We start from the raw sequence: 115343 nt of genomic DNA, 5'->3' as shown, positions 1-115343 counted from the left end.
AACCGGGGAGAGTTCGCACTGGTTAGGCAGTGGATACCCTTCACCCACACCATCACCCAACCCCTTTTTCTCACCATCGGCATAGGGATCTCGATAGACCCTAAAACCAAAGCGGAACTGGGTACTACGGAAACCAGGAACCTGCTTGAGCCGGTGAATAATTTCCTGAATCACACCACGCCGCTGAGGGGTCCCTCTAACCGCATCAATGACCGCTTCCATACTGGCTGTTGCATCCAGTAAGAAGAAAATATCCACATTTTTTTTACTGGCCAAAGATTTCATTTCAGGCAGGATCTGCTGGGCCAAACCCGCATTAATGGCCACCCGGCCATCACCAAGCGGACGACCAACCAACCCGGGGCGCGCCAAAGCCACCTTATAGAAACGACGCTTGTCTCCCGAAGCTGAAACTTTATCAGGCGCAACATGCCGCCCTTTGCCATCCACCAAGTCCAAAACCGGGACACGCACAGGCGATTTAAACCAGTCATTGCCCCCTTCTACCGGAGAGCAGTTGATCGGATTACGCGCAACAGCATCGGACAAGGCTTCATAAGAGCAGATCGTCCCTTTACCCACACCATCGGGTGAACGCAGATCTTCACGGGGCCTTAAACCAAAGGCATTGTTCCAGATAAAGCCATCCGCACGACGCACCCAACCCAGCAGCTTGTCATCATCTTCTAAACGAAAGCGATCACCCAGCAGCACGGCATCATCACGCTGGTCAAAAACAAAGTACATATGAAAACGGGAGGCACCCTCACGGCAGTTGCCTTTACCACCGACACAGCGTTTCAGGTCTGGTCCCTGATAAACCGTCACCGTTGGGGGCTCTTTTTCTTCATCCCTGGCGGTGGTGCCGGTACGGATAAAGAACTTCATCTCCAGACCGGAGACCCCTTTGACAGGCATGTTATGACAGAGCAGATCATTGCGTTTGACCCAACCCAATGCCTCTGGTCTCTCCCCATAGGCAAAGGTTCGGATCTTTAAACGGCCATCAGCTTCGGCAACGACCTCGGCCTGCTGATTAAAGGCCAATCGACCTTTGATCTTTTTGCCCGTATCCGCCCCATAAATAGGCGTATCATGGCGTATGCCACGCACCAGCCCAGCCCAACGCAGGCTATCCTTATGGTAGTAGGGACTAAAGTCGTAGTTGGCACAGTTGCCAGAGCTGCGGACATCAGCCTGGGCGGTATGCGCCAGGCCCAGTGTCATCATCAGCACAGCAAACAGCAGATGGGTCGTCGTGTATGTCAGGGTACCGCGTTTCACGGATCATCCTCCGTCGAAAAAGATTCGACTTGTTCGATTATCTTTTTGGTCATGCACCTATGGGCACATAAGGCAGGCAGTTTATACGAAAAGCCAGCGCGGCAAAAGCCTTGGATGCGTCTAGATGAAGAAAGAGGGGGAAATCATGAGATGAGGTATACCGCGAAGGGCATGACCCCTAGGTGGGGCATGGTTTGTATAGGCCTGTTCAGGCGCACCAATTCAGGGCTCAATAATGAGGCGAAAGCCAGCTACCGACAGAGAAGCAGGCATACAGACCGTCCCCCCCATATGCTGTACACCGGTCCAATCATCCTGCCCCAACAGATGATAACCCATGGCACAACTGCTGCCTGACCATTCGCGCACGCCGCGCAACAGACTTTCTAAACGCAGTTCATCTTCCGCCGGATTATTCACCTGGGCCAAGGCATTAAATCGGTCCATCACAGCCGCAGCCCACTCTTCGCGCGTTGGTAAGCGTACGCGACAACCGCTTTGATCGGCCATCCACTGAGCATAAGCGGCTGCCGTATCATGGGCCACCCCTCGAACCGGCTGGTTCTCACCCCGGGCATACACACCGCCCACTTTGGCTTTGGGATCGGTACGGTTCCACAACAGACCAATTTGATCTAACTTGGACTGACGGGCGGCACGATCTTTCATCTTCTGAACATAATCAACATAGCGCTTAAACTGTTGAATACTCACCTCAAGCGGCATCATCCATACTTCAGATTCCAAATTGACTGAATCCAAGCTTTGCGCTTTAAGAACACGCACAGCCTCATGACTGGACTCCACACCCGTAATCCGATGGGCGCCAGAGGGAATAACCATCATGGTCTTACGCTTGAACTTCCACTCAGGAGTACCACAATGGGAGACAGGACCCTTTTGGATCACCACCGCTTTGGCTTGAGGACGCCCTTGACGATTGTCAGCAGAAGGAGAAGGAGAAGGTAGCTGGGCTTGTTCGGTGGTTTTTGGACCATCTTGGCGTAGCAGGGTTAACCCGGCGGCCATGGCGACGATAAACAGTATGGAGCCAACCATTAGGCGCATACCACCCCAACGGCTCTCTTTTGCGGGGGCCTCTTTTTGAATGCGACGGGCCATCGCAGGGCGCACGCCACCCTGCCCTACACGATGCTTAAGTAGGGGATGTGTCCGACTGAGCCCTTGGTTGGGTTGATCTTTCACCGACGCCTCACGCTTTACCCACGCCCCCACTCTGACATAGAGTGAAAGCCAATAGACAAATCTCTTTAGAGAGAGGTATGGAACACCATCACGCCTGGATGGTCAACATATAACGCGACAAACCCCATGGGTTTGGCCTGTTTTTATCGTATTCCTTAGGAGCTACCCCATGCTGGCTGTCATTTCCCCGGCAAAAAAGTTGGATGAATCCCCTTGTCAGAGCTCATTACCCTACACACTGCCGGACGCTCTGACCCATACTCAGTCCTTAATCGACACACTGAGCCCCTACAGTGAGCATGAGCTGGCTGAGCTGATGAAGCTCAGCGACAAACTTGCCGTGCTAAACGTTGGTCGCTATCAAGCCTTTAATCTACCATTTACCCCAGCGAACGCCAAACAGGCCGCCATGATGTTTCAAGGGGATACCTATGTCGGTTTACAAGCGCAGAGCATGAACCAACAGGATATCTCTTTTGCTCAGGAACATTTACGCATTCTCTCTGGTCTTTATGGCACACTCCGCCCTATGGATTTAATTCAACCCTATCGGTTAGAGATGGGTACCCGTTTAAAAAATGAACGGGGTAAGGATCTATATGCATTTTGGGGGGAGCTCCCGACCCAAGCCATCAATCAGGCAACGGCGGGACATGCAGATCGAACATTGATCAACTTAGCCTCCAATGAATACTTTAAAGCGGTCAAGACCAAGCAACTGGCCGGCCCGATCATCACCCCTGTTTTTAAAGAGATTAAAAATGGCCAAGCCAAAGTCATTGGTCTCATGGCCAAACGGGCCCGTGGCATGATGGCCCGCTACCTGATTGACCAACGTTTGGAAAGCCCAGAACCTTTGAAGTCATTTACAGCAGGCGGTTATGCCTACCAAGCTGGGCTGTCTACCGACAGCGACTGGATTTTCACCCGCCAAGCTGCCTGAGAGTAAATTGATTCCAATATCTTTTCATGGGGATAAAGTCATTTCTAAAACCTTTTTTAGACAGGTCAAAAAATCTGCTTGACTAGCCGTCATGATTTCGCCATATTTGGGGGCCTCCTCAGGGAGGAAAGAGACCAATCGGGGCGTGGCGCAGCCTGGTAGCGCACTAGCATGGGGTGCTAGGGGTCGGAAGTTCGAATCTTCTCGCCCCGACCAGTTTCTTCATAAAAACCGCTGAAAGCTTGCTTTCAGCGGTTTTTTTGTGCCTGCCGCCCCAGCAATACCTAAAGAGTTACTCTTTCCTACAAAAATTCATAAAATATATTTTGCACTGCAACAAAATCAGCTATCCTGCCACTCACGTGGGGTTAGTTCTCCATACTGTTTTTTCCGCCTTATCGCACAAAGAATATATAGACTGTTATTTTTTATGATCAAACAAAACCTTTCTTTCAGCGCTCGTACGATGGCTGACTAAAGCCCCCCCTTAATCGGGCTAGATACACTTCACCCCTCTCATCCCAATCGATGGGAAACAGAGTTGAGTCAGATGACGTCCACTTCACCACAATCCTCTCAAAGATCTCCCATCTCTCAACCAAGTGCAGAGAGATTATGCTTTGCCCGAACCTTGGGCTTAGCCTTTATCAGCTTACTCCTGCTTTTGACGGCCATGCCATCCAAAAGCATGGGCGCACCGTCTGATCTGGACCCCATTACGTTTCAATTACGCTGGAAGCATCAATTTCAATTTGCAGGCTACTATGCTGCGGTTCAGCAAGGTTATTACCGGGATGCTGGCTTGGATGTAAGGATCAAAGAAGGTGCACCAGGGCGTACACCGGTGGAGGAGGTCTTGGCGGGCCGCGCCCAATATGGCGAAGCCAACAGCGAGCTGCTCTACCACCGTTTAATTGGCAAACCCCTGATCGCCTTAGCCGCCATATATCAACATTCACCCTCGGTTTTACTGGTAAGAAAAGACTCTAACATTCAATCCCCACAAGATTTGGCTGGAAAAAAAATCATGCTGGTTGGGGGAAGTGATGATGTCGACCTACTGGCCATGCTCTATGCCGAACGCGTCGATACGTCAAAGGTCATCATTCTGCCAAGCAGTTATGAGATCCAAGATCTTGCCCTGGGTAAAACAGACGCTTTCAATGCCTACCTGAGCAACGAACTATTTTCCATGCAGCAGCAGGGGATTGCCACCGTTGCGCTCAACCCAAGAACTTATGGTATCGATTTTTATAGCGACATCCTTTTCACCACTGAAGAGGAGCTGGCTCATAACCCAGAACGGGTCAAAAAGTTCCGTGAGGCTACACTGAAAGGGTGGGCATACGCCCTTGAGCATGTTGAAGAGATCATCGAACTGATTATCCAGCAATATGGTAGCGAAAAAAGCCCCGCGCACTTACGTTTCGAGGCCAATGCCATTCAAAGCCTTATTCTCCCCAAACTGGTCAAACTGGGGCATATGAACCCTGGCCGCTGGCAACATATGGCTGAACAGTTTGTTCAACAGAATATGGTCACCTCCACCAAACACTTAGAAGGGTTTATCTACGACCCGAGTCAAGCGCAATCCCGCTGGATTAAAACGGCCAAGCATCTATTTCTGGCTGCAACCATTCTGTTCATGCTGATCTTGATTTGGGTGTGGCAACTACGCCGGGTTGTCGCCAAACGTACGCATTTATTGCAAGAGGCCGAACAAGCGTTACGGGCCAGTAATCGAGAACTGGAAGCCCGTGTGGCTGAACGCACCCACTCGTTAAGTGAATCCGAAGCCAAGTTCCGCAACTTAAGCGAAGAGGCCTTGGTTGGGGTTTATTTAATTCAAGGAGGGGTTTTTAAGTATGCCAATCCACACTTCTGCACCCTGTTCGGCTATCAACAAGACGAAGTTATTGGCAAGCTTGGCCCCACGGATTTAACAGCTCCTGAAGATAAAGAGAGATCCAAACACTACATCCAACAGCGGCTCTCTGGACAGGCCGACCGGATACGCTATCGCATGATGGGCCTACGTAAAGATGGAGAAACCATCACCCTCGACATCTTTGGTGTACGCACCCTAGAGGCCGGTCAGCCAGCCATTCTTGGCACCTTGCTTGATATTACAGATGCGGTTAATTCCGAAAAGCAGCTGCAGCATGCCAAAACACAGGCAGAGCTTGCCAATGCGGCCAAGAGTGAGTTTTTGGCCACCATTAGCCATGAAATTCGCACCCCTTTAAACGGCATTATTGGCATGCTCCACATCATTAAAAACAGTGAGGATAGCCGGCCTTTTGCCAAAGAGCTGAGCATGGTTGAACACTCGGCGGATATTTTACTTAAACTGCTTAATAATGTTTTGGACTTCTCACGCATTGAGTCCCGTCAACTGGATTTGGAATTGGCACCGTTCTCCCCCAGCAATCTTATTCATAATCTACTGGAGATGTTCACCCCCCTTGCCACGCAACAGCAGCTGGCCTTGAGCGGCACCATTGATACCAAAATACCCGAACAGGTACTGGGGGATGCTACACGCTACAGCCAGATCTTAATCAATTTTCTTGGCAATGCGCTTAAGTTTACCCAAGAGGGGCAAATTACGATCAACCTCTATGCCGAGCCGATCCCTGACAATAAACGGTTACTCATTTGTGAAGTGACAGATACAGGCCCAGGCATAGAGAGCCATGAACTAGAGCGGCTACTACAGCCTTTTGAACAGTTGGACAATACCATTAGCCGTGCCCACGGCGGGTCAGGTCTCGGACTGGCCATTAGCAAAGGGCTTATTGAAGCTATGGGTGGCAAGCTGGACATTGAGACCCAAAAAGGTCAAGGCAGCTGCTTTCGCTTTAGCATACCCACCGAGATCTACCATGCTCCCCATAAAGCGGAGATTCCCACCCCACACGGCCCTGATCACTCAACCCCCATCACTATCCTGCTTGCAGAAGATGATGAAGTAAACCAGATGGTTTCCCTCTCTATTCTTGAGCAGATGGGCCACCAGGTCACCGTGGCCACCAATGGCTATGAGGTCATGCGTCTTTATGATGAAGCAACGTGGGACTTAATTCTTATGGATTTTCGCATGCCTCAGATGGATGGCATCACCGCGACACAAAACTTACGCCAGCAAGGGCACCAAACCCCCATTATTGGGTTAACGGCTGATACCGTGAAAGAGACCCTTGAACGGGCCAAGCAAGCCGGTATGGATGCCGTTTTAACCAAACCCATCCATACCGATGAACTGGCTAGAATCATTCAGCAGTTCAAACCTTAATACACTTCATATCAATAGGTTACCCAACAAACGGCAAACAACCCCCACCCCCCAAGGGATGAACGGCGGTCTGGCTGCTGCCCCTGGAGTTTACCCAACCACGCCACCTGCCCTTGGGCAACTTCTTCTTCATCACCCACCATTTCAAGATCAAAATCCTGTTTGTAGGCATGCCCTGCCTCACGCCCAGCGCCACGGGCCATCGCCATGGCCTCTTCCGCTGTTTCAGCAAAGCCATCACAGATCAGAGCTTCACCTTTAACCGATGCATTGACAGGTAGTTTCATGCTTACCACTCCTCACCACGCTTTTTGCGTAGACGGTTTATCCGTTTTTTAATCTCCGGGGTGCGCCCGGTTCGCTGTTGAAGCCGTTGAGCCCAGATCCAGGCTTGTGCCAGATCTTTATCCTGATGCTCATGATACTTGGCCAGATCCTCCATCGCGGGCACATGCCCTTTGCGTGCGGCCATGTTCCAAACAATGACAGCCTGCGTCCAACGACCGGCACGACGATAGAGCCAACCCAGACGTTGCAAGCCATCTCCATCCAACTGTTTGATTTGGGACTCCAGGATCTCTATGGCACGAGGTTCATCGTCGGCCTCAATCCACGCTTTGGCCACAGCATGGGGGTATGCCCCATGCGCGCAGGTTGCAAAACCTTCCGCAAGCAGTATCGGCAACAAGGTCAGGCTAAGCAGATCATCCTGATTGTGCTTCAATACGCCAGCCAAGCGCTCGCCCCGCTTGCCTCTAAGCCACGCTTGCCAAGCCAACGGTGCTTCAGAGCCTGGAAGATCATCTTCACGAAACAACCCAAGCAGATGCTGCTCCCCTCGCTGCAGACGACAATCTGGCAGCACCCCTCCAAATATACGCCTAAAGGGATGTAACAAATCAAGGTGGGATAGATGGGAAAGTGAATCCACCATGCCATGTAGCTTAAAACGGGTTAAAAGCAGGGGGACATCAAAGCTTTTACCATTAAAACTGACCAGCTGCGTCACACCCTCCAACGCTTGATGGAATTGCTGCAACATCTCGGCCTCACCGGCATAGCCACTCAACAACCACTGTCGCCCATGCAGTGTGCCATTCCACAACCGTAACAAACCTATTTGAAAGGCCGTGGTGCCGGTTCCACCAGCCAGCCCTGTGGTCTCTGTATCTATCCAGGCACAGGTTTCTGGATTATCCAGGCCACCACCAACAATGGGAGGAATCACCGACATCAAGCGCTGGAGAGGATAACGACCATGGCATTGATCCAGCGGTGTGTGCCAACGAATGAGGATCAGCCCTGGCGCCACCAGCTCCCCCCCTAAGAAATCTGCCAATGCCTGCTCATCTTCCAGGGCAACACCATCGCCTGTCTGTTGTGGTGCAATGGGCCGTAGACGCCGTAGCTGCCGTGCCATGTCAGGGTTCTGTGCAGGTGGCACAGGGTCTATTTTGACCCCCTCCTGACCCTTGAGCTTGCGCAGCTTATCCTTAAGCCCAGCCATTCCAAACTCCCATGGGGTTAAATCAAGGAAACATAGCCCACACCAACCACCTGCTTTATGCGACCTACTCCGTGCCACATCCATATTCTGTGCTGGAGCTTAGCTCTGCTGAGCAGGATCCACAAGGCTAGCCAGCATAGCGGAACAATGACCCACAACAGGATCTGTTCATTAAAATCGATTCTTCTACGTTGAAAGGTTTGGCAGCTAACCTCAAGGCAAGCGCACAGCTTTTGTGCCATCCACTGCCTTAAACAACCACCGATCCGGTCAGACAAGAACGGGCAACATGCATGACAACAGAGCGATCATACCTCAACATTGCCAGCTTCCGGCCCCAAGTCAAGCAAGGTCATCTCCCTGAATCGTAAAGGCCGTTGGATCCGTAGGCTCAAGGTTTGACCCTAAAGCCTTCTAAGCCAAACAGGCGCTTGCCCCTGGACACGCCTAACAACCCTGAGATGTAGACTCTTCTACGAACCCTACACATACCTGAGCTTAAGAGACGCTTACAACATACGGGTCTGGCTCAATCATTCCAGGTCCGCATGACCGAACCCACACTTACCGCCTTTATCAAGGCAGTGGCGGCCTGCCCTATGAGAGGTGTGGTCTGGAGGGGGGTTGTGGCAACGCCATCGATAGATACCGAACACGCTTAGCGACGAACCAACAGATAAAGGGCGTTGATTGATGACAGCGGCTAAGGTCGTGACAAGGCTGCCTTGGACCCCATGGTACGGTTTTTCGGTATCTACCCCCTAACAGCCCACTGCACAGCGGCTGTTTTCTCAGTAAGCGTAGAGTAAGGGTGCGACAACCGGCTTTACCTCCATCCATTGATGCCTTTTAATGGGGCCTACATACTATGTTGCGTGGAGAACACCCCACTTTCAACACTGGTCGCAAGCATGTTTTAAAACGGCCTGTAGCCTCTGCGAACCATACAGACCTGGGCTAATGAGCCCTCTTATTTTAAGGACCATGGGGAAGACGGCATCACGCCCTGACTGGCAGGGTTCCTGACCTAACCTTAATAGACACCTAGGCAACTGGCTCTATGGGCTTTTTTTCTAAGCATGAGGCAGGCTATTATTTCTAGGAGCTGGGTGGCAGCTCCGACAAAGACCCCTCTATCGGGAAGGCAGCATATTTCTTATGGCTATTCCGCACCAAGCCTCACTTTGGAGACGACGTCCCAGACGCCTACTGATCATTGCGGTGATAGCTTTACTGTTTATCCCCCTTCCCTTTTCTAAACGCCTACCCGCAACCCTACAGATATCTCAACCACAAGAGATAGTTACCCCCTTTGCGGCACAGATAGAGAATATCCATATCAAGCAGGGGATGTGGGTGGAAAAAGGTTCTGTGATGGTGACACTGAGCCGGTCAGATACTCACCATGAAAAAGAGACCTTGGCTGATCGTATTTCAACCTTGGAAACCCTGTTGGTAGAACAGAGGAGAGATGAAGAGGAATACGCGCCCTTACATGTTGTTCGTAAGCAGCTACAAAGCGCCAGGATGGCGCTGCAATCATTACAACAACGTCAGCAACAACACAGAGTAAAAGCCCCACACAGCGGCCAGTTACTTAAGATCCACCCTTTGGCCAGACCCGGCGCACAGGTGGCTCAACAGTTGCCCCTCTTCACCTTGGGTAATGAACATCAGGGGGTGATTGAGACTTGGGGAACGGAAGATCAACTTGATGGATTAAAAGCTGGGCAGCAAGCCCGCTTTCAGGCTGACATCCAAGCGTTTGAACCCATTGTGGTTACGATCATAGGGCCAGCCCCCATAGCCGTTGTGACTGCGCCTTCCTCTCAGCACCTGGCTCAAACAGAGGCCGCCATACAAACCCAACCCACCACAGACAACGACCCTTCCCACACTCGCATGAGGGTAGAGATACAAACAGACGTGCCGGCCATGCGTATGCATGGCCATTTATGGGTCGATACGCAGGCTCAATCCCTGGCAACCACTCTTACCCAGAAGTTGCACAACCTCACGCCGTAAAAGGCTGCCACATTTTAAGGGGTCGATTAGACGTGGTAGAGCTCTGCAGCGGGCATAAACAGTGTAGGATTGATGCGAACAACAGAAGGGGTCTCTGTACCCACAATGCGTTGTGCTGCAGATTCTGGGTTTTTAGAGAGATCCAGCGTGTAGGGGTTCAACTGCTCATCCCCTTTGGCCACAACCCGAACCACCGGGCGCAATAAGTCAGCACGGCTATTACGGATCACGACACCCATCCGGGTATCGGCCATACGAACAATAGAGCCAATGGGGTAGATCCCTACCGAGCGGATAAAGATTTCCACCATTTTACTGTCTAACCGCTTGCTCTCTTTTCCCTCTTTCAAGAGATGCCGCAGCACCTCCTTACCTTCACGGGCTTTGCGGTATATTCGGTTAGAGGTCATGGCATCAAACATGTCGCAGATCGCTCCCATGCGCCCTACTTGTGAGATCTCATCCCCTTTGAGTTTTTTGGGGTAGCCTGAGCCATCCAGCCGTTCATGGTGTTCAGCGGCCAACTTGCGGCTTAGATCCGAGACCTCCATCACCTCCATCATCTCTAACGTCGCATCCACATGGTTACGAATGACCTTACAATCAGACTCTGAGAGCTTCTCTTTTTTATTCATGACCGCGGGAGAAATTTGGGATTTACCCAGATCATGCAGCAGCCCCCCCAGACCAATCGCATTGACGCTCTCCTCATCCACCCCCATGCCACGTGCCATGGCCATAAGGTAGATCGAGACATTAACCGAATGATCAAAGCCTTCATGATCGTGCTGACGTAACAGAGAGAGACCAATTAAAGCATCGGGGTCTTCTGCCAAGGAACCACTCATGCGGGTTACAGCGAGGTCAAGTTGCTCAACCTCCAAAGGCTCGCCATCACTGGCCCTCTGAAACTGCTGAGCAATTTCGTGCTCAGTCGCGGACATCAATTCCAGTGCCTGGGCTGTCTCATCGACCCACTGCTGCTCTTGCATCTCTCTGGGATCAACCGAACCATCCCCCTCACCCAACGCATCAAGCTGGGAGGCAAGGAAAGCCATTTCGGCATCTTTATCCATCTGGTACTGAGACATGAAACTGGAACCCCTCTACAGAGCTCCATGGGCAGGAGCCTGCTCTTATGTAATACAGTGTGTCAAAGATAAGGGACAAACCCCATGAAAATCCACCCTTTTTTTACACACTCAAAAGATGCCCCATACACAAAAAAGCCGCTCCGGTTTTGCCGGAACGGCTTGCTAACTTCAATGTTCACCACTATTTAGTGGGTCATTTTTTCAGTTTGAATCACCTTATGAAAGAGCAGATTGGTTAAGCGCTGTTTATTAATCACAAAATTGGCATTGGGGTGTCGGTCCTCATACACCTCCTGATTGCGCTGGGCAATATCCTCAGCCTCATCCACACTGCCTTCGATAAACTGCTTACGGTACTGTTCGATCCCCTGACGGGTCGCTTCATCCAGAACCCCAGTCGGTTCTATGTTCGAACCCGCCGTACCCAGCTGCTCTTTTAGATTACTCTGAAACTGCTTAAGCAACACCCCATCAAAGCGTGGACTAAACTCAAAAGGGGACAACGCGCCGGGTACTATCGGCTCTGTAATCTCCAGACGCTGCTCATACCGGCCCAGCTCTGAACGCCCCAGCTTGCCTGTTACCCGTTCGCCATACAGATCTTGCAACTGACAAATGGCGTTCCAACTTTTAGATCCCATTAAGCCATCAATCCGAACATCCTGCCCCAGCCCTGGTGCTTTATCCGCAATACGCTGCAAGCGACGAATATCCTGCACCAACCAGCCTTTGGTGTAATATCCACCTGAACGGCGCAGATAGTTACCCTTATTACGGGTTAGGCATGAATCAAGATCATCCCTCACACTCGGAGTGGTCTGGCGCGTAGCTTTGGCCACCACAGGTGTACGACCTGTGCGAAGATGCTGAACCTCCGCACGGGGAATGATAATCTTCAAAATTTGGGGGGTACCCTTGTTATCCACAACGGTGACGTTGGTGGTATGGGGGCGATCCACGGCGATTCTCAACATCATCCACCCCTTATTTTCAGCTAAGGGGTCCATGCGTTCAACCACAACCAAACCATCGTTGTCAGAAACCGCCAAGTAGGGCGCGCGCCCACCACTGATCAATACTTTTTTAGAGACCAACTCCAGCGCATTAGGCTCTAGCTCCAACACCACCTGGGGGGGCATTAAACGCAGCACATGACCATTTTCAATATCCAAGGAACAGTCGGCAAACAGGGCTGAAGAGGTATCAAAGCTAATGGTTCCAAACTGCAGCTCCTGCTGGGCTGCAATCATACGATCAAAAGCACCATCGACCTGAACAACCGCCTGGTTCACCCGCTCCAATGCCGCCATATCGCCGCGCACTTCCGGAGTTTTTAACCCTCGTGCCCGTAACTCACCTAAAGCCAACAGCGTTTTGGCCATGGCATTACGGGTCTCCATTAAGCTCAGCACCGTACCATCGGCTTTCCAAACGTTGCCAAAGGGATTGCGCAGGCCACTCATGGCATCCCGCCCATTGGTGGTTACAAAACCACCCTGCAAATGCCCGCGCAGCTCATTTAAATAGCGGGTTTGGTCGGGCTCCAGACGGCTCAACTCCTGGTTGATGGCCATCTGCACATGAAAGGTCTTTGTGACCAAGATTTTTGCGTAGGATTCAATACCATCAACAGTGGCTTCCAGATCCCGGTTACGTTCCTGCTGATCGGATATCCAGAGGTTACCACTGGATTTAATCGCCTGAATAAGCCCTTGAACTGAGCTTTGCACCCCTGCCAACTGACGGACTTCATCCTGCCAGAAGTGCGCATTTTTCTGGTTCTCAGGGACGGGAACCCCGCTCTGGAGTTGGCTGATCATACGGGCCATGTCACTGGATTGTGCGGCATTAATATCCCGCAACTCCCACAGAGCACGCCGGAAAGATTGGCGAGCCTCACGGGCATCACGCACAGCCGACATGGCGTTTTGCACCCGGCTGGTGGAGAGACCGGATTTATCCACAGCCTCAACCAAACACCCCAACGCCTCCACACCACGGGTATAGATACCCCGACGCTGGTTATCCACTACCGCCTGATTGATGGTATAGAGTGTACCACCGGCCAGACCTAAGCCCTTTAGCACATCATCATCACTATCAAACAGCACGGCACCAACGGCACCAGCCGCCAGTCCGGTTAAGGCCAGACGCACCTCTTCCTGATCCTTAGCTTGACCTCGGATAGCGGTGTCATAACGGAGCTGCAGTAACCGGGCAAACTCCTGCGCCTCACCAATGGTGACACCACGGGTTTGGGGCAGACCACCATATTCAGTCACATCTGCGCCGTGCTCACCTTGACGTTGAACGTCAGGACGACTGCTGCTGACATCCTGAAAGGCATCCAAGGAGGCACAGGCAGGCAGCATCAACCCTGTAACAAGCAGGGGAACAAGTCGGAGCGACGCCGATAGACGGGGGAATTTCATTGTGTCTCCAATAACTTACCGTTCGACAGTGGGTTCTTAGCCCAACCCTAACAGTATGAAAATTTCTCTCAAAAAATCAAGCATTTCTTGGGCCACATTGTAAATCGTTACAAAAGTGCCAGGGATATTCCGCCCCAAACGACGCCCTTATTACCTCTGCAAATCCTGCATAACAGCGGATAAAGCCTGTTGAAATCGTTGCCATTGCGCCTCTTCACCAGGCAGACCAAAGCGAAGAGCTGAAGGGGACTCAAAGCCGCGTACAAGAATCCCCTTCTGTGCCAAGCGATACCCGATCTGCTTCGCTTGAAAGTGACGAACATACTGGAACAGCCCGGTTCCACCGGTGGGTGTCAGACCAGCATCTGTCAAGCCTGTCATCAATCGGTGGCTTAATTTAGGCAGCTCCTGGCGGGTCCTCTGCTGCCAGTTTTCATCCTTTAAGGCACCGGTCGCAACCCAGCGGGCAGGGTGAGAGAGTGTCCAGGGTCCTAACCACTCTGCCATGCGGGATAGCCATGGGGCAGGTCCCATACAAAAGCCCACACGCGCCCCAGCCAAACCAAAAAATTTGCCTAAAGAGCGCAACACAACCAAGCCAGGCACACCCACCTGATCCAACAGGGAAGCTTCAGGGGTCGCATCCATAAAAGCCTCATCCACCACCAAAAGTCCGTCATGGGAGGACAGCTGTTGAAGCCAAGCCATTAACTGCTGTTTTGAGTAGTATGTTCCCGTGGGATTATTGGGATTGACCACCACCAGCACATTAAGCTCTGGCAGCAGAGCAGATACCTGATCCCCTTTCACCTCTACAACCTGATGACCCGCTTGACGCCACGCATGGGCATGCTCAGCATAGGTAGGGGTAAGGATACCAACCTTACCCACACCACACAGGCGTGGCACTGTTTGGATCGCCGCCTGGGAACCCGCAATAGGTAGGATATGCGCAGTACCGTAGTAGTGCTGGGCCGCCGATAGCAGGCCATCTTCTTCTTCCGGCAGGCGGTTCCAGCAGCTGTCCGGCATAGACCGGGCCGGGCGCCAACCCTGGGGATGAATGCCCGTGGAGAGGTCCAACCACTGCGTCAGTGGAATATCAAATTCAGCGGCAGCTTGATAGAGACGGCCACCATGGTGCAGTGCATTCATGTGTTACCGTGCCTTGCTCATGACAGAAAGCTGTTTCATCATGGCGCTTTGTTCACCTTGGGAAAGATCACAACTCATGGCCCACACCCTTATGATCCAAGGCACCACATCGGATGCCGGTAAAAGCTTAATGGTCACCGCACTGTGCCGTTTGCTCTCTCGCCAAGGGTTATCTGTGGCCCCGTTTAAGCCACAAAATATGGCTTTGAACAGTGCGGTCACCATTGATGGTGGTGAGATTGGTCGAGCTCAAGCATTACAAGCCAGAGCCTGCGGTCTGGAACCCCATACCGATTTTAATCCGATTTTACTGAAACCCAACTCCGATGTTGGTTCTCAGGTCATTATTCAAGGTCGGGCTGTGGGTAATATGAAGGCCGTGGAGTACCACCGTTTCAAACCCCAAGCCATGCAGTATGTGCTCCAGGCCCATCAACGACTCAGCCAAAACTATGATGTCATCATCGTTGAAGGGGCAGGATCGCCAGCAGAGATAAACCTACGATCCAACGACATCACCAACATGGGCTTTGCTGAAGCCGTGGACTGCCCAGTCCTATTGGTGGGGGATATTGACCGAGGTGGTGTCTTTGCGCAACTGGTTGGCACCATGAATCTGCTTTCCAAAAGCGAACAGCAGCGTATTCAAGGTTTCCTCATCAATAAATTCCGTGGAGACCCTGCACTACTAACCCCAGGGTTGGATCAGTTACTGGAGATAACCGGCAAGCCCACCCTGGGTGTCATACCCTACGTTCAAGGGCTACATCTTGAGGCTGAGGACTCCTTTTTTGCGGTGCCCCAGATCAACCAACAGGCCAAGCTCTCGGTGGTTGTCCCGCGTCTTCCACGCATCAGCAACCATACAGACTTGGACCCTCTACTCAGCCACCCGGATGTCGCACTGCATCTGATTGAAGCCAACCAACCCATCCCCCCCTGCGATCTTATTCTATTGCCAGGCAGTAAAAGTGTGCGGGCAGACTTAACCTGGATGCAAAACCATGGTTGGGTTGCATGCATCACCCGCCATCTACGCTATGGCGGCCGTGTTTTGGGGATTTGTGGTGGTTTTCAAATGTTGGGAGAGCAAATCCACGATCCAGAGGGCATTGAAGGTAGCCCCAACTCGATGCAGGGGCTGGGGCTACTCTCCATGGAAACCACCATCACCGCCAACAAACAGCTTTCTCGCCATACAGGCCAGCTCATGATGGGTGGATGTGTGGAGGGGTACCAGATCCATATGGGCCAGAGTCTAGGCCCTGCGTTGGCACGCCCTGCCCTAACGTTAGAAACCGGGTGCCCCGACGGAGCCTGTTCGGAAGATGGCCAAGTGATGGGCAGCTACCTACACGGTTTGCTGGACCACCCCCAAGCGTTAGCCGCCCTTTTAAAATGGGCGGCGCCCCAACATACACTGCAGCACCAGGATATTCGTCAACACCGAGAAGAGAGCATTAACCGTCTGGCTGATGCCTTTGAAAGCCATGTGCAGATGGATACCCTAAAACCTTTGCTACCCGCTTTTTAAGGACCCGTAACCCGCAAGGCATGCTGTGCTGTAACCTGAACACGTAGCAGAATATCGCCATACTGGTCGGTCAAAAACAGGGTTTTACCCGATCCACTACGGCTTAACCAAATGCCTTTGATCGATTTAATAGGCAAACAAACACTGGTACCCGGCCCCACCAGCTGGACCTCTTTTTTGGACACCGCCCAGGTGGCATCCTGCAAGGTAATGGTGCCCTCAGCATCGCCGGCCACCCAACGAATACGCACCTGCTTCATGGTGATCAACAAGGCAGGCAAAGCCTTGCGTTTAATCACTTCCACAGAGCGCCCATCAATGGGGTTGTTACCGGCATCCGATAGCGCTTTTAAAACCTCCCCCATGGGTACATCAAACAGCTCTGAGACCTGTTGCATGGAGTGATCAGGATTTTTCCGTAGATGATCCCGCATAATCTCATGCCAGCCATCTAACCCCATGCTCAGGGAGTGACCCGCCTTTTCACCTTTTTTAACCTCTCTGGTGAAGTCCACATATTTACCGGCATACCCCCGAGGGGTGATCATTAGCCCCTCTTTTACAAAGGTATCGCTATTGCCGATAAGCACCGTTGAGAGCATACCAATGTCAGCCTCAGCCATCTTTTTAAGGGTCGTCATCTCCACACTCTGGCGGGGACGATAGGCTGACTTCACAATTGCGACAGGGGTTTTACCGCTCCGGTGACGTAGCAGGATCTCCTGCGCGGCTACAATCTGCTCGGTCCGTCGTCCACTCTTAGGGTTATAGAGTGCCACCACAAAATCAGAGCAACCTGCGGCATCCAAACGCTTAGCAATAACCGGCCATGGGGTTAAGAGATCAGAAAGAGAAATGCTGCAAAAATCATGGCTCAAGGGCGCCCCTACCAAAGAGGCACAGGCACTTAGTGCTGTACACCCCGGCACCACCTCCACCTTAATTTCACTATCTGGCGTCCAACCGGTTTTTAACAGAACTTCATAGGTGGGACCAGCCATACCGTAGATCCCCACATCCCCTGAGGAGATCAAGGCAACGGCCTTACCTTTTCCAGCATGAGCTATCGCCTCTTCGCACCGATCAATCTCTTCTGCCATGCCTTTTTTCACCACCTCCTGGTGGGTCAATAAAGGCTCCACTAGACGGATATAGGTGGAGTAGCCAATCACCACATCCGAGGCAGCAATAGCCTCTTGGGCACGGGTGGTCATATGGGCTTCAGATCCAGGCCCAAGCCCTACTAGAAAGATCTTACCGACACTCATGACATTATCCTCACCACAGAAACCGTAGCATTCTTACCATCGGTTCCCCGATATTTTAGTTTTTCCACCAGCAGAGCTTCCCAGCCTGGGCTACCTCCACTAAGTAGTGCAGCCGCTTCAGCAACAGCGGGTGTACCCATATATTTAAGCACCACATCAGAGGGGTTCGGCACAGAGACCGCCGCTAACGCCTCTGCACCGTGCAGATCCAAAGGCCACCCCTGTTGCTCGGCCAGGGCCAGCAGCGCCACTTCATCTTTTTTGGCCTCAATGGTTGCAAGGCGCTGGACATCTTTCCGGTTACAGCCAGCCTCTTGCAACGCCAGCGTCACGGCTGTTTCCAGCGTCTCAAGCGGGGTGTTACGATCACACCCCATGCCCAGCACCAGCTTCATCAGGAATCCTCAGGGACCCGATAGACAATCAGTTTGCCTTTCAGACTCTCCAGGAAGGATTGTGAAATGGGGCGATTGGTCACCCACAAAATCCCTGCAAAGGCCTCCACAGGAACCTCTTCAAAACGTTCAAAGAGCTGAATATTTTTTGGTAGCGGTTTATCCTCTGGCCACCAGTTTTTACTCCCGGCCTCCTGCACAAAAGCAATGGCCTCTTCATTCACCATATGGGCAGCGACACGGGTGAGGTTATCTTTAAGGGCTTCAACCTTCCAACCCATCTCACGGCCAAGAATATCGACAGGAATGGTCTTACGCACATCTGAAGCGGTGGTAATAACCGGCTCGGCCCCCAGCAACTGCGCCACCAACCGGGCATGATCGTTCGCCCCACCCACATGACCAGCCAGAATAGGGATAACAAACCGAGCGGCATCATCGACACAGACCACGCCGGGATCTTCCTCTTTACTCTTTAAGTGTGGCGCGATCAGCCGCACAACACCACCAATGGAGACAAAGAAGACCAGCTGTTCAAAAGCCTCCATTAATCCACCAATTTGGGGCTTAACAGCACCACGGATAATCTCCTTGGCACCAGAATAGTCGGCCACATGATCTTCAAACTTTTCAGAAACAAACAAGGTGGTATTGTCCATCAGACCTGCCAGTTTAATGGCATGACCAACACTGTGTTTGGTAATGGCAATAAGGGCGGTCTTGGGTTTGACGCTATTATTTTCAATCATTTTTTTCGACATCCCCGTGTAAGAGTGGGTTTGACCCGGTTCGGGTTGTGCACAAGCATCAAAGAGAGGTAAGAGACCTTACGGTCTTTCAGTTCGCTCACATCATGAACCAGCCACTCTTGCTCGCTGCCTGCTTTTTCTACAAAGCGTGCATGCTCCATAATGCCCTTCTGCTCAAGCATAGCCAACACCTGATCCAAGACAGGGTTCACTTTAAGTAGGGCAATGGTATCAAACTGCTCCAAAAGCTTCTCCAGCACGGCCACCCCATAAGCTGCGGGTACAATGGCCACGGTGTCATCCTGATCACAGATAACATCCTGTAAACGGGCTGCCGCAGCGTTGTAGGAGGTCACCCCAGGTATCACCTCTGACTGAACCCCTTCATCCAACCCCTGCACAGCACGGCGTATATGGTTAAAGGTGGAGTAGGTGGAAGCATCCCCCTCCACCAAAAAGATGACATCCTCACCCCCATTAAGCAGCTCCAAGACCTGCTTACCTGCCACAGCCCAGCTTTTAGCCAGGATCTCTGGATCTTTGGTCATGGGAAAGACCAGGGCTGTCTTATTCTCAGGTATGCTCAAACCACTGCGAACAACAATATCCAGGGCATAACTCTCCGCCCCAGTTTTTTTAATGGGGTAGGTCCAGTGGGCACCACTTTGCAGGGCAGCCCAAGCACCACGGGTAATCCAATCGGGATCACCAGGGCCTAAAGAAACGCCGATCAAACGGCCTTGGGTTTTACGCATGATTAGGTTCCATGTTTGGCGGTAACAATCCAGATCGGGTTTTCCGCACCAAAACGGTGCATATCCAAAATAGGCTTACTGCGAGAAACCTGCATCTGCAGGGCATCCCATACCATACCGAGCTGTTTTAAAGTGGTGGTGGCCGTAGCCAGATTTTCCAGGGTGACAAAGTTCATAACCAGCCGCCCATCGGGATGAAGCCGCTGGGCAACCTGCTCAATCAACTGGGACAAATGACCACCAGAGCCCCCAATGACCACCGCATCAGGGTCTGGCCATGTTGAGAGCCCATCCGGCGCTTTACCACAAAAAGCAGCATAGTTCAGGCAACCCAAAGCTTGGCGGTTTTTTTCTATCAACGCCATATCCGGTGCATTTTTCTCCATGGCATAAACATGTCCATGGGGGGCCAGACGTGCAGCCTCTAAACCAATCGAGCCAGAGCCAGCCCCAATATCCCACACAATACTGTCTGGTCGGATCGCCATTTGAGCCAAGGTAACCGCACGCACCTCTTTTTTAGTAATCAGCCCTTTTTCCGGCTTACGTTGGGCATATTGATCATCTTCAAAACCAAAAAGAGGGCGCCGATCTTGCCCACGGTTTTGCACAATCACCACATTAGGCTGTTCAAAGTGACCCTCTACCACCTGCTGCGGTGTGAGACCATGATCGATCTGCTCATCATCCAACAGTAGTTTTTGGCAGACATGCAAGGTGACCTGCCCGTCCAAGCCAGCAGCAATAAGCGTTTGCGCCAGACGCGCGGGATCATTCTCAGGACTGGTAAACACCCCTAACAACGCTTCGCGCTGCACGGTCTGAACCACCGATGTTAAGGGGTGTTCCGCACCCATTCCAGGCCGCCAGGGTCCGCAGTCTGCGGTGTGGGCTGAGAGAATTGTAGCCTGCTGCCAAGGCAGCCCCAAACGCGCAAAAGCCCACTGCAACACGGAGGTGTTGGGATGGATCTGACACGCATCCAGCCCAAGTTTTTTAACCAGATAACTGCCAATACCGTGGCAAAGTGGATCCCCCGTCGCCAGCACGACGACACACTCTTCAGCCTCTAAACCAATTTGAATCCACTGGGGGACCTTGCTCAGGTTCCCCGTCAAATCCATACGCTGAGCATCTTCAGGCAGATAATCTTCAAACAGGGCAAAGGTTCGGGGCACACCGATCACCAAGTCCGCCTTTTTCATAACCTTCAGGGCCTGGCCATGCACCCCATCTGGACCATTGTCCAGCACCCCCATAATATGACAGGGCTCAGCCATGGTGACCTCCAGAAGCCTCAGTAATAGGGTTGCCCTCAAAATCACAAACCAGGATACGCAGGGTGAACTGACCTTCGTAACGTTGGGTTAGTGTCTGGACTACACGCTGAGCCAAGTTGTCATAAAAAGGCTGCGTCAGACCCAGTTTTGCCATGTGATCACTGGCAAAGCGTGCGGTTTCCGCCCCTCGTATCTCTTCACATATGGCCTCAGGCGCGCCGACCTCAGCGGCAATTAGGGCAACCAACCCCATATTCACCACACTTTTACCCGCATGAGTGTTCTCTTCCCCCTGGGCCATCTTGACCAATTTGCCCACCATACCACCAATGATCACCTGTTTAATGCCAGCACGCACACAAGCGTTGAGCGCAGGTTTGAGAAAATCCCCCATCTGCACAAAACAGGCATCCTGTAGGTCTGGCAGTTGCTGCTGGGTAAAGCGCTCGGTTCGCCCGCCCGTGGTTAACACCATGGTGGTTAGACCTTGGGTGGCGGCCACCTCAATATGCTGTTCTACGCTGGCACGAAAGGCCGAGGTCGAGTAGGCGTAAACGATGCCACTGGTCCCCAAAATGGAGATCCCATCCACAATACCCAAACGGGCATTTAGGGTACGTTTGGCCATCTCTTCCCCACCGGGAACAGAGATAACCACCTCAATACCACTGTGTTGGAGATAAGTGGCGGCCACAGCCCGAACATTGTGTTCAATATTAGCGCGGGGAACAGGGTTAATCGCTGGCGCCCCAACCTCTAAGCCAAGCCCCAGTTTGGTTACCCGCCCGACCCCTTGTCCACCGACCAAAACCACCTGTCCAGGTTGGTCAGGCAGTGGACGAAGATCCGCGGTCATCGCCCCACGGTGGGTAACATCCGGGTCATCACCGGCATCTTTAATAATCACCGCATGGGCAACCATACCCAGACGCTCCGGCTCATCCTGCAGAGCTTGCCCCACACACCCTTCAGCCACATCAAAGGTGACCATCTGGTCATTGGGTAGCTGACACTCAACCTGCTCAGGGACCACACCACGGACCAGACCAATGGCAGCAGCCCGTGCAGCTGCTGCAGCACAGGCCCCAGTGGTAAACCCGGTACGGTTGCCCTTTTTGCGTTTAATCTTGGCCATTAGCTCTGGGTGCAGAGGCTGAACAGGGCGTGGATGGCTGCAACCACCATGGTCGAACCCCCTTTACGCCCATGGGTCAACATCCATGGCACCTCTTGCAGCTGCTCAAGTTCCGCTTTGGATTCCGCCGCGGAGACAAAGCCCACAGGCATACCAATGATTAAAGCAGGTTTGGCTTCACCCTCCTGCACCTGACGGATGACCTCCAAAAGTGCCGTTGGAGCATTGCCGACCCCAACAATGGCCCCATCCATCAGCCCCACATCCCGTGCCTTGCGCATGGCTTGAATGGCTCGGGTCGTATCTTCCTCTTTGGCCTTGCTCGTGACATCCCCATCATTGATAAATTGATGGGCGGTGATGCCAAAGTGACCCAAACGTGCTTTGGATAGCCCCACCCGGATCATCTCGACATCAGAGATAATCGGTGCCCCTGCTTTCACAGCTTCGATGCCTGCCTGCATGGCGGTATCGTGAAACCGTGCCAGGCCGTTAAATTCAAAATCAGCCGTGGCGTGGATCATACGGCGGACCACTTGCCATTGATCCTCAGCATAGCTGTGGCTGCCAGCTTCGGCATCCACAATGGCAAAAGAGCTATGCTCAATCTGGCGACCAGCGCGGGTATCTTGTTCGGTAACAGGTGTTGGTGCGTTCATATCAACTCTTGTTCTCCTGGACTTAAAAGCCCATTGACAGCAACCTAAAAAAGCTCACGTCAGGGGTCGGTTTGAGCGCCCCCCTTTATCCGTGCGGCAAACGTGCCAGCCCAAGGATATATGCCGGCCAATTGTTGAGTACCACTACTCGTGATGATGATGGTGACCGTGCCCATGCTCCTGGGCAAATTCACGGTATTTACACCCATCACACTCCATTAATTGTTGCTGGCTAATACCGGCCAGTGCGGCACCAACCTTGGCATCCAGAAGATCATAGATCTCCTCTTCAAAACCAAAATATCCGCTTAACGAAAAGGCGATGGTGGGGTACTGTTTTTCCAGTCTAGCTACCTGGTTTTTGATGCGCTCCATCAACGTGCCCGTAAACAGATAGTAAGGTACAACCACAATCTGGGTCATACCCAACTTCACATGGCGCTGCACCATCTCTTCCAAGCGCGGGTAGGTGATGCCGGTAAAGGCGATATCCACCAGATCATGCGGGGTCGCTTCCCATAACCAACGGGCCATCTTGGCGACCTCACCATTGGCACCAATATCCGACGATCCACGGGCCAACAAGACCACACCTGTGGTCCGGGGGTCGGGTAGATGCATCGCCAACATACCATGGTGGAGTTGACGTTTAACCGCCTTAAAGACCTCCTCAACCGAGCCCAGATGACTGGTATAGAGAAACGTAACCTCTGGATGCCGTGCCCGAGCCTCTTCCAACTGAGCAGGAATCTCCATTTTGACATGGCCTGCGGCATTAATTACCAACGGCACCACCACCACCCGCTGAGCACCCTGAGCGGCTCGGTCTAGTCCTTCTTTGAGCAACACATCGGCAAACTCAATAAAGCAGAGCTGAATGTTCCAGTCGGGGTGGCGCTTTTGCCACTGTTCCGCGAACCTCTCCACTTCACGGTTGCCCTTAATATTGCGGGAGCCGTGGCCCACCAGCAGAATGGTATCACTCATGAAATTGGCTTTCCTTGATCGTTGCCATCCACCCCTTTTCTGAACTTATGGGTGTAGCTGGCATCGTAGAGTTTAGATTTTTTCAACCCCTGCTTATGACGTGCTTCCAGGGCTGGGCTGGCAACAATCATCGCTTGGCTTTTAATACCAGCTTGCTTGCATTTACTGGCCATATCCTCCCCCAGCGTGCCACGTACAATCTGCTCTTCCCCCGGCCAACTGGCTTTGTGCACAATCAGCATCGGCGCATCATCCGACCACCCAGCTTCCTTTAAAGCCTGCTGCACGGGCACCACCAGGGTAATGGAAAGGAAGATACAGAGCGTTGAACCATGCCTGGCCAGATCGGCCAACTTTTCCCCATCTGGCATCGGTGTACGCCCCTCCATCCGGGTGAGCATGACCGTCTGGGTTACTTCAGGCAGCGTCAGGCTCTCCACCGCAGCGGCTGCTGAGGCAAAAGCGGAAGAGACACCGGGTACCACTTTAGACGCCACACCTGCGGCATCCAAGGGCTGCACCATCTCCACTAACGAGCCATAAAGGGAAGGATCACCCGTTTGTAATCGCACAACGGTTTTCCCTGGTCCGGCATGCTGAACAAGCCAATGGGTAATTTCCTCTAAGTTCATACCCTTAGAGTCTGCCACCTGACACTCAGGCTTACACCACTGCAATGCAGCCTGGGAGACCAGCGAGCCTGCATAAAGGATGGCATCAGCCTGTTCAACCAAGCCACGCCCTTTAACGGTAATCAGATCAGGATCACCAGGTCCTGCCCCAACAAACCAAACCAACCCAGAGGATGCATTCAAAGTTTCTTTTCCCATGATGGTTTAAACCTCCAAATCCGGCCGCAACAGTTGAGCTGCAGCTTGGGGGTTGGAGGGTAGATAAAGATGTAGATAACTGGCCGTCACTGAGCCCATACGGTAGACAAACTCACCTTTACGGGTTTTACGCTGGGGAACCCCCTGACAAAGAGGCTCCAGATCCATCTCCAATGCCGAGTGATGGAAGGTGTGCCCCCGTAGATTACCCTCAGGCAGTGTCACCTGCTGCATCCCCAGATTTACCCGCCCCTCTTGCATCCGTGCCCGACCGGGCAGAGCCCCAACCAACTTGCCTTTTTGACCTGTGTGATGGGTCAACTCTTCTAGCAAATAGAGCATACCACCACACTCAGCCAGCACCGGCTTATGTTCACCGACATGCGCACTTATGGCCACATGCATGGATCTATTCTCAGCAAGCGGCTCTAAACAGAGCTCAGGGTACCCCCCTGGCAGATAGAGAGCATCACACACAGGGAGCGTGTCATCGGACATAGGGGAGAAGAACAACAGCTCTGCCCCGAGCTGCTTGAGCAGATCCAAGTTGGCTTGATAAACAAAGCGGAAAGCACGGTCCCAAGCAATGGCAATACGCCAGCCCGACAACCATGTAGGTAACGCATCACGATGCGCAGCAGGTTCAAAAGCTACCGCAGGAGGAAGCGCCCCTAAAGCATGCCCTTCCAAACTCTTGGCCATACCCTCTAACCGCGCATCCAGATCGGCCACCTCTTCAGCCTGCACCAACCCTAAATGGCGACTGGGCAGCCCCCCCTCCTTCCAACGTGGCAGCGCACCTAAATAGGGCACGTCTGAGGGAATAGATTCTGCCACCATGGCTTCATGGGTACTACTGGCGATACGGTTGGCCACGATACCATGCAGGGGCAAAGCGGGATCATAGCGGCTTAACCCCAGGGCCAAGGCACCAAAGGTCTGTGCCATGGAGGCGGCTGAGAGCATCACCACCACCGGGACCTTAAAGGTTTTGGCCAGATCCGCTGGCGCCGGGTTGCCGTCAAACAATCCCATCGCCCCTTCAATAAGGATCAAATCTACCTCTGCGGCGGCACGGTAGAGCAGTGCTTTAACATGCTCCACATCCCCCATCCATAAATCCAGCTGATAGACCGGTTCGCCACTGGCCTGTTGGTGAATTTGCGGATCAAGAAAATCAGGACCAATTTTGAAAATACGTACCCGCCTACCCTGCTTTTGGTGGTAGCGCGCCAGTGCGGCTGTGGTGGCCGTTTTACCATCACCTGAGCTTCCACCAGCAATTAACAGCGCCGGGCAATGATGAAGGGTGGGCTCAAGCGGCATATAGCCGCCCCTCATTCAACACCACCCCACGGTTGGTTACTTGATCCAAAAAGCGGCGATCATGGGAAATCACCACCATCGCTTGGGGCAGACGGTTCAACATCTCTACCAGACGTGCTTCTGCCGTTTCATCCAAGGCATTGGTGGGTTCATCAAGCAGCAGCACATCAGGGTTCATGGCCAAGACCGTGCCCAGGGCGACCATACGCTTTTCACCACCAGAAAGATGATGGGTCACACGATCACCGTAGCTGGACATCTCCAACTGCGCCAACACATCTGCGACAATAGCTTCACTCTCCTGCGCACTTTTACCCAAATTTAAGGGACCAAAAGCGATATCCTCGGCAACCGTTGGAGAGAACAACTGATCATCGGCATCTTGAAACAGCAGTCCGGTACGTGCACGAACAGGCATAAACTCCGCTTCATTGCGCCTGGGCTGTCCGTAGGCTTGCACCTGACCTTTTTGGGGTAAAATCAAGCCCATCATCAGCTGAAACAGGGTGGTTTTGCCGCTACCATTCCCCCCCATCAAGGCAACCTGTTCCCCGCTAGAGAGCGTAAAGTCCGCCCCTGCCAGAACAGGGTGTTCAGCACGGTATTGATAGTGCAGGTCCTGTAGCTCGAACAGGGTATGACTCATAACCACTCAAACCCCACCAACAGAATAAGCACCCCAACAAAGCTGGCGCCAAACAGCACATCCCGATTTTTCATCTGCATGGGACTAAGCATATAAAAGCGTCCGGTGAAACCACGACATTTCATCGCAGCATGGATCCGCTCCGAGCGCTCCAAAGAGCGTACCAACAACATGCCGAACAGATAACCGAAGCTTCGCCATGTATGCCAATTGCTGCGGGGTTGAAAGCCTCGACACTTCATGGCGGTACGTAGGCGCCCATACTCCAGACGCAGGACTTCCAAATAGCGTGCGGTAAACAACAAGATCAGGACCAGTTTTTCAGGCACACCCAATCGGTGTAGAGCATGGCCCAGCTGGTGGGGCTCTTGGGTACCGACCAAGGCCAATAGAACTAGAATAACGCCAACGGCCTTCAGCCCAATTTCAATGGCTTGAAAAAGACCATCCCACGTTGCGGTCAATGGCCCCCAGCGAAACCACACCTCACCAGGTGCCGTAAATGGCAACATAATCAGCAGAAAAATGATAAAAAGATCGACACCTACGGTACGTTTTAAGGTGAGTTTTAACGGCAGCCGTGCCGCAAAAATGAGTGCGACACCCAGCCCCACACCCATAACAAGGGTCGAAAATTGGTGAGAGGAGACCAGCACAAAAGCAAACAGTACGGCACATGAAATACGTACTCGAGCATCAATACCATGCAGCCAGGAAGCATTTTTTAAGGCCGCCAGCCGGCTGTCTCCAACAGGTCCCAGGGCGTGACTCACGCTTTAGGCTCCTTACGACGGCTGCTCAACCACAAGGCTAAACCCACCAACCCCATGATATAGCCCAAGCCACCCAGGGCATCCTGCAGGCGTACTTTATTTTCATAGGCCAGCAGCTGCTTACGCAGGGGTTTAACCTGCTTGGCCACGGCTGTTTCAATCAGACGTTCCAACTGCTGCTGACCCACACCAGATATCAGCTCTTCATTATGGTGATGCGCATGAGGATCAGGCTGGGGTAGCTGAGTCGGCTGGATGATAACGGGGGAAGTGGCGGGGTTACCGGTTAACTGATCGGCCGGTAAAATTAACTTAACAATATGCCCGGCACCGGCATCCACATAAAAATGATGATCCATGACTTGCTTGGCTTGATAGGTAAAGATTCCCTCTTCGTTGGTCTGGGTTTTCCCCAGCACCTGGCCCTGATCATTTAAGATGGTAACCGTTGTACCCTGGACCATATCCCCACTGCTGAACCCCACCTCACCTTCAACGGCCATACCTTCCGCATAGACATCGGCCACCATATTATGTGCCCAGGCGGGGGTGTAGATAAAGCCCAAGCACATGAAGAGGAACAGACTGGTTTTAATCCAGTTTTTATGGGTAGAAACCTTGGCCACCCCTTCTGTAGATGGACGCAGTTTTAAATGGAACAGTTCTGGTTTTACCCGGCGTATCAACACCACCGCAGCGCCGGTCAACACCCCCTCCAATACCATGATGGGAAGATGCGCCCAAAAAACGGCTTTGGCGGTAATCGCAAAAGCGTTACCGCTTAAAAATAGAGAGAGTGCGACCATGAGCGTGGTGAATAAAATGGAGAGTGCGCCACCGGTTACGCCCCAGTAGAAGGCCTGTTTTTGACTCTGCACTGCGGCCAGTTGAGGACGTAGCGCTGCAGCCACCAGTACGGCAGGGAGGGCAATATTAACCACATTCACCCCCAGCACAATCAAACCACCAAAGCCAAAAAAGGCGGCTTGCAGGAGCAGACCAACCAATAAAGCAGGAAAAGCAGCCCACCCCAGCACCAAGCCCACCAAACCGTTAAGGATAAGGTGCACACTGGAAGGTCCAATGGGAACATGAATTAAAGACGCCAGGAAAAAAGCGGCACTAAGCAACCCAACCTGGGGGATATGGTCGGCATCCATCTTTTTTAAGCCCAAAGCGGTGCCACCTATGGCGACAACCCCACCCAAAGCCAAGATCGATGGAGCCAAAGCACCATCAACAATATGCATAACCCTACCCGCCTATTTCAGTTCTGATGCATAGATCCACAACACGGCATCCTGACTTAGTTCTTTTTTTTGGTACTGCTTGTCTGGCCCAACCCCCAATGCGGCAAACCCCCAGTGACCCGCACGGGGGATACCAAAGGTAAAGACGCCGTTGGCATCAGTTATCGCCACCAATGTGGCAGGGGGCGAGGTAATGCGGCTGGGGCCAAACCCATTACGCTGTAAGTCTGGCTGACCATTTATCCACTCCACTTCAACTTCGGCCCCAGCAACAGGCTGCCCCTGGCTCTGTACCATACCACTGAAGGTACTGCCCACAATGATATTGGTCGGCTTATTCAGCGGCACAATTTCGGTCTTCAGCCCCAATGGTTTTTCCCAGCCAGAGGGTATACCACCCTTATTAACAAAGGATTTGGTCCACTGCTGAATATAGATATCCTCACTCTTTTCATAATAGGGTGCCGGTACTAAAACAAACGGATAGTCCCCATTACGCTTGATCTTTACCTCAGCGGCATAGGCCCCATTATGGTTATCTGGTCCAGCCCAGGTGATGGGTCGCACACGATCCAGCAGATCAATCTGTTTACCCTTGTGCCGATAGTAAAACTGTTCGGGTTTGCCCATGCTCATGACATGGCCATTAGCCATGGGGTGCGCAAATACCAGCCGCATAGGCAGGCTTGCCACACGGCTTAGATTGACCTGTGGTGTATAGAGCAGCTGAAAATGGGCTTGCGCCCTTTCACTATAGAGCATGACTGCCGCAAACAGGAAAAAGAACCAACCAAGATTGGATAAAAACCGCATAACACCCATCCTTTAACGCGAAAAGGGGCAAAACTAGATAGGCTTAAACGATTTGGAAAAGGGGGGATGAGACAGAATACGTATAAAAGGACGTGTCATCACCGCTCCAAAGACGCGAGAGCCTGGACATACTGACCCTCTGTCTTGAGAGCCGTCCCCGGCAGGTCTTCGGACTTGAGAGCTTGGCGTTAATCGTCACCATTAACAACCAGCCTACCGTTGCGACTTCCCTTACTTCTTCAAGTAAAGTGTCTGGAGCCAAGGTCTAAGCCAAAGACCAGCCTCCCTGCAACCTTCGTTCTCTCTTACCGCTGCGCGACAGTCCTGGAGTTACACCAGGTTCCCTGTTACCACACCACCTACAGTGGTGTACCGGAGCAGACTATATATGGCATGCCACCCCTAAAAAAGCAAGCGGGCCTTTGTAAACACAAAGGCCCGCCTATTAACCACAAATTAATGCCGTTATTCCATCAAGTTCACTCCATCACCTCAAAAGCAACGGCCATGGCATCTCCAGGACCAACCTTCTGCCCCAGTCCAATAACCCCTTTACCAATGAGCTGGTGTTCATCCCGATGAACATGGAACACTTCACCCTGCTCCGTAATGACATATGTGCCATTGGTGCTTTGGTCAATGACCACAAAACGGTCCCTTTTAAACTCCAAACGACAGTGCAGCCGTGACGCCATATTATCCAAAACCCGCAGATCACTCTGTTTACCACGACCAAGGGTTAAGTTGGCATTACTGGGGCCCATTTCAATATTGGAGGCCCCATTACTGACCATCATTTTTTCAATCTTTGGCTCGGAGGCCATCGCCGAAGGCATACCACCCATGACCGTCAGGTCATCCTCCTCCCCCCAAGTAATCTCAAAAATTTCTAGCGGCTTAGCCTTACCTTTAACTGTCGTTGTGATAACCGGGCGACTATCCTCAGCAATATCAGGATCCAACAAGCCTAAGGTCTCACCAGTGGTGATAATTTGATCGGCTTTAGCTTGAGCAGCCATCCGCGCGGCAGTATTCACAGCGTCACCAAACACATCCACCCGCTGCCGTTCCATTTCACGGATAACTTCCCCAAAATGAAAACCAACCCGGATCTGCAGTGGGGTACCCAGTGCTTCGGCATTATTGGTGACATCCTCCTGCATTTGAATGGCCGCCTCAGCCGCTTCATCTGCACTGTTAAAGGTACACATCACCTCATCACCAATGGTCTTAACCACCTTGCCTTGGTGGACCTCAGTAATGGCTGTTAGTAATTCAATACAGCGAGATGTTACTTCCCGAGCCTTAGCATCCCCAAACAGTTCATAAAGTTTGGTACTGCCGGCAATATCGGCAAACATAATCGCCAAACGTGTCTTTTCTCTCATGGTTTCATACCTTGTGATGAAACAATCTTAATCTTCGGGCACAATGGCTAGGATTACCGTGACGTTATCCTTACCACCAGCCTGCTTTGCTAAATCGATCAGGACTTGCGCCTGTTCGTCCAGGTTTTCCGCATCAGTCTGCGCCATAATCATCGCCATAGCCGGTTCGGAAACCATACCGTGCAAGCCATCTGAGCAGATTAGCAGCACATCTCCAGGCCGAGGTTCAAACAGGGTAATATCTGGAGCCACCGACGCTGTCGGCCCCATTGCCTGGGTTAAGATGTTTTTGGAAGGGGCTTTGCCTTTGGAACCAAAAGCTTTCCACTGCTCATACATGGAGTGATCACGGGTCAGAGATTTCAACCCATCATCCCGGTAGAGATAAAGGCGGCTATCCCCTACATGGAATATAATAGCATTCTCACTGCTATCCGGCACCCACATCCCTACGACGGTTGCCCCCATACCTGTACCTTCATTGTAGCCACGCTCACGGTTCAATCGGTTTACCCGACTGTTGGCATAATTGACCGCTTCACGCATACAAAAGGCATTGGGGTCCGCCAGCTCATCCAGGGTTGGGCTGTCCTCATCATCCTCAACATCTGTAGATTTGTTGACACCAATGGGTTGGGTAGGATCCCCTCGATCATGAAGAAACTCATCCAATGAGTTAACCACCAGTTCACTGGCGACCTCGCCGGCATCGTGTCCCCCCATGCCATCGGATACCACCATCAATCCCAAACTAGGCTCAACCCTTAGATTATCTTCATTGAGTGTACGCACACATCCCACATCTGAGAGTCCGACACACAATATGTCTGGTCCGATCTGTTGCATTTTACCTGCTTTTCGTCCAGAGGAGTGGTCTATCACCTTCACCACTCAACGATTCCCCAAAAATTGGGAGCATTTGTTCTAAGCCAGTATAAAGAATTTTTTGTCTGTTTCCAGTAACCAGTGCTCTTAACGCAACAAAAAGTGACCAAAAAACTTTTTCAATCCTAACGTGATCTCTACACCGTTGTCACAAAGATTGTAATAAGTTGGCGACTTTTGGTAGAATCTCACACCCCAATGTACCCGTGTCATCCGTTGTCAGGCTGCCCTCAGACAGCCCTGTCTTGCGGATAACCCCAACCCAACCAGATAAGGGAAAGTAATGGCCCACCTGCCTTTCCGCCCACGCCGACTGCGTAAAACACCCGGCATCCGCGCCATGGTGCGTGAGAACCATTTGCAGCCAGCCGATCTTATTTATCCCATTTTTGTGGTTCCTGGACAAAATGTACGCAAGCCTGTGGTCTCCATGCCAGGTGTTGATCAAGTATCGGTGGATAACACCGTCAAACTTTGCCAACAAGCCTATGAGCTGGGGATTGGTGGGGTCATTCTATTTGGTATTCCCGATCATAAAGATGCGGCAGGCAGTGATAGCTTTGATGAACATGGCATTCTTCAACAGGCTATCCGTGCGGTTAAAGAGGCCGTCCCCGAGCTCTATTTGATCGCGGATCTATGCATGTGTGAATATACCGACCATGCCCACTGCGGTATTTTGGTTGATGGTGATGTGGACAATGACCGCACCTTGGGGGTACTCCAGCGTATTGCCGTGACCTACGCCGATGCTGGGATCGATATGGTCGCCCCATCGGGTATGATGGATGGTATGGTCAGCCATATTCGGGAAGGGCTGGATGCAAAGGGCTATACCGATATTCCCATTATGTCCTACGCCATTAAGTATGCCTCCGCCTTTTACGGACCGTTCCGGGATGCGGCGGAAAACACCCCAAGTTCAGGTGATCGTCGCGGCTACCAAATGGATCCAGCCAACCGTATGGAAGCCTTAAAAGAGGCGGAACAGGATGTCGCCGAAGGTGCGGATATCCTGATGGTCAAACCCGGCCTGCCCTATATGGATATTGTACGGGACCTGCGTAACCACACTAACCGTCCAACGGCTGTCTATAATGTGAGTGGCGAGTACGCCATGATCAAGGCGGCTGCAGCCAATGGCTGGGTTGATGAGCAAGGTACGGTACTAGAGATGTTGCTGGGCTTTAAACGGGCTGGCGCTGACCTTATTTTAACTTACCACGCGCTGGATGCTGCGGCGTGGATGAAAGAGTGACCCCATAACCCCCTAAATGGGACACCCCAAGGGAACCCGGTCTTCTGGCCGGGTTCCAACGTTTAAGGGGCTTCTCCCTCCCTACGATCAAACATGAGTAACCACGATGAGTAAATCCCGCGCGCTTGGCCTTCTTTCTGGCGGATTAGACAGTATACTGGCCACCAAACTGCTCATGGAGCAGGATATTGAAGTCCACTGTGTGAACTTCTACACCGGCTTTTGTGTTCAGGCCCATACCGGCTCGATCCGCACCAAAGAGGGGGATCCCCCCCCCAAGCACGATGCGTTGGCAGCGGCCCAGATCTTAGGGGTCAAACTGCATATTGTCGATATTTCTGAAGAGTATGTGGAGATTGTTACCAACCCCAAATTTGGCTATGGCAAGAACCTGAACCCCTGCATGGACTGTAAGATCTTTATGATCAAAAAAGCCTGGGAGCTTAAAGATAAGCTTGGCTTTGATTTTATCTTCACAGGTGAGGTTGTCGGCCAACGCCCCATGAGCCAGCGCAAAGACACCATGCCCGTTGTACCCCGTGAAGCGGGTGTAGAAGGATGGCTGGTACGTCCATTATCTGCCAAGCGCCTGCCAGAAACCGAGCCCGAAAAACTGGGCTTGGTCGACCGGGAACAGTTACTGGATTTTCATGGTCGCACCCGGAAACCACAAATGGCCCTGGCCAAAAAGTTTGACCTTACCGAGTATCCCTCCCCTGCTGGTGGCTGCTGCTTCCTAACCGACGAGAACTACTCCAACCGATTGCAGGACCTTTGGAACACCCGTGGTGAGAAGAAATACAGTATGGATGACATCATCCTGCTAAAAGCAGGCCGTCATTTGCGCCTCTCACCCACCTGTAAAATGGTCATTGGACGGGAACAGGCTGAGAACAACTTTTTGCAAGGCTTCCGCATGGGCCGCATTTTGATCCGGGCCAAAGGCATTCCTGGACCGGTCTCCCTACTAGAAGGCACCGTAAGCGACAGTGAAATTACCACCGCTTGCCGGGTCGCCGCCCGTTTTGGCAAGGGTAAAAACCGTGAGTCCGTTGAGATGATCGTTGAACAGAACGGTCAGGAGAGCATTCGCACAGTCGCCCCTATGCCCCCTGAAGATATTCCACAAGAGTGGTATATTGCCTAAAGAGTAAGGGTCCACACTCTACGCTGTGGACCCCTCTTTTTGGCAGCGACCTCATCTTGGGCCATACGTGATACAGGTTCCTACTCAACTTGCAGGCTTTTTTCTGCTAGAATCACACTTTACTTAAACGAACGTCGGCCCTTTCTCTACACAGATCAGAGCTTTTTGCGGTGTAAAGAGCGGGCGCTAAGACAAGGCCCTGGCCTGTCCTTTTGTTCGTATAAGGCATGACCTTGGAACCTCCTGCCTGTACTGGCATCCAAATAAGGCCATGCTTACCACATCACTATTCAAGGCCCCGGTTATGATGAGTCAAACTGCCCTGCAAAGTCTTCAACCCGAATCTACGGTTGATGCACGCAATCTGCTTTGCCCCATGCCTATTCTTAAAGCAGAAGCGGGTATTATGGATCTAAAACGGGGGGAGATTATGGCAATCCGTGCCACAGACCGGGGTATTGAAAAAGATCTACCCGCCTGGAGTGATGTCAACGGCCATCAATTCCTGGGTTTTATCGATGCACCTGGTGAAAAAATTGGTCTGGTACGCAAAGGTTAATTTCCTCTTCCCATATTAAAAAGTCTATTTTCCCATGCATATGCACAGCCCCTCTCCACACGGTCTTGAAGACACCCGCCACCGTGAAGCCGACCGATGTCTGCTCGTTGGTGTCGTCGTCAATCTACTTCTCTCCATCGCCAAAGTTATCGCTGGTATTTTAGGTCACTCTGCCGCCCTGGTCGCTGATGGTATCCACAGTGCCTCTGATCTGGTCTCAGATGGGGTTGTCTGGCTGGGTATGCGTATTGCCCGCCAGGATCCTGATGAGGAACACCCCTATGGTCATGGCCGTTTTGAGACACTGGCAACCCTCTTTATAGCGCTGGCTTTAGGAGCCGTTGCCGCAGGCATTGTGGCCGATGCCGTAGATCGTATTCACTGGGGGGATAGCAGTGGCGACCCCCTGCCCGTACCAGCCACCATTGCACTGGTCGCGGTGGTTATCTCCATTGCGGCCAAAGAGGGTCTCTTTCACTACACCCTAAAGGTGGGAGAAAAGCTTAACTTACGGGCCCTGATTGCCAATGCTTGGCACCACCGGAGTGATGCCGTCTCCTCCATCGCGGCCATGGTGGGTATTTTGGGGGCACAGATGGGCTGGCCAGTCATGGATCCCATTGCTGCCGTGGTGGTTGCGGCCATTCTCTTTAAAGTCTCCTATAGCTTTTTAGTCGAAGTTTTTAAAGAGATCACCGATGCCTCTTCTGCCGTGGATAAAGAGATTCAGCAGCAGATCAATCAGGTCATTGCCAACCATCCTGATGTCCGTTCCGCTCACCTGTTCAAAGCACGACGTGTGGGATCGGATGTTCGGGTGGATATTCATGTGGTGGTCAATGCAACCTTATCGGTCTCTGAAGGACACCAGATTGCCGAACAGATCCGTGTACGCCTGCTCAAAGAGGTAGATGCCGTCAAGGATGCGCTGGTGCATATTGACCCTGAGGATGATACCCAGGCAGAGATGCCCATCACCTACCCCAATCGGGATGAGGTACGCCATTGGGTAGAACCCATGGTGGCCAAACATGCCGCCTTTGCTGGGGTGGCTGGGGTTATGCTGCACTATACAGTGGATGGGATGATTTTGGATCTGGATCTTGAGCCAACCCCCCATCACGACATGGTGGATTTTAACCACGCCACCGATCAATTAAGTGCCGCTATCTTGGGTAATCCGGAGGGACAGATCATGGAGGTACGCTTTCACCTAGCCCTAAGCCAATACCGTGGTACAGACAACGGCTAATCCCATGAAAATTTGGTGTGCTATTTCAGGCCATGGCATGGGGCATGTGGGACAGGTCGCCCCCCTATTACGTGCGCTCGCCCACCTAAGCCCCACCCCCTTAAAGCTTCATATCCACTGTCAGGTCAGCCGCGCACGTTTAGCGCGTAAGCTGCATGGTCTAGTCTGGCAGCATGATGCCCGAGCAACAGATATTGGGTTGGTACAACACGACCCCATGGTACCCGATCTGCCAGCAACAGCCGCCATACTCAACCATAGCTGTACGCAGTGGGAGCCGCAGCTGGCTCAAGAGAGCACCCGCATTCAAGCCTTTCAACCTGACCTGATCCTGGCCGACATCCCCCCATTAACTCTGGCAGCAGGTAAGCGCCTGGGCATACCAACTGTGGCCCTATCCTCGTTAAGTTGGGATGCCATCTATCCAGACTATTTTGCGGATCACCCCAATCTATCCGAATGGTTGAACCGTTTGTATGGTGCCTATGCTGGGGCTGACCTGGCTCTATTACCCATCCCCCACATGGGCAAACGCCGCTTCCCCCATACCTTGGAAATTCCACCCATTTGGGAGCGGGGCACACCAAGAGAGCTGGCCTTAAGGCAGCGTTTGGGTATTGATCCAGGGGACCGGCGACCGGTTGTTCTGGTCAGCCTGGGTGGCATTCAATCTCAGGGCTTTCCCATACAGCCCCTGCTGCATGCCGATCACCTACATATTTTGGCTGACGTGCCAACCCTACCCTCCGCGCCCCATATACATGGGCTTAATCCTCTTAGACATTGGCCTTTTGCAGATATCATGGCCTCTGTTGATGGTGTGGTTGGCAAACCGGGCTATAACATGGCGGTGGAGAGCGTGGCCTATGCCCTGCCCTTTTTCTACAGTGCCCGCGGCCATTTTGCGGATGAACCGCCCATTCAGGATTGGCTACAGCAGTTTGGCCGTACACACGCCTATCCCTGGACAGCACTCCAGAATGGCGCATGGCTACAGGATTGGTCCCCCCTATATCACCAACCAAAGCCTGCCAAACCAGCCATGAATGGAGCTGAAGTTGGCGCGAGGGCGCTTTTATCCCGTTTTGGCACACAACGGTTATAAGCTCCCAAGCCCTACAAGCCAAAAAAAGGGCTGCTCCATCACACCCCCTCTCATCATTGGCACAGCAGGATCGGCTCTTCAGCCAACTCTCCATGCCCCACTTCCACACCACTTGGCACAGAATCTTTGGTAGCGCCTTTGGACGCCTCTTCAGACGCCATCCCCATCACCAAGGGAGTGCTCGATTTCACCCCCTTGGATCATTGCCACATCCANCCCCCTTGGGTCATTGCCACATCCAGCGACCATAAGCCAAAAAAAAGGGGATGCTCAATGGCATCCCCTTTAATCCTTGCTCCGTCAGGATCGGCTCTTCAGCCACCCCTTCATTCACCACTTCTACACCACTCGGCACGGGACTTTTGGCAGGCCCTTTGGACGCCTCTTCAGACGCCATCCCCATCATCAAGGGAGTGCTCTCGATTTCACCCCCTTGGATCATTGCCACATCCAGCAACCATAGGCCAAAAAAAAGGGGATGCTCAATGGCATCCCCTTTAATCCTTGGTCTGTCAGGATCGGCTATTATTCAGCCACCTCTTCATTCACCACTTCTACACCACGGGGCACGGGGCCTTTGGCAGGTCCTTTGGACTCCTCTTCAGACTCCATCCCCATCACATAGTTAACCACACGGTTCCGACCGGTGCGCTTGGCTTGGTATAGGGCAACATCCGCCAGCTTTGCCACCTCCCAGAAATCATCACCATCTTCTGGGAAGCTGGACAGACCAACCGATACCGTATTGGAGAGCACATGCCCACCAACCGGTGTACGCATGGCTTCAACAGCCGCACGGATCTTCTCGGCCACCACGTCACCAGCCCCGTCTTTATCCTCAGAGTTCTCCGTAATGAGGACCATAAACTCCTCGCCCCCATAACGGATAACCATATCGGAGGCACGCACTTGAGCGGTCGCGACCTTACCAAAGCCAATCAAGACTGCATCACCAGCATCATGACCATAAGTATCGTTCACACCTTTAAAGTGATCCAGATCCAACATCATGATACGAATGGAGTTCCCCTGACGCTTGGCGGTCGCCAACATGGTATCCAGATACTCCTCCAGGAAGCGACGGTTATGCAGACCGGTCATGGCATCCCGCAAGGCTGAATCCCGCAAGGTATCGAGCAAACGCTTAGCCTGAATAACCGGGGCCGCTTCACGCAGATAGACCTGAATAAAGGGGAGTTGATGACGGAAGAACTGCGCATGGCTACGCTCAACCACCAACTGGACCACCACACTGATGGTGCCAGAGTGAAGGATGGGAATACACATATGGGTCCAATCCCCATCCACCTCTTTGCTTGGGGAGAACATATTACATAAGCCCGGTGTATCCACCGCATCCACAACCCGGCCACCTGCACTACGGCGGGCACGGCATGCCTCTGCTTGGGCTAAGATCTGTAGATCACACCACCGGCATCCCGCTTTTAACTCACCATCCACCACCATGGTTTCAAGCTGATCTTTTTCAGTGAGCACCTCATAAATGCTATAGCGCTGGATCAAAAACTCATCGCGCAGCACATTACCGATGTGCTGATAAACCTCAATCGGGGTGCGATCCTCTTCAATGGTCTGTTTAAAGTGGGCAACATTAACCAGCGTATCCACCATATGCGTGGTGGTATCGAGAATATTCTTATGCCCTGTAGACTCATACTGAATCACCCGTGCGACATCACGGGTAAGATCCCCCAGGCTCTCCTGAAGGTGCATCATCATATCGTTTAGATCTTTGGCAATGGTGCCAATTTCATCTTCCCGCTCACTCTTAAGCTCAATACGGGCTGTGAAGTCGCCACCCTTGGCTTGGGAGACCACATTGCTCACCCCCTCTGCCGTGGTAACAATGGCACGGATCTGCCCACGCACCAGCAAAATGGTCACCCCAGCAAACAGCCCTAATGCCATGATCATGGCACTTACGGTGATCAAAGCTTGTGTCTTTTGGCTACCCAAAGAGATGGAGATGGTAACAGCCCCCAACACCGCCCCCGGCTTAACATCGTGGCAGGCCAAGCAGTTGGGGTTGCTCTCCTGGGTTGCGATATAAGGGATGGTCATACGAAAGACCGGCTCTTCCCCCTCTTCATTCAGATAGGTCTGTGCCTTACCGTGGCTGAGCACATCTTTCTCAATTTTATCCAGATCCCGTTCCTGGGTTAGTCCGTCACCAAACTGTTTAACAACAGGCTGGCCGCGCACCACCCGCGCATCACGAAGACCTTCAACAGCTGAGAGCCGCTGCAACATGCGCTCACGTTCTGTGATCACACCGTTAACCATAGCCTCGGTTAAGCTCACGCGAACGATCTCAGCTGCCGTTCGAGCATGCTCTTCAGCATTGGATAGCGAAAATTGACGGAAGGCATACAGACTAATAATCAGCAGCACAACTAAGAGAGCTGAAGAGAGTGCAATCGTAAATACTGTGGTTTTAGTGGTTAACTTCATAAAAATCCCCCGCCATACGGTGCCGCCATAGCACCGATGGACCCATCCATCTTTCAAAGATGTGTGAAATGATCGAGCTTGCGACTCAGATACAGGTACGCCCCCAGACCTGGGTTTTGCAGTAACAGCCCAATAAAAAATGGCTGCTTCAGCTCGCTTTTAGCTAGCCTGTCATTATGACAGGCTAGCCTGTTAGAACAAATCCTTTTTTTACCCCGATCAGTAAAATCTCATTTTGTTTCAAAAAAAAGGGGACGCTCGCCCCCATGACGGTGGCCTTCATCATTACTTAGAGACAGGTAAAGATGCTATTCGCCATTCCGTCGCAGATGATCTTGCGCCTGATCCCACAGCGTAATAAGCCGCTGGGCATCTTCTGCATGCAGTCGTTCGACCAGATAGCCATCAACCACACATATCTCTTCACCTTTGGCGGAAGCTTTACGCCACCCTTCCAGCACACGCCTGGCCCGTTGGATCTCTACTTGATCGGGCAAGAAAGCACGGTTAGCAGGCTGAACTTGGCTGGGGTGAACCAAGGTTTTTCCATCAAACCCCAGGCGCACCCCTTCTTGACATTGGGCGACAAAGCCCTCTTCGCCCTGGATATCAACATACACACCATCCAGGATCGCCACACCTGCAGCACGTGCGGCCAACACGCAGTGCTGTAGCGCGTAGGACATACCATCTCGCCCATCTGGGCCGGTACGCACGTGCAGTGCTTTGGCTAAGTCAGAGGTACCCATAATTAAACAGTTTACGCGGGGAGATTGGGCTATGGTTAGAGCATTGATCACCCCCAAGGGGGACTCCACCATAGGCCAGATACTCATGGGGCGTTTAATCTCATTCTTCTGCTCCCACTCCATCAGAAAATCCACCAAAATTTGCAGCTCATCTCGGTGGTTCACCTTTGGTACGGCGATGGCATCCGGCTGCCCGCCCAAGGTCGCTTCCAGATCTTCCCGCCACATGCTGGTGGCCATGGCATTAATGCGTACCACCGTTAAGGGGCTGCTTGCACGCTCCTCAGCCAAGGCCTCTCGGATAAAGCGCCGTGCCTCCCCTTTCATCTCCGGGGCGACGGAGTCCTCCAGATCAAAAATCAGAGCATCGGCACCAAGATCCGCAGATTTGGCCAACGCACGAGGGTTGGAACCTGGAACATAAAGAGTAGAGCGAAGCAGAACGGGGGCCGCATGTTTCATGGAGAACCTGTCATTTCTAATGAGCCTTCCCCACGCCGCTTAATAGAACGGAGGGAGAAACGCAGAGATAAATGCCTATAGACTCCCTATTCGGCTGCAAACAGGTTAGAATCAAGCCATTTTCGACTTTGACCCCAAAGGATTCCAGCGTATGCCACGCCGCCCATCCGGCAACAAACGACTCTCCGACCAGCAAAAACGGCGTATTGAGGCCATTCGTGAACGACGCATGGCACGTAAACAGGCTAAAAATGCAGAGGCTGCTGCTCAGCATGAAGAACAGGGGTTAGGGGAACCGAGGGAAGGCTTGGTGGTTGCCCACTACGGGCTTAACGTCGCAGTTGCCAGTCGAGATCTACCAGAGTACCGCTGCGCGGTGCGTGAGACCCTACCGGAAAATCCTGTCTGTGGGGATCGCGTGATGTGGCGTGCGGGCCAAAATGAGCAAGGGGTGATTGAAGCAATTCAACCACGCCACAATGTTCTACGCCGTCCGGGTCCTTACAATCGTCTGCAAACCCTGGCAGCCAACCTGGATCGTTTACTGGTCACAACATCGGCCATACAGTTCAACCCCTTCTTGGTTGACCGTTATCTGGTTGCCGCTTCAGCCGCCAACATAGAGCCCATTATTATTCTTAATAAAATGGACCTGATTGGTGAAGATGAGGCTCTGGATGATCTGGCTGAACTGCTGGCTCCCTACCAAGAGATGGCGTATGAAATTGTGCCTGTCTCTGCCACCAGTGGCCAGGGTATGGGAGAGCTGGATGATATTCTCTCTTCAGGCTTATCCGCCTTTGTTGGTCAATCTGGTGTGGGTAAATCATCTTTAGCCGCCCACTGGATTGAAGACGAATCTCTACGCATTGGAGAGGTCAATGCCCACACAGGCAAAGGGCGCCACACCACAACAGTGGCCCACCTTTATATGCTAGAGAGTGGCATGGGGGGTATTATTGACTCACCCGGCGTACGGGCCTTTGGGCTGCATGGCCTACAAGCGGATGAGGTTATCTTACATTTTCGGGATCTTGCGCCCTTGGCTCAACAGTGTCATTTCAACGACTGCAAACATGAACAAGAGCCTGGATGTGCGGTATTGGAAGCGGTGGAAAATGAGATTGCCGATGCCATCCGTTTAGAGAGCTATCACCGTATTTTGGATGGCATGCTCGAAGAGAGTGATTAAGTAAAACAGTGTGCTCAGCAAAAGCTCAGCCCGCACTCTCTTCGGCAAACTGATGGAGGGTCTCGCAGGCTGGGCGGTAGATGCCTCTTACCACCACATCCCCTTTAACATCCAAGCGGGCAATACCAATCGCGCGGAAGCCTTTACCATCCATACTACCCATACTGACCCCAACCCGAAGGGCATATGAGCCCGGTTTTAGGCGCAGATCACGCCAAGCCAGTTTAAAATGGTGCAGGCCGGGTTCCAACTGGTCAAAGTGGAAATTCTCCCAAATGACATTCAGGGCATCCACATTTTCCATCACCACGTTCACCGTGGCTTTATCAACAGGCTGACGCACCTTAAGGGTCAGGTTCAGGATAGCATCCTCCCCCTGACCAATCAGCAGCCCGCCATCTTCTTCCCCTTCAAAAGCAGCATCCTCTAACGAGATCCCGATGTAATCAAACATCGCCCGTCCACCGGATACATTCTTGTGGATACGCTTTTGAATAACCTCTTCATAAACCGCGACCCCCTCTTCTGTGGGTCCAACATAGAGCGCTTCACCCTGATCCAGCACCAGCACCCGATCACACATACGGCGAATACGGTTCATGTTGTGGGAAACAAACAAGGTACATTTGCCGCGCCCACGTAGCTCTTCAAGATAGCGCAGGCATTTGTTATGAAAGCTCAGATCCCCCACGGCCATCACTTCATCCATGAGCAGGATATCGGCATCCACATTAACCCCAACGCCAAATCCTAAACGCACCATCATACCGCTGGAGTACATGCGGACAGGACGATCCAACCAGAAATCCAGTTCACAAAAATCTTCAATCGCCGCCATGCGGGACTGGATTTGTGCCGGTGTTAAGCCCAGCACGGCTCCCAACAGATGAATATTCTCGCGCCCTGTCAACTCCATATGAACACCGGCATTCAGCTCAATCATCGGGAAGATTGAACCCGCCACGGAGACATTACCATAGGTCGGTGGTGTGACACCGGAGAGCACTTTAAGCAGCGTGGACTTACCCGAACCATTACGCCCGATGATGCCGAAGGTTTCCCCTTCATGCACCTCAAAATTAATGTCTTTCAAAGCCCAAGGGTAGCGTTGATCCACCATCTCTGCATCGGGGCCATGGCGCATTTTATGCCATGCCCGGCGCATATTGGGAATTAGGGGCAAACCGTAGCGCTTCGTGAGCGCCTCTACCTTAACAACCGCGTCGTCAGCCATAATTACAACACATCGGCAAAGTATTGAGAGACACTACGGAAGAGTGGCCAGGCGATAAGCCAAATGCCAGCCGTCACAGCAGCAGAAAGCCCCAGCAAGGAAAGATCTGGAGACTGGTTATAGATCAACACAGAACGGAAACCATCAATCAACCCCACCATGGGGTTAAACTCATAGACCAAACGCCACCGTTCAGGCACCGCGCTCGAGGCATACATGACCGGGGTAACCAACAACCAAAACTGCATTAAAAAGGGGATGGCAAAAATAATATCCCGTTTAAAAGTACCAATCGCAGCCAACCCTAAGCCCAGGCCCAAGGCCAATAGGCTGGTCATTAAGACCAACACCGGCAACCATAACAAATGGATGGTAAAGGGGATCTCATACCAGATCAGCATTCCAAAAAGAATGGTCGAAGCGATCAGCAGATCCACCATAGAGGTGACCACAGAGGCGATAGGAAAAATCTCTCTGGGGACAGCTATTTTTTTAAGAATGGCCCCATTGCTATAAACACTGGGCGCACTGCGAGAAAGGGCATTGGAGAAGAAGGTCCAGGGCACCAACGCACTAAACGTAAACAGGGCATAGGGCACCCCATCACTGGGAATGGCCAAAACACCTTTTAAAAAGGAAAAGACCACCATATAGGCCAAAGGCTGTAAAAAGGCCCAAGCAGGCCCCAGCAAAGAGCGCCGATACTGCCCTTTAAACTCACGCACCACAAGCGCAAGGGTCAGACTCCAGATATGGCTTTGACGTTGTGTTTTGGTTGAGTCCAGCCGTCGATACTGCCCCGCAGCACGTTCCATCCATGCCATCCCATGGTTACTTGTGGAGACTTGATAGTCTAAGCTCGACAGCAGACATAAAGCCTGACATGCCTAGGGAGGCAAAGTACCATGTTGCCGGAAACAAGCACAACCAACCTTCCATGGCTCAGATGGGTTTATCGCCCTTTATCCTTGGTTAAGCTCAATGGGAATGGTACGTCCAGACTGGGTCGCCGGACCATTGGGGTCACGGTGACAATATTTATAACACTTAACACAACCCGGATCGGGTAACTGCCCCTCAATGACCCGCTTACGATACTCAACCACAATATCGTTGTTCCAGAAGTCAATCAGGTTATCGTACTCAAAGATATCACCCAGGGTCCAAAGCTTACCCAAAACCACCGCATTGCACTGACTGGGAATAACATTACCCCGCCAACGATCTTTCTCCAGATGTTTGCTGGGAATAACCTGAAAGCGGTTCCAAAAATTCATGCAGCTCTCTTCACCGGGGGTACTCATGCGATCCCACGGCTTAGGCACGGTGACCTCAATACCCAGCTCATCACCCAACGCTTTCAGACGTTGCAGGGCTTCGGTAATATGGTCGTCACCTTCTAGGTAGATGTTATTTTCAGCGGTAAAGTCGTTGAAGTTGTGGGGGACCAGGTTCACCACCTCTTGGTTGAACTTAATACCACGACCGTGGAGCTCACGCAGAAGATCTTCCAACCCCTCCCAGCAACTACGGGTCAAAATATTATGGACCCGGAAAGAGATGTCACTCTCTTTACAGATGCGCTCCATGCAGTCCAGCAGATAGTCAAAGTCTGACCCTACTTTAATGGCGTTGTGCTGATTGCGTGGAAAAATATCGGTGGTGATATACTCGACATACTGTTTACGGTCGAGAATTTCATCCACAAATTTTTTGCGGTCAAACAGCTTGGGCACAAAATCGGTCTGGATGCTGACACTGCCATACAGCTCAATAATGTAATCGAGCATGGGTAGGATATCTTTATGTAAAAAAGGCTCCCCAGCCGCCGCCACATGAACATGGGGCACACCGGCCTCTTTACACATATCAACGATACGTTTGAAGTCGTCCCACTCCATATCGTAGTTCATTTTATATTGATGGCTTGCCACCTCATCCTCACCACAGTCGGGACTGTGGGAGACACAAAACTGGCATTTAAAGGTGCATTTACCATTAATTCCCAACGTCACAAACTTGGGGGGGTAGTCCACAATCGCCACTTTGCCATCATAAAGATCATGCAGATCTGCAACTTTTTGGCGGTGCCGCACCAGTTTTTGTCGCTCCAGATATTTTGAGACAGCTGAAAGCTTGTCCTCACTGGCCATGACAGTTGTTACAAATTTATGCGCCTCATAATAGGCGTGACGCAGTGATTGCATTGCGGTTTCCATTTCAAAGTACGGTTTTTTTAACCGGGTCAAAGAACCTCTAACTGCCCTGAAGTTCTAGCGACCCTACAAACCATGGAGATGGTTCAAGGGGCAGCTTTTTCACATTTTATGCCTAAAGCCAACCGTTCAGAAGAAGCCTATGCACAAACGAATCCATTGTACACATCCTCTCTTCTTTAGGGTACTAAGGTAGTCTTGTATATGACCCCCACCAGCACCAAAAAGTTGCGCAAATCCCATCATCCACCGTGAGCAGACACCGCACAGCTGAAGAGAGACCCGCCCCCATCTGCTGGCAGAACTCTGCCTAAGCCCCCTAAAGAGCTGTTTGCACAACGTGTGGCTAAAACGATCGACAACCGCTATAATAGTCCGGTTTTTGTCTTGTTGGAATAGAACCCTCATAGATTGGGTTTAAACTTCTGGAGTGCTCCATGCGCATTATTCCCGCCATTGATCTGAAAGATGGTCAGTGTGTTCGTCTCTTCAAAGGAGACATGGATAAAGATACTGTCTACTCGGACAACCCTGGCCAGACCGCCAAGCAGTGGGCTGATCAAGGCGCTGAGCGGATGCATGTGGTGGATTTAAATGGTGCCTTTGCCGGAGAACCGGTCAATGCCGATGCCATTGCTGCCATCCGCCAGTCCATTGATATCCCCATGCAGCTTGGGGGAGGCATTCGTAATCTGGAGACCATCCAGAAGCTGTTTAATCTGGGGGTCAATTTTGCCATTTTAGGGTCTGTTGCTGCCCGCGATCCTGACCTTGTTTTCCGTGCCTGTGAAAAATTTCCAGGGCAGATCTCGGTAGGGATTGATGCCCGCGACGGAAAAGTGGCCGTCGAAGGCTGGGCTGAGACCACCGATCTTGAGGCCGTAGATCTGGCCAAAAAGTTTGAAGATGCCGGTGTGGCTGAAATTATCTTCACCGACATTGCCCGAGATGGCACCCTAACCGGGCCCAATGTCCCAGCAACCCGCAACATGGCAGAATCGGCCTCCATTCCGGTTATTGCCTCAGGCGGTGTTTCGGCCATTAAGGATATCCAAGACCTGCTGGAGAACGCAGGCCCCTACCCCAACGGCAACCGTATTTCTGGTGTCATTACAGGTAAAGCGATCTACGATGGCCGCCTTGATCTGGCCTCTGCCATTGCACTGAGCCGTAACTGGGGAGCCTAAGACCATGATGACCAAACGCATCATTCCTTGCTTGGACGTCAAAGAAGGCCGAGTGGTCAAAGGTGTGCAGTTTGAAGGACTGGTTGATGCAGGTGATCCTGTTGAAGCCGCCAAGCGGTATGATGAAGAGGGGGCCGATGAGCTCACCTTTTTGGACATTACAGCGACCCATGAAAACCGGGGGATTATGGAAGATGTGGTACGCCGTACCGCTGAACAGGTCTTTATCCCCCTAACCGTTGGTGGCGGCATGCGTACCAACGACGATATTCGCCGTATGTTGGTGGCGGGCGCGGACAAATGCTCCATCAACTCAGCCGCGGTCAACCGTCCTGAGTTTGTTCGTGAAGCCGCTGAGCAGTTTGGTTCACAGTGCGTCGTTGTGGCCATTGATGCCAAGTGTGTTGAGCACGACGCCAGTGGCACTCCCGTACGCTGGGAGATCTTTACCCACGGTGGACGCAAACCAACGGGCATTGATGCCCTAGAGTGGGCGGACCGGATGGAATCTTACGGAAGCGGAGAAATTCTGCTGACCTCCATGGATAAAGATGGCACCAAAAGCGGCTATGCTTTGGAGTTAACCCGGGCCATTTCCGACGCGGTGTCCATACCGGTCATCGCTTCAGGTGGCGTAGGGGAACCCAAACACCTTCTTGAGGGTTTGCGTGAAGGGGGGGCGGATGCAGTCTTAGCCGCTTCCATTTTCCATTTCCGGGAATACACCATCCCCCAAGTAAAGCAGTATCTGCGGGAACAACATGTGGCTGTACGCCTCTAAAATCATCTATTCAGCAACTTTTACCCATTCATGGGATTTTTTTGATGGAAAATCTACCCGATCTGGCTACGCTGACATATAACGATCAGGGACTCATCCCCGCCATTGCCCAACAGCATGACACGGGTGAGGTGTTGATGATGGCCTGGATGAACGAAATCTCCCTTAAGGAAACCCTTGAAACGGGTGTCGCCTGTTACTGGTCACGTAGCCGTGGCAAGTTCTGGCGTAAGGGGGAAAGTTCTGGGCAGGTGCAGACGGTCAAATCCGTACGCCTGGATTGTGATAAGGACACCATTCTATTATTGGTGGATCAAAAAGGGGTGGCATGCCATACAGGACGCCACAACTGCTTCTATTTAGAGGCCCAAGAGGGTGAATGGGTGACCATCACCGACCCTGAGATTGACCCTGAGGAGCTGTACGGAAAATGAACGATCTAAGCCCCCCCGCAGCAGCAACAGATATGTTGGAGCAGGTCTATCAGGTTATCCAACAACGTAAAGCGGCTTCGGACCCTCAATCTTCCTATGTTGCCAAACTTTTTCATAAGGGTGATGACGCCATTCTGAAGAAGGTTGGGGAAGAGGCCACTGAGCTGGTCTTAGCGATTAAAGGTCGAGCGGACCGGGGTGAGGTAGCCCATGAGGCCGCGGATCTCATCTTCCATATGCTGGTTGGACTGGCCATTATGGATATTGAGCCGAAAGAGGTCATGTCGGTTCTTGAAGATCGCTTTGGTAAGACCGGCCTAACCCGCAATCAAGCCCCTGCGGTTGAGTTGGAGCCGAGCCGTCGCCAATTTGAACGACGGGAGCATGCCAAGACCATTCACATGGTCTTCACCACAGGCTTGACCTTGGGCGGCATAACCAAGGATATCAGTTTAGACGGCATGCAAATGACCGTTGACCACAAAGAAAAAGTTAAACTGCTGGGGGAAAAAGGGTTCTTTGAACTCTCGGTTCAGAACAAAGCCACTCACAATGCCAATAATTTACTGGTTGGCTTAGAGATCCCCACCACATTGGATAATAACCCCCTCATGGCCACGGGTGGGCAGTCGATCCGCACCTACCGTTTTGAGTTTGAGGTTGTTCGGGTCACAGAAGATGGTATTGGCCTGCGCATCATTGGGGATAAAGGCATGTTCAGCTTTGCGTTAGCCAACGAAGTGTTTAACGATATTATGTAAGGGTTGGATAATTGGCCCCCTGCCCAAACAGGGGGCCTACTTCACCCCCCCCCCCCCCGCCTACCGACCTATCTAGACACTATCCCAGCAAGCCATAGAGACAACACACCCAGCCTTAAACCCTGAATAGACGCGCCACAAACAGGACAAACCGTTTGCTATCTCTCATTCAGGCGCTATCTTAGTTCTGGTCTGTATTTATACTGTATTTGCACTGCCAGGAGCCCTGACATGTCCGCTGATTGCCTTTTCTGTAAAATCATAGCTGGTGATATCCCCTGCACCAAAGTCTACGAAGATGAGCTTGTATTGGCTTTTAGAGATATCAACCCACAAGCTCCAGAACATGTCCTGGTTATTCCCAAAGCACACATTGCAACCCTGGATGATGTGCAAGAAGATCAACGTGACATCATGGGTCACCTTTTGGAACGTACCGCACATATTGCCCGGGAGATTGGTGTGGCGGAAAAGGGGTATCGAACCTTGATTAATACCCGCAGCCATGGTGGTCAAGAGGTCTACCATATTCACGTGCATATACTCGGCGGCAAACCCATGGGACCCATGGTCTGCAACAAATAAGTACAGCCCCAGAAAGCGCCATGTTTTACTCGCTTCTTTTCAATGGGTTAGCGATTATGTCCAATTTTTGGCATTTTTCAGTTGACCAAAGGGTGTGACCTTTCTATATTTGTGGGCCTCGACGCTATGCGCTCGTAGCTCAGCTGGATAGAGTACCTGGCTACGAACCAGGTGGTCGGAGGTTCGAATCCTTCCGAGCGCGCCATTTAGTCGATTCAAAAGCCTGAGAGATTTTTATCTCTCAGGCTTTTTTTATATCCTGCGCTCTACCCAGCCTGTTGCCCCCTAGACAATCATGACCCCCCACCCACTGACACGTCTCACACAGACCGGCAGATCATGGATCCATGGCTGCTCTAACCTAGTTTACCGCCAGCTTCCACACCCCGAAACAAAAGAGGAGGCCAGATAGGCCCCCTCTTGCTTAAACATCTCCGCAAAGACCGTGGGGTCAGCGTATCCCTTTTTGCTGGAAGAAGGCTTTATACGCCATATCTTCATGGATAATATGCTTGATCAACCACTCTTCCAAATAGGCGATGACCTCTTTACTGAGGTTGATATTGGCCCCTTTTGCCAGCTCCTCACGCTTTTTCGTGACATACTGCTTAAAGGTCTCATGACTTCTGATATGGGCAACCCTGTCTGGGTAGCCATACTGCTCAAACAGACGCTCTTCACGCTGGAAGTGTACCACCCCATAGTTAATGAGCCCTTCCACCAACTCATCCATGATCTGGCTGCTGGAGCCGGTTACCATGGCTGCATGAAGCTGGTTAATCAACTCCACCAAGCGTTTATGGTCCCCATCAATGGACTCAAAACCGGTTTCATAACTACTTTTCCAGCGGATTTTTGGTTCCACCGAATTGGCATCGGTCTCACTGCCCATATAGAGCTGATTTAGTTGCTCAAACAGTGTATTGCGTAGCTCTTGGTAGAACCGCATAGCATCTTCAATACCTTGCTCTTCACCGTTAGGAATCAATTGAATAATATCCTGCCCGGTTTTGTGCAACTGCTCAGCAGTGGTCTCCATTTTAAGAAAGAGAGGAAGTGTCTGCATCTCTTGCGGTGCATCTTTGCGCAACTGTTCGAGCACAGGCTGGCTGGCACCACTGGCCAGATCACCGACCTCAACCACATCCCGCAAAGCCGCAGCCTGATTAACCCGCCCCATAACATGAAGTATGGCCTCTTTAATACCCCGCACATCAAAGGGCTCAGGCCCAACATCCATACGCGACTGCGCAGCATACAGCGCCTCACTGATGCCTGCAGCCACCTCACTAAGCGCATTAAACTGCTGCACAGATCCACGCATGGCACTAACCACATGCATGGATTCCACAACCCGCTCTTTAACGATATTAGAAGCATCGGCTGTGGTTTGAGCCGCATTTTGGATAGAGTGCGTTGAAGTTGTGGCACTTTGTGCCTGCTGCTCCATGGCATGGGTTGCCTGGGCGATACCTTCTGTGGTCATAGCAATCTGTTGTGTACCACTGGCGGCTTCCGCAGCTGCACGGGCCACATCACCTGCAGCCGCACTTAACTCCTGGGCATTTCGTGCAACCTCTCCAGCAACATGGGAAACCTGCTGGGTTGCCTTGGCAATATCATTGGCAGCATGCCCTTGCTCGTCGACCGCTTGGTTGATATCACTGTTGGCTGTGGCAATACGGTCCACCACTTCTTGAATATTTTTTGTGCTACTCTCCGCTTTATCGGTGAGGGTACGCATGGTATCAATTTGGTGCCAAATGGTCTCTGTTGCATCAGCCGTTTGACTGGCCAGCTCCTTCACCTCATTGGCCACCACCGCAAAACCTTTACCCGCATCACCCGCACCTGCAGCTTCAATAGATGCATTCAAGGCCAGCATGTTGGTCTGCTCAGCAATGGAGTTAATCACCTCCACCACCTTAGAAATCTCACGGGCTGAACCGGCCAGCTGCCCCATAACCTCAGCAGAATCCTGAGCAAGTATGTTCCCCTGTTCAGACTCCATCGCAGCAGCCTGACAGCGCTGGCGTACATCTTTTAAAGAAGATTGAAGTTCAGACACCGCCTTGGAAACATGGTCAACCGAACCATGAACCTGGGTCATCTGGTTGTTCACATCTTCCACATTGGCCAACATCTCTTCCGCTGCACCAGCCATGGTGTTTACATTGCTATTGGCCTCTTCTACACCATTGGTGATGGTATCGACACCACCACTTACTTCTTGGATTGCGGTAAACAGCGTATCCAAGTTGCTCACTGTCTCGGATACATAAGCCTGAATTCCATCAATCTCACCACTTAGGCTGCGATTTTTTTCATCCACCTGTTCCGTGGTGCTGTTTAAATCTTTATTGTTTTCACCCAACCCCGCACGCAAACCAAGAATTTCACCCACAAAGGAGTTGATATTGGCCGCTTGCAGATTGATCATGCGGATATTTTCACATAACGTATTGGCCAGCCTGTTCACGCTAACAGCCATCTGCCCAATTTCATCACGCCGATCATCCATACGACAACGAATGACAAGATCCCCTTCAGACATCTGCTTAAGGGTCCCCATAATTTTTACCACCGGTACCGTGATCGTTCGGGAAATCAGGAACCCTAAGATCAAGACCAGCAGAACAGCCACCGTGGAGACCATACCTACACCATATTTAAACTCGGTCACCTCATCAGCCACAAAGGTGAGCAGTTCATTGGTCTCTTTACGCTGATCATTCAAAAATGGTTCGAGCTTACCTTGTAAAATCTCAATCTGCTCATCAAATCCGCCCATCATCTGGTTACCTACTGGCGGCCCCCCATCGATATAACCTTGGGCCATCGTTTTTCCGGCGATATACCATGCTTTAAAAGAGGTACGCAGCTTTTTAACTTCTGCCACTTTTGCGGACTGCTTACGCGCTTGAAAGAATTTTTCAAACGTTGTGAGATGCTTCAAAACGCTTTGATAGTAATTTTCAGCCTCGCCAAAACCATCATCAAACCCTTCGGCCCCACGGGTTGCCGAAATATCGGTCAGCCACTGCTGTACCTGGACAATCTCCAGTTCCAACTGGCCGGCCAACAGCGCCATACGCACACTGGTATTTTGGGCATAGCGGGCTTTATCCGCAACATCAGAGCTAACCACAAAGCTCCAAATCCCCACACCGATCATCAAAACCACCGGCACCATAAAGCCGATGGTAATTTTCAACGAAACTTTTAAATGCTTCATCTTTATTCCCAGCCCCTAAATGTATGACAGGCAAATCTACTGTTTTGGGCTTAATGCCCTCAGGGAAGCATGAACGCCCCCCTGTACACTCTCCCTCATTTAACCCATATCAACAAGCATGGGTTGTTCCAAAAGTGGCACTTTGTCAACATTTGCAGGATTTTGAGGGAACTTTTCACAAGAAGCAGGAATACCGATCAAATTACGCCTAAAATTTAAGCACTTTATCCATAAAACCCAAACCAAATTAGATGAGTTCCAGATCCATGATTAACCGTTGCAGGTCACGGGCACATTCTAATTTTTGGTCATAGGCCAGCTCGGTATCTTGCAAGGTATGCAACCCCTGCTGCACGGTTAGGTAGTCTTTTAAAAACTGGCTTTCCTCTGCATCCGGCTGGGGCATCGCCTGGATCTCTGCATGTCGCTCGGCGAGCTCGGCAAAACTGGCTTGCAGTCCATTGAAAATACGTTGATGAAAATCATCGGCCTCACGACCTGCGGGGCAGGCATCAAAGGCATCATGTTTGGTCGTCATAATCGTTTTTTGTCCTTATTGATCAGGTTCATCCCACCATCTTTTGAAAGAGCACACCCATGCCTGTTGACCTGCTCTCAGGGCAGAGATCAGGGGTTATTCCCCCCAGTGGCGCCACCCTGCACGATACCGATCCAGTACAACAGGCCGATCCAGGGTTGAGATCGTCAAACCACCAGGATCGGCCACATCTGCACCAAACAAAAAAAGGCCGGGTAGCATTTCTTGCCGGATGTGACGTAAACCTACTGGCAAAACAAACCGATGCGTTTTCAACTCAGCTCGGCTGGCCATCACAAAGCCCCAATCACCAAACGAGGGCACCAACAGATGATAGGCCCGTGCTTGAGCAAAGAGATCTGCCACCGTGTTCCGGGTGGTCCAAAACGCTTGGCGGGCATGGAAAGGGCTGGTGGCCTGGGTAACAAACACACCATCTGGTGCCAGGTTACCACGCACTAACCGATAGAATTCACGGCTATAAAGACGGGCTGTTTCGGTATTATTAGGGTCTGGCAAATCGGCCACAATCAGATCATACAGCGCACCTTTTGCCTGTAAAAAACTCATGGCATCCCCCACCACCACTTTCACACGGGGGTCTTTGGTCAAACTTTGCTGGTTGAGCTGTTGAATATAGGGATTATGAGCCGCCAGCTGCAAAACCCGATCATCCAGATCAACCAAGGTGATGCGGTCAATAAAATCATACCGCAACAGTTCCCGTACGGCCAAACCGTCCCCGCCCCCTAAGACTAACACCTTCAAAGGCTGCTTGGGCTGAGCAGAACGGGCATAGGCCATGGGCAGGTGGATCAACGCCTCATGGTAGCGAAATTCGTCAATACTGGAAAATTGCAGCGCGCCGTTGAGGTAAAGGCGGAGATCATCCCGATTTTTGGTCAGAACAACCTCTTGATACTTGGTGCGCTCAGTATGGATAATCCGGTCACTATAGACACTCTGGTTCCACTGTTCGAGCAGCAGATGGGCAAACCCCAACCCTGCGACAATACTCAGTGTAATCGCCCAAGCGGCGAGGTGGTACCCCCTGGTTTGCAAGCCGTGTACGCGGGTTTTAAACCGCCACAGCAGCAGCACCGCAATGGACATATTAACCAGCCCAAAGAAGAGCCCACTACGAAAAATACCAAAGAGAGGCAGCAACAAAAGAGGAAAGGCAACCGTCGCAACCAGTGCCCCCAGATAATCCAGTGACAGCACATGGGCAATGCTGACCCGTAACGAATCATACCCTTCTAAAATCCGAGTTAAGAGGGGGACCTCCAGGCCAATAAGAAAACCCACGATCAAGGTCAATAGCACATAAACAGGTAAAAATAAGAGCGGCTGGGTAAAGGCTAAATAGAGCAGAGGCACACAGAAGCCCCCTACCAGACCCAGCAGAATCTCTGCAACAATCAATTTTTTTAGAAGATCACGACGAATATATTTAGAGAGGTAGGCACCAGCCCCCATAGAGGCCATATAGAGCCCGATGGTCAGCGAGAAATAGCGGATGCTATCCCCCAAAAAATAGACCACGGTTGTGGCAATAAGCAGCTCATAGATAATCGAGCAAAGACCTGCCGTAAACACAGCATAGATCAGGGTTGCCACATCCAGGGAGTGGCCTTGCTTGGTCTCAGGCACAGTGGTCTTTTCCATCACGCAATCGCATCCAAAGTGGGGCACCCCCATCACCCTACAGCCACTGTAGTCAGATCAGCTCTGTCTATGTGAGAGAGGTGGCAGGGCTTAGTATGACCGACATGGGGCAGATGGTGCCTATACCACCACCGATGGGGAACCCTGAACCACCCCAGGGCGTTATAAGCACCGTATTAAGGGCACTGACTTAAGATTGAAACCAAGCCTTGTCGATTGATTCAATAGATCCATGCACCCATGACACCACGGTAGAACAGCCACAAACCTTGCAGGCCCATTGCATCTGTTCATCAATAGCCCACACCTTGAGCAAACAGAAGGAGGCACGCCCCCCAGTCCGCCGCTTAAGGGTTATTTACCACCCCGTAAGCCACGGCCACTGGTACGTGCGCCATTAATACTCCCTGTACGCACATTGCCCCCACTACCCCAGCTGGTGCCTGTCCCCCGATGACCAAAGATGGAACCCCCAACACCAGAATAGTGGCGATAATGGCCGCCATAACCACTGTAACCATAGCCACGACTTGCCGAAGGTAGAAGCACCGCCCAGACCACCAAAACAACAGCACCCAAAGCCAACATTGCTTTTAAGGTAGGATCCATCTTAATGTGCCTCCTCTTTGGCTTTGGCATCGGCAATCCAGCTCAGCGCCACACCCAATATAACCAGCACAAGCACACCCATATTAAACCCGCGATCCCCACCCCGTAGTTGACGGATGGTAATCTCCAAAGAGGCATCACGAACAAAGCTGGGGTCCGCTCTGGTTTGTCCATTACGGTTTCCAACCCCTTTTAAACGCAGATAGTACCGACCTGGTTTGGGTATAACCAAGCGTTGCTCCACCACATCCTGCTTCTCCTCCCAGAGCCCTTCATCATCCACGCCGGTGGCATGGTAAACTTCCCCGCCAAATCCCGTCATAACCGGCCCGGTGGGTGAGGAAAGCAGTTCTGAGGTAATGGAGACCCAACTCTCAGATTTTAAGGGAGGGCGGATGGCAATTTCGATAATCTGGTTATCTTTGGTGGTTTCAATAGGCCCAAAGGCTTTATTAATGGGCCACTGTGTCTGCTTAACCAGCTCTTGCCCACCACTCATATAGATCGCTGTGATCAGATAGAAAAAGGCCAACCCCACACAGAGCATAGCCAGCTTGCCAAAATCGATGCCCTCTTGGCTGGTTGTCTGTCTCATAGCAACACCGATAACAGCAGAGCAAACCCTACTGTCCCACTCATTTCAACCCACCCAGCGGCCATATTTTTATCCTGAGCAATCTCATCATTCAGATCATGCCCTGGTAGTAAAAGATGATCGACCACAAAACGTACCATCATCAGCAGCACCATACCGACAATTGAGATCTCTACAAACTGGATCAAATGATCCCACCAACCAAAAAACTGACCACTAATGCCTTTGCCGATCAAGATCCCCAAGGATGCAATGGCACCGGCAAAAGCAATGCCTGCAGCCACATTACCCTGTTCAATGTGTTGTTGAAGGGGATAAGGGGTTACCCAGTCATAGAGGCGTGAAAAGAGGATAAGCACCCCTTGCCCAAGGATGAAAAAGAGCGCCGCCGTCCCCGGCCCACCCCCTTCACCATGTAGAGCACCGCCGACAATCAAGCCCGTGGCGATATACAGACCAAAGCGGACTGACGCCATGGCCATATTGCACTGCTCAACAATGGCCGTCAGATTGTTAAACTGATTGAGCAACAGATGATCCAAAATCCACCGCGCCAAGTTCAAGAACAGCAGACCCAACAGGCTGTACCCCCCCACAACCATGAGATCATGAAAAAGATCTCCACTGGAAGGCCCCAACAGAGCCCCCATAAAGGTCAAGGTACTGGCCAACATATAGCCGCTAAGAGATAGACCAATGGCCGGGTTATCCTTAACCGCCAGCATCTCTGTCAGGTTGTACGGGGTAAAGCGGTCATTTAAAAAACGTGCCACCACCATCACCACCACATAGAGCCCTAAAAAAGCCACAAGGGTGATCAAATCCTGCTGAAAGAGAGCACCGTTGCTCATAGCTGATCACTCCCCTCCAAGGCATAGACGGTATATTGGGAAGCTTTTAAAATTTGGTAGATATGGCACTCAATATTGCCACTCTCACCCCACTGCTCCACGGTTATTCCACTCTGCCGGTCGGCAGAGTGGAACTCCCAGTACTCAAAATCCTCACCATTAGGGGGCAGACGATCACCATGGCGGAAAAAGGTGGCTTGCCCGGTCTCAACAAAGGTGAAGGGTTGGGATTCAAAAGTCACCGAACCCTGCTTAGCCTGTTTAATCGCCTGTAGCCCAGCTTCATCCACATCTAAACAGGATAAAGGCTCCTTGCGCAGGGTGAGCGCCACCTCCAACTCATCATCCTCGTCCACACTGATCCAGAGCTTGCGGCTGCCGACATCCCCCTCAAGCTCAAACCATTGATAGCCATCTTGATCATAGGTGTGACGTCCAAGAATGGTGGCATCCAGATCTTCCAGGTCAGGCCCGACCCCACGCAGAGAGATCACACCACCGGCTTGCACATTTTGAATAACCAAAGGCTTTTGAGGGCTTTTCACAGCTTTTTTCCGTTTGGTGTGTTGGATAAAGATGTAAAAACCGGCACCGGCGACCAGTATCAGTAACATCAAATGGTTGCTGTCCATATACCCTCTCCTGCCCTGATGGGAAAATACTTAATCTTTGGATGCCATGCGCGCTTTAAGCGCCGCAAGAGCGTCAGATTGACCACGGTCGGCACTACCGGCCAGGGCCTTATCAATTTCATCATCCACAGATTTGGGGGCGGAAGCGATGTCACCATATGCTTCTGCAAGTGACTCCTGCTCCTGCACCTTGTCGCGCATCCGCTCCAACATGGCAATGGTCCCTTTACCATCCACACTGGCCAGCTCAGCATTGAGCTTACGGGTGGCACTGCTAACCTGGGCACGGGCTTTTAGGGTACGCAGCTCATTTTCCCATTTGCCAATCTGGCTACGAATCTGCTGAACATTGCGCTCTAACTGAGCCGCCATTTTTTCCAAGTTCTCCAGGTCCGCTTTTAACGCCGTGGCCTGATTGTTGGCATCCTGATAACGGCTTAGGGATTCAGCAGCCAGCCGGTCTGCTTCGGCCGCATCCAGCTCACCATTTTGCCCTTTTTGGACCAACAGCATGGCCTTACGCTCATAGTTGGCAGCGGTCTCCTGATAATTGGTCAGATCCCGGCGCAGACGAATAACCTGAGCCTTGACCTTGGCCAGAGCTTCCATATTTTTCGTCTGATCTTCTTTCAGCTCACGAATACCCTGTTCCGCCATTTTGGCTGGATCTTCCAGCTTATCCACGGCCGAATGTGCCTCCGATTTACCCCAGGTAAAGAGGCGTTGAAACAATCCACTCATGTTCTTTTTCCTTTAAATGGGTTATGCGGCACTACCGTTGGCAAACTGGATCAACTCTTCAGCATAACTGGCCAGCCCTAAACCCAAGGCATTGACGGAAGCCTCAAGCTCATTCAGGTCCAGGTTCGCCAACTGCAACGTATCGCGAAACAGTACCCACTTGGCTTGTTCATCCAAAACAAATGCGCCGTGTACCAGCTCTCGGTTCATCTGTAATAGGCGTTTATAAAAGGTGCCATCATCCCCAGACACCTCCAAGATCACCTGTTCAATGACCAACAGATCATCCTCACAATCGACCAACATGTTGGCGATGCCTCGTTCAACATCACTAATGCGGAAGAGGGTCGCTACGGTATCTTCATGATCAATGTTGACTTCCAAATCATCCAGGTAGCCACGCACGGTCTCAAAATGGTTTTGCTCTGACATGGGGGTTTTCCTCTATTAGGGGTCCAAGTCTGTTCATTAAAGCTTAAACGTCAGGCGATCTGTTTTTCCTGCGCAGGTAGTGCACCGATCAGGCGTGTATTTTCATTAAAGCGCACCTCGCCTTGGGGCTTGAGTAACTGCGCCATAACCTGCCAGGCCTGATACGGGTCCATTTGGGGGTTGCACAGCAGCACATCCACCATGGCCAATGTATGCTCTGGCCATGTTGAGATTAGAATATGAGACTCCGCCAAAAACAGAACCGCCGTCACACCATGGGGTACATAGCGTAACTGGGCCTCGCCTACCCGTTGGGCCCCTACCGCATCGGCCGCATCGGTCATGCTCTGGATGAGCGCTTCGGCATCATCTAACGGCCCTTGGCAACCGTAGGCATCCACAATCAACTGTTGAATTTTCACGGGCATCCATAGCTTGGGTGTTATTAGTGCCACCGATTGTGGCAAGCCCCAGCAACAACTTCAAGCGTCGAATTGAGCTGTCATGTGAACGTTACGGTTGGTAACCCTGGCCCACTCACGTAGACTCATAGTTTGTACTCACTTATCACGGTTGGAAAAAAACATGGCAAAGGTCTACACCACACTCCTGCTCAGCACCCTCCTCCTGCTCAGTGGCTGTGCACCCAAGGTACAAACCCAGTTTCTGGTCGCCCCAGAGCACCCACGGGTTTATCAACACCAAAACATTGCCTTGCTGGACTATACAGGCCGTGGTGGACAAACCGTCACGCAAGAGCTGGAACAGACCCTAAGCCAGATAAAAATAAGGGGCATCCCCTATTTTGAGCTACGCCGCACTCAAAAAAAACGTCCCAGACGGCTCTCTACACAGAGCGCCATTCATGTAGGGCGACACATGGGGGTGGATGCCATTCATTTTGGGCAGGTTACAGATTTTTCCTGGCAGGATCGCCCATATAGGATGAACCGGGAACGCTGGTGTAAACGGCCCTACCACGGTCGAAAACGTACCAAAGACCAATACCAAGCCTGCTTATATGGACAAAACAAGCCCACGAACAAGCCTTTCAAACCCCATGAAGTTGTGGATGAAATTGAGGTTATTGAAGAGGACATAACCCCAGGCAGGAAGAAGAAGGTCAAACAGCGCCGTATACGAAAAATCACCACACGACGTCCGCGCCATAAGGTCACAACCCCTGTTATCTGCCGTAAACGTGATGCCCAGGTAGAGATCCATGCCAAGGTTGCCGAGGTACATACCGAAGCGCTGATCTACAGTCAAAGCCACCGCGCCAGCCGTTCTGTTCAGCGCTGCCCAGGTGACCGCAACTCACAATTAACCGCTGGCCATCTACTACTACAACAAGCTTTGCGCCAAACCTTAAAGGCCTACCGCCAGGATATCGCCCCCTATCTGCGCGCTGTCTCCATACCTTTAATGGAAGAGGGAAAAGGCTTAACCCCCCGTGGTTTAAAAATCTTAAAGCAGGGGGTTGAATTTGCCAACAATCAGCGACTGGATACAGCGTGTAAACTCTGGCGGGACAGCCTAGCGCAAGAACCCGCCCCCAACGCTTCACTGCTCTATAATATTGGGGTTTGTCACGAAGTGGAGGGCGATCTGGAGCAAGCTCAAACCTTCTATCAACAGGCTGAAATCTGGCTTGGCAAACCCCATACAGCGATCTCCAAGGGCATCAAGCGGGTCACTGGAGGGTTGCAACGTATGTAATTTGGTTACACAACGCTACCAAATTGCAGTTGCTGCAAATCTGGTGATCTCCTACTCTGATTAAATCCGTTCAATCATTTGAGGGGCAGCCTGTATGGAGCGTATCTTAACTTTTTTAAAAGCCCTCTCATTTTGGCGGTTTATTGCCCTATTCACCACGCTGGCCATTCTTATATCTGAGATATTGATGGTTGCACAAAGCTATTGGCTGTATGGGGAAATACGCACAGATCTTATGATTGTTGGTTTCATCACCCCAGCTATTGATGCTTTTTTAGTTTTTTTTATTGCAGCCATTATTCTTGAACAACTCAAAAAACAGGAAGTTCGGCAAAAAGAGACCGAACGCTACCTGCGGGCGACCCTGAACAACTTTCCCTTTTTTGTCTGGCTTAAAGATGATCAAAGCCGCTTTCTCACGGTGAACCAATTTCTTGCTCATGCCTATGAGCGCAGTGACCCCACAGAGATTGAAGGGCTGAGCGACTTTGACCTCTCCCCCAAAGAGATGGCCCAGCAGTATCAAGCAGATGATCAGGAAGTCATGGCACAAGGGACACAAAAAATCGTTGAAGAACAGGTGATGCAACAAGGGAAATTACGCTGGGTAGAAACCTTTAAATCCCCTGTTTATGACAGCCAAGGCAACATCACAGGAACCGTTGGCTTCGCCCGTGATATCTCAGATCGCAAAGTGGCCGAAGACGCCCTTCGCCGTAGTGAGCGAGACCACCAAACCATCTTTGAATCCGTTAATGCCATGGTTTGGTATATTGATGATAATCATCAAGTCAGACGTATCAACCAGCGTGCTGCAGATTTGTGTGATACCGTGCCTGAAGAGGCCATTGGTAAAACCGTTTTTGAGCTCTTCCCTTCAGATGTTGCCCGGCAATACCATAATGATAATGTGGAAATTATGACCACAGGTGAGCCCAAACTTGGGCTCATTAAGCCCGGTCAGTATTACGATGGTGGACCTGGCTGGTTCCGTACCGACAAAGTCCCCTACTTTGATGAACAAGGTCGCTTGGCCGGTATTACCATCATGGTAACCGACGTCACCGAGATCAAACGAACCGAACAAGCACTGCGGGAGGCTAAAACCCAAGCCGATCAGGCCAGCCAAGCCAAAAGTGACTTCTTAGCGACCATGAGTCATGAGATCCGAACCCCGATGAATGCCATTTTAGGGGCATCTGAAATACTGGCTGAAGGTATATTAAGTACGGAACAAAAGCGTACCCTGCACATGCTGAATACCGCAGGGGAGAGCCTCTTACAGATCATTAGTGATATTTTGGATATTTCCAAGATTGAAGCGGGCCGTATGGAGTTGGAGTCTATCTCCTTTTACCCCTACAAGATGATCCACGACCTTTATGGCATGATGCATTTAAGAGCGGCAGAAAAAGGGTTACAGCTGCTCACCCACGTCGACGCTTCAGTCCCACGGAAATTGCTGGGAGACCCCTCCCGTTTACGACAGATCTTGCTCAATTTCACCAGTAACGCCATTAAATTCACCCATGAGGGCTCCGTGGCCATTCTCATGCGCTGCCAACAACGCCACCATCATCAGCTCACATTAATCGTCACCGTTGTTGATACCGGCATTGGTATTCCACTTAGCAAACAAAATCATATTTTTGAAGCCTTTAACCAAGCAGACACCTCCATGACCCGTCAATATGGCGGGAGTGGACTGGGGCTGGCTATTTGCCAGAAGCTGGCCAAGCTTATGGAAGGCTCCATCACACTACATAGCCAGGAAGAGCACGGCAGCTCCTTTACCATTGCGGTGCCCATGCACCCAGCCCCCCACGCCCTGAGCAACCAAGAAAAGATACTCCAGGATAAGACGGTGCTTATCCACCATGATCATCCGATCCGCCATGGCTATTTTGAGAACATTGTCACCCAAATGGGGGCTGTGGCGCACTCTCACGATAACCAAATGAGTGTGGACCAAGCCTTAAGCCATCGCCAAAAAAACCATGGGCAGTGTCCAGATCTTCTGCTTATCCACCATGATGATGTCAGCTTTGATGCTTTAATGAACAGCTTGGTCCGTATCCGCGAAGCTCACCCTTCGCAAAAGCTCCCAATCCTGATCTGTGGCGATATCCCTGAACGCTCCCTGGTATCCGACTTACAAGCCATGGAGGTTGATCTTCTTCTCACCCCCTATAATCATGATCAGTTAGAAGAGAACATTCAGCTTACCTTGGAACGCCGCTTACCACCGGTCACCCAAGATATTCCGGAACATCAAACCCCCTTAAAGCTGTTGGTGGTAGATGATAGTCCGGATAACCTTGCGCTCATACAGGCTTTTTTAAAACCCTATCCTTATCAACTCGTTCTAGCTCATGATGGTGCCCAAGCACTACAACGGGTCACGGAGGCTAGTGAGCCTTACAACTTGGTCCTTATGGATGTTCAAATGCCCATTATGGATGGCTACACCGCCACCCGTAAAATTCGTCAGTGGGAAGTTCTGGAAAAAAGAGCCCCCACCCCCATCATTGCCTTAACGGCACATGCACTGTCCGACCATCAAAAAATGTCTCAACAAGCAGGGTGTGATGATCACATCACCAAACCCATTAAAAAACGGGGACTGCTCAAGGCAATCAAGCAACATCACAACCCGACCCCACAAAGACCAACCTTTGATTTACGCCTGTAGGACAATACGATAGCGCGCTTTACCGGCCTTAAGGTGGGCAATGGCCTCATTGACCTGGGCCATGGGAAAAATCTCGACCTGGGGTGCCAGTTTATGGTGTGCAGCAAAGCTCAACATTTTGGCAATGGTGGAGGGACTACCCACAGGAGAGGCCGACACAGAGCGTTGCCCCATAAGCATGGGAAATAGATTGAGTTGCAGAGGCTCCAGCACCGCCCCCAATAGATGTAGGCGACCTTTGGGTTTGAGCGTGCCGATATAGGCATTCCAGTCCAACGACACATTGACGGTGGAGAGGATGAGATCAAAACGTCCCGCAGCTTCTGCCAAGGCCTCACCATCTCGGGAGTTAAGGGTCTGGTGCGCCCCGAGTTCAAGCGCTTCTTCACGCTTGGCATCTGATGAGGTAAAAGCGGTGACCTCACACCCCCAAGCATTGAGAAACTGCACAGCCATATGCCCCAACCCCCCAATACCGATGACAGCAACCCGGTCTGTGGGTTTAACATCATACTGCACCAACGGGTTAAACACCGTCACCCCACCGCAAAACAGCGGTCCCGCCACAGACATATCCAAACCTTCTGGCAAAGGCACCACACTGGTGGCCTGAGCCCGGACCCGATCCGCAAATCCCCCATGGTGCGCCACGATGGTGCCTTGCGCCTCACCACATAAATTGTGATCACCCGATACACAGGGGCTACAGTGCTGACAATATCCCGCATGCCAGCCCAACCCAACCTTCTGCCCCAGCTTTAAATGCTTAACATGATCACCGATGGCGGAAATCTCCCCAACCACCTCATGCCCAGGCACCAAAGGATATTGGCTAATTCCCCAGTCATTATCGAGCATACTGACATCACTGTGGCAGATACCACAGTAACGCACTGCAATCTCCACCTCATGGGCACCCAGCTGACCAGGATCATAGTCAAAGGGTACAAGTGCTTGTTTGGCTTCCATAGCTGCGTAGGCACGAATCATCATGAAAACTCCTTGTATTGAGCTAAAGATAAGAACGCCACCTTACGGTAACGCAGATCTAATGAAAATGCCCATTTCTGCCTAACATTTGCCTAATTCTACCCCTAAACAGGATTCCACATGACCCACCCCCCACTGACGACGATAATTCTGCTTTACCAGGGGGAGTACTTTATATGGATATTTTTAAGAGACTTCTACACCAGTACGGCTCAGAGGCCTACCCATCCGATCAAGAACCTAAACCGTGCTTTGTGCAGGCAGATCTACCGGGTGTACGTTTTTTTTATACCACCGAGACGGTCGAGCGCACGCCGCTCATCTATGAATCTGCCATTATCATTATTGGCCAAGGTTATAAAATGGGGTATGTCAGGGATGAGCGCTTCCGCTATAACCCGGACAACACCTGATTCTCAGCGTTCCCATACCTTTTGAAGGTGCAACCAGTGCAACAACACAGAGCCCGACATTCGGACTGTTCATTGATCTGGATATCCTTGCTCTTGGAGTTGGCCGCGGTCATCAACCAACACCGCGCCCCAGCCAGCACCCATGAAAAAGCCCTACCCCGTGGTTTTGAGCCTGTCCCCATGGCAGAAGCAATGGCACAAAGTGTTGAGCGTCTGTTACAGGTGTTGATCCACCCGATGGAACGTGATGTTTTAGGGCCCGGTTTGATCCGTGAGATACACTTTCACGCCTTGCTTGGAAACCATGGTAACAGCCTGCTGGCATTGACCCAGAGCCACGCCCCTTTTGCCCAGGTTGCCAAGGCACTTGAGCTCATCCATCAAAGCTATGCTGAGAATATATCAGTCGAACGACTGGCCAAAGAAGCGGGTATGAGTGTTTCCGCTTTTCACCGTGCCTTTAAACACGTTACGGCGCACCCACCGTTACAGTATTTAAGGCGTATTCGTTTAAACAACGCAAAAAACTTGATGGCCCAACACGGTATGCGGGTAAGCCATGCAGCCACAGAGGTGGGGTATGAAAGGGTGTTTCAATTTAGCCGAGAGTTTAAACGCCACTTCAACCGCCCCCCTACCCGTGCAGCCGAGATCGGGTATGCCAAGCGCTCCTCTTAATGGGAACAGTGCACGTTAATAGCGAGGGATATACAATCGATCATGACAGGAGGATAGAGAACCATCCATGACTGTGCATCGTACCAAGGGAGAGGTAGGATGATCGGGGGTCACCACTACCTAGCCCTCATAAGACGCAGGTGCCCTTTGCGCCTTAGCTTTTAGGATCTATACGGGCGTTTATACACGGACACAACACCCTAGCCCCTAAACCATGCCTGCCCGCACCCCTAAGCACGGCAAGCACTACTCAACCCCTTTGATCTGCTTTAATACCATCACAATATCTGTGGGCTCCATACGCTGTTTATAGTCCGCGTTGACAAAAGCCCCACGTATAACCCCCTGCTGATCCAGAATAAAAGTACCGGGCATGGGCAGTTCAAAACTATCATCCCCATTACTTGCCGGCAGATCCAAGCCCAGGCGCAGGTAGATGGGCCTCAAGGCCTCCTCCACCGCGAAAACCAAACCATATTTTCGCGCAATGACGTTACCCACATCACTTAACACAGGGTAGCTTAGGCCATCTTTCTCCACGGTACTTAAAGAGGCATCAGGAAGTTGGGGGCTAATGGCCACCAAGTTGGCGTCATAATCCTCAAACCAAGGCATGGCTATCTGTAGGGCTTTGAGCTCCAAATTACAGTAGGGGCACCACCCTCCACGGTAAAAATTCAGAATAAGCGGTCCCTGTTTGAGCAGGTAGGCAAGCTCGACCATCTTACCTTTTACATCAGGCAAGACAAATTCAGGTGCAACCTCTCCAACTTTTAAACAGTTCTGGTCCAAGCCTGATTGCACCAAAGCTTGGGTACTTTCATCAAACTGCACCGCTTCTGTCGGTAACTTGGCCAATGTCTGTTCATGAATGGCGTTCAACTGCGCTTGCATGGTCATTTGATCCCCTCCCAGTTACAACATATACACCCTTGCCCTATCATGTCTTTGAGAAGTTATAGGCAACAGACGTTCCCATTTTCCCCAAAAAAGCTGAGCAAAAAATAGAGAACACCCAACAACCCACCGCTCTAAAAACCTATATGGCACAGATTTAAGGGGGAAGTATGATGAGGGGTCGTGATAGCAGGACGTAAAGAAAAGAGTGAGAGAGAGATAAGCTGATAACAAGGAAGAGACTTAGACCCGTCTAACCATAAGGTGAGAGGAACGATCATGATCCACCCAAAGAGATCCCCCCCTTTATTTGGATGAGATGGCACGGTTAGCCGCCTCTAAAATATCTAATGTTCCCCGTAGTTGCGCCTCTTCCATATCACGGGTGATAAAGACCATACGGCTACGATGATCCTCCGATGGCCATGTTGGAAGTTGGACGGGGTTGTGGAAGATATGCTGCACACCATGGATCACCATAGGCCCCTCAAACCCCACCACATTCACCATGCCCTTAATACGCAAAAAATCGGGACCTTTTAACATCAGCAGCAGTTCCAACCACTGCTCCAATGCCTGAGCATGCACCGGTTCATCCAGCGTAATACAGATCGCGCGGATCTGTTCATTATGCCGATTAACATCGTGATGATGATGGTGGTGGTCATCCTCTTCTATATGATAGGCCTCTGCCTGTAACCAAGCCTGTACCTGGCTCCCCCGACTATCGGGATGGTAGGGCCCAATGGCCCACAACTGCTCTGGGTCATACTCCCCATGGGTAACCACAATCTGAGGTGCCGCCGGATTAAACTGGCGTAAGTGGTGCTGTAACGCCTGCAAGGTATCAGCATCAGCCAGGTCGGTTTTACTGATTAACAACCGATCGGCAACAGCTACCTGTTTACGCGACTCCTCCTGCTGATCCAATGTGTTCGAACCATTTACCGCATCCACTACGGTGAGCACCCCTTCCAGATGATACTGACGAACAATCACCTCATCGGTCATCAAAGTGTGCAAAATGGGGGCAGGATCTGCCAACCCGGTGGTCTCGATCACCACCCGTTTAAACCAGGGTTTACCCTCCCGGGCGAAACGCCATTGGGCATCACGCAGTGTTTTAACCAGATCACCCCGGATTGAGCAGCACAAACACCCACTGCTCAGCTCCACGGCCACCTCTTCCAAGGACTCCGCAACCAGATCATGGTCTATACCGATCTGGCCAAACTCATTGATCAAAACCAAAGTCTCTTTCATCTGTGGTTGTTTGATCAAATGATTTAACAGGGTGGTTTTGCCACTGCCCAGAAACCCTGTAAGAATCGATACAGGCAAGGTTTTTTTATGCGACACGACGCCCTCCCCGGTGTTTCCACCCCCCTAACAGCAAGGAGATCAAGAACAGACAGAGCGCGGCCACCACCACTGAGGGACCCGAAGGGGTATCCCATTGAAGGGAAGACCACAACCCACCACTCACCGCCAAGGCCCCCACCAACACCGCTCCCAGCGCCATCTGTTCGGGTGAACGGCTGATATTACGTGCAGCCGCAGCTGGAATAATCAACAGTGCCGTAATGAGCAGAATACCCACAATTTTCATGGCCACCGCAATCACCACAGCAATCAGCAGCATAAAGATTAAGCGAATCTGCACCACGGGCACCCCTTCTGCCCGTGCCAAACCTTCATGCAGCGTCATGGCCAAGAGCGGGTTCCATATACGCCAAAGCACCAAAAGCACCATGGTTCCCCCCCCATAAATCCACCCCACATCTGCCCAGGATACCGATAAAATATCACCAAACAGGTACGCGATAAGATCAACCCGCACACCCGACATAAAACTAACCCCAACCATACCCAACGACAGAGCGCTGTGGGATAGAATACCCAATAGGGCATCCCCAGAGAGCCATGGGTTACGCTGTAGAAGTAGTAAGATCAAAGCAATGGCCACACAGACCAAAACCACACCCAAAGTAAGATTTAATTCAACCAGCAGCCCCAAGGCGATGCCCAGCAAGGCACCATGGGCCATGGTATCGCCAAAATAGGCCATGCGTCGCCACACCACAAAACAGCCCAAAGGGCCACTAACCAACGCGACACCCAAACCAGCCACCCAAGCCAACAGCACAAAGTCCATCAACATGAGTTGGCCTCCGTTTTGGATGGTTGAGGGTCATGAATGTGGTGGGTACAGCTGTTATGATGGTGCTGATACAGGGCCAGTGTCTCCATAGCCTGATCCCCAAACAGCCGGGCAAACTCAGGGTGATTACTCACATGAGCGGGGGTTCCGGTACAACAGATATGGCGGTTTAGGCAGACCACACGATCGGTATCCCGCATTACCATATGCAGGTCGTGAGAAACCAGCAAGACCCCACAACCATGTCGATCCCGCAGCTGCGCAATCAACTGGTACAGGGCCACTTCTCCGGCATAATCCACCCCCTGTACAGGCTCATCCAACACCAACAGTTGAGGGGCCCGCAGCATCGCCCTTGCCAGCAGAACCCGTTGGAACTCTCCCCCGGACAAACCATGTAAGTCCGCTTCCATACGGTGGGCTACGCCGGTCTCTTTAAGCACCGCCACCATAGCGGTTTCATCCTGCACCCCAGTTAGCTGCAACATCCGGCGTACTGTCATGGGTAAAATGGGATCAATGGGCATTCTCTGTGGGACATAACCAACTTTTAAACCTGCTTTCCGGCTTACCTGCCCCCCATCGGGCACCTCCACCCCCAACAGCAACTTAAGCAGGGTGCTTTTACCCGCACCATTTGGCCCGACAATGGTGACCACCTCCCCTGCGCCGATGGAAAGATTGACATGATCCAGAACCAAGTTGCCACCACGGCGGGCACAGAGCTCTGTCGCCGTCAAAAGGACATCCCCCACCTCAGTTAGGCTTGCTGCTGACATGTGCGACACTCCCCCTCAACTTCCACAATCGTACTGACTGTCTTAAAGCCAATTTCCTGCGCTAATTGAGGAATTAATGTCACCATTTGCGGTGAATTGGTCTCTGCAACAACACCACAACTACGGCAGATCCAGACCTGTACAGCCTGATCATGATGATCACCATGCTGGTAGCAAACAAAATAGGCATTACGAGATTCAATTCGGTGAACCAATGCCATACTCATCAGGAATTCCAAAGTTCGGTAGACCGTAATTGGGGCTGGCTTGCGGGTACCACCCACCACCATCTCTTCCAAGATCTCATAGGCTGTCATCGCCCGGTGACTGGCCGCTAAGATGGTAAGGACCTCTTTGCGTAACACGGTTAAACGGGCATGGTTCTGAGTACAGACCATTTCAGCACGGGCCACAACATCGTTCAGACAGGCGCCATGGTCATGGTCACATGTGGGAAAAGGAGAGGACATACATAAACTCCAGCGGTACCGGCAATAGAACTTAGTCGAGAATCATTCTTACTTGACCGCAGCATTATACCACGCTAACCTCCTTAAGAAAATGTTATACTATTACATTTCAGGATGTGACCATGCCTCAATCTTCTGCCCTACTCTTTCGTACATTCTTTGCCTTGATCAGTGTACTGGCCTTTGCCACCACAAGCTGGGCGGCACCACGGGTCGTGGTCAGTATTAAACCCATTCATAGTTTGGTCAGCCAGATTATGAATGGGGTCGGCCAACCCAGCTTATTGCTGGATGGTGCGGGTTCCCCCCACAGCTATGCTTTACGCCCTTCCCAAGCCATGCAGCTACGACGAGCTGATCTGGTATTTTGGATGGGAGAAGATTTAGAGACCTTTTTAATCAAGCCTTTGGCCACGCTGGGACAGCATGCCAAGCAGGTCTCCCTTGCCCAAACCGAGGGCATAAAGCGCTTAAAAAACCGTCCACCAAATAACTGGTCAGAGCAGAATGAGACCGAAGATCATAAGGCGCATGAGGATCATGATGATCATGACGACCATAAGGCGCATGAGGCACACCATGACCATGGCCAGTGGGATGTACATATATGGCTGGATCCTTTACAGAGCATCATTCTGGTCAAGTCTATGGCCAAACACTTAAGCCACATCGATCCCGATCATAAGACGGCCTATGAACAGAACACCCAGAAATTGATTAAAGATCTCATACAACTGGATCAACAGTTGGCCGCACAGCTCAAGCCTATACAAAAACGGCCCTACATCGTTTTTCACGATGCTTATCACTATTTTGAGGACCGTTATGGTCTCTCATCTACTGGGGCTTTAACCTTAAACCCTGAACAAAAACCAAGCGCCAAACGCGTCATGCAGATCCGCCAAACCATACAGAGCACAGGGGCTATCTGCCTTTTTTCTGAACCCCAATTTGAACCGGCCATGATCAACGCCTTGGTGCGCCATAGCGATATTCAAACCGCAGAACTGGACCCACTGGGCAGTCAAATTCCAGCAGGCCCCACCGCCTACCATACGCTGCTCACCACCATGGCCAATCGTTTGAATCACTGTTTAAGCAGACCTTAATGCATCAATCATCGTTGCCAATTGGTTACAGGTTTTACAATGCAACAGGCAACCATTAGAACATTCTAATTGTCTAATAGTTAAACAACACGCTAAGGGGAGTATGTGTAATCTGACAAATGAAGGAGTTGGCCATGTTAACGATGATGTTGGAAATATTCTTTTATATCGTACCCATGCTCGGCATGCTCTATCTATCTCGCTGGTTGTGGAACCGGCTGGTACACCATATAGAAGCGCTACCGCCTACACACCACCTACATGGGTAAAATTATACCATCCAAAACGGTTAAAGAGCCGACCTGGATCGACAGATGTTCAAAAGATAAAAAGAGCAGGTCGCTCAGCACCTGTTCTTTTTACCCTGGTGTCCACACCAGGGGTTTTATGCATGGTTCATGGATGAACCTTACCAAACAAAAAAACCCCGGCATGAGAGCCGGGGTTTTTTTTATGCGATGAGGCGTCCAATTAAGCGCTGAGGAGACTCATAAGGCTATCCTCATCTTCCTCATCATTCCCAATCAACTGAGAGAGCAGGTCCATATTGTTGGTGCCAGCCATCATGTTGTTAGGGGGAGGTGGTGGTGGAGGCATATTGGCCATGCCCTCTTCCAACTCACTGCTGGTAATTAGGCCATCACCATCGCTGTCCACTTCACTGAACATATCTGAAAGAGGACCGCGTGCTTCATCGCTACTAATGGACTCATCACCATCTTCATCCATATCCGCCATCAGTTGCTCAACAGATGGGCCGCGCATACCACCACCGTGCATGCCACCCATACCGCCCTGCATGCCACCCATCTGGCCCTGCATTTGCGCCTGAAAGCTCTCCATGGCACTGGTTAACTCATCCGCAGTTAACTGGCCATCACTGTCGCTGTCGGCATCACTAAAATGATCTGCCATGGGACCCTTGGCCTCTTCAACACCAATGGTCCCGTTACCGTCCTGGTCCAGCTTACTAATAATATCTTCTGCTTTGGGAGGTCCTCCCATCTGATCCATACGGCCCATACCACCCCCACGGCTCATACCGTTGGATTGGCCCATTTGGCTCATCATTGGATTCATTCCACTCATTGAAAACATGATTTTCACCTCTTCGATGAACGATTTCCCATCAGGAAATCTAAAATAATGACAGTGTTTACTGTCCAAAAATGAAAAGGCGTGAAGGTGAGTTGTCCATCGGGGTGGGATGGAAGCGTTTATACCATTTCACCGATCATGCCAATTCATATTTTCTTTATTTTCTTGCACTTACACACATCTCACATACGATCCGGCAATTTCTACCGTGTGGCCAGCTAGGCAACAATTTCCGGTAGGAAAGGACCAGAAAAGAAAAGAGGATGCCGTTCGGTAAAAAACGACACCCTCCCATGAAAAAGCTCATGCAATCGGCATTAGCCATTCTTCAATGGCCGTCAGCGCGAACGCTCCCACCCCTGGGACACCCATCGCCACACTTTTTCATGCACCATATGCTTTACTGCATCCCACTAGGAAAAGTTTAGGTCAAAAAAAGGGATCTCTTTAGAAAGCGACCCCTCTTTCGTCACTTTTTAGCCCAAGCAGCATGCCATCAACCCAGCCTGACACCACACATTCCACCCTTGGTAAAACAGCACCACACTTTTTTCATACCCAAACGGTACTGAGGATGCGTTTCCAAAAGGCGTAATGTGAAGATTAAGGTACTCTTGGTCCATGTAAAGGTGGGCAGGATAAGTGTAAAGATATGTCAGGAGCCTTTGCACAGCGTTGCAAATAGAAAAGAATGGTGCATCGATCCCATACCCACAGGAAACGTTACCATGAGCCGCATTCTCCTTATCGACGATGATAAAAAACTCTGTTCTATGCTGGCAGAATACCTTCACGATGAAGGGTTTGAGTGCCACATGGCCCATGACGGACCCAGTGCTCTGGAAAAAGCAATGACAGGCGCCTACGCCGCCCTGGTGCTGGATGTCATGCTGCCGGGTCTTAACGGGTTTGATGTTCTCCGTCAGTTACGCCCCCACAGCCACGTACCGGTTATTATGCTTACGGCTCGGGGGGATGAGACCGACAGCATCATCGGCTTAGAGATTGGTGCGGATGACTATTTGGCCAAGCCCTGCAGCCCCAGAGTTTTAGTCGCTCGGCTACGCGCCCTACTGCGCCGTTCCCATGGCAGCATTGAACCCCTCCTTGCGACCCAAACTCAGGGGGATCTTACCCTTAACCCCCAAGCTCGCCGGGTTAGCTTGGCGGGGCAGCCTGTTGAACTAACCTCTGCTGAGTTCAATATTTTACAACAGCTTTTACACCAAGCGGGTCAAGTGGTCGATAAGGATCAGCTCTCGCTACAGGGGTTGGGACGTAAACATATGGCCTATGATCGCAGTGTGGATATGCACATCAGCTCCCTGCGTAAAAAGCTGGGCAACCATGCAGATGGCACCCAACGCATCCATACCGTTCGAGGGGCTGGCTATCTCTACGCCAAAGCTGAAGGTATACACTGACGTGCGTATTTTCCTTAAACTCTTTATTGGCTTTTGGTTAACCCTGCTCTTAATGGGCGGCATGACCGCTTGGTTGGCTTTTCAGATCCGGGGGGATGTTGAAAATCGCTTTCATGATCAAATGGATCAACTGGCCAAAGCCCGCATGGAATTAGGACACACATTGGCGTTCCAAGGGGTTGAGGCTTTTAAAGATGAACTAGAACAGCACCCTATGAATCCATGGATCTATGCTATAACCTCCCATAAACAGGATATATTGGAGCGCGATATCCCGCATTTTGTACAGCGCTTTATTCTCCATCGCTGGAAGCCCGAACAAGCCTATAAGCGCTATGATGCGACCAAGATACAAGCACAAACCCCGGCTCTGGAACGTATTCGCCTGCAAGAACACCCCATACCCCCACCCATCATCTGGTATATCCTCAGCCCTAAGCAACAGGTATATGGCTTAATCGTCTCACCTAGGCGACCGCACATCTCCCACATTTTAAAGGAGAACCGTTGGGTTCTGTTTGGCATAGCTCTGTATAGCTTGATCGCGGTCCTACTGCTCACCCTGCACTTTACCGGCCCTATCCGACGCTTGAAGATGGCAGCCGTTAAACTGGCAGAAGGGGATCTACAAGCCAGGTGCCACCCGCCTGGGCTGCGTATTCCTGATGAGCTAAGCCTATTGGTTGATCACTTCAACCATATGGCTGAACGTCTAGAAGCACTGTTTGATGGGCAAAAACGCCTTATGATCGATATCTCTCATGAACTACGCTCGCCATTGGCCCGTATGGGAGTAGCTCTGGAGCTGGCCAGCCGGAGACCCCATGATGAAAAAAATCTGACCATTGTAACGCGGGAAATGGAGCGGCTGGATCGTTTAATCCATGAGATCCTAACTTTGTCACGCCCCCAAGCCGGTACACCCATGGCGTTAGAGGGGTTGGTAGACCTGCACGGCTTACTCACCAGCATTGGCCAGGATGTCACTTTAGAAGGCACCCCCACGGGGCGCCGCGTGACCCTGACCAGCCCCGGTGAGCTCTTGGTCAAAGCCAACCCAGAGGCCCTGCACTCAGCGGTAGAAAATGTCATGCGCAATGCTCTGCGACATACACCGGAAGGGCATACCGTGGAACTGACACTGCGCCAGCACGATCAAAAGGCCGTGATCACCATTAGGGATTTTGGCAAAGGGGTCTCTGAAGAGGCTTTGCAGAAAATTTTCAAACCATTCTTTCGTATGAGTGAAGCCCGAGAGCGGGAGAGTGGTGGCTATGGTTTAGGGTTGGCCATTGCCCAACGTATTATGGGTGAACACCAGGGTACCATCGCCGCCCATAACCATGAACAAGGCGGGCTTGTTGTTACCCTGACCCTACCCTTATCACCAACTGCGTAAAGCGCCATAAATTACTAAACTGGAGTCCAATCCATGCCTAACCAGCCCCCTTCAATATGGCGCAAACTACGCATCTTACCACCGATTGTATTGGGGGTTCTTATCATGATCTGGGTGGTTAAAGGCAAACAGCCCCCCAGCCAGATCGAACGCCAAGAGCCAATAACCAGTGTGCGGATAATCGAAGTCCCCCGCCTAACACTGACCCCAACAGCCGAGGGTTATGGACCTGCCGAGCCCGCCCGAGTATGGCGTGCAATCCCGCAAGTCTCCGGGCGGGTCGTCTATCTACATGATCGGCTCAAGGATGGGGAAATTCTACCCAAAGAGACCCTACTGGTTCGCATTGACCCAGTTGATTATGAACTGGCTCTTGCCCAAGCCAATGCGGAACTGTCTGAACTTTCCGTACAGGAGCGCAACACCCGAGCCTCTTTGGTCATTGAACAACGCAACTTGGCGCTGACTAAAAAAGATCTGGCCCGTAAACGCACCTTGCTGGCCCAAAAGACCATCTCTCAGAATAGTTTAGACGATGCAGAGCGGGCCACCCTAAGCGTACAAGGCTCGGTTCAAAATTTACAAAACTCCCTGGCCCTGATCCCTACCCAACGTAAACTCTTGGCCGCCAAAGCGGACCAAGCCAAACGTAACCTGGCCCATACTGAGATACGCGCCCCCTATACCCTTAGAGTATCCAGTCTGGCGGTGGAGAAAGATCAAACCATCAGTAGTGGCCAAACCCTTTTTGAAGGGGATGGTGTCGAACGGGTTGAAATTGAGGCTCAGGTTGCCATGTCAAACCTACGCCGTCTGTTTATAGGGCGAAAGGATATTCAAGGGCAAGATATCCCTCTAGGACATAAAGACTTACCAACACTCACAGGGTTAAAACCTGTGGTACGTTTGGATATGGGCAACCATACCGCCCAATGGGATGCCCGTTTTGTACGCTTTAGTGATGGTGTCGACCCACAGACCCGAACCATGGGGGTGGTGGTGGCTGTGGACGCACCCTATAAAAAAATCATTCCTGGCTACCGCCCGCCTTTATCCAAAGGCATGTTTTTACAAGTCGTTGTAGAGGGCAAACCCCAAACAGACCGGTTGGTTATTCCCCGTTCGGCGCTACGTGGAAACGTTGTTCATGTGCTCGACCAAGACCACCGCCTACGTATACAACCTGTTAAGGTGCTCTTTCATCAAGGTGAGCGCACCATTATTGGTCAAGGCCTTGAAGCGGGGGATCGGGTTGTGGTTTCTGACCTGGTGCCCGCCGTTGCAGGTATGGCTTTAAAACCGGTGATGGATGTTAAGCTTAATCAACAACTGCACGCTGGAGAGCAACCATGATCGCTTGGTTTGCCCGCCACCCCACAGCTGCAAACCTACTGATGGCTGTCTTTATCATTCTGGGTTTGGTCACACTACCCGGCCTACAGCGCGAGACCTTTCCTGAAATTAAGAATGATAAAGTTGAAGTCAAAGTGGTCTACCCAGGGGCGACTGCCGATGAGGTTGAGGATGCCATCTGCCGTCGCTTAGAGGATGGGTTGGAAGGCATAACCGACCTGGATGAGCTGCGTTGTGACGCCCGAGAAGGTGTGGGTACCGCTACCGTGCTTATGCGAGAAGGCGCCAATATGATGCGCTTTTTGGATGATATTAATGCCAATGTAGATGCCATTGATGATTTTCCAGACTCTGCCGAGCTCCCTGTAGTACAAGAACTTGCCCGCACCGAACAGGTCATTTCTATTGCCGTGACCGGGCCGCAGGAGCCCGTTGCACTCAAAGCCTACGCCGAGCAATTGAAAGACCGTATTCAGTCATTGGAACATGTTGCGGAGGTGAGTATTGATGGATTTTCCGACCATCACATCCGTATTGAAATTCCCCCTTGGCGTCTCCGTCAATATGGGCTGTCTGCCGCTGATGTGGCTCAGGCGATTCAACGTCGCAGTGTAGGCAGTCCGGTTGGCCGCCTGGAAGGTGGGCAGGAGGATTTTCTACTACGCCTAGACGACCAACACAAAGGGGTGGCCGCTTTTGAAAAACTGGTGGTGATCTCCGGCCAAAGCGGGGCTGCCATTCGCTTGGGAGAAATTGCCACCATTACCGACCGTTTTGACCAGAATGAAGAGAAAATTCTCTTTGACGGTAAACGAGCTGCCGTACTGAACATCTCCAAAACCCGTGCCCAAGACACCCTGCAAGTTCGGGCAACCATTGCCAACTTTGTTCAAACAGAGCCCTTACCGGCTGGTATTACCCTTACTTTGAGCCAAGATCGTGCCTCGGTGGTGCAGGACCGTCTGGATATGCTGGTTCGCAATGGTTTTCAGGGCTTGGTTTTGGTTTTTTTGGTGCTGTGGCTCTTTTTCAGTTTTCGCTACAGTTTTTGGGTCACCATGGGCCTACCCATCTCATTTCTCGGTGCTTTTTTTCTGCTACCCCTGGTTGGGGTCACGGTGAATATGATCTCCATGGTCGGACTACTCATTGGTGTTGGCCTATTAATGGATGATGCCATTGTGATTGCAGAGAACATTGCAGCCCGCATGAACCGTGGCGACCAACCCATGCAAGCCGCTGTAGAAGGGGTTAAACAGGTACTGCCCGGTATTCTCTCCTCTTTCATGACCACACTGCTGGTCTTTGGCTCATTGGTTTTTATTACCGGGGAGATGGGTCAGATCCTACGTATCATGCCTTTGGTCTTGATTTTGGTGATCTCAGTGAGTCTGCTGGAGGCTTTTTGGGTATTACCCAACCATTTGGGCCACGCCCTAAGCCATATGTCGACACGGAAGCCCAGCCGCTTTCGCCGTTGGTTTGAACAATCCTTTGACCAGCTACGGGACCGCTGGTTTGGTCCATGGCTGGACCGTGCGGTCGAAGAGCGCTATCTAACGGTTGGCCTTGTCTTCATGCTATTGATTATCGCTGTGGCCATGCCTGCGGGTGGTTTGCTGAAATTTGTACCCTTTCCCGATCTGGATGGTGATGTGGTTGAGGCACGTATTCTTTTACCTCAAGGCACCCCCCTGGCCCGAACCGAGCAGATTGTTGAACAGTTGCAACAGGCTGCACTAAAAATCAACCAACGTTTCAAGCCAGAACAGCCGCAGAAACAAGATCTCATTCAGCACATCTCCGTCATTTTTGGGCAAAATCCCGATGCCTATGAAAGTGGCCCCCACGTTGCCCGTATCATTACCGACCTGTTAGGCGCCGAGATCCGTGGCACAGCACTGGATGATTTTACCACCGCTTGGCGGCAAGCTGTGGGAGAGATACCCGATGTCATTGCCCTTAAATTTACCGAACCCACCATCGGGCCGGGGGGACGGGCCATCGATATGCGCCTCATTGGGGCGGACCTAGACCGTTTAAAGTTGGCGTCCAACGAACTCCAGCAGTGGTTGGGTCGCTACGTAGGGGTGGTAGACCTGAGTGATGATCTGCGCCCCGGTAAAAGAGAGTACCGCCTGCATTTAAAACCCAGTGCTGGGGTGCTTGGTGTAGAGGCCCAAACGGTAGCAGAGCAACTGCGTGGTGCCTTCCAAGGCATTACCGTGGACGAATTTCCTGTGGGGGCTGAATCCTATGAGGTGGATCTCCGGCTGACCGCAAGTGACCGCACCAGCCCAGCGGATTTGGATAACTTTACCCTGGTCGGTCAAAATGGTGCCTTAATCCCCTTATCTGTGGTTGCCGATCTGCAACCGGTCCGAGGTTGGGCTAGAATTCACCGGGTAGATGGCCAGCGCGCCATTACCATTCAGGGCGATGTTGACCGCAGCTTGGCCAATGCTCAGGAAATTATGGGCTTGGCCAAGAGCCAATTCATACCTGATTTATTGGCGCGTTATCCCGATATTTCCTTCGACCCCCAAGGCCAGGGTAAAGAGTCGGCCAAAACCGGCAAATCCATTATGCGCAATGTACTGCTGGGCATGATCGGTGTCTATATGCTTCTGGCGCTACAGTTCCGGGGTTACTTGGCACCATTAACAGTTATGCTGGTTATTCCCACCGCATTTATTGGTGTCATCGTTGGGCACATGTTGATGGGGCTGGATTTAACCATGCCCAGCATTGTGGGTATGGCCTCCTTATTTGGGGTGGTGGTAAATGACTCGATCTTGTTGGTCGTCTTTATTCGTGAACAGCGAGAAGCCGGTGTTCCTACCCTAGTTGCCGCCAAACAGGCGGGACGGGCCAGGTTCCGCCCTATTCTTCTCACCTCCATCACCACTGTGGCGGGTCTTATGCCGCTGTTGATGGAAAAGAGCCTTCAAGCTCAGATTTTAATCCCCTTAGCCACCAGTTTGGCCTTTGGTCTGGCGGTTGCCACGGTGGCCGCTCTGTTTGTGGTACCTGCTGTTTACTGTATCTTGGACGATTATGGAAAACTGGATAAGCTGCATGGGGAGAGACCAGAAGCACCCTAACGTTATAAACCATACAAGCCAGTGCCATACGACATGATAGGGCTCTGGTTTATTTAAGGCGCAACACATCCATGATCTATGTCGCACTTTTTATCATCGGCTACCTTGTCTACTGGGCAGGGCAACTCATTTTTACACTCTATACCTGCGCTGCGCTTGCTCTGGTCATCTATTTATGGTGGAAAGCCAAACAGCATCGAGATCGGGATTTGGGCAAAAAAACAGCCTAAAAACCACCCTCCAGCTATAAGGGGGAAGAGGATTGACATGCCCGACCACCCCACCAAAAAAATGGGGAGCCTTTTAGAGTTAACCGATTAATCATGATTGGCTAGAAACCCTTTATAACTAAAAGCCCCCAACAGACAATCCTGCTTTTCTAGGTTTTTGGGATTTGCTGGTGTAAACTGACCTGCGGAATGTCAAAAAGTCAGATAATCCATCACCCATATCGGGTGGACGTTGGGGAGTGCACCACATGGTTCAATGCTACACACGTATCATCCCCCTTGGCCTACTCCTCACCTGGCTGACCCTCTTGGGCCTACCCGCACCAAGTTTGGCCCAACCCCTGCTGGCAGGCCAATCCATTCGTGTCTGTAACGATGGCGCCGAGTGGCCCCCCTTTGCCTATTTTAAGAAGGATATGAATGGGGAAAAAAGCAAAGAGAGTGCAGGCTACTCGGTTGATTATCTTAATACCATGGTCACCCCTAAACATCTAAACTTCACCATGGACTTAATCCCCTGGGCACGCTGCCAAAAGTGGGTTACCCAGGGTAAGCGCTACCATATGTTAATGGATGCCTCCATTAACCCCGAGCGTGCCGCCAACTATCGGATCACCCAACCTTATTACCAAATTCATGGGTTGATTTTTTACTCACAGAAACGCTTTCCAAACCATCCTGAAATTCATACCCCCAAAGATCTGCTCGCCTTTAAGGTTTGCGGCCAACACGGCTACAACTACACCCCATTTGGCATTGAGAACAGCCATGTGGATATGGCCACTAAAACCTTCGCGCAACTCCGCCGTCGATTGCAGGCGGGCCGGTGTGACATTTTGCTTGGTTTTTATGAAATTTTACGCGGGTTGGGACAACTGGATCCTAAACAGTTAGAACAAGCCAATCTGGCCTGGAAGCGCCCCCACTGGGTTAAACCGACAGGGTTCCATATGATGGTCAGCCGTAACCTACCGTATTCAGAAGAACTATATGGGGTGTTAGAACAGGCCATTACACAGATGAAGCGTACTGGGCAGCAGCAAGAACTGCTGGATCGGTATCTGCAAAGCCCAACCCTACCATGAACACGCTATGGCGACATAGACGCCCCCGGTTAGGGGTCAAACTCCTGCTGGGTATTCTGTTGCTGAGTGGCATGCTCACCCTGCTGATCTCGGGGTTACAACTCTATCTAGAGTATGATCGTGATCTACAGGCGTATGAAGAGCAATTGAGTATGATCCAGGAAAGCCGCCTACCTGGCCTTATCCACAGTCTCTGGGTGGTAGATGATGATCAGCTTAAACTCCAGGCAGAGGGCATACTTGGACTGCCAGGTGTTATAGCTGTGGTGGTGGAGAATGAAGAGAAACAGTCTCTCATTTTTGGCCAACCTAAAACTGATAACACCGCACTGATTCGGCACTTTGCCCTAACCACCCAGTTCCAAGGGGAGTCGGTGGCCGTCGGCACACTACACATCACCATGGATCTGGCGCGTATTAACCAAGATATGGTTGAACGTCTTATTCTTGTTTTGGGCACCCAAGCGGTTAAAACCTTTTTAACCTCCCTTTTTATTCTGTTATTGGTCAGCTGGCTGATCACCAACCGTCTGGCCAAACTGGTTCAATATACCAGCGACATACACCCCGATGATCATGTCACGAATCTGGAGACCCCTGTATCCATTGCGCGTAGTCCGGGTGATCGTTGGCCTGATGAACTCGATGAGTTGATTGAAGGCATTAATCTTAACCGGGCCGAGCTACACCGGTACATACAGGATGCACGGCACCATCGCTCGGAGCTGGAAGCACGGGTAGCCGAACGCACCCGCCGCCTGGAAGAGGTGAATCAATCCATGGAGGAGGAGGTCCTGGAGCATCAACAGACGGCGGCTTCACTTTCCATTCAACAGGAGAGTTTAACCGCGACGATGGAGTCCATTGAGGAGGGTATCTTGGTCGTGGACGATCAACGTCATGTTTTACATGCCAATGCCCGTTTTCAAGCCATGTGGCGTATTCCTGACGATGTGATGGCCAGTGGTTACAGCCCGACCCTACTACAAGCGGTGGCATCACAATTGACCAACCCTGATCTTTTTTTAAATCAGGTCGAGGATCTTTATGCCTCGGATCGGCTGGATAATGATCTACTCATTTTTAAGGATGGACGCTATTTTCAACGTAGTAGCCGTCCACTGGTGGTTCATCATCAAATAAAAGGTCGGGTCTGGAGCTTTTTGGATATCACTCAACAAAAACAAGCGGAGCAAACCCTGCGGCAAGCCAAAGAACAGGCGGAAGCATCCAACCATGCAAAGAGTGCCTTTTTGGCCACCATGAGCCATGAACTACGCACCCCGATGAATGTGGTGTTGGGGATGGGGGAGTTACTGCATGAGTCAGGCTTAAATGGGGAGCAGAAGAAATTTCTTAACCGCCAACTGCGGGCTGGCAATAGTCTATTGGATCTGATCGATGATATTTTGGATTTGTCTCGAATTGAAGCAGGCCAACTGACGTTAGAACCCTACCCGCTTAATCTGCCCCGTTTTTTACAGGACCTCTATGAACTGTTTGAGCAAAGCGCCCATGACAAAGGGTTAACCTTAAACTTTCCAGACCAAACGCAGCTACCTGAGCAGTGGATTACCGATCCCATACGGCTTCGGCAGATCTTAATTAACCTGCTGGGCAATGCCATTAAATTTACCGGCAAAGGTCATGTCACGCTACAGCTTCATCACCATAAAGAGACCTCTCTGTACTTTGCCGTGGTGGATAGTGGTGTGGGCATACCCGAAGATCGTCAGCAGGTTATCTTTGATAAGTTTACCCAGGCGGATGTCAGCATTACCCGTAAGCATGGCGGTTCTGGCTTGGGGTTAACCATATCCACACAGCTGGTGGATATGTTGGGGGGTACCTTAAGCGTACAAAGCCAACCCGATGAAGGGAGTACATTCTGGTTTGAACTGCCCTTACACCATCTGGATACAACCTATGCTCAGCAGCATCAGGCACGGACCTTAACCGTTGGTAAAGCCCGCCCTGGCCATATTCTACTTGCTGAGGATTCCGAAGATAACCAAGTGTTGCTCAAAGCTTTTTTAAAGGGGAGCCCCTATACCATTGACGTGGCCAATAACGGGGCTGAAGCGGTCACATATTTCCAAGAAAAGCGCTACGACTTGGTCTTAATGGATATACAAATGCCCGTTATGGATGGGTTAAGTGCCACACGGGCCATCCGAAATTGGGAGCATCAGCAACAACGACAACCCATACCCATATTGGCACTAAGCGCCCATGCTCTTAAGGGAGAGACGGAACGCAGTCTGGAAGCTGGCTGTCACCAACACCTGACCAAGCCCATCAAAAAGCAGGCCCTACTCCAAGCCCTGCAAGAGGCGCTATCTGAGCCATCCTAAAACAAGGGTCGAGCCCTCTCTATTGGCTGGCGTCCCAATGATACTTCAGTTCCAACATAATACTTCGACTAGGCATGGGATAATCATCGGCAATCACACCATCGCTGGGTTCATAGTAGCGATGGTTAAATACATTGCGGATCAACAAGCCAAAATCCAAAGCTTTCATAATCTTGACACGTTTTAATGCCAAGTTGACCAAGAGTGTATCTTTCATCTCTGGGCGGCTGTCATCCGTATCTCTGGCCCGATCACCAATCCAATGCAGTTCGGTATAGAGCTTCCAATGGGTTTTAAAATCCCATGTCGCCCCAACAAACCCCTGCATACCAGGTGCTGCCGCAATGCGTGCCCCACTCTGTGCATCTTCCGAGTGCTGCCAAGCATAGTTCGCGGTTAGTTGAAAATCTTCCCGCAGCTGCCAACGGCCCTCCCACTCCAGGCCATGTCCATTCTGATCTCGCGCATTTTGATAGGTCTTGGTCGTCGCACCACTATCCTGTACATGCTCAATCAAATCCTTAGCCCGATACCCGTAGAGGTTCAAATCCATACTCAACGCAGGCGTAGGTTGATAGTTAAAGGCCAGCTCCAAGGTACGAATGGTCTCTGGCTCCACCGAAGGATTACCAATGGAGACCGGATTGTTCATGGTATAGAGCTCATTAAGGGAAGGCGCCCGGAAGGCATGCGCATAAAGCAGTTTGGAGGTTAGATCTGGCCGGGTTTTCCAGACCAAGGCGGTTCGTGGATTAAGTGTTGCCCCGACATCGGAGATATAATCCAAGCGCAAACCACTGGTCAGGGACCAATCGTTGGTAAAGGCCCACTCATCCTGAACAGAGCCATGCCACACCTTGCGTATGACATCCGGCAGATAAACACTGTTGCTATTGGCTGCTGTCAGGGTGCCATCGATGGGAGAAACCGTACCGTCGATAATACCAGGACCAAAGTTCTGCGTAGCAAAATGGTTGGAGTCCTGATACTCCAACCCTGCCGCCAGCCGAACCCGGTGGTTATCAAAGCCCTTATAAACACCCACGGTTTCAAAGCTACTAACCCGCTGCTTTGTCACAGGGTTGCCGATATAGCCATCGGTAAAGGTAACCAAACCGGTTGGGGCTGTACCCCCAACATTACCATCGGTACCAATGGCGAGGATGGTACCGGCTGGAAAAAGAATCCAGGGCTTGGCCTCACCACGAAAATATTGAAAATCCAAATGGGCCGTGAGATCCCAATCATCCCACAGATCGCTGTTCTGGTAGGTTAAGTTAGCCCGCAACAGTTTTTGGTTCCAACTGCCTTCAGGATCCAACGCTTTGGCCACACCTTGGCCCGTCCCGACATCATAGTTTTTCCAATGCCACAGCTTGAGTTCCCAATTCTCCTTTTGCAAGGTCAGGTGCATGTTAGCAAGGTGATAGCGGGTGTTCAGAGAACCTGGTGCTAAAGAGGCATTGCTACCATTGATACCGTCCAGGGTTGTTTGCAGATCACTGCTGATGGTACGGTCCCGGTCCCCAGCGGTCTCATGCCACTCCATGGTCAATGCGGTGGCAAACCCTGCCAGTTTACCGCCGGTCTGTAACCAGGCTTCACGGGTTTTGAACGAGCCAAGGCGCATACCATACTGTGTGCCCTTAACATCCTCCGGACTTTTGGTGATAATATTGATCACACCCGCAAAAGCGTCGGCCCCATACACCGCAGAACCCGGCCCACGGATCACCTCAATACGTGAGATCATCGTAATAGGCAGTTTAAATTGCCGGGGTCGGGCATCGTTACTGGTGTTGTGAACTTTACGCCCATCCACCAACATTAAGACTTGCGGGTTCTGATCGGTATGGATACCCCGGAAAGAGTAAAGGGGGCTAAGCAGTACGTCTGAGGGGGCAACATGCAGACCTGGAATACGTTCGAGCACTTCATCCAGATGGGTCGCCCCCATAGCCTGGATCTCTTCGGCAGTAATAATACTGGTTACAGCGGGGGATTCGGCCAACGCCGTCGGCAGACCTGTGGCAATGGTCACAATGGCCACATCCGCCAGTTCGGAGAGGGAGAGTGCAAAAGGATCAAACTCCTCCTGGGCTGGTGATGCCAACAGTACAGAGGAGTATCCCATAAATAGGACAGCTGCCGTACTCCGTATGATGGTGCGCCTCACCATGAAAGCCCTCTCCCATAGATTACAACACGCTAGGTAGACTCCACTATACCACACAAATCATTGGTGAAAATCAATTTTTTTCAGAACGCACAAGCAGTTAACTAACATCAATTAATACGGATATATGGCATACCTTATTCCTTACACTGTTCGGTAACAACTTGCATTAATGTGGCCTTACGTATGGGTTTGGTAATATGGGCATCACACCCTGCCAATAACGACTGTTGTTCATCTCCACGCATGGCATGCGCTGTGAGCGCCACAATGGGAGTTGCCTCACACCCTTGCTGCTGCTCCCAATGACGAATCTGTTCCGTGGCCTGCAAACCGTCCATGACGGGCATTTGAATATCCATTAAGACCAGATCAAACGATGCCTGCTTAAATGCTTCAAAAGCCGCATGCCCATCCTCCACAAGGGTTATCTGATGCGCACTGCCCTTAAAGTATGCCTTGATAAGCAGACGGTTATCTTCCGCATCTTCAGCGATTAAGATGGATCGACCGGGCAGAGGATTTGTTTTTGGCGCCACCACTTCCGTGATTTTCCGGGTATGTTCAGGCTCCAGTTGAGGCCCTGCTGGGGGTGTTTGAAGCGGAATCTCAAACCAAAACTGACTCCCCACCCCCGGCGTGGATTGCACACCGATGCGCCCCGCCATGCTCTGCACCAACTGCTGGCTAATGGCTAGACCCAGACCACTCCCTCCATATTGGCGGGTAATCGAGCTGTCCACCTGGAAAAAGGGGTTGAAAATCTGACTCTGCTGCTCTTCTGCAATACCAATTCCACTATCTTGCACGTCAAAACGCAGGGTTGAGCCGGCCTGGTTCTTAACAGATAAAGCAACCGTCCCCCCCGCCTCGGTAAACTTAATGGCATTACCGAGCAAGTTCAGTAAGATCTGGCGTAACCGCTTTGAATCACAACAAATGGTTTTGGGCAGGGGGGGATCCAACATAGAGGTTATAGCGACCTCTTTAGCCCCAGCCCCATGCGCTTGGACCTCCAGAGATTCATCAACCAACTGCTGAAGCACAACCCCCTGACTATCTAGGGTAATACGACCCGCTTCAATGGTGCGCATATCCAGAATATCGCTAATCAGAGCCAGCAAACCTTGGCCAGATCGAATCAGAATATTCAGCCACTCCTGCTGCTTGGGGTTAAGCGTACTCTGTGCCAGCATTTCGCCCATTCCCAAAACCGCATTAAGGGGTGTGCGCATCTCATGGCTCATCACGGCTAAAAATTGGCTTTTGGCCTCATTGGCTGCATCTGCCGCCTCTTTAGCCGCCAATAATTTCTCTTCAGCCTGTTTACGCTGGGTGATATCCCGGATCATGACGGAGAAATAGCGACGCTGCTCCTGCAACCATGTGGCCAGAGAGAGCGCCATGGGGAAAACCACCCCCATTTTTGTCACCCCTTGCATCTCAACCACATGGTCCAACAAGGCACCTTGGGCTGTGTTAATGGCATCCGCCAGCGCCTTGGCATGCCCCTGCTGATCCGCTGCAAGCAGTTGCTCAATAGGCTGCCCCACAACATCCTGAGCCCGATAATGAAACAGATTTTGAGCCGCTCGGTTCCAAAATGTGATCAACCCCTGATCATCGGTCGTGATAATGGCATCCTGGGCTGCTTCAGCTAGAGAGGTAAACTGCTGCTGTCTGGCTTGCACCTGCTCCTTCTGACGGATGGTCTGCATGACCTCACAACTGTAGGAGGCCAACAATAATCCAACCTCCATATCCTGTGAGATAAATGGGGCATCTATTTTGTCATGCAGTGCGACCAGACCAACCACCTCATGGCTGCGATTAAGCAGCGGAAAAACCAATAGAGAGCCGTTGACATATCCCGCCCAACCACTACCTGTTACCTGCGGATGTTGGCCGATATCGGCCATTAAAACCGGCTGCTTCTCATATAAAGCCTGACCAAAAACCGTATCTCTACCCTTAGGCATGGGTAGGTTGGAGGGGGCATGTGCGCCATCCAACACCGCCACCCGTACCAACTGATCCCCGTTCATGCGATAAAAGCTCCCCCCTTTAACCTGCATATGCTGACTAAACTCCATCAACATTTGCTGACCAAAATGGGAAACCGTATCACAGGCTGAAAGGGTGTGTGCCGACTTAACCACAGCCTGCAGTCGCTGATTGAGTGTGGTTAGGGAGTCATTGGCGGCTTTAAGCGCCTGGGTCTGTTGGGCAACTTCTATCTTTAACTGAGCGTGATGTTCCTGATTTTCCCGCAACAGGCGCGCACGCTCCAAAACGGTACTGGCGGTATGTTCTAAAACCATCATGTCCTGTATCGGTTTAAGCAGGTAGTCCCAAGCCCCTAATCTTAAGGCTTCAACCACATCACCCACCGCACCGGTTCCTGAGATCACCACGACAGGCGTTTGGGGAGAACGCTCCCGTATACCAGCCAAAACCTGTAAGCCATTCATCACAGGCATACGCAGGTCCACCAACACCAGATCCGGCTGCATGCGATCAAAAACTTCCAACCCCTCTTGGCCATTGGTGGCCTCAATAACCTGATAGCCAAACTCTTCTAGGAACATACGAATGCTAATACGAATCGCTTTTTCGTCATCAATGGTTAAAACCAGAGGTTCCTGTTCAGGCTCCTGAGACATTATGCCTTCTCCAATAAGGGTTCAATCCCTTGAACCAGGGCATGCAGATCATTAAGCGGCTTGAAAAAAAGCTGGTTTTTGGTCATGCCCAATCCCTGCAAGACATCCGAAAGCTGATAATCCACCGAACCGGTATGGATAATAAACCGCATAACGGGCCAGCGCTCTTGAGCCTGAATAATAAACTGATCGCCATTGATCCCTGGCAACCTCAGGTCGACCACAGCCACCGCAAAGTGTGTGGTTTCACATAGGGTCAAAGCCTCTTCAGCACTCTGTGCTGTGGTGACCAGAAAATCATACTCTTCAAGAAAGGCAGCCAAACTAAAGCGGATAGAAGCTTCATCATCCACCACCAGCACATGCCGATTTTCCCATTTATCCATCACCCTCTCCCACAGGCTCAGGCAGTGGAAGACGTACAATAAAGCAGGACCCCTGCCCTTTGACCGACTCAACCGACATACTACCACCATGGTTTTCGGTGATAATAAAGTAGGAGACCGACAGCCCTAGCCCCGTCCCTACGCCCACCTCTTTGGTGGTATAAAAGGGTTCAAACACCCGGCTGCGTACCGACTCTTCCATCCCGGGTCCATTATCCTCCACCTCAATACAGACCGATTGATTCTCCGTATAAAGGCGCAAGGTAAAACAGGGGGCCTGGGTGGTACCGGCCATGGCCATGGCTTGGGCACCATTTTTTAGCAGATTCAAAACCACCTGCTGAATTTTAGTGCCGTCACAGGGAACCTCAGGCAGATCATCGGCATAGTGTCGGACCATCTCAATTTTACGGAAGTCATACTTCTTCTTCAGATCATAATCATTGGCCGCCAACTCAATGGTTTGGTCCATCAGTTCAGCCAAATTATGGGGATAAAAGCTAGACTCACTCTTGCGGCTAAAGCTGAGCATATTCTCCACAATACGGGCGGCCCGCTTACCAGACTCCAGCACCGATGCCATCATTTCAGGCACGCCACGCTCCTTGAGGTAGTGGTCTAGAGGGTCCATTTCCAAACCACACTGGGCGGCCACTTTTTGATTGCGAGGAGAGTCCGGGTTAAGCCGTAGTTCCATCACCTGAATATTCTGCAGAATACCGGCCAGAGGATTATTAATCTCATGGGCCATGCCAGCAGCCAGCCCACCCACTGAGAGCATTTTTTCCGACTGGATCATCATCTCTTCAATCTGCACCCGGTCGGTCACATCATCCACCCGAATCACCGCCCCCTGCACACGGCTCCCCACCAAAGGAAAGATGACAATATCGGAAAAACGTTGTGCCTTGCCCAAGAGACAAGCGACCTTGGCGTCCTTCTGAATCTCATTCTCCGCCATGGCCCGTTTAATTTTATCCCACTCTCCCATCATTTCCGGGAAAGCCTCTTTTAAGGGAAAACCCAACACCTGCTCAGCGGGACGCCCGGTTAGCACCGCCGCTTTATGGTTCCACTGGGTAACCCGACCCTCCAGATCTACCCCGACCAACATCGAGGGCATGGAGTCAATAATGTTAGAGAGCATATTACGCAGGTGCCGTAGCTCTCTTTCATTACGCTGGCGCTCGGTCAGATCCAATCGCAAAGAGCGATCCTGAGTTTCAATGGTGGCCACCATGCTGTTAAAGGCTTCGGCCAACCGTCCAAACTCATCTTCACTACGTTGAGGTACCCGTAAGGAGTAATCTTGATCTTTGGCAATACGGCTGGCGGTATCCACCAATTGGGAGGCCGGTTCTGAAATCAACCTTTGCAGTAAAAAGGAGAGCGGAAAAGCCGCAACAACCGTCAATAGAATAATAATGGCTGCTGCAATCAGCAGATTTAAAAACTGCCCATGTAGTTTTTGTAGACCTGAGTAGATGGCGATACGCCCAACAGGGGTGCCCTCTACTTCAATGGGCAGCACCACCTCTATACTCACATCGGTGTGATGAACACCCGCAACTGTAGAGAGGGTGTTACAGCGTGGTGCGTTTTGCGCATCCCGATAGTAGTGGGCGAAGGTCCGTTGATCAGAACCATACAGACACGCACTTAAGATGGCGCTTTCTGCACTCAGTGCGGCCAAATTCTCCTGGCCCAGGCGCTGATCATCAAAAGCAAGTGCGGCGGTACTTCGATCCCCAATAACCTTGGCCAACACCCGCAGCTCTTCGGTCATAGCCCGATCAACGGCCTGCTTGTTTAACACAACAAAAGCAGCACCTGAAATAAGCAGGCCCAGTAGGGACACGGCCATGATCATGACCACCAGCTTCCATTTAATCGGCAGGGTAGAGAGCGACTTCATGGTGCCCCTCCCGATCTGGAGTCACGTACAATATCTGCAATTTCCAGCAATTTGGCGCTTATTTTCAGCCCTTCGCGCCGGGCGGAATCCAAATTAACCTGCAGACGCACCTTATCCCGTTTGATAATAAAACCAATGACCCCACCCTGGGCGGCAAAACGGGGCTGATCACTCACAGTTAGAATGCCCGAATGACGTAATGTGGTAAGGGCCTGCTGCAAAGGCCACTGGCCAGAACGCCCCACAAAGACCACAGAACATCGCTGAAGATGCTGCAGGTCCTCTGCACGCACCACCTTCAGTGCCTTACCTTTGGCCTTATGCCGCTCAATGGGGTCAATCATGCGCCCAAAAGGGTCTGTACCGATTAAACAGATCTGGATCTGCTCGGCATCTTTTTTAAGGCTGGCGTGGGGAAAGTCAATAAAACGAAGAAAATTATAGATATAAGCGGCTTTGACTTTATACTCGACCTGCTTGGCTTTACTTAACGGTCGGGCACGGGCCATGGAACCCTCGGCACACACTAAGAGCACCAAAACCGGTATGAACCATTTCAACATATGGCCCATACCGTGCCGCAGCTTGGCCAGCACCATACTGCTGGAATGCGGATTACCAGACCTCATTTTTTCCGTACATACCTTTTGCAGTTTATAGCCATAATCGTCAAAGTATTTGATGCTTTACTCCAACAACAACCGCCCTATCTACAACAGAACCTGTCAAAAAGACTAACACTTCTATATCTCTATGAATAGCACTTTACCCACCACCAAGACTGTAGAATAAAGTGTGGAGTTTACCCCCTCACCTCAATAGAGGAACGAGAGAGACAACACCACATGGTTGGCTGCATTCTTCAACCCTAGCAACCAACCTGTCATAAGCGATGAAGAAACCACGCCAACCGGCCCGTTGCTTAAAAAGAGGCTTTAACCCACCCCTGAAAATATGTCATGGTGAACAGATCGTTTCTCTTCGCGACATAAATGGTGATACACAACCAAATAGGGTGGCCATGGCAACCTCCTGGACCTTTGAGCTGGATCTACTAAAAGAGCTGTTCAATATCGGCATTGGCCGCTCGGCTGACACCCTGAGTCGCATGGTAGATGATGAAGTTCTCTTTCAGATCTCAGATGCCAAGCTACTCAGCCCAGAGCAACCGGCAACCCACCACACCCCAGAAGAACTGTCCTCTTTTACCGTTCAACTGGCGTTTCACTATCAAATTGATTTCGGTAACCACTCTATCCCCACCATGGTCACCCTACTGGCCAGCCCCGAACGGGTGAACCGGCTGATCGCCCGCCTCTATGGTGAGGCGACCAACACCCATGAGCTGGATGAACCCAGCCGGGATGTCTACCGTACGGTGATGGATCTTTTTGTCTCAACCTGTATGGGGAGTGTCTCTGATCTGCTTGGGGTAACCGTTCGCCAGGAACGTATCTGTTTTGAGAACCATGACCTGGGTGCCCAAGGGCTCGCCTGCCCAGCCAGCAACAACTGTCTCTGTTTGGAAATTGCGTATACCATGCCCAACATTGAACTGGAGGGCCAACTCCACCTGCTGTTTGATGCCGCCTTACTGCCGGATCTCACCGAGCGGTACCAAACCATTTTGGCTCGGGCCGAGGGCTAACCCATGCAAAAACGCCCATCCAGCGATATGAATCTAGGCCCAGGAGAGCTCTTTATCGGCTTTCGCCATGCAAAAGTACGTACCATTCTTGGCTCTTGTGTCTCTGTCACGCTTTACCATAAGGGTCCTCGCCCCATGGGGGCCATCTGCCATGCACGGTTACCCAACTGTGGGCATGATCTGGATGCCGCAACCCTACTTCGGGATGACGACACCCACTACATGGATAGTACCCTGACCTTTATGATCCGACTGTTCCGTGAGATGGGCTTTAAGGATGAAAATGTGGAGGCCAAACTTTTTGGCGGCTCCAATATGTTTGATAAAAAAGCAGGCCCCAGCTTAATTACGGTTGGGTTGCGCAACATACAGACAGCCATGGATATTCTTAACCTTGAAGGCCTGCATCTGGTGAGCTCAGATGTCGGTGGCAGCCAGAGCCGCACCCTACTCTTTGATACCAAAACCGGAGAAGTTTTCATGAAGCGTGGCGGCATGCTGCCCAACGAACAGAGCTAAGGTCACCACCCTATTTTGACCCATAACTCGGCGACTTCAGCCCACCTAATCGGCCCCATAGGTCAGTACCTTCGTTACAGCAGTGCCGTTTTCTCCAGTTCAAGGATTTGATCACGGAAGAGAGCCGCCTGTTCAAAGTTCAGATCTGAAGCGGCATCATGCATCTCTTTTTCCAGCTCTTTAATGCGTTTTTCCAACGCTTTTCCAGCCAGGGGTTGCATACGATCCACTTGGGACTTGGCCTGACCTTTCCCCTTTTTCCCCCGCCCTTTGGCACCAGATGCCGAGCCCGTCTCCATCATCTCTCCCATAACATCCGACACCTCACGTCGAACGGACTGGGGTATAATGCCATGCTCTTCATTGTAGCGGATCTGTATGGCCCGGCGCCGATCCGTCTCCGCCAACGCCCGTTCGATTGAACCGGTTCGCTTATCGGCATAAAGGATGACCCGACCGTCCACGTTTCGGGCCGCCCGGCCAATGGTCTGTACCAAGGAGGTTTCTGAACGCAAAAAGCCCTCTTTATCAGCATCTAAGATCGCCACCAAACCCACCTCAGGAATATCCAGCCCCTCCCGTAACAGGTTAATACCAATCAACACATCAAACTCACCCAAGCGTAGATCACGAATAATTTCCATACGCTCAATGGTATCGATATCCGAGTGCAGATAACGCACTTTGATATCCAGATCCACCAAATAGTCGGTTAAATCTTCCGCCATACGCTTGGTTAAGGTGGTGGCCAGAATACGATGACCATGGGTAATAACCTTTTTGATCTCATGGATCAGATCATCAACTTGATGCTCCACAGGCCGTATTTCAACCTCAGGATCGATCAGACCCGTAGGACGAATAATCTGCTCAACCACCCGTCCATCGGCCTGGTCCAGTTCCCATTGAGCTGGGGTCGCGGAGACATGAATGGTGTGGGGACGCATATCCTCCCACTCTTCAAATTGTAAAGGACGGTTATCCATGGCCGAAGGTAGACGGAACCCATACTCCACCAAGGTGCTTTTTCGTGAACGGTCCCCCCGATACATTGCCCGTACCTGTGAGATGGTCACATGACTCTCATCCACAAACAGCAACGCATCTTCAGGGAGATATTCAAACAGTGTGGGCGGGGGTGCGCCAGGTTTGCGTCCGGTTAAAAAGCGGCTGTAGTTCTCAATACCTGTGCAGTAACCCAACTCCTGCAACATTTCCAGATCCTGGCGGGTTCGGTTTTCCAGACGCTGGGCTTCCAGTAAGTGGCCATGTTTGTGGAAATCCTCCAACCGACTTTTAAGCTCTGTTTTAATGCCCTCCAGAGCTTGTACGATGGTGGAACGCTGGGTCACATAGTGACTGGCCGGAAAAAATGCCGCACTGGGCGCCGCGCCATAGTTCTCCCCCGTTAATGGATCGACTTCACTGATACGATCCACCAAATCCCCAAACAGCTCAACCCGGATCGCACGGGCATCCTCATGGGCAGGAAAAATTTCAAGGGTATCCCCCCGAACCCGGAAAGTACCCCGCTGAAAATCGATATCATTGCGCTGATACTGCATGGCCACCAGCTTACGAATGATCTCACGTTGCTCGATCTCCTGGTCCACCTCCAGCTCCAAAGACATCGCTTCATAAGACTCTGGCGAACCTAAACCGTAAATACAGGAGACCGACGCGACAATGATGACATCCCGCCGGGTAAGCAGGGCACGGGTTGCAGCATGGCGCATACGGTCAATCTGTTCATTGATGGAGCTATCCTTCTCAATGAAGGTATCGGTACGGGGGACATAGGCTTCAGGCTGGTAGTAGTCATAATAAGAGACAAAATATTCCACCGCATTATTTGGAAAAAAGGCTTTCATCTCGCCATACAACTGCCCCGCCAGGGTTTTGTTGTGGGCCAAAATGATTGCGGGGCGGCCAGAGCGCTCGATAACATTGGCCATGGTAAAGGTCTTACCAGAACCGGTAACCCCAAGCAGAACCTGATCTTTTAGGTTTTCTTCCAAACCATCCACAAGCTGTTCAATCGCCTGTGGCTGATCCCCCTGGGGTTCATACTCAGAAACCAGATCAAAGCGAGCAAGATCAGCACGCATGGGAAAGCTCCACTTCTGTTACCAACATGGGTGTTGAAAGCGCATGACAGTAAGCGTATAAAGGGCGGGTCATCTTCTTATAACGTATAGGAGTTTCGTGAATCATGGGTATTTTGTCGAATCGTGTTGCCAAGGTTAAACCCTCTGCGACATTGGCAGTAACTGCCAAGGCCAAAGAGCTTAAGGCAGCCGGACGTGATGTTATTGGCCTCGGTTCCGGCGAGCCCGACTTTGACACGCCCGATCACATTAAACAAGCGGCTATCGAAGCCTTGAATGAAGGCTACACCAAATATGTCGCCGTTGCAGGCATGCCAGAGCTGCGCACCGCCATCGCCAAAAAATATGTGGATGAGACAGGCTGTGACTACACTGCGGATAACACCGTGGTTACCGTGGGTGGTAAACAAGCCTTCTTCAATTTGGCACAAGCTACGCTGAATGAAGGGGATGAGGTTATCATTCCAGCCCCTTATTGGGTCTCCTACCCTGACATGACATTGCTGGCCGATGGTACGCCTGTCATCGTCAACACCCAAGAGAGCAATGGCTTTAAACTAACCCCAGCTGAGCTGGAAGGTGCCATCACCTCACGCACCAAATTTGTGGTGATCAACTCCCCTTCCAACCCCACAGGCAATGCCTATAGTATTGCCGAGCTGAAAGCCATTGCGGAGGTTCTGCGTAAGCATCCTCATGTCTGGGTGATCAGTGACGACATCTATGAAAAAATTGTCTATGACGGTTTTGAGTTCGCCACGCTGGTCAAGGTTGCACCTGATCTGCAAGATCGCACCGTTATTCTTAATGGTGTGGCCAAAGCCTACTCCATGACCGGTTGGCGTATTGGTTATGCCGTCGGTCCCGCAGATGTCATTAAAGCCATGGCCAAGATCCAGGGGCAAAGCACCTCCAACGCAACCTCTTTCGCCATGAAAGGCGCTTTGGAAGCGATCACCGGACCTCAGGATTGTGTTGAGCCTATGCTCAAAGCCTTTAAAGAGCGCCGTGACTATGTGGTTGGCCGTCTTAACGCCATGCCTGGTGTAAGCTGCCTGACCCCAGAGGGTGCTTTCTATGTGTACCCCAATGTTGCGGGCCTGGTTGGTAAAAAAGCACCAGATGGCACCGACCTAAAAGATACTGTAGCATTGGCCTCCTGGATGCTGGAAGCTGAGGGCGTAGCTGTGGTTCCAGGTGTGGCCTTTGGTCTAGACCCTTACCTGCGTCTCTCCTATGCCACCAGCATGGAAGATCTGGTTAAAGCTATGGATCGCATTGAAAAAGTCGCTAAACAGCTAAACAGCTAAACCATACGGTTAAGCTTTTTATCGTAGAAAAGGGTGTGTCCCCATGGACACACCCTTTTTTTTACCCACCCGCATACCCCCACTTAGCTCATCCCTCCCTCGCCTTCCACCTCTCATCATCCATCCCCTTACACCCGACACCCAACCTGCTCTCCATGCCCAGGTAAGCCACCGGCTAGAACTTATACCTTTATTCCTAATCTAAGGATCTGAGGACCAACAGGTTGAGGTAGAACACACCAATGCAGAACTTTGTGACTGAAGAGGATCAGCATTTGTCATGCCGATGCGTATACCATACCTTTTCTCTTGTATGACGCTTGTCCTGGCGTTGATTGGTATCATACCCACCTCAGCCTTAGCCAAGCAGAATGTGGTGTTACAGCTCAAATGGTTTCACCAGTTTCAGTTTGCAGGCTATTACGCGGCACTGGAGAAGGGGTTTTATCGTGAAGAGGGGCTAGAGGTTGAAATCCGCCAAGGAGGCCCTCAGATCCAGGTGGATCAAGAGGTGCTGAGTGGACGGGCTGAGTTTGGCATCCTGGCTTCCGAACTCATTAAAAAACGCATTGATGGCAAGCCCTTGGTCTTATTAAGCGTGATCATCCAGCACTCAACCCGCGCTCTTATGTTTAAAGCCGACCAAAACATTACAAAACCAGCTGATTTAATTGGAAAAAAAATAATGCTGAACCGGAGTGAACTGGCTGAGTTTTTGGCCATGTTCCGACAGGAAGGTATTGATCCCAAAAAGCTGTTCATTCTATCCAAGGATTGGCGCGCCAATGAAAAACTGATCTCTGGCGAGATCGATGTCATCAATGGCAGCATGGCCAACCAACCCTTTATATTTAACAGCAAAAATATCGCTGTCGACATGCTAAAACCCTTTGATTATGGGGTCGATTTCTATGGAGATAGCCTTTTCACTACACAGGCATTTTTAAAAGACAACCCCAAACAGGTCGCAGCCTTTAGGCGGGCATCCCTCAAAGGTTGGCAGTACGCGTTTAACCATGTGGATGAGATGATCGAGCTTATCCAAAAGCGCTATGCCAGCAAAAAATCCACACAACAGTTAACCTATGAAGCCCAAACTCTACGACAGCTCATACTCCCGGATATGGTGACATTGGGGCACATCAACCCAGAGCGCATTCAACGTATTGCCGAGACCTATCAAACATTAGGCATTGTTGATCGTTCCCTAGATCTCGACGCTTTTATTTATGCCCCCCCAACACACCACGATACCTATGATATCCAGCATATACTTTGGGCGGGTGTCCTGGTCCTGTTGGCCACAACCTTACTCTTGGCCCTATGGCGGCATTTATCTTTGCGCAGCATGCATGTTGCCCTACATCAAACCCACCAGCAGTTAAAACAAGCTTTGGAAACCGCACAGGAGAGTGAATCCCGCTACCGTGCCCTCTTTGAAGGTAGCCAAGCTGTGGAGCTATTAATCAACCCCAAAAATGGGCAGATTGAAGATGCCAACCCCAGTGCCCAGCACTTTTATGGGTATAGCCATGCTGCCCTATGCCAACTAAGAATTTATGATCTAAGCCTCTCTCACCCCACACGTATAGAACAGGAGATGTCTCAAGCCAGTCGCAGCACCCAATCCCCCCTACACTGCCAGCATCGGTTAGCATCCGGGCAGACCCGTCATATTGAAATGTACTCTGGCCCCATCACCATCCAGAACCAGAGGCACCTCTATGCCATTATTCATGATGTAACCGAGCGCATTAAGACCCAGCAGCAGCTTGAAGATGCCCGGAAACAGGCGGAGCAGGCCAACCGTGCAAAGAGTGCTTTTTTAGCGGTGATGAGCCATGAAATTCGCACCCCTTTAAATGCCATTTTGGGCATGACCGATGTACTCCTAGACTCATCCATGCATGAAAAACAGAAAACACAGCTTGCGGTCATTAACCAATCCGGCATGGATCTGCTGGCTCTTATAGAGGATATTTTAGACCTTACCCAGATTGAGTCGGGTACCATGCTTATGTATTACAACCCGATCGACCTGCAAACACTGGCACACACCTGTATTCAGCGTCATCTTTCACGCGCCATGGATAAAGGGTTAACACTCTTCCACCGTATTGATCCAGCCGTGCCCGAGCAGGTGATGGGGGACCCCAAACGCTGGCAACAGATTTTAGATCATCTGCTGGATAACGCGCTTAAGTTTACCGAGCAAGGTGAGGTCATTTTACAGATCTCACTAACAGCCCCCTGTCATATACATTTTTCAGTCTGGGACACGGGTTTGGGGATTCCCCCTGAGCAACAACAGACCATTTTCGCCCCATTCACCCAGGTTGACGGCAGCCAAACCCGAGCTTTTGGCGGTATGGGTTTAGGTCTCTGTTTATGTAAAAAGCTGGTTGACCGTGCAGGGGGTAAAATCTGGGTAGAGAGCAAGCTAAGCCAGGGCAGTGTCTTCAACTTCACCCTACCCCTGCTCACATACGAAGCAGAGAATGAGACAACAGCAGGTAACGAGCCACCCCAACCTGCCCCATCTAGCCCCTGTGCATGCTCTATCCTGCTGGCGGAAGATATCGACTCCAATGCGCTGGTGATCACCGCATTTTTAAGCCAAACCCCCCACCACGTTGAGCAAGTCACCGACGGGCAGCAGGCACTGGACCAGATCCAGTCTGGCAAAAACTACGACCTCATCCTTATGGATATTCAAATGCCGCAGATGGATGGCCTGGAAGCCACCCGTCAAATTCGCAACTGGGAACGTTCCATGGGCACACCCCATATCCCGATTGTGGCCCTAACCGCCCACACATTGGAGCAGGATGAGCAGCTCGCCCTTAAGGCAGGCTGCAATGCTTATTTAACCAAGCCCATCAGTAAACGCAGCTTGCTTGATACCATTTTACGTTATGGCGGCTAACGTTGTATCGACCAAACCCGATACAACGCCTGAATTGATACCACATCACCACCCCAGCCTGACCGGTACAGGTGCGTTCCCCCCCCTTCAGCAGGCTACCAGGACTACCCCTTTGTCCCCATTGCCCAAAGCGGGGTTCTTCTTATTAGAGGCGAATGTGATAACGCCGACGCCCACGCCTTTACTTCTACGTTGCTCGGTGTGCCACAAAACGCAACCGCACATAATCCGCCATCCAGTTGCCGCTTGTATCCATGAGACACGGTTTAAGCAAAGCCTCCACTTCGGCATAAAAGTGATCACGATCCATATCCGGTGCTAAGGCCAAAAAAGGGTCCGCAAAGGTTGATAGCCATCCACGTATCCCTTCACCCAAAGGTGTTGGCCGTGGGGTCAGCTGAATATTCTCGACCACAAACCCTGCTTTTTCCAATAACTGCCGGTAGTTTTCAGGGGTGGGAAAGAACCATGGGTGCTGAGCGGTATGGTTAGGATTATGCTGTTTCAGCACACCATTAATGGCCGTTATAATCGCCGCCACATTACCATAGCCCCCAAACTCCCCAACAAACCGACCCTTTGATCTTAAATGCGCATGAACCGACCGCAACACAGCATCGGCTTGGGGCATCCAGTGCAGTGCCGCATTGCTCAAGACAGCATCAAACTCGTGGGACAGGGTAAAATGCTGACCATCGGCCTGAACCACCTTCACCCCTTTTTTAGAAGCCTGTTCAAGCAGTTCTGAAGAGCTATCCAACCCCACCACATGGGCGCCCTGCGCCATCAACTGGGCCGCCAACACCCCATCACCACACCCTAAATCAAGCACCTTCTTTCCGTTCACCTCTCCAAGCAACGCCAGCAGCGGCCTGCCCAGCTCAGCCACATACCCCCCGTGATTGGCGTAAAGATCAGCCTGCCATGATTGCTTGGCCTTAATATCTGCTTGCATAACCCAAAGGTATCCTCTCGTTCCAAGGGAAGGCCCCTTCCCTATCTAAAAAACTGAATCTGCACCGCTTGTGTTCAACACACCCTACCCTAAACACCTAGGACACCGATCACCCACTTGTTATGCTTAATCCGGCTTTGATCGTGGTTGTAAGCAGTCCTTGGCGACCAGACCGACCCGCCCCATGCTTGAGCGTGACCCGTAAGGATGTAACCTGATTACGTCACCCATGCCACACGCTGTAGATATTCTACCCCTTCTACGCGTGAATCAGGGTAACATGGCACCAGGAACTACTTGGGAGAGAACAAAAAATGACATCACCTAACCGACGCTTTTTATTATTAAATTATTATGCCACACCGGTATAAAACCCTGGCCAAGCTTGTGTTGCTGTTTGGGCCAATGATATGGATCAGTTTGATGATCTGGCGGGACGATTGGAAACAGGCGGCACATTGGTTAATCACCAACGATCAACCGGTGATGGCCGATGCGATTGTGGTGCTGGGTGGTGGCATTCCGACCCGCCCCAAAAAAGGTTTTGCCCTACTTGACCAGGGGTGGGCACCACAATTAATTTTTGTTGGGGATAACCGCTTAACGCTCCAACAAATTGGGCGCTATTACTGCAACATCTGCGATTTTAAGCGGCCAGATGTACACATACTTGGCGCGACCCTCAGCACCCATGAGGATTTACGGACAGTACGCACACATCTCAAGCCAGGGGCTTATAATAAGATTCTTTTGGTGACGGACCCCTACCACACCCGCCGGGCGCGTATTTTAGCAACACGCTTATTTGCAGCCCAAGATATGCAGGTTCATGTCATCAGCAGCCAAGGCTACTTTAAACTCAAACGTCCAGATACACCGTGGTGGAAAGATACCCTAACCCTAAGAACAGTGGTGAGTGAATGGATTAAACTCCTGATCTACACACCACTCATATGGATTATTGGCTGGTAGCTAGCACGCGTCATCCTGCAACCATGCTTCAATATCCTCTTGATCCGGCAACCCGCCACAATGAACCAACGTGTGATCAACCACCACACCCGGCATGGATCGCATCTGGTAGCGACGCATAAGGTCAGGGTCTCCACTATGGTGAAGATCAATCTCTACCCCTAACCGTTCGGCATGCATCTCAATAAGGTCACAGGTGGTTTTGCAGCTTTTACAACCACTGCCCAGAACCATAATATGCTTCACAGCTCTCTCCTCACCCACACTGACCATCAGAAGAACAGCGGTTTGGCCGATTTTCCATCACATCCAAGCGTTTTCGGTCTTCATGGTGCGGACTATCTATCGCCAAGCCCTGATGAACAGCTTTTAAAAGGTCTATGGCCCACAGAGGGAGTTGAGGGTGGATTTGATAATAGATCCATTTCCCCTCACGGCGCCCTTGTATGAGTTGACTGTTCTTTAAGAGTGTTAAATTACGAGAAATCTTAGGCTGTATGATATCCAGCCCATGACTGATCTCACAGACACACAGCTCACCTTCTGCCAACAGCAGCATCAATGCACGTAGACGTATGCCATCCACCAACATTTTCAGCACGGTTTCTGGAATCAAAAGATCAGACATGACAGCTCAACCACTCCCGCCAGGTTGTCATTAACAGCATCCACGTATCATAAAAACAAGCCGCCCATTAGACCATAAAAAACGGGTGGCCTATTCAAGACCACCCGTCCAGCAACAGGGGTAAACCCGATCCTGTTGTGCGCTTATTCGACAACAATCTTAGGCATCTTGGGGGCACTGCCACCGGCTTCCAGCTTGGCTTTAACCGCTTTGGCAATTTCACCATACTGCTTGGCCTGGGGTGAGTCAGGCCGTGCAACGACGATGGGCTTACCGGAGTCGGAATCCTTACGAATATCTTCGCTGATTGGAATATGACCCAGGAAGGCCATACCTGTATTTTCCGCTTCCTTCTCAGCACCACCATGGGAGAAGATCTCTGCGCGATGTCCGCACTCAGAACACTCATAATAGGACATATTTTCAATAATGCCCAACACAGGTGTCTCCACCTTTTTAAACATGTTCACCCCTTTACGCACATCGGCCAGGGCAACATCTTGAGGGGTCGAAACAATGACCACACCACTCAAAGGAACCTTCTGGGTCAGGGTCAACTGGGCATCACCTGTCCCTGGGGGAAGATCGATCACCATATAATCCAACTCACCCCAATCGATATCCCGCAACAGCTGCTCTACAGCCATACCGACCATGGGACCGCGCCAGATCATGGGTGTATCTTCTGGCATGAAGAAACCCATGGACATGATCTTTACCCCATATTTTTCCATGGGGGTAACCTTCTCACCTTTTTCAGCCTCAATACGGGGCATGCTCATCACACCCATCATTCGAGGCAGACTTGGACCATAGATATCGGCATCCAAAATACCCACCCGGGCACCTTGTTGATGCAGCGCCAACGCCAAGTTCATGGTTGTGGTGGATTTACCCACACCACCTTTACCGGAAGCCACAGCGATGACCTGTTTGACACCAGGGATTAAAGGCTCAGCTTGCTGCTGAGGATTTCCACTCATATTCACAGTTAAACGCTCCACGCCAGCAATGGCACTCAAAATTTGTGTGCACTGTTCTTTTAAGGGTTCGATATGGGGTACAGTCGCTTCGCTGATCAGCAGATCAAACTCCACCGCCCCCCCATCAATCTTGATGTTTTGTACAGAGCCCGATGAGACAATATCCCGACCTACGCCGGGATCTACCACCATGCGCAGGGCATCAAGAATCTGCGGCTCTGAGACATTCGTCATCCATTCAACTCCTACCATCATCTCACAAAGAGATTTTTCTATAACCGACCAAAGCATATAGAGACCACAGCCTGCGTCAAGCTTCGGTTTATTCTTATTAGTTGCTGCTGTAGACAGCTGGTGGTGGATGAAATTCCCAGTCAGGGGTCACTTTTTATTTTTATACCCCATAAAAAAAGATAACCCAACATTAGAACAACCCTATATAAGCAAAAGGTTTAATCTGTTACATCTTTGTTTTATTTAATAATTTAACACATATACCTGAGTGTTACATGGCATTTGCACTAGACATTATATACACCATTTTGTAAAGTGATTGGCTGTGTAACTGCCCTATTAAGCACGCGCTAAATTTTGCAGCGCCAAATTTTTATGCTAACGTTGGCAGTCATGTTATGCAGGGGTGATGTCTTATCTTCATCCTTGCGGTTGAAGGGGTCACCAAAGGTGGCTGGCTCCACTAAGCAAGGCAAAGTTCGCCTAACAACCGGGACAAAGTTGCTATGACCGAAGTCTCCTTTTCCAACTTTATGTTGATCCTGATCAGCACAGTGTTTGTGAACAACTATGTGCTGGCCAAGTTTCTTGGTGTCTGTCCCTTTTTGGGGGTATCCAAGAAGGTCGAAACAGCGGTAGGCATGACCTATGCGGTGATGTTTGTGATGACCCTGGCTGCGGTTATTTCGTGGCTGGTGCAGCACTTTATTCTCACTCCGCTGGATTTGGGCTATCTACAGACCATCTCCTTTATCTTGATCATCGCCTCTTTGGTGCAGTTAACCGAAATGGTGGTGCATAAGACCTCCCCCGTGCTCTATGCATCCTTGGGGATCTTCCTGCCGTTGATCACCACCAACTGTGCCGTTTTGGGTGTCGCTCTGCTGAACATTCAGCAAGAGAACAGCTTCATCAATGCCAGTATCTACGGTGTTGGTGCCGGTCTTGGTTTTGGTCTGGTCATGATTCTCTTTGCCGGTATGCGGGAACGCGTGGATCTGTCCGATGTTCCAGAACTGTTTAAGGGCTCCCCCATCTCTTTGGTCAATGCGGGTCTTATGTCCTTGGCATTTATGGGTTTTGCCGGGCTGGTCAAATAATCGATCTTAAGGAGGGCTAAACGATGATTGAAGCGGTTAGCGCTGTGATGAGTGTAGGTGGTATGGCCCTGTTTGCCGGTTTGGGCTTGGGCTATGCAGCCAAGAAGTTTCATGTAGAGTCTGATCCCATTGTGGAAAAATTGGAAGCCATTCTTCCTGCCACCAATTGCGGTATGTGTGGGCACCCTGGTTGCGCCCCCTATGCCCAAGCGGTCACCGAAGGGGAGGCCATTAATCTGTGCACCCCAGGTGGTAAAGCGGTGATGGAACAGATTGCTGAAATGCTGGGTGTCTCCCCTGCAAGTATGGAAGATGAAGGCCCCACCATTGCCTACATCAATGAAGATGATTGCATCGGTTGCACCGCGTGCATTAAGGCTTGCCCGGTGGATGCCATTATTGGTGCCAACAAGCAGTCCCATACCGTCATTGCTGTGGAGTGCACCAGCTGCCAGCTCTGTATTGAGCCCTGCCCCACCGATTGCATTACCATGGAACCGGTTGAGGTTGGTCTCTACGATTGGGAGTGGAACAAACCAGCTGGTCCCAACACCTCGGTACACTAAGTGTCGTTTTTTTGCGGTTTATGGCGTTTGCAAGCGTCATAAACGTTAACCCCATTCGATCCGACGTCTAACCCGGCGTTTTGTAAGGAGATCCCATGGGAATTTTGCAACAGGTGATTCGCGCCTTTCATGGTGGCGTTCACCCCGATGAAAATAAAGATCTGACCGCTGCTTGTGGTATTGAGTCCATGCCGATGCCGGCCAAGCTCTATGTCCCCCTGCATCAACACATTGGTCGCCCATGTGATCCCGCAGTGGGTATTGGCGACAAGGTGTTAAAAGGACAGATCATCGGCAAACCGGATGGTTTTATCTCGGCCCCGGTTCACGCCCCCACCTCGGGTACCATTACCGACTTTGTAGAGCACCCAGTGGGTCACCCTTCTGGTCTGCCCATGCTCTGTGCGGTGTTGGAGACGGATGGTGAAGACACCCAAATTGAGGGTCTAAAAGGGGTTGAAGATCCCTTTTCCCTGGAGCCCGCACAAATTCGGGACGCCGTACGAGAAGCGGGTATTGTTGGCCTGGGTGGCGCAACCTTTCCCAGCCACGTCAAGCTTTCCCCCCCTGGTGAAAAGGTGGTGGAACTGCTGGTGCTTAATGGTGTGGAGTGTGAACCCTATCTGACCTGTGATGCTCGCCTTATGGAAGAGCGTACTGAACAGATTGTGCAGGGTATTCAGATCATGCTGCACGCGCTGCAAACCAAGCAGGCTGTGATCGGTATTGAGGATAACAAGCCTGCAGCCATCGCGGCCATGAAACGGGCGGTGGATGGTGAGAAAAACATAACCGTTCAGGTCCTGCCGGTTATGTATCCACAAGGGTCCGAAAAACAGCTGATTGAAGTCCTCACAGGACGGCAAGTTCCCTCAGGCGGCCTACCCATTGATGTGGGGGTGGTTTGCCACAACGTGGCCACCGCCATTGCCATTAAAGAAGCGGTTGTTAATGGTCAGCCCTTAACCAAACGTGTGGTGACCGTGACGGGTCGTGGTGTTGTACGCCCAGCCAATGTCGAATGTTTACTGGGCACCACGGTTGAGGACCTCCTGCAGCAGTGTGGTGGTACCAAACCCAGCATGACGAAGCTGGTGATGGGTGGCCCCATGATGGGTGTGGCCCTACACAGCCCAAAAGCCCCTGTTGTAAAGGGCACATCCGGTCTATTGGTCTTGGAAAAACAGGAGACCACGGATAGTCCTGAGGGCCCCTGTATTCGATGCGCCAAGTGCGTCCATGTCTGCCCCATGAGCCTGATGCCTAATGAGATGGCTTGGCTCTCTAAAAATGAGCAGATGGACGCCCTGGCCGAGCATGACCTGTTTGACTGTATTGAGTGCGGCACCTGTTCCTATGTCTGCCCCTCCTCTATTCCATTGGTACACTATTTCCGCTATGGCAAGTTTGCCATTGAAGGGAAAAAGCGCGCCAAGCACCGCTCCGACCTGGCCAAGGTACGTACAGAGGTCAAAGAGAAGCGGGTGGCTAAAGAGAAGGCCGAACGCGAAGCCAAAAAAGCCGCGATGAAGGCCAAGCGGGAAGCCGCAGCGAAGGCTAAAGCAGAGGCTGCAGCAAAAGAAGGCGCCGCACCCGCAGATGCCGCTACCGAGGCACCCGCGGGGGATGATAAAGCCGCTAAAATTGCCAAAGCCAAAGCAGCGGCCGCAGCCGCACGGGCCGCCAAAGCGAAAAAAGCTGGTGGTGCTGAGGATGCACCGGCGGATGATGATAAAGCTGCTAAAATTGCCAAAGCCAAAGCAGCCGCAGCCAAAGCTCGTGAAGCCAAAAAAGCACGCGAGGCCGCTGCTGCTGGTGAGACTGCTCCTGCAGAGGAAGCACCTGCAGATAGTGTGGCGGATGAGAAGGCAGCTAAAATCGCCAAAGCCCGTGCAGCCGCAGCCAAAGCCAAAGCGGCTAAAGCAGCTCGAGAGGCCAAAAAGGCCCAAGAGGATGCTGGCGAATAATCAACACTCTGACTCCATTTTGGAGCGGTTTGGATAAGGCCAGCTGTGATGCGTCTGGCCGAAGCGGAGCGATGACGCTCCACCCAAGAAGCTGGGAAGAAAGCTTATGAATCTCATGACCTCTTCGTCTCCCCATGTACATGGGGGGGACTCGGTCGACAAGGTGATGATGACTGTCATCTACGCCTTAGCACCTGCAACCTTTTTGTCCATCTTTCTGTTTGGCTGGCCTGCCTTATTGGTGATTTTACTCACCGTAGGTTCATGCGTCGCCACAGAGCGCTGGACCAACCACCTGCGTAAACGTCCTTCAACGATTGGGGATAACTCAGCTATTTTGACGGGACTGCTGCTGGCACTGACCTTACCACCCCATTCACCTTGGTGGATCTGTGTGGTTGGTGGTGTATTTGCCATTGGTGTTGGTAAATCCATCTATGGCGGTCTGGGTTTTAACATGTTTAACCCAGCCCTGATTGCCCGGGTCTTTTTGTTGATCTCGTTCCCTGTAGAGCTCACCACATGGCCTGAGATCAGCCCCATTTTCCAAGAGGGTTCCTTCTCCCTGGCGCAAAGCTTCTCGATCATCTTTGCCGGTGACTATGGTGCCATCTCTCTGGATGCCATTACAGCTGCGACACCGCTGGGGCAGTACAAAGTAGAGACGGGTATGGGCAAAACCGTCGCCGAAGCACTGGGTGGGGATTACGGTTACAGTATTTTCCATACCTTTGCCGGAGATATTGGGGGTTCACTGGGTGAAACCTCGGCCTTATTCCTGCTGGCTGGTGGTGTTTGGATGATCCAACGTGGTCTGATCACGTGGCATATTCCGATCTCCATGATTTTGGGCACGCTCATACCCGCCACACTGATGTGGTTGATCAATGGTGATCTCTACCCTGATCCCGTGTTTCATCTGATTACAGGTGGTTTGATCCTTGGTGCCTTCTTTATGGCGACCGATATGGTGACCTCTCCTGTAACGACCAAGGGCATGCTGATCTTTGGTGCCTCCTGTGGCATCTTGACCTATGTGATCCGTACCTGGGGGGGCTACCCTGAGGGGGTTTCCTTTGCCATTGTGATCATGAACACAGCAGTTCCCCTTATTGATCAATACACCAAGCCTGTGGTTTACGGTAAATCCAAGAAGGAGAAGGCCAATGCCTAGTTTTATTCGCATGGGCCTGGTGTTGATGGTGGTGGGCGCAGTGGCAACCTTTGTGCTCTCCTCCTTGAATACAGTAACGGCACCGATCATTGCTTATGAAATACGTATGGAGACCTTGCGGGCGCTGCAAAATGTTCTTCCCCAAGGCTATGATAATGATCCGGTCGAAGACACCATTATGATCTCGGATCGTGCACTGAACAAAAAAGCTACGCCGGTTAAGGTCTACCGGGCCCGTAATGGGGAGGCGCCCTTGGCGGCAGCCTTTATGGTCACGGCACCTGATGGGTACTCCGGTGATATCAAAACACTTATGGCCGTAACCAGCGATGGGACCGTAACGGGTATTCAGGTAATTGCCCATGCAGAGACCCCAGGCCTAGGTGATAAGATCCAAGCCAATATCTCTGATTGGCCATTAACCTTTAAAGGTAAGACCCAAGACAACATCAAGTGGGGTGTTAAAAAAGATGGCGGTTATTTTGACCAGTTTGCTGGGGCCACCATTACACCACGTGCTGTTGTGAACTCGGTGAAACGGGGTTTGGACTTCTTCATGGATAACCGTGAAAAGTTCTTTGTCGCAGCTCCGGTTGCCGCACCAGCCCCCCAACCCGCGCAAGCGGCTCAATAGGCTGCTAAGGAGCGTGAGTCATGAGTGACATAACCAATCGCGAAATTATTGCCAATGGCTTTTGGAACAACAACGTGGTGTTTGCCCAGTTGTTGGGTATGTGCCCTCTGTTGGGTGTAACCACCACAGCCATGAACGGTATCGGTATGGGCATGGCATCTTTGGTGGTGGTGTTAGGGGCCAACATTGTTGTCTCGCTGGTACGAAGCTACATTCCCTCTGAGGTTCGTATTCCCAGCTACATCATCATCATTGCATCCTTTGTGACCATCGTGGACTTGACCATGAATGCCTGGATGCATGATATGCATAAAATCCTGGGTCTGTTCATTCCACTGATTGTGGTGAACTGCGCAATCTTGGGCCGTGCTGAGGCTTTTGCCAGCCGTAATACGGTTTCTAAAGCGGCTGTTGATGGTATTGCTTCAGGCCTTGGTTTTACCTTTGCACTGTTTGCACTGGGCGCCGCCCGTGAAATCCTAGGTGCAGGGCAACTATTTGGCTATGACATACTGTCCTGGACGGGCTTCCATCCTGCTCTGGGCTTTGTACTGCCCCCCGGCGCCTTTATTGCCCTGGGTTTTATTCTGATGGGGGTTAAGTGGATCGATCAAAAAAGGGAAGAGGCCGCAGCAAAACGGCCTAAACCTAAAGAGGAAAAGGCCGACGAGCCTGCACCAGAAGCGGCTTAAAAGCCGATTTAAAAAAAACCCGCCGCCCGATTGGACGGCGGGTTTTTTTATGGGCGTTTGCACGGTGATAGCTTAAGTCAGCCTACCCCGTTGCCTACACCCGTATTCTCTTGGGCTAAGTAGCCACCGCACACAGATCATGGGCCTGTGTGTATAAAACCATACTGGTCGTGAGCGATCGCCCGTTCATGCCGCACACTACTTAAGAACCGACCACTACAGTAGTGCTCTTAAAAAGAGACCAATCAGGCACGTTTAGGCAGTAGAAACGGACCACGGCTGCATGATATGTATTCCCCTGTGGCATGCCATCCTATAGACTATTAGCCACTGAAAACTTAACGGTCAGCGATGGTGCCTCACCCAAACCCTGCCCATACCAAGGTTCGCCCGGTGCGTCTTAGCCCATATTTGAGACTTTAGGCAGGTTCTGCTCTAGTTTTAGACACCACACTAGGCTTTTAATGCTATGCATACCCGTCTCTTTAAAACCTCAGACGCCACTGCGCTTTGTGAGATATTCCAGCAAGCCGTTCTTCAACTGGGGCCTAGCTATTATAATACGGAACAGGTTCGCATCTGGGTTAACCGCACTCCAACTCCGCAGGCCATGGCACAGCGTATGTCAGATGGCCGTTTTGTAAGAGTTGCTGTGGATGACCAAAACAACCCCATTGGGTTTATGGATCTTGAACAAGATGGGCACATTGATTTGTGCTACATACACCCTGACTGGGCAAGAAGAGGTGTTGGCTCAACCTTATTGCATGAGATAGAGCAATTTGCCCTACACGCCCACTACCCCAAGCTCTATAGTGAAGTTAGTGAAGTCGGCAAACCCTTTTTTTTACGGCGATCGTTTAAGTGTCTGCACACGCGCCATTTATGTATCGATGGTATTAACATTCACAATTATGCTTTAGAAAAACCATTAACGCCTTCTTAAGCCACCCCTATACAACACTGCCTGTAAGCCGCTTGATGCGCGAATCTGCTCGGTGGAGAGTTAGAGACACACCGTTGTTACGCCGTCCATGCATGAGAGCAAAGGAACCCAGCTAGATTCGCTTTGACGCAGCTTGGTCCAAACCCTGGTCGTTGGTCGTATCTTTCTCTCAAGGGTAGGACCTTGAACAAACTTTAAGCATTGGAGCTTCCACATTAGATCGGTTTGGGCCTGGATCTGAAAAAAGCATGGCTTGATCTGCTTGGCTGTATTGATGCCTGCTGCTGGCTATGTTAATTTTTCTCTCTTTAGTTCAAGTTTCCCTACCCCCCTTCGGAGTCGGACATGTCCGTTACCAAAGAGACTGTACAACACGTGGCCAACTTGGCCCGTTTAGAGTTCAATGAGGAGGAGACCGAGCGGTTTACCGAGCAAATCTCCCGTATCACCGACCTCATGGATGAGCTGGGCAAGCTACCCACAGAGGGTGTATTACCCATGTCCCACGCCGTCGATATGGCCATTCCTCAACGAGAAGATGTCGTCACCAATGGTGATACCCGTGAGGCTATGTTGGCCAACGCACCTGAGGCCGAAAATGGCCACTTCCGCGTCCCCAAAGTGATCGAATAATCGGAGCATAAACCGTGGCACTCAATAAACTGACTCTACGTGAAGCTTCCGATAAGCTTGCTGCCAAGGAGATCTCCTCGGTAGAGCTGACCCAGTCCTGTCTGGATCAGATCGAGAAGCATGATAAAAACATCAATGCCTTTGTCACCGTCGATACTGAAAAAGCACTGGCCGCGGCTAAAGCTGCGGATGCACGTATCGCCGCAGGTAATGCCGCCCCGATGACGGGAATACCCATTGCCCACAAGGATATTTTTAATACTGCAGACATGCGCACCACCTGCTCATCTCGCATGTTGGAAAATTTCGTCCCACCGTTTGATGCCACCATCACCACCAATTTGCGTGAAGCAGGTGCGGTGATTTTAGGTAAAGCGAACATGGACGAATTTGCCATGGGCTCTTCCACAGAATCCAGCCATTTTGGTGCTTCGATCAACCCATGGGATACGGAGCGTACGCCGGGGGGATCTTCGGGCGGTAGTTCAGCGGCCGTGGCAGCCAACATGGCCATCTGTGCGACTGGTACCGATACGGGTGGCTCTATTCGTCAGCCTGCGGCCTTTACAAACCTCACGGGGATGAAGCCAACTTACGGCCGTTGCTCACGCTTTGGTATCATCGCTTTTGCCTCTTCTCTGGATCAGGCTGGGCCCATGGCCCGTAGCGCCGAAGATGCCGCCATGTTGCTCAGCGTCATGGCCAGCTATGACCGTAACGACTCTACCTCCATTAATGCCCCCGTGCCTGATTATACCCAGGCGTTAACGGGTGAGGTTAAAGGGCTCAAAATTGGTATCCCTTCAGAGTACTTCGGTGAAGGGCTGGATGATGAAGTACGGGCCGCTGTAGAAGCCGCACAGGCTCAGTACCAGAGCATGGGGGCTGAGTTAGTACCCATCTCTATGCCCAACAGTAATTATGCCATCCCCACCTACTATATCATCGCCCCAGCTGAAGCTTCCTCCAACTTGGCGCGCTATGATGGGGTCAAATATGGTTACCGCTGTGACGACCCTCGGGATATCCGCGATCTCTATTTCCGTAGCCGTTCAGAGGGATTTGGCGAAGAGGTTAAGCGGCGTATCATGCTGGGCACTTATGTGCTCTCATCCGGTTACTACGATGCCTATTATCGCAAAGCTCAAAAAGCCCGCCGGTTAATCTCCAATGAGTTTAAGGAAGCTTTTGAGAAGGTTGATGTCATCCTGACCCCCACCACGCCCTCAACAGCCTTTAAATTTGGTGAGAAGGATGATCCCATTCAGATGTACCTGTCTGACATCTACACCATTAACGGCAATCTGTCCGGTCTACCCGGGATCTCAGTCCCTTGTGGTTTTGATGGCAAGGGCCTACCCATCGGCCTACAGCTGATCGGTAAAGCTCTGGATGAAGAGACCCTGCTGCGTAGTGCAGATGCCTACCAGCGTGAGACCGACTGGCACACCCGCCGTGTCGACCTGGGCTAATCAGACCAACGAACGAGATAAACGGATATCATCATGAGTATTGATCCGGCATATGAGATGGTCATTGGGCTTGAAGTACATGCCCAGGTCCTGACAAAATCAAAAATCTTTTGTGGCTGCCCCACTGAGTTTGGTGCCGAAGCCAACACCCAGATCTGCCCCATTTGTAGCGGCTTTCCTGGTGTTCTTCCGGTGTTGAACAAAGAGGTGGTCAACATGGCCATCAAAACCGGTTTGGCCATTGAGGGAGAGATTCGCCAAGAAAGTGAATTTTCCCGCAAAAACTATTTCTACCCTGACCAGCCCCCTGGCTATCAGATCACACAGTTTGAACTGCCTATTGTTGAACACGGCAAAGTTCTGATCGAAGATAAGGATGTGCCCGCCAAGACCGTGGGGGTTACCCGTATCCATATGGAGGTCGATGCCGGCAAATCCATCCATGAAGGGGTGATTGGTGGTACCTGGGTAGACTTGAACCGGACCGGTGTTCCGCTCATGGAGATTGTCTCAGAACCCGACATGTCGACACCGGAGGAAGCAGGCGCCTATTTGAAAAAACTGCGCTCTATCGTCCGTTACTTAGAGGTGTGCGATGGCAATATGGAGCAAGGCTCCTTCCGTTGCGATGCCAACGTGTCGGTCCGTAAAAAGGGTGATCCAAAACTGGGTACCCGCTGTGAGTTAAAAAACCTTAACTCTATCCGTAACGTCATGCGGGCTATTGAGATCGAAGCCGAACGCCATATCGATATTCTAGAAGACGGGGGCAGCATCACCCAAGAGACCCGCCTTTACGATGCGAACAAGGGCGAAACCCGTTCCATGCGTAGTAAAGAGGACGCCCACGATTACCGTTATTTCCCTGAGCCAGACTTGCCCCTATTGGTGCTGAGTGATACGCAGATCGAAACCATACGCGACACGCTGCCTGAGCTACCAGATGCTAAACGGGAACGGTTTGAGTCTGAATATGGGCTCTCCCATTATGATGCCTCGGTGCTCACCACCAGCAAACGTCTTTCTTACTACTATGAAACGGTGGTAGAGACCGTTAAAGCAGGTAAGCAGGATGATCCTAAAATCTGCGCCAACTGGGTAACTGTTGAGCTGTTAGGCCTGCTTAACAAAGAAGGCAAAGAGATTGATGCCTCACCCGTCAGTGCTGAAAACCTCGCCAAAATGGTCATTCGTATTCTGGACAAAACCATCTCTGGTAAAATTGCCAAAGAGGTGTTTGCCACTATGTTTGAGTCGGGGGATGATCCTGACAGCATCATTGAGAAAAAAGGGCTCAAGCAGATCACCGATAGCGGTGCAATTGAATCAGAAATTGATAAAGTGCTTGAGGCCAATGCCACCCAAGTTGAGCAGTACAAGGGGGGGCAACAAAAGCTCTTTGGCTTCTTTGTCGGCCAAGTTATGAAAGCAACCCGTGGTAAGGCCAACCCTGGGGAAGTGAATAAGATCCTTAAACAGAAGCTGGGCGGATGAGCCGCCCCAGGCGCATACTGTACGAACTACTCTTCGTCGTGGTGGTTGGTTCTGTCGCCGCCATCTTTTTCATGTCCAACCACTTGGATCCAGCCCCTTACAAAGAGAAGGTGGTGAAGACCCTTGAGGCTGTGACTGGAAAAAAAATATCTGTAGGGGGGGTGAGCTTCACCCCTTCTGCAGGTGTGACCTTGCGCCTGGAACAGTTTAAAGTACTGGATGAAAACCCCGATGCCCCGCCTCTTCTGCATGTAGAAGCCCTGGATCTTGGGGTGGGATTGGCTTTTTTGATGGATCAGACCCCCACGTTCAGTTCCGTGGTTATGGTTCGTCCCACCATTCATTTAACCACACAAAGCCCTGACCAAACCCCCCTTGAGCTGCTGCAGCAAGATGCCCAACGTGCCCAGCGCATGCTCCAGGAGTTGTTCGAGGATCTCAGCGGATTCCACCTTGGCCGCCTAGAGATCCGCAGTGGTACCATTGCCATCCACTCCTCTGAGGGGGAGCAAAAGCCTGTCGTTATTGACCAGCTTCTGGTTAACATGCTGGAGCTTGGTCCTACGCGGGAATCAACCCTGCGTGTGCTGGGACGTTTTCAACGTATTCCCTTTACCATTACCGGTCGTGTCGGTCCCTTACCTATGAACCGGGACCTCACCACCATGCCCATTCTACTGAATGCCGATGCCAAAACGGTGGAGATCAGTCGTCTTTCTGACATTTTGCCCAATCTGCCGAGCCATACACAAATTGCACGAGGTAATGCCACGGCCCTGGTTCATGGCACGTTGGAAAAAGGGCTAACCAGTGCGATCAATATTGAGTTGGATGATTTTCAAACCCAGACCCAACCCGATGCGCAGGGAAAGAGCATACCCCTCCCGCCTTTAGATCTAACGCTCCGGCAAAAATCGACCCTACGCATGAAGAACAAAGCGTTGGAGTTAACTATCCAGGAGTTCTATCTGCATCAGGATAGCCGCCCTCTGCTGGAGATTTCTGGTCGCGCCTCTATGCGGCGGGGTATCAGTGCCAATATAACGCTCAAGAGCCTTAGTCCCTTTCCTGTGGTACTGCTACCCCATCGCTTACGTGATCCTTTAGCCCTGCACGAAGGGGAGGTCACAGGCTATTTAAAGGTACAAGGCAGTTACCCCCAGCGTCTCACCCTATCCACCGAGTTAGACTTGAGTGGAGCGGCCTTAAAACGGCTACCTTATGTTCATAAGGCAGAAGGCCTACCTTTAACAATCCGTAGCCGGGTCATGGCGACAGATCTGGGCGCCCAACTTGAAGCTTTGACCATTTCACAACCTCAGAGCCCCAATATTTTCAAGCTTTCTGGCGCCTTATCGCCCAGCCCTCAACTACGGGCCGTGGGACGATGGAAGTTAGAGCAGCTGCCAGAGATCTTTCCAAACCTAAAAACCTGGCAGCCCCAAGGACAAGCGCACATTGAGTTACGCTTACAACAAGGTGAACATGGCCAGAGCCCTTTTGAAGTCAGTGGGCAAATTCGCGCCCCCGAAGGCAAGCTGGATAAATGGCCCTGGGAGAAGCTGACACTCTTTTTCAACAGCGATCTTACCACCCATTTCACCATATCCCGTATGCAGCTCAACATGGCAGATGGGCACCTATCTGGGCTAGCCCACATACGAGATACAGAGACCGCCCCGGCGCTACATGCCTTTATCAGCGGGCAAGGTATCTCGGTTGAAAAATTACAACAGGCGGTCACCGAACAAGCTTCCCTGCTTGAACGCATTGACCCCACCACGGCCCCACCTCAACGTCAATTAAATGTACAGGGTCTACTGTTTGGCGAAGGGGAGATTCACATGCAAATGAATCCATCGGGCACCTTAATGGAATCCAATATTCTAGCCAGTGCCGATCTACGTATTGAACCCGGACAGGTCGTAGGCATTGATGGTCCATTAATGGTGGCGGGTATACTGGATGGCAGCCTGGATAATATGGTTATTGCTTCAGAACATGGCCGAATGTCTTGGGATAGCCTACAAACTCATTTGATTTACCATAATGGTGATCTGGATCTTAAGCGCTTTCTGATCAACGCTGGAGAACTACATATCGTTGGCGAAGGGGCCATTCAATCTTCAGGCAAACATCAATTTGATATCCGCTTAAGTCATCCCGGTTCATGGTTAAACGCCCCCCCCTCCACACCCATTTTCATGCAAGTCACAGGGCGGGCAGACACCCTAAAAGTTGAAATTTCTGAGTTACAACCCACCCCTCAACCATAAAATTCATCGGACACCTTACACATCTAAAGCACGATACGTTCTCCTATATGCATGCGCTCGGTTTATAACAGACAACACATGATCAAGCATATACATCTTTAATCATGCAAAACAGATACCTATTTCTCCTATCTGTACATACACTCCATTAGATATAACCCCCCCTTATGCACTGCAAAACTTTTAATTCCCTCACAGCTCGTCTATGCTCTTTTAGTATAGCTTACGGTTAATTAGCTGCATTTTTTGAGAATATATGGTCAAAGTTGACACATGTACAACTCGACCAAAAATGGCGATTTAGACTCATTCTATTTTTATGATCCCGCTGAAATCGCATGGATGCAGACCCACCATTTAACTTATCAAGATAGGTTTAACCATGTCTTTGCGTCTGAAAATTATTTTTCTTGCGACCCTTTTAATTGTTACCGTCATCTCCACACAAGGTCTCTACTCAAACTGGCATATTGCCGATGTACTCACGTTACATGTAGAGGAGAGACTCCAAGGACAAGCGCTGGCCACAGCGGCCAGGCTAGAAGATCGGCTAAACCGTACCGAAGCCGACCTTGCGGTTATCGCTGCGCACAAGGATCTGGAAAACACCTTCACCTCCTTACTCTTTGAAGATTATGAAGGGGTGACCGAAGGCTTAAGTAACCTGGAGATGTTCTTACAGCGTATTGCCCAAGCCAAACC

99 protein-coding genes, 2 tRNA genes, 2 pseudogenes and 1 riboswitch (2 of these 104 cut by a window edge) are annotated in these 115343 nt (G+C 51.3%); of the genes and pseudogenes, 47 read left to right on the top strand and 56 right to left on the bottom strand.

Features of this window, described 5'->3' with window-relative positions:
* On the bottom strand, nt 1-1284 hold the 5' portion of the coding sequence (locus V5T57_RS04755) for a hypothetical protein (RefSeq protein WP_332890018.1). The gene continues 1368 nt to the left of window position 1, outside the view; the window shows 1284 of its 2652 coding nt (coding positions 1-1284); the start codon lies at nt 1282-1284; its stop codon lies beyond the left edge, outside the window.
* Between the two features lie 222 nt (nt 1285-1506).
* The gene (locus V5T57_RS04750) at nt 1507-2490 is read right to left on the bottom strand and encodes an SUMF1/EgtB/PvdO family nonheme iron enzyme (protein ID WP_332890017.1); all 984 of its coding nucleotides are present in this window, start codon (nt 2488-2490) and stop codon (nt 1507-1509) included.
* A 169-nt stretch (nt 2491-2659) separates the two neighbouring features.
* Here V5T57_RS04750 and yaaA point away from each other — a divergent pair, with 169 nt between their 5' ends.
* The 3 genes from yaaA (at nt 2660) to V5T57_RS04735 (ending at nt 6728) form a co-directional block, all read left to right on the top strand.
* Nucleotides 2660-3433 carry a peroxide stress protein YaaA gene (yaaA, locus tag V5T57_RS04745; protein WP_332890016.1) on the top strand — a complete coding sequence of 258 codons (774 nt, stop codon included), beginning with the start codon at nt 2660-2662 and terminating at the stop codon, nt 3431-3433.
* Between the two features lie 139 nt (nt 3434-3572).
* Nucleotides 3573-3649, top strand: a tRNA-Pro gene (locus tag V5T57_RS04740).
* A gap of 334 nt (nt 3650-3983) precedes the next feature.
* A complete protein-coding gene (locus V5T57_RS04735; RefSeq protein ID WP_332890063.1) occupies nt 3984-6728 on the top strand; it encodes an ABC transporter substrate-binding protein in 2745 nt (914 codons plus the stop codon).
* A gap of 11 nt (nt 6729-6739) precedes the next feature.
* On the opposite strand, the gene V5T57_RS04730 is transcribed toward V5T57_RS04735, so the two are convergent.
* Both V5T57_RS04730 and V5T57_RS04725 read right to left on the bottom strand, forming a co-directional pair.
* On the bottom strand, nt 6740-7015 hold the full coding sequence (locus tag V5T57_RS04730) for a hypothetical protein (protein WP_332890015.1): 276 nt from the start codon (nt 7013-7015) through the stop codon (nt 6740-6742).
* A 2-nt stretch (nt 7016-7017) separates the two neighbouring features.
* The gene (locus tag V5T57_RS04725; RefSeq protein WP_332890014.1) at nt 7018-8235 is read right to left on the bottom strand and encodes a ribonuclease H-like domain-containing protein; all 1218 of its coding nucleotides are present in this window, start codon (nt 8233-8235) and stop codon (nt 7018-7020) included.
* 1158 nt (nt 8236-9393) lie between these two features.
* Here V5T57_RS04725 and V5T57_RS04720 point away from each other — a divergent pair.
* The gene (locus tag V5T57_RS04720) at nt 9394-10260 is read left to right on the top strand and encodes an efflux RND transporter periplasmic adaptor subunit (protein ID WP_332890013.1); all 867 of its coding nucleotides are present in this window, start codon (nt 9394-9396) and stop codon (nt 10258-10260) included.
* Nucleotides 10261-10286: 26 nt separating this feature from the next.
* Here V5T57_RS04720 and V5T57_RS04715 read toward each other — a convergent pair whose 3' ends face one another.
* The 3 genes from V5T57_RS04715 to cobD form a co-directional block, all read right to left on the bottom strand.
* Nucleotides 10287-11351: an HD-GYP domain-containing protein gene (locus V5T57_RS04715; protein ID WP_332890012.1), complete on the bottom strand. Its 1065-nt coding sequence runs from the start codon at nt 11349-11351 to the stop codon at nt 10287-10289.
* A gap of 188 nt (nt 11352-11539) precedes the next feature.
* Complete coding sequence (locus V5T57_RS04710) at nt 11540-13786, bottom strand: hypothetical protein (protein WP_332890011.1); 2247 nt, start codon at nt 13784-13786, stop codon at nt 11540-11542.
* A 150-nt stretch (nt 13787-13936) separates the two neighbouring features.
* On the bottom strand, nt 13937-14941 hold the full coding sequence (cobD, locus tag V5T57_RS04705; protein ID WP_332890010.1) for a threonine-phosphate decarboxylase CobD: 1005 nt from the start codon (nt 14939-14941) through the stop codon (nt 13937-13939).
* Nucleotides 14942-15017: 76 nt separating this feature from the next.
* Between cobD and V5T57_RS04700 the strand changes: the two genes are divergently transcribed.
* A complete protein-coding gene (locus V5T57_RS04700; RefSeq protein ID WP_332890009.1) occupies nt 15018-16475 on the top strand; it encodes a cobyric acid synthase in 1458 nt (485 codons plus the stop codon).
* On the opposite strand, the gene cobJ is transcribed toward V5T57_RS04700, so the two are convergent.
* From cobJ to V5T57_RS04620, 16 genes are all read right to left on the bottom strand, one after another.
* Nucleotides 16472-17743, bottom strand: a complete 1272-nt coding sequence (gene cobJ / locus V5T57_RS04695) for a precorrin-3B C(17)-methyltransferase (protein WP_332890008.1) — start codon at nt 17741-17743, stop codon at nt 16472-16474. The two genes, V5T57_RS04700 and cobJ, sit on opposite strands and share 4 nt — an antisense overlap.
* Nucleotides 17740-18138 (bottom strand): cobalamin biosynthesis protein, encoded by a 399-nt coding sequence (locus V5T57_RS04690; protein WP_332890007.1) that lies wholly within the window; start codon nt 18136-18138, stop codon nt 17740-17742. The genes cobJ and V5T57_RS04690 overlap by 4 nt, the downstream gene beginning before the upstream one ends.
* Nucleotides 18138-18887 carry a cobalamin biosynthesis central domain-containing protein gene (locus V5T57_RS04685; protein ID WP_332890006.1) on the bottom strand — a complete coding sequence of 250 codons (750 nt, stop codon included), beginning with the start codon at nt 18885-18887 and terminating at the stop codon, nt 18138-18140. Before V5T57_RS04685 ends, V5T57_RS04690 begins: the two co-directional genes overlap by 1 nt.
* Nucleotides 18884-19642, bottom strand: coding sequence for a precorrin-2 C(20)-methyltransferase (gene cobI, locus V5T57_RS04680; protein ID WP_332890005.1), 759 nt, complete (start codon nt 19640-19642; stop codon nt 18884-18886). The genes V5T57_RS04685 and cobI overlap by 4 nt, the downstream gene beginning before the upstream one ends.
* Before the next feature lie 2 nt (nt 19643-19644).
* The gene (gene cbiE / locus V5T57_RS04675) at nt 19645-20922 is read right to left on the bottom strand and encodes a precorrin-6y C5,15-methyltransferase (decarboxylating) subunit CbiE (RefSeq protein WP_332890004.1); all 1278 of its coding nucleotides are present in this window, start codon (nt 20920-20922) and stop codon (nt 19645-19647) included.
* Complete coding sequence (locus V5T57_RS04670; RefSeq protein ID WP_332890003.1) at nt 20915-22057, bottom strand: cobalt-precorrin-5B (C(1))-methyltransferase; 1143 nt, start codon at nt 22055-22057, stop codon at nt 20915-20917. The genes cbiE and V5T57_RS04670 overlap by 8 nt, the downstream gene beginning before the upstream one ends.
* Nucleotides 22057-22716 (bottom strand): precorrin-8X methylmutase, encoded by a 660-nt coding sequence (locus tag V5T57_RS04665; protein ID WP_332890002.1) that lies wholly within the window; start codon nt 22714-22716, stop codon nt 22057-22059. The genes V5T57_RS04670 and V5T57_RS04665 overlap by 1 nt, the downstream gene beginning before the upstream one ends.
* A 144-nt stretch (nt 22717-22860) precedes the next feature.
* The gene (locus V5T57_RS04660) at nt 22861-23703 is read right to left on the bottom strand and encodes a sirohydrochlorin chelatase (protein ID WP_332890001.1); all 843 of its coding nucleotides are present in this window, start codon (nt 23701-23703) and stop codon (nt 22861-22863) included.
* Nucleotides 23700-24533: a precorrin-4 C(11)-methyltransferase gene (gene cobM, locus V5T57_RS04655; RefSeq protein WP_332890000.1), complete on the bottom strand. Its 834-nt coding sequence runs from the start codon at nt 24531-24533 to the stop codon at nt 23700-23702. Before cobM ends, V5T57_RS04660 begins: the two co-directional genes overlap by 4 nt.
* Before the next feature lie 6 nt (nt 24534-24539).
* Complete coding sequence (locus tag V5T57_RS04650; RefSeq protein ID WP_332889999.1) at nt 24540-25859, bottom strand: cobyrinic acid a,c-diamide synthase CobB; 1320 nt, start codon at nt 25857-25859, stop codon at nt 24540-24542.
* Nucleotides 25849-26505 carry an energy-coupling factor ABC transporter ATP-binding protein gene (locus V5T57_RS04645; protein ID WP_332889998.1) on the bottom strand — a complete coding sequence of 219 codons (657 nt, stop codon included), beginning with the start codon at nt 26503-26505 and terminating at the stop codon, nt 25849-25851. The genes V5T57_RS04650 and V5T57_RS04645 overlap by 11 nt, the downstream gene beginning before the upstream one ends.
* Nucleotides 26502-27278 (bottom strand): cobalt ECF transporter T component CbiQ, encoded by a 777-nt coding sequence (cbiQ, locus tag V5T57_RS04640; protein WP_332889997.1) that lies wholly within the window; start codon nt 27276-27278, stop codon nt 26502-26504. The genes V5T57_RS04645 and cbiQ overlap by 4 nt, the downstream gene beginning before the upstream one ends.
* Nucleotides 27275-28528: a cobalt transporter CbiM gene (gene cbiM, locus V5T57_RS04635; RefSeq protein ID WP_332889996.1), complete on the bottom strand. Its 1254-nt coding sequence runs from the start codon at nt 28526-28528 to the stop codon at nt 27275-27277. Before cbiM ends, cbiQ begins: the two co-directional genes overlap by 4 nt.
* Nucleotides 28529-28540: 12 nt before the next feature.
* Nucleotides 28541-29341 carry a DUF4198 domain-containing protein gene (locus V5T57_RS04630; RefSeq protein WP_332889995.1) on the bottom strand — a complete coding sequence of 267 codons (801 nt, stop codon included), beginning with the start codon at nt 29339-29341 and terminating at the stop codon, nt 28541-28543.
* A 142-nt stretch (nt 29342-29483) separates the two neighbouring features.
* A riboswitch (cobalamin riboswitch) is annotated at nt 29484-29733 on the bottom strand.
* Between the two features lie 87 nt (nt 29734-29820).
* Nucleotides 29821-30729: an adenylate/guanylate cyclase domain-containing protein gene (locus tag V5T57_RS04625; RefSeq protein ID WP_332889994.1), complete on the bottom strand. Its 909-nt coding sequence runs from the start codon at nt 30727-30729 to the stop codon at nt 29821-29823.
* Between the two features lie 27 nt (nt 30730-30756).
* Nucleotides 30757-31575, bottom strand: a complete 819-nt coding sequence (locus V5T57_RS04620; RefSeq protein WP_332889993.1) for a PP2C family protein-serine/threonine phosphatase — start codon at nt 31573-31575, stop codon at nt 30757-30759.
* A 322-nt stretch (nt 31576-31897) separates the two neighbouring features.
* Between V5T57_RS04620 and hemB the strand changes: the two genes are divergently transcribed.
* From hemB to V5T57_RS04595, 5 genes are all read left to right on the top strand, one after another.
* Complete coding sequence (gene hemB / locus V5T57_RS04615) at nt 31898-32872, top strand: porphobilinogen synthase (RefSeq protein ID WP_332889992.1); 975 nt, start codon at nt 31898-31900, stop codon at nt 32870-32872.
* A 106-nt stretch (nt 32873-32978) separates the two neighbouring features.
* Complete coding sequence (locus V5T57_RS04610; RefSeq protein WP_332889991.1) at nt 32979-34019, top strand: tRNA (5-methylaminomethyl-2-thiouridylate)-methyltransferase; 1041 nt, start codon at nt 32979-32981, stop codon at nt 34017-34019.
* Between the two features lie 304 nt (nt 34020-34323).
* Entirely contained in the window at nt 34324-34578 is a 255-nt protein-coding gene (locus V5T57_RS04605; RefSeq protein ID WP_332889990.1) for a sulfurtransferase TusA family protein, read from the top strand.
* A gap of 34 nt (nt 34579-34612) precedes the next feature.
* Entirely contained in the window at nt 34613-35830 is a 1218-nt protein-coding gene (locus V5T57_RS04600; RefSeq protein ID WP_332889989.1) for a cation diffusion facilitator family transporter, read from the top strand.
* 4 nt (nt 35831-35834) lie between these two features.
* The gene (locus tag V5T57_RS04595) at nt 35835-36935 is read left to right on the top strand and encodes a glycosyltransferase family protein (protein WP_332889988.1); all 1101 of its coding nucleotides are present in this window, start codon (nt 35835-35837) and stop codon (nt 36933-36935) included.
* A gap of 226 nt (nt 36936-37161) precedes the next feature.
* On the opposite strand, the gene V5T57_RS04590 is transcribed toward V5T57_RS04595, so the two are convergent.
* From V5T57_RS04590 to V5T57_RS04580, 3 genes are all read right to left on the bottom strand, one after another.
* A complete protein-coding gene (locus tag V5T57_RS04590) occupies nt 37162-37377 on the bottom strand; it encodes a hypothetical protein (RefSeq protein ID WP_332889987.1) in 216 nt (71 codons plus the stop codon).
* Between the two features lie 83 nt (nt 37378-37460).
* Entirely contained in the window at nt 37461-39407 is a 1947-nt protein-coding gene (locus V5T57_RS04585) for a diguanylate cyclase (protein WP_332889986.1), read from the bottom strand.
* 308 nt (nt 39408-39715) lie between these two features.
* A complete protein-coding gene (locus V5T57_RS04580) occupies nt 39716-40618 on the bottom strand; it encodes an HpcH/HpaI aldolase/citrate lyase family protein (RefSeq protein WP_332889985.1) in 903 nt (300 codons plus the stop codon).
* Nucleotides 40619-40769: 151 nt separating this feature from the next.
* Between V5T57_RS04580 and rsgA the strand changes: the two genes are divergently transcribed.
* A complete protein-coding gene (gene rsgA / locus V5T57_RS04575; protein WP_332889984.1) occupies nt 40770-41810 on the top strand; it encodes a ribosome small subunit-dependent GTPase A in 1041 nt (346 codons plus the stop codon).
* Nucleotides 41811-41835: 25 nt separating this feature from the next.
* Here the strand turns inward: rsgA and V5T57_RS04570 are convergent, their stop codons facing one another.
* From V5T57_RS04570 to V5T57_RS04560, 3 genes are all read right to left on the bottom strand, one after another.
* Nucleotides 41836-43044, bottom strand: a complete 1209-nt coding sequence (locus tag V5T57_RS04570; RefSeq protein ID WP_332889983.1) for an ABC transporter ATP-binding protein — start codon at nt 43042-43044, stop codon at nt 41836-41838.
* A 2-nt stretch (nt 43045-43046) separates the two neighbouring features.
* Nucleotides 43047-43859: an ABC transporter permease gene (locus V5T57_RS04565; RefSeq protein ID WP_332889982.1), complete on the bottom strand. Its 813-nt coding sequence runs from the start codon at nt 43857-43859 to the stop codon at nt 43047-43049.
* 147 nt (nt 43860-44006) lie between these two features.
* Entirely contained in the window at nt 44007-45251 is a 1245-nt protein-coding gene (locus tag V5T57_RS04560; protein ID WP_332889981.1) for a radical SAM/SPASM domain-containing protein, read from the bottom strand.
* Nucleotides 45252-45697: 446 nt separating this feature from the next.
* On the opposite strand from V5T57_RS04560, the gene hisA reads away from it, so the two are divergent.
* From hisA to V5T57_RS04530, 6 genes and pseudogenes are all read left to right on the top strand, one after another.
* On the top strand, nt 45698-46447 hold the full coding sequence (gene hisA, locus V5T57_RS04555; protein ID WP_332889980.1) for a 1-(5-phosphoribosyl)-5-[(5-phosphoribosylamino)methylideneamino]imidazole-4-carboxamide isomerase: 750 nt from the start codon (nt 45698-45700) through the stop codon (nt 46445-46447).
* 4 nt (nt 46448-46451) lie between these two features.
* Nucleotides 46452-47228: an imidazole glycerol phosphate synthase subunit HisF gene (gene hisF, locus V5T57_RS04550; protein WP_332889979.1), complete on the top strand. Its 777-nt coding sequence runs from the start codon at nt 46452-46454 to the stop codon at nt 47226-47228.
* A gap of 44 nt (nt 47229-47272) precedes the next feature.
* Entirely contained in the window at nt 47273-47662 is a 390-nt protein-coding gene (hisI, locus tag V5T57_RS04545; protein ID WP_332889978.1) for a phosphoribosyl-AMP cyclohydrolase, read from the top strand.
* A pseudogene (locus tag V5T57_RS20870) lies at nt 47659-47979 on the top strand (phosphoribosyl-ATP diphosphatase); the annotation flags it as partial. The gene hisI and the pseudogene V5T57_RS20870, both read left to right, overlap by 4 nt.
* A 675-nt stretch (nt 47980-48654) precedes the next feature.
* The gene (locus V5T57_RS04535; protein WP_332889976.1) at nt 48655-49008 is read left to right on the top strand and encodes a histidine triad nucleotide-binding protein; all 354 of its coding nucleotides are present in this window, start codon (nt 48655-48657) and stop codon (nt 49006-49008) included.
* Nucleotides 49009-49136: 128 nt separating this feature from the next.
* Nucleotides 49137-49213, top strand: a tRNA-Arg gene (locus V5T57_RS04530).
* Between the two features lie 246 nt (nt 49214-49459).
* Here V5T57_RS04530 and V5T57_RS04525 read toward each other — a convergent pair.
* From V5T57_RS04525 to speD, 10 genes are all read right to left on the bottom strand, one after another.
* Entirely contained in the window at nt 49460-52243 is a 2784-nt protein-coding gene (locus tag V5T57_RS04525; protein WP_332889975.1) for a bacteriohemerythrin, read from the bottom strand.
* A 247-nt stretch (nt 52244-52490) separates the two neighbouring features.
* The gene (locus tag V5T57_RS04520; protein ID WP_332889974.1) at nt 52491-52781 is read right to left on the bottom strand and encodes a hypothetical protein; all 291 of its coding nucleotides are present in this window, start codon (nt 52779-52781) and stop codon (nt 52491-52493) included.
* A gap of 96 nt (nt 52782-52877) precedes the next feature.
* Nucleotides 52878-54449 carry a polyamine aminopropyltransferase gene (locus V5T57_RS04515; protein WP_332889973.1) on the bottom strand — a complete coding sequence of 524 codons (1572 nt, stop codon included), beginning with the start codon at nt 54447-54449 and terminating at the stop codon, nt 52878-52880.
* A 354-nt stretch (nt 54450-54803) separates the two neighbouring features.
* A complete protein-coding gene (locus V5T57_RS04510) occupies nt 54804-55058 on the bottom strand; it encodes a hypothetical protein (protein ID WP_332889972.1) in 255 nt (84 codons plus the stop codon).
* A 1-nt stretch (nt 55059) separates the two neighbouring features.
* Entirely contained in the window at nt 55060-55653 is a 594-nt protein-coding gene (locus V5T57_RS04505) for a hypothetical protein (protein ID WP_332889971.1), read from the bottom strand.
* Nucleotides 55650-56504, bottom strand: a complete 855-nt coding sequence (locus tag V5T57_RS04500) for a DUF350 domain-containing protein (protein ID WP_332889970.1) — start codon at nt 56502-56504, stop codon at nt 55650-55652. The genes V5T57_RS04505 and V5T57_RS04500 overlap by 4 nt, the downstream gene beginning before the upstream one ends.
* Nucleotides 56501-57136 carry a DUF4178 domain-containing protein gene (locus tag V5T57_RS04495; protein ID WP_332889969.1) on the bottom strand — a complete coding sequence of 212 codons (636 nt, stop codon included), beginning with the start codon at nt 57134-57136 and terminating at the stop codon, nt 56501-56503. The genes V5T57_RS04500 and V5T57_RS04495 overlap by 4 nt, the downstream gene beginning before the upstream one ends.
* 30 nt (nt 57137-57166) lie before the next feature.
* A complete protein-coding gene (locus tag V5T57_RS04490; RefSeq protein ID WP_332889968.1) occupies nt 57167-57877 on the bottom strand; it encodes a PspA/IM30 family protein in 711 nt (236 codons plus the stop codon).
* A gap of 21 nt (nt 57878-57898) precedes the next feature.
* Entirely contained in the window at nt 57899-58309 is a 411-nt protein-coding gene (locus V5T57_RS04485) for a YbjN domain-containing protein (RefSeq protein ID WP_332889967.1), read from the bottom strand.
* Nucleotides 58310-58359: 50 nt separating this feature from the next.
* A complete protein-coding gene (gene speD, locus V5T57_RS04480) occupies nt 58360-58731 on the bottom strand; it encodes an adenosylmethionine decarboxylase (protein WP_332889966.1) in 372 nt (123 codons plus the stop codon).
* A gap of 163 nt (nt 58732-58894) precedes the next feature.
* Between speD and V5T57_RS04475 the strand changes: the two genes are divergently transcribed.
* Both V5T57_RS04475 and V5T57_RS04470 read left to right on the top strand, forming a co-directional pair.
* The gene (locus tag V5T57_RS04475; RefSeq protein WP_332889965.1) at nt 58895-60028 is read left to right on the top strand and encodes a tetratricopeptide repeat protein; all 1134 of its coding nucleotides are present in this window, start codon (nt 58895-58897) and stop codon (nt 60026-60028) included.
* A 94-nt stretch (nt 60029-60122) separates the two neighbouring features.
* Nucleotides 60123-62720 (top strand): PAS domain-containing protein, encoded by a 2598-nt coding sequence (locus tag V5T57_RS04470; RefSeq protein ID WP_332889964.1) that lies wholly within the window; start codon nt 60123-60125, stop codon nt 62718-62720.
* Here V5T57_RS04470 and ahr read toward each other — a convergent pair.
* On the bottom strand, nt 62709-63710 hold the full coding sequence (gene ahr, locus V5T57_RS04465; RefSeq protein WP_442918166.1) for an NADPH-dependent aldehyde reductase Ahr: 1002 nt from the start codon (nt 63708-63710) through the stop codon (nt 62709-62711). The genes V5T57_RS04470 and ahr overlap by 12 nt on opposite strands.
* A gap of 176 nt (nt 63711-63886) precedes the next feature.
* Here ahr and V5T57_RS04460 point away from each other — a divergent pair.
* Both V5T57_RS04460 and V5T57_RS04455 read left to right on the top strand, forming a co-directional pair.
* Nucleotides 63887-64423: pseudogene (locus tag V5T57_RS04460) on the top strand (AraC family transcriptional regulator); the annotation flags it as partial.
* Complete coding sequence (locus V5T57_RS04455) at nt 64415-64801, top strand: helix-turn-helix transcriptional regulator (RefSeq protein WP_332890062.1); 387 nt, start codon at nt 64415-64417, stop codon at nt 64799-64801. The pseudogene V5T57_RS04460 and the gene V5T57_RS04455, both read left to right, overlap by 9 nt.
* 246 nt (nt 64802-65047) lie before the next feature.
* On the opposite strand, the gene V5T57_RS04450 is transcribed toward V5T57_RS04455, so the two are convergent.
* The 5 genes from V5T57_RS04450 to V5T57_RS04430 all read right to left on the bottom strand — a co-directional run bounded on the left by V5T57_RS04450 (nt 65048) and on the right by V5T57_RS04430 (nt 69108).
* A complete protein-coding gene (locus tag V5T57_RS04450) occupies nt 65048-65701 on the bottom strand; it encodes a peroxiredoxin-like family protein (protein WP_332889962.1) in 654 nt (217 codons plus the stop codon).
* A 303-nt stretch (nt 65702-66004) separates the two neighbouring features.
* On the bottom strand, nt 66005-67057 hold the full coding sequence (locus V5T57_RS04445; protein ID WP_332889961.1) for a CobW family GTP-binding protein: 1053 nt from the start codon (nt 67055-67057) through the stop codon (nt 66005-66007).
* Nucleotides 67047-67859, bottom strand: a complete 813-nt coding sequence (znuB, locus tag V5T57_RS04440; RefSeq protein WP_332889960.1) for a zinc ABC transporter permease subunit ZnuB — start codon at nt 67857-67859, stop codon at nt 67047-67049. Before znuB ends, V5T57_RS04445 begins: the two co-directional genes overlap by 11 nt.
* A complete protein-coding gene (locus tag V5T57_RS04435) occupies nt 67853-68638 on the bottom strand; it encodes an ATP-binding cassette domain-containing protein (RefSeq protein WP_332889959.1) in 786 nt (261 codons plus the stop codon). Before V5T57_RS04435 ends, znuB begins: the two co-directional genes overlap by 7 nt.
* Complete coding sequence (locus V5T57_RS04430) at nt 68620-69108, bottom strand: Fur family transcriptional regulator (protein ID WP_332889958.1); 489 nt, start codon at nt 69106-69108, stop codon at nt 68620-68622. Before V5T57_RS04430 ends, V5T57_RS04435 begins: the two co-directional genes overlap by 19 nt.
* Nucleotides 69109-69230: 122 nt before the next feature.
* On the opposite strand from V5T57_RS04430, the gene znuA reads away from it, so the two are divergent.
* The gene (znuA, locus tag V5T57_RS04425; protein ID WP_332889957.1) at nt 69231-70217 is read left to right on the top strand and encodes a zinc ABC transporter substrate-binding protein ZnuA; all 987 of its coding nucleotides are present in this window, start codon (nt 69231-69233) and stop codon (nt 70215-70217) included.
* 134 nt (nt 70218-70351) lie between these two features.
* A complete protein-coding gene (locus V5T57_RS04420; protein ID WP_332889956.1) occupies nt 70352-70486 on the top strand; it encodes a hypothetical protein in 135 nt (44 codons plus the stop codon).
* Nucleotides 70487-70688: 202 nt separating this feature from the next.
* Here V5T57_RS04420 and V5T57_RS04415 read toward each other — a convergent pair whose 3' ends face one another.
* Entirely contained in the window at nt 70689-71288 is a 600-nt protein-coding gene (locus V5T57_RS04415) for an EF-hand domain-containing protein (protein ID WP_332889955.1), read from the bottom strand.
* 755 nt (nt 71289-72043) lie between these two features.
* On the opposite strand from V5T57_RS04415, the gene V5T57_RS04410 reads away from it, so the two are divergent.
* The 7 genes from V5T57_RS04410 (at nt 72044) to V5T57_RS04380 (ending at nt 82264) form a co-directional block, all read left to right on the top strand.
* Nucleotides 72044-72739 (top strand): response regulator transcription factor, encoded by a 696-nt coding sequence (locus V5T57_RS04410; RefSeq protein ID WP_332889954.1) that lies wholly within the window; start codon nt 72044-72046, stop codon nt 72737-72739.
* A 1-nt stretch (nt 72740) separates the two neighbouring features.
* Complete coding sequence (locus V5T57_RS04405; RefSeq protein WP_332889953.1) at nt 72741-74138, top strand: ATP-binding protein; 1398 nt, start codon at nt 72741-72743, stop codon at nt 74136-74138.
* A 33-nt stretch (nt 74139-74171) separates the two neighbouring features.
* Nucleotides 74172-75491, top strand: coding sequence for an efflux RND transporter periplasmic adaptor subunit (locus V5T57_RS04400; RefSeq protein ID WP_332889952.1), 1320 nt, complete (start codon nt 74172-74174; stop codon nt 75489-75491).
* Nucleotides 75488-78595, top strand: a complete 3108-nt coding sequence (locus V5T57_RS04395) for an efflux RND transporter permease subunit (RefSeq protein ID WP_332889951.1) — start codon at nt 75488-75490, stop codon at nt 78593-78595. The genes V5T57_RS04400 and V5T57_RS04395 overlap by 4 nt, the downstream gene beginning before the upstream one ends.
* Before the next feature lie 71 nt (nt 78596-78666).
* Nucleotides 78667-78825, top strand: a complete 159-nt coding sequence (locus tag V5T57_RS04390; RefSeq protein WP_332889950.1) for a hypothetical protein — start codon at nt 78667-78669, stop codon at nt 78823-78825.
* 248 nt (nt 78826-79073) lie between these two features.
* A complete protein-coding gene (locus tag V5T57_RS04385; protein WP_332889949.1) occupies nt 79074-79910 on the top strand; it encodes a substrate-binding periplasmic protein in 837 nt (278 codons plus the stop codon).
* Nucleotides 79907-82264: an ATP-binding protein gene (locus V5T57_RS04380; RefSeq protein ID WP_332889948.1), complete on the top strand. Its 2358-nt coding sequence runs from the start codon at nt 79907-79909 to the stop codon at nt 82262-82264. The genes V5T57_RS04385 and V5T57_RS04380 overlap by 4 nt, the downstream gene beginning before the upstream one ends.
* A gap of 19 nt (nt 82265-82283) precedes the next feature.
* Here the strand turns inward: V5T57_RS04380 and V5T57_RS04375 are convergent, their stop codons facing one another.
* The 5 genes from V5T57_RS04375 to V5T57_RS04355 all read right to left on the bottom strand — a co-directional run bounded on the left by V5T57_RS04375 (nt 82284) and on the right by V5T57_RS04355 (nt 90033).
* Entirely contained in the window at nt 82284-84443 is a 2160-nt protein-coding gene (locus V5T57_RS04375) for a TonB-dependent receptor plug domain-containing protein (RefSeq protein WP_332889947.1), read from the bottom strand.
* Between the two features lie 134 nt (nt 84444-84577).
* Nucleotides 84578-87103 (bottom strand): response regulator, encoded by a 2526-nt coding sequence (locus V5T57_RS04370; RefSeq protein ID WP_332889946.1) that lies wholly within the window; start codon nt 87101-87103, stop codon nt 84578-84580.
* A complete protein-coding gene (locus tag V5T57_RS04365) occupies nt 87103-87489 on the bottom strand; it encodes a response regulator (RefSeq protein WP_332889945.1) in 387 nt (128 codons plus the stop codon). The genes V5T57_RS04370 and V5T57_RS04365 overlap by 1 nt, the downstream gene beginning before the upstream one ends.
* Nucleotides 87482-89404: an ATP-binding protein gene (locus tag V5T57_RS04360; protein WP_332889944.1), complete on the bottom strand. Its 1923-nt coding sequence runs from the start codon at nt 89402-89404 to the stop codon at nt 87482-87484. The genes V5T57_RS04365 and V5T57_RS04360 overlap by 8 nt, the downstream gene beginning before the upstream one ends.
* On the bottom strand, nt 89401-90033 hold the full coding sequence (locus V5T57_RS04355) for a TOL_0243 family YfiR-like periplasmic protein (protein WP_332889943.1): 633 nt from the start codon (nt 90031-90033) through the stop codon (nt 89401-89403). The genes V5T57_RS04360 and V5T57_RS04355 overlap by 4 nt, the downstream gene beginning before the upstream one ends.
* Nucleotides 90034-90425: 392 nt before the next feature.
* Here V5T57_RS04355 and V5T57_RS04350 point away from each other — a divergent pair, with 392 nt between their 5' ends.
* Nucleotides 90426-91052, top strand: a complete 627-nt coding sequence (locus V5T57_RS04350) for a hypothetical protein (RefSeq protein WP_332889942.1) — start codon at nt 90426-90428, stop codon at nt 91050-91052.
* A gap of 3 nt (nt 91053-91055) precedes the next feature.
* On the top strand, nt 91056-91571 hold the full coding sequence (locus tag V5T57_RS04345) for a chemotaxis protein CheD (RefSeq protein ID WP_332889941.1): 516 nt from the start codon (nt 91056-91058) through the stop codon (nt 91569-91571).
* Between the two features lie 74 nt (nt 91572-91645).
* On the opposite strand, the gene uvrB is transcribed toward V5T57_RS04345, so the two are convergent.
* Nucleotides 91646-93679: an excinuclease ABC subunit UvrB gene (gene uvrB / locus V5T57_RS04340; RefSeq protein WP_332889940.1), complete on the bottom strand. Its 2034-nt coding sequence runs from the start codon at nt 93677-93679 to the stop codon at nt 91646-91648.
* 104 nt (nt 93680-93783) lie between these two features.
* Here uvrB and V5T57_RS04335 point away from each other — a divergent pair, with 104 nt between their 5' ends.
* Together V5T57_RS04335 and V5T57_RS04330 are read left to right on the top strand one after the other, a co-directional pair.
* Complete coding sequence (locus V5T57_RS04335) at nt 93784-94989, top strand: pyridoxal phosphate-dependent aminotransferase (protein WP_332889939.1); 1206 nt, start codon at nt 93784-93786, stop codon at nt 94987-94989.
* Nucleotides 94990-95269: 280 nt separating this feature from the next.
* Complete coding sequence (locus V5T57_RS04330) at nt 95270-97915, top strand: ABC transporter substrate-binding protein (protein ID WP_332889938.1); 2646 nt, start codon at nt 95270-95272, stop codon at nt 97913-97915.
* 187 nt (nt 97916-98102) lie between these two features.
* Here the strand turns inward: V5T57_RS04330 and V5T57_RS04325 are convergent, their stop codons facing one another.
* The gene (locus V5T57_RS04325; protein WP_332889937.1) at nt 98103-98870 is read right to left on the bottom strand and encodes a class I SAM-dependent methyltransferase; all 768 of its coding nucleotides are present in this window, start codon (nt 98868-98870) and stop codon (nt 98103-98105) included.
* A gap of 423 nt (nt 98871-99293) precedes the next feature.
* Here V5T57_RS04325 and V5T57_RS04320 point away from each other — a divergent pair, with 423 nt between their 5' ends.
* On the top strand, nt 99294-99842 hold the full coding sequence (locus tag V5T57_RS04320) for a YdcF family protein (protein ID WP_332889936.1): 549 nt from the start codon (nt 99294-99296) through the stop codon (nt 99840-99842).
* On the opposite strand, the gene V5T57_RS04315 is transcribed toward V5T57_RS04320, so the two are convergent.
* From V5T57_RS04315 to apbC, 3 genes are all read right to left on the bottom strand, one after another.
* Nucleotides 99843-100088 carry a thioredoxin family protein gene (locus V5T57_RS04315; protein ID WP_332889935.1) on the bottom strand — a complete coding sequence of 82 codons (246 nt, stop codon included), beginning with the start codon at nt 100086-100088 and terminating at the stop codon, nt 99843-99845.
* A gap of 10 nt (nt 100089-100098) precedes the next feature.
* Complete coding sequence (locus V5T57_RS04310) at nt 100099-100470, bottom strand: metalloregulator ArsR/SmtB family transcription factor (RefSeq protein WP_332889934.1); 372 nt, start codon at nt 100468-100470, stop codon at nt 100099-100101.
* Between the two features lie 143 nt (nt 100471-100613).
* On the bottom strand, nt 100614-101687 hold the full coding sequence (gene apbC, locus V5T57_RS04305) for an iron-sulfur cluster carrier protein ApbC (RefSeq protein WP_332889933.1): 1074 nt from the start codon (nt 101685-101687) through the stop codon (nt 100614-100616).
* 506 nt (nt 101688-102193) lie between these two features.
* Here apbC and rsxA point away from each other — a divergent pair.
* From rsxA to V5T57_RS04245, 12 genes are all read left to right on the top strand, one after another.
* Nucleotides 102194-102787: an electron transport complex subunit RsxA gene (gene rsxA, locus V5T57_RS04300; protein WP_332889932.1), complete on the top strand. Its 594-nt coding sequence runs from the start codon at nt 102194-102196 to the stop codon at nt 102785-102787.
* A 23-nt stretch (nt 102788-102810) separates the two neighbouring features.
* The gene (gene rsxB / locus V5T57_RS04295; RefSeq protein ID WP_332889931.1) at nt 102811-103353 is read left to right on the top strand and encodes an electron transport complex subunit RsxB; all 543 of its coding nucleotides are present in this window, start codon (nt 102811-102813) and stop codon (nt 103351-103353) included.
* Between the two features lie 95 nt (nt 103354-103448).
* On the top strand, nt 103449-105320 hold the full coding sequence (rsxC, locus tag V5T57_RS04290) for an electron transport complex subunit RsxC (protein WP_332889930.1): 1872 nt from the start codon (nt 103449-103451) through the stop codon (nt 105318-105320).
* Nucleotides 105321-105426: 106 nt separating this feature from the next.
* Nucleotides 105427-106494, top strand: coding sequence for an RnfABCDGE type electron transport complex subunit D (locus V5T57_RS04285; protein ID WP_332889929.1), 1068 nt, complete (start codon nt 105427-105429; stop codon nt 106492-106494).
* Entirely contained in the window at nt 106487-107128 is a 642-nt protein-coding gene (gene rsxG / locus V5T57_RS04280; RefSeq protein ID WP_332889928.1) for an electron transport complex subunit RsxG, read from the top strand. Before V5T57_RS04285 ends, rsxG begins: the two co-directional genes overlap by 8 nt.
* 20 nt (nt 107129-107148) lie before the next feature.
* Nucleotides 107149-107820 carry an electron transport complex subunit RsxE gene (rsxE, locus tag V5T57_RS04275; protein WP_332889927.1) on the top strand — a complete coding sequence of 224 codons (672 nt, stop codon included), beginning with the start codon at nt 107149-107151 and terminating at the stop codon, nt 107818-107820.
* A gap of 469 nt (nt 107821-108289) precedes the next feature.
* Complete coding sequence (locus tag V5T57_RS04270; RefSeq protein ID WP_332889926.1) at nt 108290-108766, top strand: GNAT family N-acetyltransferase; 477 nt, start codon at nt 108290-108292, stop codon at nt 108764-108766.
* 345 nt (nt 108767-109111) lie between these two features.
* Nucleotides 109112-109399, top strand: a complete 288-nt coding sequence (gene gatC, locus V5T57_RS04265) for an Asp-tRNA(Asn)/Glu-tRNA(Gln) amidotransferase subunit GatC (protein ID WP_332889925.1) — start codon at nt 109112-109114, stop codon at nt 109397-109399.
* 14 nt (nt 109400-109413) lie between these two features.
* Nucleotides 109414-110871 carry an Asp-tRNA(Asn)/Glu-tRNA(Gln) amidotransferase subunit GatA gene (gatA, locus tag V5T57_RS04260; protein ID WP_332889924.1) on the top strand — a complete coding sequence of 486 codons (1458 nt, stop codon included), beginning with the start codon at nt 109414-109416 and terminating at the stop codon, nt 110869-110871.
* Nucleotides 110872-110904: 33 nt separating this feature from the next.
* Entirely contained in the window at nt 110905-112365 is a 1461-nt protein-coding gene (gatB, locus tag V5T57_RS04255) for an Asp-tRNA(Asn)/Glu-tRNA(Gln) amidotransferase subunit GatB (RefSeq protein ID WP_332889923.1), read from the top strand.
* Nucleotides 112362-114641, top strand: a complete 2280-nt coding sequence (locus V5T57_RS04250) for a DUF748 domain-containing protein (protein ID WP_332889922.1) — start codon at nt 112362-112364, stop codon at nt 114639-114641. The genes gatB and V5T57_RS04250 overlap by 4 nt, the downstream gene beginning before the upstream one ends.
* 382 nt (nt 114642-115023) lie before the next feature.
* Nucleotides 115024-115343: the 5' portion of a methyl-accepting chemotaxis protein gene (locus V5T57_RS04245; RefSeq protein WP_332889921.1), read on the top strand. Its footprint extends 2305 nt past the window's final position; the window shows 320 of its 2625 coding nt (coding positions 1-320); it begins with the start codon at nt 115024-115026; its stop codon lies beyond the right edge, outside the window.

Origin of the sequence: Magnetococcus sp. PR-3 (assembly GCF_036689865.1) — a bacterium.
GTDB lineage: Bacteria > Pseudomonadota > Magnetococcia > Magnetococcales > Magnetococcaceae > Magnetococcus.
Note: the sequence above shows the minus strand (reverse complement) of the source record. Positions and strands in the feature narration are given on the sequence as shown.

Excerpts from the sequence above, each read along its gene's own strand:
- V5T57_RS04560 (WP_332889981.1), bottom strand. The coding sequence starts at position 45,251 with ATGCAATCACTGCGTCACGCCTATTATGAGGCGCATAAATTTGTAACA.
- cobM (WP_332890000.1), bottom strand. The coding sequence starts at position 24,533 with ATGGGAAAAGAAACTTTGAATGCATCCTCTGGGTTGGTTTGGTTTGTT.
- V5T57_RS04645 (WP_332889998.1), bottom strand. The coding sequence starts at position 26,505 with ATGAGTCATACCCTGTTCGAGCTACAGGACCTGCACTATCAATACCGT.
- cbiM (WP_332889996.1), bottom strand. The coding sequence starts at position 28,528 with ATGCATATTGTTGATGGTGCTTTGGCTCCATCGATCTTGGCTTTGGGT.
- V5T57_RS04650 (WP_332889999.1), bottom strand. The coding sequence starts at position 25,859 with ATGCCGCTTGAGCCCACCCTTCATCATTGCCCGGCGCTGTTAATTGCT.
- V5T57_RS04565 (WP_332889982.1), bottom strand. The coding sequence starts at position 43,859 with ATGGAACGTGCTGCGGGGCAGTATCGACGGCTGGACTCAACCAAAACA.
- V5T57_RS04415 (WP_332889955.1), bottom strand. The coding sequence starts at position 71,288 with ATGATGAGCCAAATGGGCCAATCCAACGGTATGAGCCGTGGGGGTGGT.
- V5T57_RS04400 (WP_332889952.1), top strand. The coding sequence starts at position 74,172 with ATGCCTAACCAGCCCCCTTCAATATGGCGCAAACTACGCATCTTACCA.
- V5T57_RS04390 (WP_332889950.1), top strand. The coding sequence starts at position 78,667 with ATGATCTATGTCGCACTTTTTATCATCGGCTACCTTGTCTACTGGGCA.
- rsxC (WP_332889930.1), top strand. The coding sequence starts at position 103,449 with ATGGGAATTTTGCAACAGGTGATTCGCGCCTTTCATGGTGGCGTTCAC.
- V5T57_RS04685 (WP_332890006.1), bottom strand. The coding sequence starts at position 18,887 with ATGATTGAAAATAATAGCGTCAAACCCAAGACCGCCCTTATTGCCATT.
- cobI (WP_332890005.1), bottom strand. The coding sequence starts at position 19,642 with ATGCGTAAAACCCAAGGCCGTTTGATCGGCGTTTCTTTAGGCCCTGGT.
- V5T57_RS04710 (WP_332890011.1), bottom strand. The coding sequence starts at position 13,786 with ATGAAATTCCCCCGTCTATCGGCGTCGCTCCGACTTGTTCCCCTGCTT.
- V5T57_RS04630 (WP_332889995.1), bottom strand. The coding sequence starts at position 29,341 with ATGCGGTTTTTATCCAATCTTGGTTGGTTCTTTTTCCTGTTTGCGGCA.
- gatC (WP_332889925.1), top strand. The coding sequence starts at position 109,112 with ATGTCCGTTACCAAAGAGACTGTACAACACGTGGCCAACTTGGCCCGT.
- V5T57_RS04600 (WP_332889989.1), top strand. The coding sequence starts at position 34,613 with ATGCATATGCACAGCCCCTCTCCACACGGTCTTGAAGACACCCGCCAC.
- V5T57_RS04715 (WP_332890012.1), bottom strand. The coding sequence starts at position 11,351 with ATGTCTCAGTACCAGATGGATAAAGATGCCGAAATGGCTTTCCTTGCC.
- V5T57_RS04285 (WP_332889929.1), top strand. The coding sequence starts at position 105,427 with ATGAATCTCATGACCTCTTCGTCTCCCCATGTACATGGGGGGGACTCG.
- V5T57_RS04320 (WP_332889936.1), top strand. The coding sequence starts at position 99,294 with ATGATCTGGCGGGACGATTGGAAACAGGCGGCACATTGGTTAATCACC.
- V5T57_RS04385 (WP_332889949.1), top strand. The coding sequence starts at position 79,074 with ATGGTTCAATGCTACACACGTATCATCCCCCTTGGCCTACTCCTCACC.
- V5T57_RS04310 (WP_332889934.1), bottom strand. The coding sequence starts at position 100,470 with ATGTCTGATCTTTTGATTCCAGAAACCGTGCTGAAAATGTTGGTGGAT.
- V5T57_RS04500 (WP_332889970.1), bottom strand. The coding sequence starts at position 56,504 with ATGAGCAACGGTGCTCTCTTTCAGCAGGATTTGATCACCCTTGTGGCT.
- V5T57_RS04585 (WP_332889986.1), bottom strand. The coding sequence starts at position 39,407 with ATGAAGTTAACCACTAAAACCACAGTATTTACGATTGCACTCTCTTCA.
- V5T57_RS04625 (WP_332889994.1), bottom strand. The coding sequence starts at position 30,729 with ATGAGAGAAAAGACACGTTTGGCGATTATGTTTGCCGATATTGCCGGC.
- V5T57_RS04490 (WP_332889968.1), bottom strand. The coding sequence starts at position 57,877 with ATGAGTGGATTGTTTCAACGCCTCTTTACCTGGGGTAAATCGGAGGCA.
- cobD (WP_332890010.1), bottom strand. The coding sequence starts at position 14,941 with ATGAATGCACTGCACCATGGTGGCCGTCTCTATCAAGCTGCCGCTGAA.
- V5T57_RS04350 (WP_332889942.1), top strand. The coding sequence starts at position 90,426 with ATGGCAACCTCCTGGACCTTTGAGCTGGATCTACTAAAAGAGCTGTTC.
- V5T57_RS04700 (WP_332890009.1), top strand. The coding sequence starts at position 15,018 with ATGGCCCACACCCTTATGATCCAAGGCACCACATCGGATGCCGGTAAA.
- apbC (WP_332889933.1), bottom strand. The coding sequence starts at position 101,687 with ATGACGAATGTCTCAGAGCCGCAGATTCTTGATGCCCTGCGCATGGTG.
- rsgA (WP_332889984.1), top strand. The coding sequence starts at position 40,770 with ATGCCACGCCGCCCATCCGGCAACAAACGACTCTCCGACCAGCAAAAA.
- V5T57_RS04670 (WP_332890003.1), bottom strand. The coding sequence starts at position 22,057 with ATGGCCAAGATTAAACGCAAAAAGGGCAACCGTACCGGGTTTACCACT.
- V5T57_RS04375 (WP_332889947.1), bottom strand. The coding sequence starts at position 84,443 with ATGGTGAGGCGCACCATCATACGGAGTACGGCAGCTGTCCTATTTATG.
- V5T57_RS04470 (WP_332889964.1), top strand. The coding sequence starts at position 60,123 with ATGGAGCGTATCTTAACTTTTTTAAAAGCCCTCTCATTTTGGCGGTTT.
- V5T57_RS04665 (WP_332890002.1), bottom strand. The coding sequence starts at position 22,716 with ATGAACGCACCAACACCTGTTACCGAACAAGATACCCGCGCTGGTCGC.
- V5T57_RS04395 (WP_332889951.1), top strand. The coding sequence starts at position 75,488 with ATGATCGCTTGGTTTGCCCGCCACCCCACAGCTGCAAACCTACTGATG.
- V5T57_RS04370 (WP_332889946.1), bottom strand. The coding sequence starts at position 87,103 with ATGTCTCAGGAGCCTGAACAGGAACCTCTGGTTTTAACCATTGATGAC.
- uvrB (WP_332889940.1), bottom strand. The coding sequence starts at position 93,679 with ATGCGTGCTGATCTTGCTCGCTTTGATCTGGTTTCTGAGTATGAACCC.
- V5T57_RS04620 (WP_332889993.1), bottom strand. The coding sequence starts at position 31,575 with ATGCAACAGATCGGACCAGACATATTGTGTGTCGGACTCTCAGATGTG.
- V5T57_RS04250 (WP_332889922.1), top strand. The coding sequence starts at position 112,362 with ATGAGCCGCCCCAGGCGCATACTGTACGAACTACTCTTCGTCGTGGTG.
- V5T57_RS04595 (WP_332889988.1), top strand. The coding sequence starts at position 35,835 with ATGAAAATTTGGTGTGCTATTTCAGGCCATGGCATGGGGCATGTGGGA.
- V5T57_RS04730 (WP_332890015.1), bottom strand. The coding sequence starts at position 7,015 with ATGAAACTACCTGTCAATGCATCGGTTAAAGGTGAAGCTCTGATCTGT.
- V5T57_RS04360 (WP_332889944.1), bottom strand. The coding sequence starts at position 89,404 with ATGAAGTCGCTCTCTACCCTGCCGATTAAATGGAAGCTGGTGGTCATG.
- V5T57_RS04510 (WP_332889972.1), bottom strand. The coding sequence starts at position 55,058 with ATGGATCCTACCTTAAAAGCAATGTTGGCTTTGGGTGCTGTTGTTTTG.
- rsxB (WP_332889931.1), top strand. The coding sequence starts at position 102,811 with ATGATTGAAGCGGTTAGCGCTGTGATGAGTGTAGGTGGTATGGCCCTG.
- V5T57_RS04420 (WP_332889956.1), top strand. The coding sequence starts at position 70,352 with ATGTTAACGATGATGTTGGAAATATTCTTTTATATCGTACCCATGCTC.
- V5T57_RS04570 (WP_332889983.1), bottom strand. The coding sequence starts at position 43,044 with ATGGCTGACGACGCGGTTGTTAAGGTAGAGGCGCTCACGAAGCGCTAC.
- znuA (WP_332889957.1), top strand. The coding sequence starts at position 69,231 with ATGCCTCAATCTTCTGCCCTACTCTTTCGTACATTCTTTGCCTTGATC.
- hisA (WP_332889980.1), top strand. The coding sequence starts at position 45,698 with ATGCGCATTATTCCCGCCATTGATCTGAAAGATGGTCAGTGTGTTCGT.
- hisF (WP_332889979.1), top strand. The coding sequence starts at position 46,452 with ATGATGACCAAACGCATCATTCCTTGCTTGGACGTCAAAGAAGGCCGA.
- V5T57_RS04485 (WP_332889967.1), bottom strand. The coding sequence starts at position 58,309 with ATGTCAGAGCAAAACCATTTTGAGACCGTGCGTGGCTACCTGGATGAT.
- V5T57_RS04345 (WP_332889941.1), top strand. The coding sequence starts at position 91,056 with ATGCAAAAACGCCCATCCAGCGATATGAATCTAGGCCCAGGAGAGCTC.
- V5T57_RS04355 (WP_332889943.1), bottom strand. The coding sequence starts at position 90,033 with ATGAGGTCTGGTAATCCGCATTCCAGCAGTATGGTGCTGGCCAAGCTG.
- V5T57_RS04610 (WP_332889991.1), top strand. The coding sequence starts at position 32,979 with ATGAGTAAATCCCGCGCGCTTGGCCTTCTTTCTGGCGGATTAGACAGT.
- V5T57_RS04450 (WP_332889962.1), bottom strand. The coding sequence starts at position 65,701 with ATGACCATGCAAGCGCAGTTGAACGCCATTCATGAACAGACATTGGCC.
- V5T57_RS04325 (WP_332889937.1), bottom strand. The coding sequence starts at position 98,870 with ATGCAAGCAGATATTAAGGCCAAGCAATCATGGCAGGCTGATCTTTAC.
- V5T57_RS04720 (WP_332890013.1), top strand. The coding sequence starts at position 9,394 with ATGGCTATTCCGCACCAAGCCTCACTTTGGAGACGACGTCCCAGACGC.
- V5T57_RS04475 (WP_332889965.1), top strand. The coding sequence starts at position 58,895 with ATGGCAAAGGTCTACACCACACTCCTGCTCAGCACCCTCCTCCTGCTC.
- cobJ (WP_332890008.1), bottom strand. The coding sequence starts at position 17,743 with ATGAGTGTCGGTAAGATCTTTCTAGTAGGGCTTGGGCCTGGATCTGAA.
- V5T57_RS04590 (WP_332889987.1), bottom strand. The coding sequence starts at position 37,377 with ATGATCCAAGGGGGTGAAATCGAGAGCACTCCCTTGATGATGGGGATG.
- rsxG (WP_332889928.1), top strand. The coding sequence starts at position 106,487 with ATGCCTAGTTTTATTCGCATGGGCCTGGTGTTGATGGTGGTGGGCGCA.
- V5T57_RS04660 (WP_332890001.1), bottom strand. The coding sequence starts at position 23,703 with ATGAGTGATACCATTCTGCTGGTGGGCCACGGCTCCCGCAATATTAAG.
- yaaA (WP_332890016.1), top strand. The coding sequence starts at position 2,660 with ATGCTGGCTGTCATTTCCCCGGCAAAAAAGTTGGATGAATCCCCTTGT.
- rsxA (WP_332889932.1), top strand. The coding sequence starts at position 102,194 with ATGACCGAAGTCTCCTTTTCCAACTTTATGTTGATCCTGATCAGCACA.
- V5T57_RS04525 (WP_332889975.1), bottom strand. The coding sequence starts at position 52,243 with ATGAAGCATTTAAAAGTTTCGTTGAAAATTACCATCGGCTTTATGGTG.
- gatB (WP_332889923.1), top strand. The coding sequence starts at position 110,905 with ATGAGTATTGATCCGGCATATGAGATGGTCATTGGGCTTGAAGTACAT.
- V5T57_RS04410 (WP_332889954.1), top strand. The coding sequence starts at position 72,044 with ATGAGCCGCATTCTCCTTATCGACGATGATAAAAAACTCTGTTCTATG.
- V5T57_RS04495 (WP_332889969.1), bottom strand. The coding sequence starts at position 57,136 with ATGGACAGCAACCATTTGATGTTACTGATACTGGTCGCCGGTGCCGGT.
- V5T57_RS04580 (WP_332889985.1), bottom strand. The coding sequence starts at position 40,618 with ATGAAACATGCGGCCCCCGTTCTGCTTCGCTCTACTCTTTATGTTCCA.
- V5T57_RS04435 (WP_332889959.1), bottom strand. The coding sequence starts at position 68,638 with ATGTCAGCAGCAAGCCTAACTGAGGTGGGGGATGTCCTTTTGACGGCG.
- V5T57_RS04515 (WP_332889973.1), bottom strand. The coding sequence starts at position 54,449 with ATGGAAAAGACCACTGTGCCTGAGACCAAGCAAGGCCACTCCCTGGAT.
- znuB (WP_332889960.1), bottom strand. The coding sequence starts at position 67,859 with ATGTTGATGGACTTTGTGCTGTTGGCTTGGGTGGCTGGTTTGGGTGTC.
- V5T57_RS04605 (WP_332889990.1), top strand. The coding sequence starts at position 34,324 with ATGATGAGTCAAACTGCCCTGCAAAGTCTTCAACCCGAATCTACGGTT.
- V5T57_RS04725 (WP_332890014.1), bottom strand. The coding sequence starts at position 8,235 with ATGGCTGGGCTTAAGGATAAGCTGCGCAAGCTCAAGGGTCAGGAGGGG.
- cbiE (WP_332890004.1), bottom strand. The coding sequence starts at position 20,922 with ATGGCTGAGCCCTGTCATATTATGGGGGTGCTGGACAATGGTCCAGAT.
- ahr (WP_442918166.1), bottom strand. The coding sequence starts at position 63,710 with ATGATTCGTGCCTACGCAGCTATGGAAGCCAAACAAGCACTTGTACCC.
- V5T57_RS04735 (WP_332890063.1), top strand. The coding sequence starts at position 3,984 with ATGACGTCCACTTCACCACAATCCTCTCAAAGATCTCCCATCTCTCAA.
- V5T57_RS04330 (WP_332889938.1), top strand. The coding sequence starts at position 95,270 with ATGCCGATGCGTATACCATACCTTTTCTCTTGTATGACGCTTGTCCTG.
- V5T57_RS04520 (WP_332889974.1), bottom strand. The coding sequence starts at position 52,781 with ATGACGACCAAACATGATGCCTTTGATGCCTGCCCCGCAGGTCGTGAG.
- hemB (WP_332889992.1), top strand. The coding sequence starts at position 31,898 with ATGGCCCACCTGCCTTTCCGCCCACGCCGACTGCGTAAAACACCCGGC.
- hisI (WP_332889978.1), top strand. The coding sequence starts at position 47,273 with ATGGAAAATCTACCCGATCTGGCTACGCTGACATATAACGATCAGGGA.
- V5T57_RS04535 (WP_332889976.1), top strand. The coding sequence starts at position 48,655 with ATGTCCGCTGATTGCCTTTTCTGTAAAATCATAGCTGGTGATATCCCC.
- V5T57_RS04690 (WP_332890007.1), bottom strand. The coding sequence starts at position 18,138 with ATGAAGCTGGTGCTGGGCATGGGGTGTGATCGTAACACCCCGCTTGAG.
- V5T57_RS04365 (WP_332889945.1), bottom strand. The coding sequence starts at position 87,489 with ATGGATAAATGGGAAAATCGGCATGTGCTGGTGGTGGATGATGAAGCT.
- V5T57_RS04380 (WP_332889948.1), top strand. The coding sequence starts at position 79,907 with ATGAACACGCTATGGCGACATAGACGCCCCCGGTTAGGGGTCAAACTC.
- rsxE (WP_332889927.1), top strand. The coding sequence starts at position 107,149 with ATGAGTGACATAACCAATCGCGAAATTATTGCCAATGGCTTTTGGAAC.
- V5T57_RS04335 (WP_332889939.1), top strand. The coding sequence starts at position 93,784 with ATGGGTATTTTGTCGAATCGTGTTGCCAAGGTTAAACCCTCTGCGACA.
- V5T57_RS04505 (WP_332889971.1), bottom strand. The coding sequence starts at position 55,653 with ATGAGACAGACAACCAGCCAAGAGGGCATCGATTTTGGCAAGCTGGCT.
- V5T57_RS04270 (WP_332889926.1), top strand. The coding sequence starts at position 108,290 with ATGCATACCCGTCTCTTTAAAACCTCAGACGCCACTGCGCTTTGTGAG.
- V5T57_RS04430 (WP_332889958.1), bottom strand. The coding sequence starts at position 69,108 with ATGTCCTCTCCTTTTCCCACATGTGACCATGACCATGGCGCCTGTCTG.